At 64.8% G+C, this 114,195-nt stretch carries 100 protein-coding genes, 1 other RNA gene and 5 pseudogenes (2 of these 106 cut by a window edge); 56 read left to right on the top strand and 50 right to left on the bottom strand.

From position 1 onward, the window contains the following. The 8 genes and pseudogenes from BGI51_RS18375 to BGI51_RS18410 form a co-directional block, all read left to right on the top strand. Positions 1-389, top strand: a pseudogene (locus BGI51_RS18375) (ABC transporter ATP-binding protein) (it extends 606 nt beyond the left edge of the window). Continuing rightward, complete coding sequence (locus BGI51_RS18380; RefSeq protein ID WP_133861707.1) at positions 386-1,348, top strand: ABC transporter ATP-binding protein; 963 nt, start codon at positions 386-388, stop codon at positions 1,346-1,348. Before BGI51_RS18375 ends, BGI51_RS18380 begins: the two are co-directional and overlap by 4 nt. Before the next feature lie 14 nt (positions 1,349-1,362). Next, positions 1,363-2,757 (top strand): M20 family metallopeptidase, encoded by a 1,395-nt coding sequence (locus BGI51_RS18385; protein ID WP_187979271.1) that lies wholly within the window; start codon positions 1,363-1,365, stop codon positions 2,755-2,757. Then, a complete protein-coding gene (locus BGI51_RS18390) occupies positions 2,757-3,911 on the top strand; it encodes a M20 family metallopeptidase (protein ID WP_187979272.1) in 1,155 nt (384 codons plus the stop codon). Before BGI51_RS18385 ends, BGI51_RS18390 begins: the two co-directional genes overlap by 1 nt. A gap of 281 nt (positions 3,912-4,192) precedes the next feature. Next, the gene (locus BGI51_RS18395; RefSeq protein ID WP_187979273.1) at positions 4,193-4,924 is read left to right on the top strand and encodes a GntR family transcriptional regulator; all 732 of its coding nucleotides are present in this window, start codon (positions 4,193-4,195) and stop codon (positions 4,922-4,924) included. A gap of 132 nt (positions 4,925-5,056) precedes the next feature. Next, positions 5,057-6,346 (top strand): MFS transporter, encoded by a 1,290-nt coding sequence (locus BGI51_RS18400; protein WP_187979274.1) that lies wholly within the window; start codon positions 5,057-5,059, stop codon positions 6,344-6,346. A gap of 28 nt (positions 6,347-6,374) precedes the next feature. After that, entirely contained in the window at positions 6,375-7,205 is an 831-nt protein-coding gene (locus BGI51_RS18405; protein WP_187979275.1) for an amidohydrolase family protein, read from the top strand. Between the two features lie 89 nt (positions 7,206-7,294). Continuing rightward, entirely contained in the window at positions 7,295-8,671 is a 1,377-nt protein-coding gene (locus tag BGI51_RS18410; protein ID WP_187979276.1) for a GntP family permease, read from the top strand. A 102-nt stretch (positions 8,672-8,773) separates the two neighbouring features. On the opposite strand, the gene BGI51_RS18415 is transcribed toward BGI51_RS18410, so the two are convergent. Further along, on the bottom strand, positions 8,774-9,244 hold the full coding sequence (locus BGI51_RS18415) for an Lrp/AsnC family transcriptional regulator (protein WP_187979277.1): 471 nt from the start codon (positions 9,242-9,244) through the stop codon (positions 8,774-8,776). 159 nt (positions 9,245-9,403) lie between these two features. Between BGI51_RS18415 and BGI51_RS18420 the strand changes: the two genes are divergently transcribed. Beyond that, complete coding sequence (locus BGI51_RS18420; RefSeq protein ID WP_133861699.1) at positions 9,404-10,417, top strand: 1-aminocyclopropane-1-carboxylate deaminase; 1,014 nt, start codon at positions 9,404-9,406, stop codon at positions 10,415-10,417. Between the two features lie 34 nt (positions 10,418-10,451). Continuing rightward, complete coding sequence (locus tag BGI51_RS18425) at positions 10,452-10,850, top strand: hypothetical protein (protein ID WP_187979278.1); 399 nt, start codon at positions 10,452-10,454, stop codon at positions 10,848-10,850. A gap of 9 nt (positions 10,851-10,859) precedes the next feature. Here the strand turns inward: BGI51_RS18425 and BGI51_RS18430 are convergent, their stop codons facing one another. The 3 genes from BGI51_RS18430 to BGI51_RS18440 all read right to left on the bottom strand — a co-directional run bounded on the left by BGI51_RS18430 (position 10,860) and on the right by BGI51_RS18440 (position 13,449). Then, positions 10,860-12,146, bottom strand: coding sequence for a HipA domain-containing protein (locus BGI51_RS18430; protein ID WP_187979279.1), 1,287 nt, complete (start codon positions 12,144-12,146; stop codon positions 10,860-10,862). Beyond that, the gene (locus BGI51_RS18435) at positions 12,143-12,394 is read right to left on the bottom strand and encodes a helix-turn-helix domain-containing protein (RefSeq protein ID WP_187979280.1); all 252 of its coding nucleotides are present in this window, start codon (positions 12,392-12,394) and stop codon (positions 12,143-12,145) included. The genes BGI51_RS18430 and BGI51_RS18435 overlap by 4 nt, the downstream gene beginning before the upstream one ends. Positions 12,395-12,531: 137 nt before the next feature. Beyond that, positions 12,532-13,449 carry a LysR family transcriptional regulator gene (locus BGI51_RS18440; RefSeq protein ID WP_187979281.1) on the bottom strand — a complete coding sequence of 306 codons (918 nt, stop codon included), beginning with the start codon at positions 13,447-13,449 and terminating at the stop codon, positions 12,532-12,534. Positions 13,450-13,567: 118 nt separating this feature from the next. On the opposite strand from BGI51_RS18440, the gene BGI51_RS18445 reads away from it, so the two are divergent. From BGI51_RS18445 to mgrA, 6 genes are all read left to right on the top strand, one after another. Continuing rightward, positions 13,568-14,332 carry a 5-oxoprolinase subunit PxpA gene (locus BGI51_RS18445; protein WP_187979282.1) on the top strand — a complete coding sequence of 255 codons (765 nt, stop codon included), beginning with the start codon at positions 13,568-13,570 and terminating at the stop codon, positions 14,330-14,332. 92 nt (positions 14,333-14,424) lie between these two features. Next, complete coding sequence (locus BGI51_RS18450; protein WP_158896781.1) at positions 14,425-14,676, top strand: acetyl-CoA carboxylase; 252 nt, start codon at positions 14,425-14,427, stop codon at positions 14,674-14,676. A 17-nt stretch (positions 14,677-14,693) separates the two neighbouring features. Next, positions 14,694-16,046, top strand: a complete 1,353-nt coding sequence (locus BGI51_RS18455; RefSeq protein WP_187981349.1) for an acetyl-CoA carboxylase biotin carboxylase subunit — start codon at positions 14,694-14,696, stop codon at positions 16,044-16,046. After that, on the top strand, positions 16,043-16,915 hold the full coding sequence (locus tag BGI51_RS18460; RefSeq protein WP_187979283.1) for a 5-oxoprolinase subunit B family protein: 873 nt from the start codon (positions 16,043-16,045) through the stop codon (positions 16,913-16,915). Before BGI51_RS18455 ends, BGI51_RS18460 begins: the two co-directional genes overlap by 4 nt. Next, entirely contained in the window at positions 16,912-17,886 is a 975-nt protein-coding gene (locus BGI51_RS18465) for a biotin-dependent carboxyltransferase family protein (protein WP_187979284.1), read from the top strand. Before BGI51_RS18460 ends, BGI51_RS18465 begins: the two co-directional genes overlap by 4 nt. 557 nt (positions 17,887-18,443) lie before the next feature. After that, a complete protein-coding gene (gene mgrA / locus BGI51_RS18470) occupies positions 18,444-19,481 on the top strand; it encodes an L-glyceraldehyde 3-phosphate reductase (RefSeq protein ID WP_133861689.1) in 1,038 nt (345 codons plus the stop codon). A gap of 87 nt (positions 19,482-19,568) precedes the next feature. Here the strand turns inward: mgrA and BGI51_RS18475 are convergent, their stop codons facing one another. After that, positions 19,569-20,483 carry an AraC family transcriptional regulator gene (locus BGI51_RS18475; protein ID WP_187979285.1) on the bottom strand — a complete coding sequence of 305 codons (915 nt, stop codon included), beginning with the start codon at positions 20,481-20,483 and terminating at the stop codon, positions 19,569-19,571. A gap of 248 nt (positions 20,484-20,731) precedes the next feature. Here BGI51_RS18475 and BGI51_RS18480 point away from each other — a divergent pair, with 248 nt between their 5' ends. Beyond that, entirely contained in the window at positions 20,732-22,039 is a 1,308-nt protein-coding gene (locus tag BGI51_RS18480; protein ID WP_187979286.1) for an ABC transporter substrate-binding protein, read from the top strand. 68 nt (positions 22,040-22,107) lie between these two features. Then, on the top strand, positions 22,108-22,881 hold the full coding sequence (locus BGI51_RS18485; RefSeq protein ID WP_187979287.1) for an L-iditol 2-dehydrogenase: 774 nt from the start codon (positions 22,108-22,110) through the stop codon (positions 22,879-22,881). Between the two features lie 12 nt (positions 22,882-22,893). Here the strand turns inward: BGI51_RS18485 and BGI51_RS18490 are convergent, their stop codons facing one another. The 3 genes from BGI51_RS18490 to BGI51_RS18500 all read right to left on the bottom strand — a co-directional run bounded on the left by BGI51_RS18490 (position 22,894) and on the right by BGI51_RS18500 (position 26,625). Then, entirely contained in the window at positions 22,894-23,487 is a 594-nt protein-coding gene (locus tag BGI51_RS18490; RefSeq protein ID WP_187979288.1) for a DUF1349 domain-containing protein, read from the bottom strand. A gap of 521 nt (positions 23,488-24,008) precedes the next feature. Next, complete coding sequence (locus BGI51_RS18495) at positions 24,009-24,953, bottom strand: DNA replication terminus site-binding protein (protein ID WP_187979289.1); 945 nt, start codon at positions 24,951-24,953, stop codon at positions 24,009-24,011. 118 nt (positions 24,954-25,071) lie between these two features. Next, positions 25,072-26,625 carry an alkaline phosphatase D family protein gene (locus BGI51_RS18500; protein WP_187979290.1) on the bottom strand — a complete coding sequence of 518 codons (1,554 nt, stop codon included), beginning with the start codon at positions 26,623-26,625 and terminating at the stop codon, positions 25,072-25,074. Positions 26,626-26,828: 203 nt separating this feature from the next. On the opposite strand from BGI51_RS18500, the gene BGI51_RS18505 reads away from it, so the two are divergent. Together BGI51_RS18505 and BGI51_RS18510 are read left to right on the top strand one after the other, a co-directional pair. Beyond that, complete coding sequence (locus tag BGI51_RS18505) at positions 26,829-28,097, top strand: 3-phosphoshikimate 1-carboxyvinyltransferase (protein WP_187979291.1); 1,269 nt, start codon at positions 26,829-26,831, stop codon at positions 28,095-28,097. A gap of 42 nt (positions 28,098-28,139) precedes the next feature. Beyond that, a pseudogene (locus BGI51_RS18510) lies at positions 28,140-31,198 on the top strand (PAS domain S-box protein). Here the strand turns inward: BGI51_RS18510 and BGI51_RS18515 are convergent. Then, a complete protein-coding gene (locus BGI51_RS18515) occupies positions 31,158-32,075 on the bottom strand; it encodes a helix-turn-helix domain-containing protein (RefSeq protein ID WP_252977122.1) in 918 nt (305 codons plus the stop codon). The pseudogene BGI51_RS18510 and the gene BGI51_RS18515 overlap by 41 nt on opposite strands. Before the next feature lie 114 nt (positions 32,076-32,189). Between BGI51_RS18515 and pobA the strand changes: the two genes are divergently transcribed. Next, positions 32,190-33,374, top strand: a complete 1,185-nt coding sequence (pobA, locus tag BGI51_RS18520; RefSeq protein WP_187979292.1) for a 4-hydroxybenzoate 3-monooxygenase — start codon at positions 32,190-32,192, stop codon at positions 33,372-33,374. Between the two features lie 77 nt (positions 33,375-33,451). Continuing rightward, entirely contained in the window at positions 33,452-34,228 is a 777-nt protein-coding gene (locus tag BGI51_RS18525; protein ID WP_017640224.1) for a TSUP family transporter, read from the top strand. On the opposite strand, the gene nudC is transcribed toward BGI51_RS18525, so the two are convergent. The 5 genes from nudC to BGI51_RS18550 all read right to left on the bottom strand — a co-directional run bounded on the left by nudC (position 34,196) and on the right by BGI51_RS18550 (position 39,119). Beyond that, complete coding sequence (gene nudC, locus BGI51_RS18530; protein ID WP_187979293.1) at positions 34,196-35,023, bottom strand: NAD(+) diphosphatase; 828 nt, start codon at positions 35,021-35,023, stop codon at positions 34,196-34,198. The genes BGI51_RS18525 and nudC overlap by 33 nt on opposite strands. Next, positions 35,020-36,699: a ferrous iron transporter B gene (locus BGI51_RS18535; RefSeq protein WP_252977123.1), complete on the bottom strand. Its 1,680-nt coding sequence runs from the start codon at positions 36,697-36,699 to the stop codon at positions 35,020-35,022. The genes nudC and BGI51_RS18535 overlap by 4 nt, the downstream gene beginning before the upstream one ends. Positions 36,700-37,072: 373 nt before the next feature. Continuing rightward, on the bottom strand, positions 37,073-37,867 hold the full coding sequence (gene dnaQ / locus BGI51_RS18540) for a DNA polymerase III subunit epsilon (protein WP_187979294.1): 795 nt from the start codon (positions 37,865-37,867) through the stop codon (positions 37,073-37,075). 18 nt (positions 37,868-37,885) lie between these two features. Further along, positions 37,886-38,350 (bottom strand): ribonuclease HI, encoded by a 465-nt coding sequence (rnhA, locus tag BGI51_RS18545; RefSeq protein WP_133861675.1) that lies wholly within the window; start codon positions 38,348-38,350, stop codon positions 37,886-37,888. Beyond that, positions 38,343-39,119, bottom strand: a complete 777-nt coding sequence (locus BGI51_RS18550; protein ID WP_133861674.1) for a methyltransferase domain-containing protein — start codon at positions 39,117-39,119, stop codon at positions 38,343-38,345. Before BGI51_RS18550 ends, rnhA begins: the two co-directional genes overlap by 8 nt. 83 nt (positions 39,120-39,202) lie before the next feature. Between BGI51_RS18550 and gloB the strand changes: the two genes are divergently transcribed. The 3 genes from gloB (at position 39,203) to fabI (ending at position 42,757) form a co-directional block, all read left to right on the top strand. After that, entirely contained in the window at positions 39,203-39,982 is a 780-nt protein-coding gene (gene gloB, locus BGI51_RS18555) for a hydroxyacylglutathione hydrolase (RefSeq protein WP_187979295.1), read from the top strand. 145 nt (positions 39,983-40,127) lie between these two features. Then, positions 40,128-41,762, top strand: a complete 1,635-nt coding sequence (locus BGI51_RS18560) for a lytic transglycosylase domain-containing protein (RefSeq protein WP_187979296.1) — start codon at positions 40,128-40,130, stop codon at positions 41,760-41,762. 194 nt (positions 41,763-41,956) lie between these two features. After that, entirely contained in the window at positions 41,957-42,757 is an 801-nt protein-coding gene (fabI, locus tag BGI51_RS18565) for an enoyl-ACP reductase FabI (protein ID WP_042134086.1), read from the top strand. 56 nt (positions 42,758-42,813) lie between these two features. Here the strand turns inward: fabI and BGI51_RS18570 are convergent, their stop codons facing one another. The 14 genes and pseudogenes from BGI51_RS18570 to BGI51_RS18630 all read right to left on the bottom strand — a co-directional run bounded on the left by BGI51_RS18570 (position 42,814) and on the right by BGI51_RS18630 (position 56,632). Next, a complete protein-coding gene (locus tag BGI51_RS18570) occupies positions 42,814-43,677 on the bottom strand; it encodes a formate/nitrite transporter family protein (protein ID WP_133861671.1) in 864 nt (287 codons plus the stop codon). Next, complete coding sequence (locus tag BGI51_RS18575) at positions 43,677-43,922, bottom strand: hypothetical protein (protein WP_133861670.1); 246 nt, start codon at positions 43,920-43,922, stop codon at positions 43,677-43,679. The genes BGI51_RS18570 and BGI51_RS18575 overlap by 1 nt, the downstream gene beginning before the upstream one ends. Before the next feature lie 94 nt (positions 43,923-44,016). Further along, a complete protein-coding gene (locus BGI51_RS18580; RefSeq protein WP_085982650.1) occupies positions 44,017-44,400 on the bottom strand; it encodes a response regulator in 384 nt (127 codons plus the stop codon). A 109-nt stretch (positions 44,401-44,509) separates the two neighbouring features. Then, positions 44,510-44,722, bottom strand: a complete 213-nt coding sequence (locus BGI51_RS18585) for a hypothetical protein (protein WP_187979297.1) — start codon at positions 44,720-44,722, stop codon at positions 44,510-44,512. Between the two features lie 265 nt (positions 44,723-44,987). Beyond that, on the bottom strand, positions 44,988-45,851 hold the full coding sequence (locus tag BGI51_RS24140; RefSeq protein ID WP_423815002.1) for a methyl-accepting chemotaxis protein: 864 nt from the start codon (positions 45,849-45,851) through the stop codon (positions 44,988-44,990). Further along, positions 45,843-46,613 (bottom strand): annotated as a pseudogene (locus BGI51_RS24145) (MCP four helix bundle domain-containing protein); the annotation flags it as partial. The pseudogene BGI51_RS24145 and the gene BGI51_RS24140, both read right to left, overlap by 9 nt. A 127-nt stretch (positions 46,614-46,740) precedes the next feature. Beyond that, positions 46,741-47,949 carry an OprD family porin gene (locus tag BGI51_RS18595; RefSeq protein WP_252977125.1) on the bottom strand — a complete coding sequence of 403 codons (1,209 nt, stop codon included), beginning with the start codon at positions 47,947-47,949 and terminating at the stop codon, positions 46,741-46,743. 1,120 nt (positions 47,950-49,069) lie between these two features. After that, a complete protein-coding gene (locus tag BGI51_RS18600) occupies positions 49,070-50,545 on the bottom strand; it encodes an ABC transporter ATP-binding protein (RefSeq protein ID WP_252977126.1) in 1,476 nt (491 codons plus the stop codon). After that, positions 50,542-51,363 (bottom strand): ABC transporter permease, encoded by an 822-nt coding sequence (locus tag BGI51_RS18605; RefSeq protein WP_133861666.1) that lies wholly within the window; start codon positions 51,361-51,363, stop codon positions 50,542-50,544. Before BGI51_RS18605 ends, BGI51_RS18600 begins: the two co-directional genes overlap by 4 nt. Next, positions 51,360-52,295, bottom strand: coding sequence for an ABC transporter permease (locus tag BGI51_RS18610; protein WP_133861665.1), 936 nt, complete (start codon positions 52,293-52,295; stop codon positions 51,360-51,362). Before BGI51_RS18610 ends, BGI51_RS18605 begins: the two co-directional genes overlap by 4 nt. After that, positions 52,292-53,833, bottom strand: a complete 1,542-nt coding sequence (locus tag BGI51_RS18615) for an ABC transporter substrate-binding protein (protein ID WP_187979300.1) — start codon at positions 53,831-53,833, stop codon at positions 52,292-52,294. The genes BGI51_RS18610 and BGI51_RS18615 overlap by 4 nt, the downstream gene beginning before the upstream one ends. 308 nt (positions 53,834-54,141) lie before the next feature. After that, positions 54,142-54,729, bottom strand: a complete 588-nt coding sequence (locus BGI51_RS18620; RefSeq protein ID WP_187979301.1) for an EF-hand domain-containing protein — start codon at positions 54,727-54,729, stop codon at positions 54,142-54,144. Positions 54,730-54,830: 101 nt separating this feature from the next. Continuing rightward, positions 54,831-55,889 (bottom strand): ATP-binding protein, encoded by a 1,059-nt coding sequence (locus BGI51_RS18625; protein WP_187979302.1) that lies wholly within the window; start codon positions 55,887-55,889, stop codon positions 54,831-54,833. Positions 55,890-55,891: 2 nt separating this feature from the next. Continuing rightward, positions 55,892-56,632 carry a response regulator gene (locus BGI51_RS18630; RefSeq protein WP_187979303.1) on the bottom strand — a complete coding sequence of 247 codons (741 nt, stop codon included), beginning with the start codon at positions 56,630-56,632 and terminating at the stop codon, positions 55,892-55,894. 373 nt (positions 56,633-57,005) lie between these two features. On the opposite strand from BGI51_RS18630, the gene BGI51_RS18635 reads away from it, so the two are divergent. From BGI51_RS18635 to BGI51_RS18675, 9 genes and pseudogenes are all read left to right on the top strand, one after another. Continuing rightward, positions 57,006-57,560 (top strand): sigma-70 family RNA polymerase sigma factor, encoded by a 555-nt coding sequence (locus BGI51_RS18635; protein ID WP_187979304.1) that lies wholly within the window; start codon positions 57,006-57,008, stop codon positions 57,558-57,560. After that, a complete protein-coding gene (locus BGI51_RS18640) occupies positions 57,557-58,264 on the top strand; it encodes an anti-sigma factor (RefSeq protein ID WP_187979305.1) in 708 nt (235 codons plus the stop codon). The genes BGI51_RS18635 and BGI51_RS18640 overlap by 4 nt, the downstream gene beginning before the upstream one ends. Before the next feature lie 74 nt (positions 58,265-58,338). After that, complete coding sequence (locus tag BGI51_RS18645) at positions 58,339-58,902, top strand: fasciclin domain-containing protein (protein ID WP_187979306.1); 564 nt, start codon at positions 58,339-58,341, stop codon at positions 58,900-58,902. A gap of 236 nt (positions 58,903-59,138) precedes the next feature. Then, positions 59,139-59,639 (top strand): signal peptidase II, encoded by a 501-nt coding sequence (gene lspA, locus BGI51_RS18650; protein WP_252977127.1) that lies wholly within the window; start codon positions 59,139-59,141, stop codon positions 59,637-59,639. A gap of 385 nt (positions 59,640-60,024) precedes the next feature. Then, positions 60,025-60,399: a metalloregulator ArsR/SmtB family transcription factor gene (locus BGI51_RS18655; protein ID WP_437179411.1), complete on the top strand. Its 375-nt coding sequence runs from the start codon at positions 60,025-60,027 to the stop codon at positions 60,397-60,399. Next, positions 60,393-61,682, top strand: a complete 1,290-nt coding sequence (locus tag BGI51_RS18660) for an arsenic transporter (protein WP_187979308.1) — start codon at positions 60,393-60,395, stop codon at positions 61,680-61,682. Before BGI51_RS18655 ends, BGI51_RS18660 begins: the two co-directional genes overlap by 7 nt. Before the next feature lie 8 nt (positions 61,683-61,690). Next, complete coding sequence (locus BGI51_RS18665; protein ID WP_187979309.1) at positions 61,691-62,164, top strand: arsenate reductase ArsC; 474 nt, start codon at positions 61,691-61,693, stop codon at positions 62,162-62,164. Next, positions 62,161-62,883, top strand: coding sequence for an arsenical resistance protein ArsH (gene arsH, locus BGI51_RS18670; protein ID WP_187979310.1), 723 nt, complete (start codon positions 62,161-62,163; stop codon positions 62,881-62,883). Before BGI51_RS18665 ends, arsH begins: the two co-directional genes overlap by 4 nt. 129 nt (positions 62,884-63,012) lie before the next feature. Next, positions 63,013-63,468 (top strand): annotated as a pseudogene (locus BGI51_RS18675) (phage late control D family protein); the annotation flags it as partial. Here the strand turns inward: BGI51_RS18675 and BGI51_RS18680 are convergent. Both BGI51_RS18680 and BGI51_RS18685 read right to left on the bottom strand, forming a co-directional pair. Continuing rightward, a complete protein-coding gene (locus tag BGI51_RS18680) occupies positions 63,465-64,190 on the bottom strand; it encodes a hypothetical protein (RefSeq protein ID WP_187979311.1) in 726 nt (241 codons plus the stop codon). The pseudogene BGI51_RS18675 and the gene BGI51_RS18680 sit on opposite strands and share 4 nt — an antisense overlap. Before the next feature lie 48 nt (positions 64,191-64,238). Next, positions 64,239-64,904: a DUF4113 domain-containing protein gene (locus tag BGI51_RS18685; RefSeq protein WP_337960392.1), complete on the bottom strand. Its 666-nt coding sequence runs from the start codon at positions 64,902-64,904 to the stop codon at positions 64,239-64,241. Between the two features lie 243 nt (positions 64,905-65,147). On the opposite strand from BGI51_RS18685, the gene dusA reads away from it, so the two are divergent. Beyond that, positions 65,148-66,158 (top strand): tRNA dihydrouridine(20/20a) synthase DusA, encoded by a 1,011-nt coding sequence (gene dusA, locus BGI51_RS18690; RefSeq protein WP_187979313.1) that lies wholly within the window; start codon positions 65,148-65,150, stop codon positions 66,156-66,158. 47 nt (positions 66,159-66,205) lie between these two features. Beyond that, positions 66,206-67,132 (top strand): transaldolase, encoded by a 927-nt coding sequence (gene tal, locus BGI51_RS18695; RefSeq protein ID WP_187979314.1) that lies wholly within the window; start codon positions 66,206-66,208, stop codon positions 67,130-67,132. Between the two features lie 12 nt (positions 67,133-67,144). Here tal and rssC read toward each other — a convergent pair whose 3' ends face one another. Continuing rightward, on the bottom strand, positions 67,145-67,627 hold the full coding sequence (gene rssC, locus BGI51_RS18700) for an anti-sigma factor antagonist RssC (protein WP_007158388.1): 483 nt from the start codon (positions 67,625-67,627) through the stop codon (positions 67,145-67,147). After that, entirely contained in the window at positions 67,624-68,808 is a 1,185-nt protein-coding gene (gene rssB, locus BGI51_RS18705; RefSeq protein WP_133861614.1) for a two-component system response regulator RssB, read from the bottom strand. The genes rssC and rssB overlap by 4 nt, the downstream gene beginning before the upstream one ends. Before the next feature lie 204 nt (positions 68,809-69,012). Here rssB and BGI51_RS18710 point away from each other — a divergent pair, with 204 nt between their 5' ends. Beyond that, complete coding sequence (locus BGI51_RS18710) at positions 69,013-69,312, top strand: PilZ domain-containing protein (RefSeq protein WP_187979315.1); 300 nt, start codon at positions 69,013-69,015, stop codon at positions 69,310-69,312. A gap of 59 nt (positions 69,313-69,371) precedes the next feature. Here the strand turns inward: BGI51_RS18710 and BGI51_RS18715 are convergent, their stop codons facing one another. Next, on the bottom strand, positions 69,372-69,998 hold the full coding sequence (locus tag BGI51_RS18715) for an MlaA family lipoprotein (protein WP_273861521.1): 627 nt from the start codon (positions 69,996-69,998) through the stop codon (positions 69,372-69,374). 219 nt (positions 69,999-70,217) lie between these two features. Between BGI51_RS18715 and BGI51_RS18720 the strand changes: the two genes are divergently transcribed. Next, positions 70,218-70,487, top strand: a complete 270-nt coding sequence (locus BGI51_RS18720; protein WP_007158392.1) for a DUF4404 family protein — start codon at positions 70,218-70,220, stop codon at positions 70,485-70,487. Here BGI51_RS18720 and queF read toward each other — a convergent pair whose 3' ends face one another. From queF to BGI51_RS18735, 3 genes are read right to left on the bottom strand one after another with little or no spacing between them, the layout of a single operon-like run. Further along, positions 70,488-71,315: an NADPH-dependent 7-cyano-7-deazaguanine reductase QueF gene (queF, locus tag BGI51_RS18725; protein WP_187979316.1), complete on the bottom strand. Its 828-nt coding sequence runs from the start codon at positions 71,313-71,315 to the stop codon at positions 70,488-70,490. 13 nt (positions 71,316-71,328) lie between these two features. Then, on the bottom strand, positions 71,329-72,108 hold the full coding sequence (locus tag BGI51_RS18730) for an ABC transporter permease (protein WP_133863077.1): 780 nt from the start codon (positions 72,106-72,108) through the stop codon (positions 71,329-71,331). After that, on the bottom strand, positions 72,105-73,037 hold the full coding sequence (locus tag BGI51_RS18735; RefSeq protein ID WP_133863078.1) for an ABC transporter ATP-binding protein: 933 nt from the start codon (positions 73,035-73,037) through the stop codon (positions 72,105-72,107). The genes BGI51_RS18730 and BGI51_RS18735 overlap by 4 nt, the downstream gene beginning before the upstream one ends. A gap of 142 nt (positions 73,038-73,179) precedes the next feature. Between BGI51_RS18735 and BGI51_RS18740 the strand changes: the two genes are divergently transcribed. After that, entirely contained in the window at positions 73,180-73,590 is a 411-nt protein-coding gene (locus BGI51_RS18740) for a PA2817 family protein (RefSeq protein WP_187979317.1), read from the top strand. 59 nt (positions 73,591-73,649) lie between these two features. Here the strand turns inward: BGI51_RS18740 and nfuA are convergent, their stop codons facing one another. The 3 genes from nfuA to BGI51_RS18755 all read right to left on the bottom strand — a co-directional run bounded on the left by nfuA (position 73,650) and on the right by BGI51_RS18755 (position 76,285). After that, complete coding sequence (gene nfuA / locus BGI51_RS18745; RefSeq protein ID WP_133863080.1) at positions 73,650-74,234, bottom strand: Fe-S biogenesis protein NfuA; 585 nt, start codon at positions 74,232-74,234, stop codon at positions 73,650-73,652. An 81-nt stretch (positions 74,235-74,315) separates the two neighbouring features. Beyond that, positions 74,316-75,281 carry a sensor domain-containing diguanylate cyclase gene (locus BGI51_RS18750; protein ID WP_187979318.1) on the bottom strand — a complete coding sequence of 322 codons (966 nt, stop codon included), beginning with the start codon at positions 75,279-75,281 and terminating at the stop codon, positions 74,316-74,318. A 2-nt stretch (positions 75,282-75,283) separates the two neighbouring features. Next, complete coding sequence (locus BGI51_RS18755; RefSeq protein ID WP_133863081.1) at positions 75,284-76,285, bottom strand: response regulator; 1,002 nt, start codon at positions 76,283-76,285, stop codon at positions 75,284-75,286. A gap of 233 nt (positions 76,286-76,518) precedes the next feature. Here BGI51_RS18755 and metH point away from each other — a divergent pair, with 233 nt between their 5' ends. Both metH and BGI51_RS18765 read left to right on the top strand, forming a co-directional pair. Next, complete coding sequence (metH, locus tag BGI51_RS18760; protein WP_187979319.1) at positions 76,519-80,229, top strand: methionine synthase; 3,711 nt, start codon at positions 76,519-76,521, stop codon at positions 80,227-80,229. 93 nt (positions 80,230-80,322) lie between these two features. Then, positions 80,323-81,450, top strand: a complete 1,128-nt coding sequence (locus tag BGI51_RS18765) for a PQQ-dependent sugar dehydrogenase (protein ID WP_187979320.1) — start codon at positions 80,323-80,325, stop codon at positions 81,448-81,450. A 35-nt stretch (positions 81,451-81,485) separates the two neighbouring features. On the opposite strand, the gene BGI51_RS18770 is transcribed toward BGI51_RS18765, so the two are convergent. Continuing rightward, positions 81,486-81,788, bottom strand: a complete 303-nt coding sequence (locus BGI51_RS18770; RefSeq protein WP_133863084.1) for a DUF1883 domain-containing protein — start codon at positions 81,786-81,788, stop codon at positions 81,486-81,488. 85 nt (positions 81,789-81,873) lie between these two features. Between BGI51_RS18770 and BGI51_RS18775 the strand changes: the two genes are divergently transcribed. From BGI51_RS18775 to BGI51_RS18820, 10 genes are all read left to right on the top strand, one after another. Then, positions 81,874-82,902, top strand: a complete 1,029-nt coding sequence (locus BGI51_RS18775; RefSeq protein WP_187979321.1) for an RNA methyltransferase — start codon at positions 81,874-81,876, stop codon at positions 82,900-82,902. A gap of 100 nt (positions 82,903-83,002) precedes the next feature. Next, positions 83,003-83,407, top strand: a complete 405-nt coding sequence (locus BGI51_RS18780; protein WP_133863086.1) for a 3-phosphoshikimate 1-carboxyvinyltransferase — start codon at positions 83,003-83,005, stop codon at positions 83,405-83,407. 51 nt (positions 83,408-83,458) lie between these two features. Then, positions 83,459-84,481: a twin-arginine translocation pathway signal protein gene (locus tag BGI51_RS18785; protein WP_187979322.1), complete on the top strand. Its 1,023-nt coding sequence runs from the start codon at positions 83,459-83,461 to the stop codon at positions 84,479-84,481. Positions 84,482-84,630: 149 nt separating this feature from the next. After that, on the top strand, positions 84,631-85,485 hold the full coding sequence (gene efeU, locus BGI51_RS18790; protein WP_133863088.1) for an iron uptake transporter permease EfeU: 855 nt from the start codon (positions 84,631-84,633) through the stop codon (positions 85,483-85,485). 41 nt (positions 85,486-85,526) lie between these two features. Then, entirely contained in the window at positions 85,527-86,681 is a 1,155-nt protein-coding gene (gene efeO, locus BGI51_RS18795) for an iron uptake system protein EfeO (RefSeq protein WP_187981352.1), read from the top strand. Beyond that, entirely contained in the window at positions 86,678-87,970 is a 1,293-nt protein-coding gene (gene efeB / locus BGI51_RS18800; RefSeq protein WP_187979323.1) for an iron uptake transporter deferrochelatase/peroxidase subunit, read from the top strand. The genes efeO (BGI51_RS18795) and efeB overlap by 4 nt, the downstream gene beginning before the upstream one ends. Positions 87,971-87,991: 21 nt before the next feature. Beyond that, complete coding sequence (efeO, locus tag BGI51_RS18805; RefSeq protein WP_187979324.1) at positions 87,992-88,807, top strand: iron uptake system protein EfeO; 816 nt, start codon at positions 87,992-87,994, stop codon at positions 88,805-88,807. A 61-nt stretch (positions 88,808-88,868) separates the two neighbouring features. Then, positions 88,869-88,944: non-coding RNA, sX9 sRNA (locus tag BGI51_RS18810), on the top strand. Positions 88,945-89,147: 203 nt separating this feature from the next. After that, positions 89,148-90,806: a nitrite/sulfite reductase gene (locus BGI51_RS18815; RefSeq protein ID WP_187979325.1), complete on the top strand. Its 1,659-nt coding sequence runs from the start codon at positions 89,148-89,150 to the stop codon at positions 90,804-90,806. Continuing rightward, entirely contained in the window at positions 90,790-91,290 is a 501-nt protein-coding gene (locus tag BGI51_RS18820) for a DUF934 domain-containing protein (protein WP_133863093.1), read from the top strand. Before BGI51_RS18815 ends, BGI51_RS18820 begins: the two co-directional genes overlap by 17 nt. Positions 91,291-91,348: 58 nt before the next feature. Here the strand turns inward: BGI51_RS18820 and BGI51_RS18825 are convergent, their stop codons facing one another. Both BGI51_RS18825 and sohB read right to left on the bottom strand, forming a co-directional pair. Continuing rightward, positions 91,349-92,341 carry a YhdH/YhfP family quinone oxidoreductase gene (locus tag BGI51_RS18825; RefSeq protein WP_187979326.1) on the bottom strand — a complete coding sequence of 331 codons (993 nt, stop codon included), beginning with the start codon at positions 92,339-92,341 and terminating at the stop codon, positions 91,349-91,351. A 49-nt stretch (positions 92,342-92,390) separates the two neighbouring features. Further along, positions 92,391-93,416: a protease SohB gene (gene sohB / locus BGI51_RS18830; protein WP_133863095.1), complete on the bottom strand. Its 1,026-nt coding sequence runs from the start codon at positions 93,414-93,416 to the stop codon at positions 92,391-92,393. 258 nt (positions 93,417-93,674) lie between these two features. On the opposite strand from sohB, the gene BGI51_RS18835 reads away from it, so the two are divergent. Further along, on the top strand, positions 93,675-93,986 hold the full coding sequence (locus BGI51_RS18835) for an SCP2 sterol-binding domain-containing protein (protein WP_017640561.1): 312 nt from the start codon (positions 93,675-93,677) through the stop codon (positions 93,984-93,986). A 51-nt stretch (positions 93,987-94,037) separates the two neighbouring features. Here BGI51_RS18835 and BGI51_RS18840 read toward each other — a convergent pair whose 3' ends face one another. The 7 genes and pseudogenes from BGI51_RS18840 to BGI51_RS18870 form a co-directional block, all read right to left on the bottom strand. Then, entirely contained in the window at positions 94,038-95,519 is a 1,482-nt protein-coding gene (locus BGI51_RS18840; protein ID WP_187979327.1) for an efflux transporter outer membrane subunit, read from the bottom strand. Then, on the bottom strand, positions 95,516-98,626 hold the full coding sequence (locus BGI51_RS18845; RefSeq protein ID WP_187979328.1) for an efflux RND transporter permease subunit: 3,111 nt from the start codon (positions 98,624-98,626) through the stop codon (positions 95,516-95,518). Before BGI51_RS18845 ends, BGI51_RS18840 begins: the two co-directional genes overlap by 4 nt. Position 98,627: 1 nt before the next feature. Beyond that, entirely contained in the window at positions 98,628-101,759 is a 3,132-nt protein-coding gene (locus tag BGI51_RS18850; protein WP_187979329.1) for a multidrug efflux RND transporter permease subunit, read from the bottom strand. A 9-nt stretch (positions 101,760-101,768) separates the two neighbouring features. Next, positions 101,769-103,004: an MdtA/MuxA family multidrug efflux RND transporter periplasmic adaptor subunit gene (locus tag BGI51_RS18855; protein WP_187979330.1), complete on the bottom strand. Its 1,236-nt coding sequence runs from the start codon at positions 103,002-103,004 to the stop codon at positions 101,769-101,771. Between the two features lie 158 nt (positions 103,005-103,162). Next, a pseudogene (gene tpx / locus BGI51_RS18860) lies at positions 103,163-103,662 on the bottom strand (thiol peroxidase). Positions 103,663-103,741: 79 nt separating this feature from the next. Continuing rightward, on the bottom strand, positions 103,742-107,434 hold the full coding sequence (locus BGI51_RS18865) for a translocation/assembly module TamB domain-containing protein (RefSeq protein ID WP_187979331.1): 3,693 nt from the start codon (positions 107,432-107,434) through the stop codon (positions 103,742-103,744). After that, positions 107,431-109,164 carry an autotransporter assembly complex protein TamA gene (locus BGI51_RS18870; RefSeq protein WP_252977128.1) on the bottom strand — a complete coding sequence of 578 codons (1,734 nt, stop codon included), beginning with the start codon at positions 109,162-109,164 and terminating at the stop codon, positions 107,431-107,433. The genes BGI51_RS18865 and BGI51_RS18870 overlap by 4 nt, the downstream gene beginning before the upstream one ends. A 121-nt stretch (positions 109,165-109,285) precedes the next feature. On the opposite strand from BGI51_RS18870, the gene xthA reads away from it, so the two are divergent. Together xthA and BGI51_RS18880 are read left to right on the top strand one after the other, a co-directional pair. Then, entirely contained in the window at positions 109,286-110,098 is an 813-nt protein-coding gene (gene xthA / locus BGI51_RS18875; protein WP_187979332.1) for an exodeoxyribonuclease III, read from the top strand. Between the two features lie 69 nt (positions 110,099-110,167). Beyond that, positions 110,168-111,523 (top strand): substrate-binding domain-containing protein, encoded by a 1,356-nt coding sequence (locus BGI51_RS18880; protein WP_187979333.1) that lies wholly within the window; start codon positions 110,168-110,170, stop codon positions 111,521-111,523. A gap of 211 nt (positions 111,524-111,734) precedes the next feature. Here the strand turns inward: BGI51_RS18880 and BGI51_RS18885 are convergent, their stop codons facing one another. After that, a complete protein-coding gene (locus BGI51_RS18885; protein WP_187979334.1) occupies positions 111,735-112,208 on the bottom strand; it encodes a DUF192 domain-containing protein in 474 nt (157 codons plus the stop codon). A 64-nt stretch (positions 112,209-112,272) separates the two neighbouring features. On the opposite strand from BGI51_RS18885, the gene BGI51_RS18890 reads away from it, so the two are divergent. Continuing rightward, on the top strand, positions 112,273-113,481 hold the full coding sequence (locus BGI51_RS18890; RefSeq protein WP_187979335.1) for an MFS transporter: 1,209 nt from the start codon (positions 112,273-112,275) through the stop codon (positions 113,479-113,481). Continuing rightward, positions 113,478-114,195, top strand: the 5' portion of a protein-coding gene (locus tag BGI51_RS18895; protein WP_187979336.1) for an MFS transporter. It continues 491 nt past the right edge of the window; only the first 718 of its 1,209 coding nucleotides appear in the window; its start codon is at positions 113,478-113,480; the stop codon falls past the right edge of the window. The genes BGI51_RS18890 and BGI51_RS18895 overlap by 4 nt, the downstream gene beginning before the upstream one ends.

Raw genomic sequence — 114,195 nt, forward strand, 5'->3', positions numbered from 1 at the left:
TTCGGCACGGCCATCGTGTTCATCACCCATGACCTGGGGCTGGTGGCGCGCATCGCCGACCGGGTAGCGGTCATGTATGCCGGCCAGATCGTCGAGCAGGCACCGGCCGCCGAGCTGTTCGCCGCCCCCGACACCCCTATACCCGGGGGCTGCTGGCGAGCATCCCGGTACCGGGCCGGACCCGTCCCGGGCAGCCGCTGGGCGCCATTCCCGGCCTGGTCCCCAGCCTGGTCGGCGAGCAGCACGGCTGTGCCTTTCGCAACAGATGCCCGCAGGCGGTGGCGGTCTGCGCCGACAGCGTGCCCTTGTTGGAGGAGGACGCGCACCTGGCGCGTTGCCATTTCGCCCTGCCCAGCGAACCCCTGCGCCGGGTCGGAGGTGTGCGATGAGCCGCGAGATCGCCCTGGAACTGTGCGACATCCGCCGCGAATTCACCCTGGGTCGCGGCCTGTTCCGCCCGCCGGCCACCCTCAAGGCGGTGGATGGCATTTCGTTGCGGCTCCATCGCGGCGAGACCCTGGGTCTGGTGGGGGAATCGGGGTGCGGCAAGAGCACCCTGGCCAAGCTGCTGCTGGGGCTGCTGGCACCCACCAGCGGCGACATCCTGGTAGGCGGCGAGCACCTGCGCGGGGTGGATCGCAAGCGAATGGCCCGGCATATCCAGCCGATCTTCCAGGACCCTTATTCGTCGCTCAATCCGCGCAAGACGGTGCGCGAGATCGTGGCATTGCCGCTCAAGGTGCATGGCCTGGGCTCGACGGCCGAGCAGCAACAGCGGGTCGCCGAGATGCTCGACGTGGTGGGTTTGCCACGGCGCGCCGCCGACAGCCATCCCGGCCAGCTCAGTGGTGGTCAGCGCCAGCGGGTGGCCATTGCCCGCGCCCTGGTGATGCGCCCGGACGTGCTGATCTGCGACGAACCCACCTCGGCACTGGACGTCTCGGTGCAGGCGCAGATCCTCAACCTGCTGCTGGAACTCAAGCGTGAATTCGGTCTGACCTATCTGCTCATCAGCCACAACCTGGCGGTGGTGGAGCACCTGGCGGACCGGGTGGCGGTGATGTACCTCGGCAAGATCGTCGAGGAGCGCGAGCGAGCGGCGCTGTTCGCCCAGCCGGCGCATCCCTATACCCGGGCGCTGCTGGATGCGGTGCTCACCCCTGATCCCAGCCTGGGCCTGCCGGCGCTGGGCCTGGGCGGCAGCTTTCCCAATCCCATCTCGCCGCCCAGCGGCTGCGCCTTCCATCCCCGCTGCCCGCGCTGCTTCGGCCCCTGCGCCGAGCGCTATCCGGAACGCGAACCCATCCCCGGCGGCAGCAAGCGCTGCCATCTGCCCGAACCTGCCTGACCCCGGAGTCCGCCATGACCAGCCGTACCCATGCCCTTGAGCTTGCCGCCGCGCACTTCGACAGCGGCGCCTTTCGTACGCGGCTCGCCACCGCGGTGGCCCATCCTACCGAAAGCCAGGCGCCCGAGCGCCAGGCGGAGCTGCAGCGCTACCTGGATGAATTCATCGCCCCCTATGTGGCCAGTCTCGGCTTCACCAGCCGGCAGCTGGACAATCCGGTCGCCGGCAAGGGGCCCTTGCTGATCGCCGAGCGAATCGAGGACTTGGCGTTGCCGACCCTGCTCAGCTATGGCCACGGTGACGTGGTGCGCGGTGATGCCAGCCGCTGGCGCGAAGGCCTCGCGCCCTGGACCCTGGTGGAGCAGGGCGAGCGCTGGTACGGCCGCGGCACCGCCGACAACAAGGGCCAGCACCTGCTCAACCTGGCGGCGCTGGAACAGGTGATCGCCGCCCGCGGCGGACGCCTGGGCTACAACGTCAAGCTGCTGCTGGAGATGGGCGAGGAGATCGGCTCGGTCGGCCTGCGCGCCTTCTGCCAGGAGCAGCGCCAGGCCCTGGCCGCCGATCTGTTCATCGCCTCCGACGGTCCGCGAGTCTCAGCATCCCGGCCGACGCTGTTCCTGGGTGCCCGCGGCACCTTCAATTTCGATCTGCACCTGGAGCTGCGCGAAGGCGGCCATCACTCCGGCAACTGGGGCGGGCTGCTGGCCAATCCCGGGATCATCCTCGCCCATGCCCTGGCCAGCCTGGTGGATGCCCGGGGCCAGATCCAGGTCGCGGGGCTCAAGCCCACCGAGCTGCCCGCACCGGTGCGCAGGGCGCTGGCCGACATTGAGGTGGGCGGCGCGCCGGGCGATCCGGCCATCGATCCCCACTGGGGCGAGCCCGGGCTGACCCCGGCGGAACGTGTCTACGGCTGGAACACCTTCGAACTGCTGGCCTTCACCACCGGCAATCCCGAGGCACCGGTGAATGCCATTCCCGGCAGCGCCCGCGCCCACTGCCAGATCCGCTTCGTCGCCGGCTGCGATTGCACGACCTTCATCCCGCTGATCGAGGCGCACCTGGCCGAACGGGGTTTCGCCGCGGTGCGCGTTTCCCGTGCCAAGGACGAGATCCTCCACGCCTCGCGGCTGGACCCGGAGAATCCCTGGGTGGGTTGGGCGCTGACCTCCCTGACCCGCACCCTGGGCGAAAAGCCCGCCTTGCTGCCCAATTTCGGCGGTGGCTTGCCCAATGACATCTTTGCCGACATCCTCGAACTGCCCACCCTCTGGGTGCCCCATTCCTATCCCGCCTGCTCCCAGCACGCGCCCAACGAGCATCTCCTGGCCCCGGTCGCGCGGCAGGGGCTGCAACTCATGGCCGGGTTGTTCTGGGACCTGGGCGATCGCTGGAGCCGCAGCTGATGCCCCTTGCCAAGACCACTGCCCTGGAGTGGCTCGCCACCCAGCGCGAGCCGATGACCCTTCTCCTGCAACGCCTGGTCGATACCGATTCCAACAGCTACGACAAGGCCGGCGTCGATGCCGTCGGTACGGTGCTCGCCGCGGCCCTGGCCGAAGACGGCATCGAGGTTGCCCGGACGCCGGTCGCCGACTTCGGTGACGTCCTCGCCGCCCAGGTGGGGCCCGCCACCGGCGCTGCGGTGTTGCTGCTGGGCCACCGCGACACCGTCTTTCCGCCGGGCACCGTGGCCAGCCGCGGCTTCACCCGCGATGCCAGCCAGGCCTATGGCCCCGGCGTCGCGGACATGAAGGGTGGACTGGTGGCGAGCTGCTTCGCGCTGCGCGCGCTGAAGCGCGCCGGCGAGTTGCCGTTTCCGGTGCAGGTGCTCTACACCGGCGACGAAGAGATCGGTTCCGGCACGGCTCGCCCGCACCTGGAAGCGGCGGCCCGCGGCGCCCGGGCCGTGCTCAACTGCGAGCCCGGGCGGGTCAGTGGCAACGTGGTCAAGGCGCGCAAGGGCGGCGCCACCCTGGCTATCAGCGTGAGCGGTCGTGCCGCCCATGCCGGCGTCAGCCACGCCGAGGGCGCCAGTGCCATCCAGGCCCTGGCGCTCAAGGTGGCCAAGCTGCACGCCCTGACCGACTACGAGCGCGGCATCACCACCAACGTCGGCCTCATCGAGGGCGGCACCTCCAGCAATACCGTGGCGCCCAGCGCCACCGCGCGCCTGGATGTGCGCTTCGTCGCCTTGGCCGACTGGCCCGCGCTGCAGGCGCGCATCGAGGCCATCATCGCCGAGGTGGAGGTGCCGGGGACAGCCGCCCGTGTCGAACCCACCTGCCTGTTCCTGCCGATGGAGGCGCACCTGAGCCACGAGCTGCTGGCGCTCTACCAGCGCGAGGCCGAGGACCTCGGCTTCGGCGTCGAGGGCGAATTCACCGGCGGTTGCGCCGACTCCGGGTTCACCGCCAGCCTGGGCGTGCCCACCCTCTGTGGCCTGGGCCCCGTGGGCGGCAAGGTACACACCGACGCCGAATTCCTGGTGCTCGATACCCTGGTTCCACGCACCCAGGCGCTGGTGGCGACCATCCTGGCCCTGGCCGTAAAGGCCTGACCCTCACGCCGGTTTCCGAAACAGGTGCGACTCCTGGTCGGGGAGGGCCACAATTGGCGGCTTTAGATCCTCGAGCTATCGATTCATAGCTGCCCTTGGTTCGGGGCAGCAATCGGCCAGGATCTGATATTGCTGGCGAAGACCTGCCTGTCGATGACAAGGGCGGTAGGGCAGCCATTCGTCAGCGAGACAAAAGGCCCTTCCTTGACAGCGAAGTTGTCTGGGCAAATACTCGCTGCAAGATTCATATAGATGACTAGATAACAAGGTGAATAAAGTCGATGAATTCTTTATCCAGTGATGCCCGACTGCCGCTGTACCAACGCCTGCGTGACCAATTGGCTGAGCAGATCGCCAATAATCGCTGGCGTCCGGGGGAGGCGATCCCTACCGAAGCGGCGCTTTCTGCGGAATATCAGCTGTCCACCGGCACGGTGCGCAAGGCGATTGATGCCTTGGTCAGTGAGGGCATTCTGGAGCGTCAGCAAGGGCGCGGGACGTTCATTCGACGGCCGCAGTTTCAATCCTCCTTGTTCCGTTTCTTCCGATTCCAGACTGTTTCCGGAGAGCGCCAGGTCCCGGAGAGTCGCATCCTCTCGATCGAGCCCGTTGCCGCACCTTCGGCCGTAGCGCAAGCGCTAGGGTTGCCTGCCGATGCGTTGGTCATTCGTATTGTCCGCGTGCGTCTGCTTGAGGTTAAGCCGGTGCTCGCCGAAGAAATCTGGCTGCCCCGCCAGCAGTTCCAGGCGCTGCTGGAGATCGATCTCAGTCGCGAAGGGCCGCTGCTGTATCCGATCTACGAAGAGGTGTGCGGACAGGTTGTTGCATCGGCCGAAGAAACGCTGACCGCCGAATCGGTGAATGACGTGCATGCCCGCCTGCTCCAGGTACCGGTCAACAGTCCGGTGATCGTGATCGAGCGGTTGGCCCGTGATTACGCGGGTAGCCCGCTGGAGTGGCGTCGCTCGCGCGGCCACGCGGAGCATTTCCGCTACAGCGTGGATATTCGCTGACGCCTGTCTGCGTAGCGAAGCGTTCTGCGGCGGCCAGATCGCCGGCCGATTGCTGTTTGGTTGCCAACGTCGATCCTGTCGCGGCGGGTTGGCCGTCGGCTGTCTTGCGTAACACCTATAAGGATAAGACTCATGTTCAGCTGGTATCGCCACATCACTCCTCGTGAGCGCAAGACATTTTGGGCCTGCTTCGGCGGATGGTCGCTCGACGCCTTGGAAGTACAGATGTTCGGTCTGGCGATTCCGGCGCTGATCGCCGCTTTCGCGCTGACCAAGGGCGATGCCGGATTGATCAGCGGCGTTACCCTAGTCACCTCGGCACTCGGTGGCTGGGTGGGTGGGACGTTGTCTGACCGCTACGGCCGCGTGCGCACCTTGCAGTTGATGATTCTGTGGTTCTCGTTCTTCACCTTTCTCTCGGCTTTCGTCACGGGCTTCAATCAGCTGTTGGTGGTCAAGGCGCTGCAGGGTTTCGGGCTTGGCGGGGAGTGGGCGGCCGGCGCGGTGCTCATGGCCGAGACGATCAATCCGCGCTATCGCGGCAAGGTCATGGGCACTGTACAAAGTGCCTGGGCGGTGGGTTGGGGCCTGGCGGTCGGGGTGTTCACGCTGATCTATACCTCTGTGCCGCAGGACATGGCCTGGCGTGTGATGTTCCTTGTAGGGTTGCTGCCGTCGTTCCTGATCTTCTGGGTGCGTCGTAACGTCGAGGAGCCGGACAGCTTCCGGCGTCTGCAAGAAGGCAACGCCATTCCGCAGAGTTTCTTCACGTCGCTCGCGGGCATTTTTCGCCCGGAACTGCTTCGCGTGACGCTGTTTGGCGGGCTGCTGGGACTGGGCGCGCACGGTGGCTATCACGCGGTAATGACTTGGTTACCCACTTTCCTCAAGACCGAGCGCAATCTGTCCGTGCTGAACTCGGGCGGCTATCTGGCGGTGATCATCCTCGCCTTCTGGTGTGGTTGTGTGGCCAGCGGTTATTTGATCGATCGCATTGGCCGTCGTAAGAACATCGTGCTGTTTGCCTTGTGCTGCGTGGTCACGGTGCAGTGCTACGTGTTTTTGCCGCTGACCAATACGCAGATGCTGTTCCTGGGGTTCCCGCTAGGGTTCTTCGCCGCCGGTATTCCGGCCAGTCTGGGAGCGTTCTTCAACGAACTTTACCCGGCCGATGTACGCGGCGCCGGTGTTGGCTTTTGCTACAACTTTGGCCGGGTGCTGTCCGCTGTATTTCCATTCCTGGTCGGGCACATGAGTGATGCCATGTCCCTGGGTTCGGCGATCGGTATCGATGCCGGAATCGCCTACGGCGTGGGGGTGCTTGCCGCACTTTGCCTGCCTGAAACCCGGGGCAGGGACCTTGAAGCCAATGCCACCGCCGTTCCGGCCACTATCAACGGCAATCAGCGCGCTCGGGCGTGATGGTCCCAACCTTCAGTAGATAAAACCCATGTCAGCTCCCCGCTCCAAGTCGATCACCGGCATTGACGCCCATGCCCATGTGTTCAGCCGTGATCTGCAGCTGATCGGTGCACGCCGCTACAGTCCCGAGTACGACGCCACGCTCGACCAGTACCTTGAGCATTTGCAAACCCAAGGTCTGAGTCACGGTGTCCTGGTGCAACCAAGTTTCCTTGGCACTGACAACAGCTACCTGTTGGCGGCGTTGAAGCAAGCACCTCAGCAGTTGCGTGGTGTGGTCGTGCTGGAGCCAGGCATCAGTCGTTCTACCTTGAACGACATGGCGCAACTGGGCGTGGTCGGCGTGCGCCTGAACCTGATCGGCAAAGCGTTACCTGATTTTCGTGACAGTGCCTGGCAAGGGTTTTTCAGCGATATCGCCGATCTTGACTGGCATGTCGAGTTGCACCGGGAAGTCAGGGATCTGCCGGGCTTGATCCGGCAATTGACGCCGTTCGGGGTGAAATTGGTGATCGATCACCTGGGGCGGCCGGACGCGAATGCGGGTCTCGATCAGCCCGGGTTTGGCGAGTTGCTTGAGGCCGGATCGAAAGGCTCGATCTGGATCAAGGTATCGGGAATCTATCGTCTGGGAGGTACGCCACGACAGAACATTGATTTCGCTCGAAGGGCATTACCGTTGCTGGAAAAAAGCGTTGGCCTGCATCAGTTGGTATGGGGCAGCGACTGGCCGCACACGCAACATGAGCAAAGCGTTGACTTCGCCACCGTCGTCGACCAGTTGCAAGCCCTGGAGCTCTCCGCGCAAGCCAGCGCCGCGCTGCTGGTGCAGGCGCCTCGCAGGTTATTTGGTTTCTAGAAAGACGAACGCTGCAACCTAGCCGTTACAGAGGCCATTCATCTCACCCTCCTACAAGAGTTTGGCACCAGCCCAACCGAGAACCTTTCATGACTCCCTTAGATATAAATCTGTTACTGACTGCATTGATCAGCGTCGTGGTGCTGGTAGTGCTGATCGTCTCGCGCCTCAAAATGCACCCGCTGCTGGCGTTGCTGGTGGTTTCCGTCGGCGTAGGCTTTGCAACCGGTATGGAGCCAGATCGCATCGTCTCCCAGCTGGTCACCGGCGCCGGCAAGACACTGGGGGCTGTGGGGGTGGTCATCGCGCTGGGGGCGATGCTCGGCAAAATACTTGCGGACGCCGGCGTCACCGAGCAGATTGCCGCGGTCATCCTCAGGCGCACATCGGATCGGATGATTCCGTGGGCGATGATGATGGTCGCGTTCGTGATTGGCATTCCGATGTTTTTCGAGGTCGGCCTGGTGATCATGCTGCCGCTGATCTTTAGCGTGGCGCGCAAGCTGGAAAGTCAGGCGCGCTTCAAGGGGTCAGCCTATGTCTATGTGGGCGTTCCGGTGATTGCCGCACTGGCCGCCATGCACGGTATGGTCCCGCCGCACCCTGGCCCGTTGACGGCCATCGCCGCGCTGAAAACCTCGGTCGGACCGACCATGCTCTATGGTTTCCTGGCGGCTATCCCGGCGATGATCCTGGGCGGCCCACTGTATGGCGCTTTCATTTCCCCGCGCATGAGCACTCGGCCCGATCAGGTGTTGCTGGATCAGTTCACCCTGGCTGAAAAAGCCGACAATAAACCAGGCCCCAGCGTATACCTTGGCGTGCTGGCAGCCTTGCTGCCGGCGATCCTGATGCTGATCCATGCCGTCGCCGAGATGGTATTGGCCAAGGACAATGCGCTGCTGAAAATGGCCGGTTTCCTCGGCAATCCGCTGATAGCGATGCTGCTGGGCGTGCTGTTCGCCGGGGCAAGTCTGGTACTCGCGCGTGGCGGCGATGCGGAGCAATTGCGCGAATCGCTGGGCAAGAGCCTCAAGCCAATCGCCTCGATCATCATGATCATCGCCGGCGGCGGTGCCTTTCAGCAGCTGCTGACCAGCGCCAAGGTGGGCGATGCGATTGTCCACCTGACTCAGCAGTCGGCGTTCCCTCCGCTGGTCCTCGGCTGGTTGATCGCCATGTTGCTTTCGGTCTCTACCGGTTCCGCCACGGTAGGTATCGTAGGGGCTGCCGGCTTGCTGGCGCCGCTCGCCGGTGCCGATCCCAGCCTCAACCTGCCGCTGCTGGCCTTGTCCATTGGCTGCGGCTCGCTGTTCTTCAACTACGCCAACCATGCAGGTTTCTGGATGGTGAAGGAATCCTTCGGCATGACGATGGGCGAAGCCACCAAGACCATTTCGGTGGTGCAATCGATCGTCGCCGTGGTCGGTTTGATCGTGGTGTTGCTGTTGAACGTGGTCGTGTAATGACCTGAGGCGGCGTCGAATCAGGACGCCGTCCTCTGTGAAATCCCTTATCTGAACGGGCGCCGCTCGGCACCCGTCCTTCCCTGGGCGCCACCCGCCTGTTCAGATAGGCAACAGCCCCTCGGTCTTGACTTCGTTCAGCACGAAAAAGGTGCGCACCTGGCGCACGCCGGGCAGGGCGATCAGCCGTTCGCTGTGCAGGCGATTGAAGGCGGCGATGTCCTTGACCCTGAGCTTGATGAAGTAGTCGACGTCACCGGCCACCAGGTAACACTCCAGCACCGGGGGCAGGGCGCGGGCCGCCGCTTCGAAGGCCTCAAAAGAATCCGGGGTCGATCTGTCCAGCACCACGCCCACCAGTACCGCGGTTTCCCGTTGCACCGCCTTGGGGTCCACATGGGCCCTGACGCTGGTGATGACGCCGCTCTCGAACAGCCTGCGCGTGTGGTTCCAGCAGGCGCTCGGGCTCAGGGCAACCTGGCGGGCCAGCTCGGCATTGCTCAGCCGGCCGTCCTGCTGCAGGGCGCGCAGGATCTTGCGTTCTACCGAGGTCAGTTCCGCAGCTTCGCTCATCGAAAGATTCTCCTTATAAAGCGGTTGTTGGAGGAACATCCATGCGGATTCTGGGAATCGTTCAAAAGGAAAGCAGATTTCGTACCGCTCATTCGAAAGCACCTTTTTCAGGGTTTTCCCTAGCATTGAAGGCGTTCTCTCACCACTGGAGTCGCTGCTATGTCCCTGGATCTCGAAAAGCGTTTTCCCCGCGTCAAGCTCGGTTACTTCCCATCGCCCCTGCACAAGCTGGAGCGCATGTCGAAGGACCTCGGTATCGAACTCTGGGCCAAGCGTGACGACGTGTCCTCCGGTCTCGCCTATGGCGGCAACAAGGTGCGCAAGCTGGAATGGCTGGCCGCCGATGCCCTGGCGCAGGGCTGCGACACCCTGGTCTCCATCGGCAACATCCAGTCCAACCACACCCGCCAGGTCGCTGCCGTCGCCGCGGTGCTGGGCATGAAGTGCCGGCTGGTCCAGGAGGAGTGGACCAAGTGGGAAGACCCGGTCTACGACAAGGTCGGCAACATCCTGCTGTCCCGCCTGATGGGCGCCCAGACGCTGCTGGAAGGCGAGGGCTATTCCACCGCGGTGAAGGCCACTTGGGAGCGTGCCCTGGATGAGGTGCGGCGTGAGGGCGGCAAGCCCTACGCCATTCCCGCCGGCGCCTCGGACCATCCGCTGGGTGGCCTCGGCTATGCTCATTTCGCCGATGAACTGGCCGGCCAGGAGCGCGAGCAGGGCCTCTTCTTCGATACCGTGGTGACGGCCACCTGTACCGGTTCTACCCAGGGCGGCATGGTGGTGGGCTTTCGCGCCCAGGAGCGCGAGCGGCGCCTGATCGGCATCGACACGGCGGCGGACGCCGAGATGACCCGCGCCGCGGTGACCAAGATCGCGCGCAACACCGCCGAGATGATCGGCCTGAAGCAGGAGATCCGCGACGAGGATGTCATCATCGAGCCCCGCTTCTGCGGACCGGACTACGGCCTGCCGGATGGTCCCACCGTCGAGGCCATCCGCTACACCGCGCAGATGGAGGGGATGCTCACCGACCCGGTCTACGAGGGAAAATCCATGGCCGGGCTGATCGCCATGGCGCGCAGTGGCGAGATCGCCAAGGGCAGTCGGGTACTCTATGTTCACCTCGGGGGTGCCCCGGCGCTCAACGCCTACCACAACGCCTTCGCCTGAACCCAGGCCACGACCGATCACCAGGAGGTCCCGCATGACGAGCCAATGCTGGACAGCGGTAGACGACCTCCGACCGGCCGTGGCGCTGGTCATCCTGCATGGCGATCTCGACCCCGCGGTGACGGCGGAATTGCGCAGCGGCTTGCCCGGCTGCAGCGACCTCCCGGTGCTGCAGCTGGAGGACGTCGGCGGGCTGCACGAGGAGTGGCTCACCCAGGGTCCGCAGAGCCGGATCGTACGGCTGTTGTCCCGGCTGGGCGGTGACTGCCTGCTGCTGGCGGTCGAGCCGGCGGGCTCGAACGAGCTGGAATGGCTGGGATCGGTCGCCGGTCAACGGCTGCAACAGTTCACGAGTGGCACATCCACGCGGGAGCTGATTGCCCGCCTGCAGCAGCTCAGACGCGAACGCCTGCTGGCGGTGTTGCCGCTTTGAGCGTGGCCGTCAGGCCAGCCGCTCGACCTGTTCGGCGATCAGCGCCCTGATCGCGCGCAGACAGCGCAACTCGCCGGCGAAGACCGCCCGCAGCTCCGGTCGCGCGATGGCCAGAGTCTGATTTTCCCGCTCGGTCTGTTCCAGCAACTGCTGAGCCTGCAGGGACAGGCGCTGGCGCAGGCGTTGCAACTGGGCAGCAGCCGGCGAGCGCTTGATACCCAGCGCTTCGGCTGCATCCAGCAGTCGCTCGCGGTCGATGGCCACCAGCCGGCTTTCACCCAGGATCGGCCAGGCGAGGGTGGTCGCGTCCGGCCAGCGCTGCTGATCGAAGGCGCGGCTCTCGTACACGGCCGTGCAGAGCAGGTCATAGCAGGGCGCGAGGGCCAGCCCACGGGGTGAGACCAGAAAGCCCAGATTCTTCAGATGGGCATCGGTATTGCCCACCAGCACGTTGAAGGCCAGCCAGTTGAACAGCCGCGTCCGGGTCACGGCGGGCGCCTCGCACAGCCGGGCCAGTTCGGCCAGGCGCTCCACGCTACCCGCCTGGTACTTGAAATGACGGTCCAGACCCAGCACCTGGCAGGCGTCGATGCCATGGCGCCGTTGCCAGCCGCCCGGGGTACGGACGCGGTCGAAGCGCTCGATCAGATAGATCGGCTCGGGCACGTAGCGGCGCTCGACGGCGGGAACCATCAGCCCGGCCAGACCCGCCAGGCGCATGGTGAACCACTCGTTGATCACCGAATGGGCGAAGGCCTCGTGGGGATGGTCCGGCTTGAGGATATGGGTGGAGGGCAGGGCGCCCACGGGTTCCTGCAACCCCTGGTCATCGAGAATCACCGCCAGCTTGTGCTGGGCGCCGGCCAGCGACATGCGCTTGTGCGCCTCGTGGGTCAGCGGCAACTGCGGCATGGCCTGGATCCGCCGGGAGAGATCGGCATCGCTCAGGGGGCGGCGATCTCCCGGTGGCAGGTGCTGTCCTTCGGCGAGCAGGGTAAGGGATCCGGCGGATTCGGCGCCGTACCAGCTCAGCAGGGCGAAGGCATCGGCGGCATCCAGGCGCGCATCCTGGGCGAGCAGTTGCCGCTGGCCTTCCTCGGGCAGCAGGTTGTCGAAGTACCACTGCACCGGTCGCTGCGAACTGCCATCGATCAGTGGCGCTCGCTGCAAGGGCAATTGCGGACAGAGCCCGAAGGCCTGCCAATCGGACTCGTACCGGAACGACCAGATACCGTTCTCGTCAGCCAGCCGACCCACCAGCTGGTCGTCGATCCAGGCCAGGAGTTCACGCCTCATGGTGTCCGGGTATCCGGCTGGGCTGCCACTTCAGTGGGCAGATCCACGATCAGGCGCACCCCCAGGCCTTCCAATACCTGGAACAGCTTGCCCCACTGGACGGTTTCGCCACCGCGCTCGACCTTGCCGAGAAAGTTTTCACTGACGCCGAGACTGCCGGCGGCATCGTCCTGGCGCAGCGACTGGGCCTTGCGCGCCTGGCGGACGAGGGCGCCCAGGTCGGCGGCATTCTTGAGTATCACCTGCATGATTTATCCTCACGAGCGTGGGGATCAGGCTAACGCCAAAGGGAAAGGCAGCGCAATCCTCAAGATCGTGAGGATTTCAGTTGCTGATAACGCTGCTAATACAAAATCCTTTCGATCATGAGGATTTTAATCTTCTGCTAACGTCGCGCCCCCAGTTGCTGGGGTGCCAGAAAGGCGCTGTGGAAGTAGCTGCGAAAGGCCTGCATGGCCGGTGTCAGGGGGTGTTCGCGGTGCCAGGCCAGCCCCACGCTCATGGGCGTGATGGGCTCTATCAGGGTGCGCGTCTCCAGGCGCTTGCCCTCCAGCGACCAGGGGCGATAGACCAGGTCGGAGAGAATGGCCACGCCGCTGCCGTTGGCCACCATGCTGCGCACGGCTTCCACCGAGCTGGTCCGCAAGCGCACCTGGGGTTCAAGGCCTGACTGGCGCCAGTAGCGCCTGGCACTCTGTTCCGCCTCATCGACGGTCAGCAGCACATAGGGCTCGCGGGCGACATCGGCCAGGCTGACATTGGGTCGATCGCGCAGGGGATGGCCACTGGGCAGCCAGAGACGGCGTTCGGAATTGAAGAGCGTCTCGGAGACGATGTCCTCGTGGGTCAGGTTGGCGGTCAGGACCACCGCCATGTCGATGCGCCTGTCCAGCAGCGCCTCCTCGATGGCCTGGCGCTCCTGTTCGTGCACCGCCACCGTCACCTCGGGATAGAGCTGCGCCAGGCGTTGCAGATGGTGCGGCAGGAAGTAGCCGATCACCGTATAGCTGGCGGCGATGCGCAGTTCGCCGCTGGCGCGGTGGTCGGGCAGGGCGCTGCTCAGGGCATCGTCGACCCCGCGCAGGATGCCGTAGGCATGGTTGAGGAAATGCCGGCCGGCATCGGTCAGCGCCATTCCTTGCGCCGAGCGGACGAAAAGACTGGCGCCCAGCAGACTCTCCAGTTCCTGGATGGCACTGGTCACCGCCGACTGGGAAATGTTTAGGTGGATGGCCGCCTGGGAGATCTGCCCCAGTTCGGCGGTCGCGGTGAAGTAGCGCAGCTGACGCAGGGTAAGGGCCATGACAACTGTCCTGAGGTATCGATTTTTCCGAACGCTGGACCTTGGATAATAAATCTTCCCAAGGGGGCAGGGCAGTCCTAAGGTCGAGGACACCGCACCACTGCAAGGGAATACCGCAATGATCGAGGTGGACTTCAATTCCGACATGGGCGAGGGCTTTGGCGCCTGGACGCTGGGCGATGGCGTGGATGACCAACTGCTCGACCTGGTCAGTTCGGCCAATATCGCCACCGGCTTCCATGCCGGCGATCCCGCCCTCATGCAGCGCACCGTGCTGCAGGCCAAGGCGCGCAACGTGGCCATCGGCGCCCATCCGGGCTATCGCGATCTGGTGGGTTTCGGCCGCCGGCCCCTGCAGATGCCCGCCGAAGAACTGGTGGCCGATATCGTCTATCAGCTCGGCGCCCTGCGTGAATTCGCCCGATTGCATGGCCTGCGGCTGCAACACCTCAAACCCCATGGCGCGCTGTTCATGCACCTGGCGCGGGACGAGACGGCTGCCCGGCTGCTGGTGGAGACGCTGCAACGGATCGAACCCGGGCTGCTGCTCTATTGCCTGCCCGATTCGGCCACCTGGCGAATCGGTCGCGAGCTGGGCCAGCCCCTGGTGCGCGAGTTCTATGCCGACCGGGACTATGACGCCAGCGGGTCCATCGTGCTGGTCCGGCGCATGGGTGAGCTGGATCCCCAGGCCGTGGCCGAACGGGTGCTCAGAGCCTGCCAGCAGGGCAGGGTCGCCACGGTGGAGGGGGGCGAGGTCGAGGTGGCCTTCGAATCCATCTGCCTGCACAGCGATACCCCCGGTGCGCTGGGCCTGGCCCAGGCCATCCGCCAGCGCCTCGACGCCGCCGGCATCGCCATCCGCGCCCCTGGCGCCGGCTAGTTTTCATGCGGACACCGGCGCCAAGACGCCGGGTCCTCCAGTCCTTCGCTACGCCTGCCTTTCCGACAACATTGCCTAGAAGAGGAATCGTCATGGCCGAACATTCGGTGCTTTCGCCCTTGCCCGGAACGTTCTATCGCAAACCCACGCCCGATGCGGCGCCCTATGTGGAGGTCGGGGAAACCGTCACCGCCGGCACGGTGATCGGCCTGGTCGAGGTGATGAAGCAATTCTCGGAGGTCCACGCCGAAGTGGACGGGACCCTGACGGCCTTCGCGGTGGAGGACGGTGACCCGGTCGAGCCGGGTCAGTTGCTGGCCACCCTGAGCGGAGCCGCCTCGTGAGTACGTCAGGGAGCGGCATCCGCCGTCTGCTGGTGGCCAATCGTGGCGAGATCGCCGTTCGTATCCTGCGCGCCGCCAAGGCGCTGGACATCGAGACGGTACTGGCCTGCAGCGAGGCCGACCAGGATTCGCTGGCGGCGCGCCAGGCCGATGCCGTGGTGGTGATCGGCCCGGCGCGGGCGGATCGCAGCTACCTCAATATAGAGGCGCTGCTCAAGGCCTTGCGTGACAGCGGCGCCGATGCGGTGCATCCCGGCTATGGCTTTCTGGCCGAGAACGCTGCCTTTGCCGATGCAGTGGAGGCGGCGGGTGCCGTCTTCGTCGGCCCCTCGGGTGACATCATCCGCCGCATGGGCGACAAGGCCGAGGCACGACGCACCGCGCAGGCGGCTGGCGTCCCGGTGGTCCCGGGCTCTGCCAGCGAACCGGCTGATATAGAGGCCGCCATAGCGGCAGCCGAGACGGTGGGCTATCCGCTGCTGATCAAGGCAGCGGCCGGGGGAGGAGGTCGGGGCATCCGCCTGGCCCGCGACGCCGCCGAGCTGGCGCGGGAATTTCCCGTCGCCCAGCGCGAAGCCCAGACCGCCTTTGGCAACGGCGCCCTCTATCTGGAGCGCTTCATCGAGCGCGCTCGTCATATAGAGGTGCAGATCCTTGGCGATGGCCAGCGCGCCGTGCATCTGTTCGAGCGCGAATGCTCGTTGCAGCGGCGCCGCCAGAAGCTCCTGGAAGAAGCGCCATCGCCGGTGCTGAGCGCTGCCCAGCGCGAGACCCTCTGCGCCAGCGCGGTACGCCTGGCCGAACGCCTCGGCTATCGCGGCGCGGGGACCCTGGAGTACCTGTTCGATGAAGCCAGCGGCGAATTCTTCTTCATCGAGATGAACACCCGCATCCAGGTCGAGCACCCGGTCTCCGAGATGGTCACCGGTATCGATCTGGTCCAGGCCATGCTGCGCATCGCCGGGGGTGAACCCCTGGGGCTGCGCCAGGAAGACATCCATCTGCAGGGCGCCGCCATCGAGCTGAGACTCAACGCCGAAGATCCGGCGCGCAACTTCTTTCCCAGCCCCGGGACGGTCGAGCAGCTCGCCTGGCCGCAGGGCCCGGGCATCCGCGTCGACAGTCATCTCTACGCAGGCTATCGGGTGCCCCCTTATTACGACTCGCTGCTGGCCAAGCTCATCGCCCATGGCGCCGATCGCGGCGAGGCCCTGGCCCGTGCCCGCCAGGCGCTGGACGAATTGCGTCTGAGCGGCATGGCCACCACCGCCAGCCTGCATCGCCGTCTGCTGGACGAACCCTGGGTGATCGAAGCGCGCTTCGACACCGGTACCCTGGAACACTGGTTGGCCGAGGAGATCTCCGCATGACGACCGCGATCCGCTATAGCTTCGGTGGCGACGAGCACCTGTTCGTCGAATTGTCCGAAAGCATGTCCCTGGAAGCGTTTTTCCGTGGCCTGGCCATGACCCGTGCGGTGCAGGCGCTGCAATTGCCCGGCATCCACGACATCTGCCTGGCCAATGCCTCCTTCCAGATCCGTTTCGATCCCGATGTGCTGCCGCCCGACCGGCTCCTGGCAGCGGTCCAGGGCGTGGAAGACCAGGCGGTGGCCGAGCGCCAGCTGGCCACGCGGATGATCGAAATCCCGGTGCTCTACAACGATCCCTGGACCCACGAGACGCTGATGCGCTTTCGCGATCGCCACCAGGATCCGTCCGCCACCGATCTGGAATACGCTGCGCGCATCAACGGCCTGGCCGACGTCGAAGCCTTTATCGCCGCCCACAGCGGCGCGCCCTGGTTCGTGTCCATGGTGGGTTTCGTCGCCGGATTGCCGTTCATGTTCCAGATGGTGGAGTCCGAGCGGCAGTTGCAGGTCCCCAAGTACCTGCGACCCCGCACCGACACACCCAGGCAGACCCTTGGCCACGGCGGCTGCTTCGGCTGCATCTATTCGGTACGGGGCGCCGGCGGCTACCAGATGTTCGGTGTGACGCCGGCGCCCATCTACGATCCGGCGCAGCGCCTCGATTACCTGCAGGAGCACATGGTGTTCTTCCGGCCCGGCGACATCGTCCGTTTCCGCGCCATCGACCGTGCCGAGTACGACCGGATGCTGGCCGAGGTAGAGGAGGGTAGCTTCACCCTGAATATCCGGCCGGTTGACTTTTCCCTGGACGCCTTCCTCGACGATCCCCGTGGCTATCCGCGCACCCTGATGGAGGAGCCGGCATGATCAAGGTACTCAAACCCGGCCTGGCCACCTCGATCCAGGACCTCGGCCGTGAAGGCTACTACCACCTGGGCATTCCGCCGTCGGGTGCCATGGACAGCTATGCCTTGCGCGCGGCCAATCTGCTGGTGGGCAACGCAGCCGGCGCCGCGGCCCTGGAATGCACCTTGCTCGGTCCGGAGCTGCTCTTCGCCGAAGACGCGCTGGTCGCCCTGAGCGGCGCGCGCATGACGCCACGCCTGGACGGCGCCGAAATGCCGCTGGACGAAGCCTTCGGCGTACGCGCCGGCCAGGTGCTCAAGTTCGATTACCTCAAGGCCGGTGCCCGTGGCTATCTGGCCGTGGCGGGCGGCTTCGATGTGCCCGAGGTGCTGGGCAGTCGCTCGACGTACACCCTGGGCGGCCTGGGTGGCTTCCAGGGTCGAAGGCTCGCCGCGGGTGACGAACTGGCTGTCGGCACCCCGGCGACAGGCGTCAAGCCTGGCGTCCGGTTGCCAGGCGACCTGGTGCCGGCTTGCGGCGGCGAGGTGATCCTGCGGGTCGTGCCGGGTCTCTATCATCACCGCCTGACCGCGGACGCCGCCGAGGCGTTCTTCGCCGATACCTGGACGGTAGGCTCCGAAGCCGATCGCATCGGCTATAGATTCAAGGGCGGTCGGCCGCTGCAATTCACGCCGCGCGAACAACCCTTTGGCGCCGGCTCGGATCCGTCCAATATCGTCGACAGCTGTTATCCCATCGGCTCGATCCAGGTGCCGGCGGGCCTTGAACCCATCGTCCTGCACCGAGACGCGGTGTCTGGCGGCGGCTACGCCATGATCGGCACCGTCATCAGCAGTGACCTGGATCTGATCGGCCAGCTGCAGCCGAATCAGAAAGCCCGGTTCGTCGCCGTGACCCTGGAAGACGCGCTGGCCGCACGGCGTGTGTACCGGGAGCGCTTGCAGCGACTGGAGCAGGTCCTGGCGACCTGAGGATCGCTGGACGTTGCGGCGATCGGTCTGGAGATCCTGAAGGCGTCGTTCGTAACGGACGCGTCTTCAGGATCGTCACTCAAGGAGATCCTGCTCGAAGCTGCACGTCTTGCAAAACATGCTGATCGGCAGCGTCAGGGTAGGGAAGCGAGAGTGGAGTCTGCTGGCTGGATTGGCGAGAACGTTAAACGCCGAGTGGGATGGCAAAGGGCTGTTGTCAGCCCAGGCCTATATCCAATTTAACATAATATACATTATGCGAAGTCATGGTTATGGAGTGCTGCACCAGGTGTCTGCCTTTTCACGCTGGCGGCTTCCTCCAATTCGCCACGACCTCGCCACGTTGCCTGGCACTACGACTCCAAGGATTCAGATCGCCGCTTACCGTACACCTGCACCGCAAATTCCGCAGCGCCCGTTTGTACAAGACGCCGCTGGCGGCTTTAATCGGATGGCGTCCGTTCCCGGAGTTCTTTCCGGTTGTCGCGCCTCTGCCTGTGTCACCGCGCGCGAATGTCCTGGGTTTCCAACACGTATTCCATCCCAAGGAGTTTTGCATGGCTTATCAAGCCGCTTCCGATCGCTATGACCGTATTCCTTACCGCCGCGTAGGTCGCAGCGGTCTCGTGCTGCCGGCGCTTTCGCTGGGCCTATGGCACAACTTCGGCGACACCACGCCGCTGGATCGTCAACGCGCCTTGCTGCGCACCGCCTTCGATCTGGGCATCAATCACTTCGACCTGGCCAACAATTACGGGCCGCCCTATGGCAGCGCCGAGATCAATTTCGGTCGGCTGCTGCGCGAAGACTTCGCGGCCTACCGCGACGAACTCATCATTTCCAGCAAGGCCGGCTGGGACATGTGGCCCGGACCCTATGGCCAAGGTGGCGGCTCGCGCAAATACGTCCTGGCCAGCCTGGATCAGAGCCTCAAGCGTCTTGGCCTGGATTACGTCGACATCTTCTATTCGCACCGTTTCGACGAACACACCCCGCTGGAAGAAACCGCCAGTGCCCTGGCCACGGCGGTCCAGCAAGGCAAGGCGCTCTATATCGGCATCAGCTCCTATTCGGGGACCAAGACCCGGGAAATGGCCAAGCTGCTGGCCGACTGGAAGATCCCGCTGCTGATCCATCAGCCGGCCTACAACCTGCTCAATCGCTGGATCGAAAAGGATCTGCTGGAGGCGACCGAGGAAATCGGCAGTGGCGTGATCGCCTTTACACCCCTGGCCCAGGGATTGCTGACCGACAAGTATCTCAATGGCGTTCCAGCCGAAGCCCGGGTCAATCAGCCCGGTGGCCAGTCGCTGCAGCAAGGTCATCTGTCCGACGAGAACCTGGCCCGGGTACGCGCCCTGGATGCCATCGCCAAGCGCCGCGGCCAGAGCCTGGCGCAGCTGGCCCTGGCCTGGACCCTGCGCGATCCGCGCATCACCAGCGCCCTGATCGGCGCCAGTCGACCCGAGCAGATCGTGGAAAACGTGGCAGCCCTGGACAACCTGACCTTTACCGCCGAGGAACTGGCCGAGATCGATACCCATGCGGTCGAAGGCGACATCAATCTCTGGGCCAAGCCGTCCAGCGCGGAATAAGGCCCCGCTTGGCGTAGCGGGCGCTCCAGCGTCAGCTACGCCTACCTTGATAGGATCCTGGCAGGGCATAACCACCCTCGCCCGCCCTCACCTCTGCGGCTGCTGACGCCGCGTCCCGATCTGTTCCTGGCGATACTGGCTGGGCGTCTGTCCGGTCTCGTTGCGAAAATGTCGGTTGAAATTGGACAGGTTGGAATAGCCCACCTCGAAGCAGATGGCTGCAATGGACAGCTCCGCCTGCCGCAGCAGACGACAGGCCCGCTGGATGCGCAGCTTGCGCGCCAGTTCGATGAAGCCGTGGCCGGTAACCTTCTTGAAAAAGCGTGAAAACCCCGCCTCGCTCATGCCGACGCGCCTGGCGATCACCGGCAGCCGGATATCCTCGGTGAGTTCGCTCAGCAGATAGTCGAAGGCCTGATGCACCCTTGCGGAACTGCGGGCATCCAGCGCCGGCGCATAACAGGCACTGGCCAGGACGATCCTTTCGCGTCCCGGCGCCCGGGACAGCAAGCCCAGCAAGGCGAACAGCTTGAGCAGGCGCTCGGCACCCCGGGCCTGGCCCATCGCCTCGATCAATGCAGCCGCCTGCAGGGCCGTATCGCCGTTGAACTCCAGACCGCGTCGCGCCTGTTCCAGCAACGGCAGATAATCGCCCAGCTCCGGTGCCACAGCGCTCAGCGAGCGCAGCAAGTCACCATTGAACTGGATGACCACATCGCGACCGGCAAGCACCTCGCCGGGTGGCAGATCGCCGATCCAGTCATGTGGCAGATCCGGCCCGATCATGGCTACGTGACCTGCCGCAAAGGGCCCGACATAGTCGCCGGCCAGCAGTCGTCCACTGCCCTGGCGGATCAGGTGGATCTCGTATTCGGGGTGATGATTCCAGCGCGCCAAGGCGTAGGGATAGTCGTGCTCGTACCAGCGAAAACTCTGGTCGGGCGCGGCGAAGATCACTTCCAGCTCTGCTGGCCGCGCCTCGAGGAAGGCGGTCGCCTTCATGGTGTACCTCTGCGTGTTCAGGTAAGGCCGCACCCGTCGGCCTGGCTATCGATGCTTTTTTGACCTCAGTGCGCTGTGCGAGCCAGGTCAAAAATGTATCGGCAACTGGTCAATACCAGGTTAGCCAGCGGCTTGGCCCTGCTGTTGTAATTCTCTCCAGCGGGCCTGTCGAGATCAGATTTATATCGGCGGCCAGCCATTCATAACAACAACAAGCTGCCCGCCGCGGCAGTCACGGAGAGAAGAAGATGAGGCGCCCTATCGCGTTGCTGCTGCTGGCCGGTCTCGGACTGACCGGTGTTGCCCAGGCCGTCGAATCGGTCACCGTTGCCACCGTCAACAACAGCGACATGGTGCGCATGCAGCGCCTGTCCCAGGTCTTCGAAAAACAGCACCCCGATATCAAGCTCAACTGGGTGGTGCTCGAGGAAAACGTGCTGCGGCAGCGGCTGACCACCGACATCACCACCGGTGGTGGCCAATTCGACGTGCTGACCATCGGCACCTACGAAACACCGCTCTGGGGTGCCAAGAACTGGCTGGAGCCGCTCGACAACCTGCCTGCCAGCTATGACGTCGAGGACATCTTCCCGGCGGTCCGCCAGGGGCTGTCGGTCAACAACCGTCTCTATGCCCTGCCGTTCTACGGCGAAAGCACCGTCACCTACTACCGCAAGGATCTGTTCAAGGCCGCCGGCCTGCAGATGCCCGACAAACCGACCTGGACGCAACTCGTCGCCTTCGCCAGCCAGCTCAACCAGCCGGACAAGGAGCAATACGGTCTCTGCCTGAGAGGCAAGGCCGGCTGGGGGGAAAACGTCGCGTTGCTCAGCCTGATGGGCAACGCCTTCGGCGCGCGCTGGTTCGACGAACAATGGCGGCCCGAACTGACCAGTCCCGAGTGGACAGCAGCGGCCAATTTCTACGTCGACACCATGAAGAAGTACGGCCCGCCCGGGGCTTCCAGCAACGGCTTCAACGAGAACCTGGCCCTGTTCAACAGCGGCAAGTGCGCGCTCTGGGTGGATGCCAGCGTCGCCGGCTCCTTCACCACCGACAAGAGCCAGAGCAAGGTGGCCGATGCGGTCGGCTTCGCCGCCTCGCCCCATGAGGTCACCGACAAGGGCTCGTCCTGGCTGTATGCCTGGTCGCTGGCGATCCCGGCGAGCGCCAAGCACAAGGAGGCTGCCAAGACCTTCATCACCTGGGCGACCTCCAAGGAATATATCCAGCTGGTGGCCGACCAGGATGGCATCTCCAACGTCCCGCCGGGCACTCGCCAGTCGACCTACAGCCAGGCCTACCTGAGCGCTGCGCCCTTCGCCAGGATCACCCTGGAGATGATGCAGCACGCCGACCCGGCCCATCCCTCGGCCAAGCCGGTGCCCTATGTCGGCATCCAGTACGTGACCATCCCCGAGTTCCAGGCCATCGGCACCTCGGTCGGCAAGTTGTTCTCCGCTGCCCTCACCGGCCAGATGAGCGTCGAGCAGGCTCTCAACGCTGCCCAGACCTCGACGACCCGCGAAATGAAACGCGCGGGCTATCTCAAGTAGCTTCCCTTTATCCAAGACCTGACTGCGCGCTGCATCGCGCGGTCAGTCTCTCGATTGGAGCCAAGACCATGAACAGACTGGAAGGAAAAAGCGCCCTGATCACCGGCGCCGCGCGCGGTATCGGCAAGGCCTTCGCCGAGGCCTACCTGCGGGAAGGCGCAAGGGTGGCCATCGCCGACATCAATATCGAAAGAGCCCGTGAAACGGCCGAGGAACTGGGCGAGCGCGCCTACGCCCTGGCCATGGACGTTACCGACCAGGTGTCCATCGACACGGCTATCGCCCAGGTGGTCGCTACCGCCGGCAAGCTCGACATCCTGGTCAACAATGCCGCCCTGTTCGACCTGGCCCCCATCGTCGAGATCTCGCGGGAAAGCTATGACCGGCTGTTCGCCATCAACGTGGCCGGGCCCTTGTTCACCCTGCAGGCCGCTGCCCGGCAGATGATCGCCCAGGGTCATGGCGGCAAGATCATCAATATGGCCAGCCAGGCCGGGCGCCGCGGTGAAGCCCTGGTTGCCGTCTATTGCGCAACCAAGGCTGCGGTCATCAGCCTGACCCAGTCGGCCGGCCTCGACCTCATCAAGCACCGCATCAACGTCAATGCCATCGCTCCCGGCGTGGTCGACGGCGAGCATTGGGAGGGTGTGGACGCCCTCTTCGCCCATTACGAGCAACGGCCGCTGGGCGAGAAGAAGCGCCTGGTCGGCGAAGCCGTACCCTACGGTCGCATGGGAACCGCCGAGGACCTGGTCGGCATGGCGCTGTTCCTGGCGTCCAGTGACAGCGATTTCGTGGTCGCCCAGACCTACAACGTCGACGGCGGCAACTGGATGAGCTGATCCACCCTTCGGTCAGCTCAGGTCATGCAGTTCCTTGACGATCGCCGGACCGATCTGCAGGTCGGCGAAGCTGACCTCCAGGCCCTCGCGCTGCGGCGAGCAGCAATAGGGCCCGACCTGCAAGTCCGCGCCCTCTTCGCTCGCGAACCGGCACAGCCGCAACAGCGGCCAGCTCAGGCCATCCAGGGAATACTGGAGGCGCAGCACCTCGTCATGCAGTGTCATCCGCAGCCAGAAGCCGCGCAAGGCATCAGGCATGGGCCCGAGGGCCCAGTCGGAATGCCCCAGGGTGAGGACGCTGCCCAGATGGGCGATGCCATCGCTGATCTCGAGCCCGGTCTTGCACCACTGCTCGCGGCCCTGCCGCACCATCAGGCCGGCCTGGTCATACAGCTCGGTAAAGGTCCCGGTGATCCGCACTTGGGCGGTGAAGTCCGCTCCGGCCGCATAACCGCGGAAATGCCCGCTATCACGCTCGAAGCCGTATTGGGTCCTCTGCCAGAAGTCGGTCTCGCGATCGGTACAGATGTGCAGCAGGCCATCCGTGTCGGACCAGCGCTTCGGCTCGTTCAGCCAGTGGGCGGGCAAGGTCTTCGCAAGGGTCATGACGGTTATCCGCGGCGGATGGGCTGCGCACACGATAGATCAAGGACGCGGGATGCGCCAAAGCTGGAAGTTAATCGTGCTGTCAGGGCAGCCATCCCCTGCCCTCTAGCGACCTTCTTGCAGGCATGAAAAAAGGGAGCCCGGAGGCTCCCCTGTTCAAGTACGTCTGCTGTCCTCTTGTTTTTGTTGTCGGACATCAACGTCATCGATCTTTAGTACGCCCCACCAAGCAGGTGGGAAGTGAACAGATTACTTTGGTTGCTCTGCAGCGTCCCAAAATGATCGGTTCGCGAGCCTTGGCCGTCTTGTTCTTGTTGTGGGCGGTTAGCGGCGCATCTTGTTGTTCTTGTGTCAGTAATAAAGCACTCGCCGTGCCAACATTCATAAGTCGTTGAAATAGATAGATTTTATTGATTCTAACCTGACATTGGGACAACTGTTGCGGAGGATTTCGTTACCTTTTCACTCGGCGGTGAAGGATCTGGTTACGACATCCACCCGCTCGGTAACGTCAGCGGCGCTCAGCGGCTGTAGGTCGAACGCTTGAGTGTCGCCTCATTGTTGCGCTGGGCGGCAGGTCGTTCGGGATTGTCGGTAGGCAGGTACAGCAGCCGTGTGGCCAGCACCTCGCGACGCGGCTTGATGTCGGGTCGCAGCGCCCCGCGCTGGGTACGGTCGAAATCGCGCAGGTCGACGACCTGCATGCCGTCCTGGGCCGGCACCACGAAGACCGGCAGGTTGGCGTGGATCATGGCGTCATAGCGACTTTCCTCGCCGAACCAGAGCATCGCCCGTGGATGCGGGGCGATCTTCTTGTGCCGGACCAGGATGTCGTCGTCCGCCATGCGATTGAGTGCCTGATGCTCCTGCCATTCCGGCGTGCGATCCAGGGCGGTCCGCTCCCGATCGGCGCGGGCCATGGCGAGGGTCTTGAGCTGCTCGCGTACCTTGGACACCTTGACCCGCTCTCCTCCGGCGGTATGGCCGGCCCAGGTAAAGGTCAGCTGCCGGACCGGATCGGGAAAGCCATGGACTTTGCGGATCAGTTGCTTGGTATTGAAGGCGCCGCCCAGGGCCTTGCGCATGATGCGCGGCCGCGCCTCGGGCGCCAGCTCCAGCTCCAGGCGCGTCTGTTCGATGGCAGCACTGAAGGCCGCCTTGCAGGTGTTGATGGCCAGGATCTCCTCCATCAGGGGTTCGGTCAGGGCGATATAGCCTGGCAGGCGGCTGACGGTACCCGGCGCCTGGCCGGGCTGCAGGTGGAAGGCCAGCAAGGCATCACGGGTAAGCTCCACCGCAGCGCTACCCTCGAAGGACTCCGCGGCGATGTGGTCCGGCACCCGCTGTTGCGCCAGCAAAGGCAGCCGCCAGACCCGGGCGGCTATCACCTTGCTGGGCCAGCGCTCATTGAAGGTTGCGATGCTCCGCTTCAGCTCTTCGAACGTGTTCTTGATGTCTTCGTGCATAGCCAACTCCAGCCTGATATCTACCAGATTGTAGCATTTGCACGAACTTCACCCTTCTTATTGATTACCTTGCAGAGGGATATCCTAGCAGTAGCATCTATGCAGGGGTGGTATTGATCTAGACCGACTGCAACTTCTGGCTGAACTGCGGATGGCCGTCCTGATCTCTCAGGGTGACCTGCAGCTCGGCGGTCTTCCCGTCGATCTCGACCTCGCCGAAGAATTGGAAGTTACTCAGCGGCGAGGTGTTGGCCTGGGGTGGCGCCTTCTGGAACACCACCTCGGGACCAAAGGTGGCATCCAGTGGATTGGGCCCGAAGCTGCCTGCATTGAGCGGGCCTGCCACGAATTCCCAGAAGGGTTCGAAATCCTGGAACGCCGCCCTGTCCGGGTGATAGTGATGCGCGGCGCAGTAGTGCACATCAGCGGTAAGCCAGACGGTATTGCGAATCCCCTGCCTCGCGATGAAGCTCAGCAGATCGGCCGTTTCCAGCTCCCGTCCTTTGGGGGCGCCCGGATCGCCATTAGCGATAGCCTCCCAGCGGGCCTGCCCTTGTGCGTCCTTGCCATCCGGGACCTGCAGCCCGATGGGCATATCGGCCGCGATGACCTTCCAGGTCGCCCTGGACGCCTGCAGCTCCTTCTTCAGCCAGTCGAGTTGCTCCTGACCGAGGAAGGCACCCTGACCGCCCTCCTCGTCACCCAGGTTGCTGTCATTGCCGGCACGATAGCTGCGCATGTCCAGCACGAAGACATCCAGCAAGGGGCCGTAGGCGATGCGGCGGTAGATGCGCCCTGCCCCGTCTGCCGAGACGCCACGCATGGGCGCATACTCCAGGAAAGCCTGGCGCGCCCGACCACTCAGGACAGCGATGTCCTTGACCTGGTAGCGCTCGTCCAACGTCTTGCTCGGCGACCAGTTATTGGTGGTCTCGTGGTCGTCCCACTGCCATACCTGCGGGACTTCGGCGTTGAAGCGCTTCAGATGGTCGTCCATCAGGTTGTAGAGATAGTTGCCGCGGAATTCGTCCAGGGTTTCCGCCACCTTGCTCTTGGCCTCGGTGGTGATATTGCGCCAGATGCGCCCTTCTTCCACCGTCATTTGCGCCGGCACCGGCCCGTCCGCATAGATGGTGTCGCCACTGTGCAGGAAGAAGTCCGGTCGCCGCTCGCGCATGGCGTTGTAGATGCGCATGCCGCCGATATCGGGATTGATGCCAAAGCCCTGCCCCACGGTGTCGCCGCCCCAGACGAAACGGATACCGCCACGCTGACTCGGTGCCGAGCGCAGGTGACCGGCGACAGCTTCGCTGAGGGCACCACTGTCCACGTCCTCGAAGCGGACACGGTAGAAGATGTGCTGATCGGCCGGCAATCCGGCGAGGTCGATACGCGCCGTATAGTCCTGCGCGGCCGTGGTGACGGCACCGGCCACCTTGCGCGGCGAGCGAAAGCTCTCCTGGGTATCCCACTCCACCAGCAACCGGGCGGGCCGGTCCGTGCGACTCCAGATCAATGCGCGGCCGTCAGTGACATCCCCGGCCTGGATACCGTCGGGTATTGCTGGACGTCCGGCCGGCGCGGCCCAGGTCCTTTGCCCCAGGGCCGGTAACAGAAGCGAAGCACCCAGGCCTTGCAGGACACGACGACGATCAGGACGAAGAAGGGACATGGCATTGGCCTCTGCTGGAAAACCGCTAGCACTACCCCGCCTTGATTACTTGTTCATGACATCAGAGGTACCAGATAAACCCTTCCTGCCCTATAGGGGTGGTATTAACCAACAGGCGCTTTGGCCTGGCTCCCCGAAATGGCATCATGGCGCCCCTGTTACGAACCGCCGTCACGGCCGTCGCGAAGTTGCTTGGAGCCCCCATGTCCGCCAGACCCTTTATCACCGTCACCCCGCCCAACGTCGCGCTGCACGGACGGATCGCCCCGCCCGGTTCCAAGTCCATCACCAATCGGGCGCTGCTCCTGGCCGCGCTGGCCAAGGGCACCAGTCGCCTGACCGGCGCCCTCAAGAGCGATGACACCCGGCACATGTCCGAGGCCCTGCGGCAGATGGGTGTCACCGTCGATGAGCCCGATGCCACTACCTTCGTGGTGACCAGCTCCGGTCGCCTGCAGCAGCCGGCCCAGCCACTGTTCCTCGGCAACGCCGGCACGGCGGTACGCTTTCTCACCGCGGCGGTGGCAACCGTCGCGGGCGCCGTGACCCTGACCGGCGACGCCTATATGCAAAAGCGCCCCATCGGTCCCCTGCTGGAAACCCTGAAGGCCAATGGCATCCAGGTGGACGCCCCTAGCGGCTGCCCGCCAGTGACCGTCACCGGCCAGGGCCGCCTCACCGCTCGCCGCTTCGAGGTGGATGCCGGTCTCTCCAGCCAGTACGTCTCCGCCCTGCTGATGCTGGCCGCGCTGGGCAGCGAACCGGTGGACGTCGCCCTGCGCGGCAGCGACATCGGCGCCCGTGGTTATGTCGACCTGACCGTCGAGGCGATGCGCACCTTCGGGGCCCAGGTCGAGCAGCTGGACGCCGCCACCTGGCGCGTCGCCCCGACCGGCTATGTCGCCCGGGACTACTTCATCGAGCCGGACGCTTCCGCCGCCACCTATCTCTGGGCGGCCCAGGCCCTGACCGGCGGCGCCATCGATCTGGGTGTGGCCGACGACGCCTTCACCCAGCCCGATGCCAAGGCCCGCGACCATATCGCCGCCTTCCCGCGGCTGCCGGCGGTCATCGACGGCTCGCAGATGCAGGATGCCATCCCTACCCTCGCCGTTCTTGCCGCCTTCAACGAGACGCCGGTGCGATTCGTCGGCCTGGCCAACCTGCGGGTCAAGGAATGCGACCGGGTCGCGGCGCTGCACGACGGCCTCAACGCCATTCGCACCGGCCTTGCCCGCGTCGAGGGTGACGACCTGCTGGTAGCCGCGGACCCGGCCCTGGCCGGTACCCGGACCGATGCCGTGATCGAGACCCACGCCGACCACCGGATCGCCATGTGCTTCGCCCTGGCGGGCCTGAAAGTGGCGGGTATCCGCATTCTGGACCCCGAATGCGTCGGCAAGACCTATCCTGAGTACTGGAATGCCCTGCGCAGTTTGAACGTCCAGCTGAGCGAGGGTATCGAAGCCTAGGAATCGCTAGCCACACGCCCGCTCGCTGAATGGAATCTACGCATGTCGATCTCGCTGCTCGAACAGCAGGCGCTTCTGCAGTTGACGTCCCACGCCCTGGTCATCACCGACCACCACGGGTGCATCGAGCGCTGGAATCGGGGCGCCGAACTGCTGTGTGGCTGGCCAGCCAGCGAAGCCCGCGGTCAGCGCTTCGCTGACCTGCTGGCGCCCGATCGGGATATCTCGTTCCTGACCACGGCCCAGCATCGGGCGCTGGTCGATGAACATGGCCAGGGCGCCGGCTGGATCACGGTAGAGGGCGGTACGCCGCGCTGGGTGGAGATCGCCACCACGGCCCTGAAGGACGCCGATACCGTACTCGGCTTCGTGCATGTGCTGCAGGACCGCACCGAACAGCTGATGGCCGAGGAGCGGGTACGCCTGGCCCAGGACGTCGGTCGCGTCGGCACCTTCGAATTGCTGCCCGGAGAGGCCCGCTTGCTGGTGTCCTCGGGGTTCTGCGAGCTGTGGGGATTACCGGTCAGCCGCAGCTATTCCCTCGATGAGCTGGTCCGCCAGCTGCATCCCGACGATGTCGCCAGCCTGCGAACCCTGACTGCCGCGCCGGACGACGACGCCCTCGACTATCTCGAATACCGCATCCGCCGGGCCGACACCGGCGAGGAGCGCTGGCTCGGTCGCCGCGGCCAGCTGATGACCAGCCAGGGCAATGGCCGCTACCTGGGCGTGTGCTACGACATCACCGAGCGCAAGCTCAACGAAGCCGCCATCACCGAGCGCGATCTCTGGCTGCAGGAGCTGTATCACGGCATGCGCGAAGGCTTCTACATGGCCCAGGCGATCCGCGATGCCAGTGGCCGGATGGAGGACTTCCGTTTCCTTGAGGTCAATCCGGTCTTCGCCACCCTGACCGGCATCCCCCTGGATCAGGTCCTGGGGCGGACGCTGCGCGAATCCCTGCCGCAGCTGGAAGCCGATCTGCTGCCCGCCTATATCGACTTCATGAACGGCGATGCCGAATTCACCCAGTTCGACATCCTGCTGCACCTGCAGCACGAATACTGGTACGAGGTGCGCGCCCACAAGCTGCCGGGCGATCGCTTCGCGGTACTCTTCATCGACATCAGTGGTCACCGGCGCCAGGCCCAGGAGCTGGCCCGTAACGAGGCGCAGCTGCGCGCCATCATCAACTCCATCGACCAGATGGTCTGGGCCACCCGCCCCGATGGCCACCACTTCTATTTCAACGATCGCTGGTACGAATTCACCGGGGTGCCGGAAGGCTCCACGGAGGGCGAAGGCTGGGCCAACGTCTTCCATCCCGACGACCAGGAGCGCACCTGGAAGGTCTGGCACCACAGCCTCAGCACCGGTGAGCCCTACCATATCGAATACCGCCTGCGACATCGTTCGGGCCGTTATCGCTGGGTGCTCGGTCGAGCGCAGCCGGTGCGTGACGCCAAGGGGCGCATCGAGCAGTGGTTCGGCACCTGCACCGACATCCAGAGCATTGTCGACGCCCGGGAAGTGCTCACCCGCTCGCGCCAGGAACTGGAACAGCAGATCGAGCTGCGCACCCGCGAGCGGGATCGGATGTGGCGTATCAGCCATGATCTCATGGTGATCTGCCGCGCCGACGGCGAGGTGAAGACGGTGAACAGCGCCGCCACTCGCCTGCTGGGACGACGCGAAACCGACCTGGCGACCGTCCAGCTCACCGAATTGATCCATCCGGACGATCAGCGCCAGGTCTTCGATACGCTACGCTGCCTGGGCCGCCAGCAGGGCTCGGCGAATCTCAGGGCGCGGGTGCGTGCCCGCGATGGCAGCTATCGCATCCTCGACTGGACCGCCAGCGCCGAGGACGATCTCATCTACGCCGTGGGGCGTGACGTCACCGAGCAGCAGGAGCTGCAGGAACAGCTGCGCCAGGCGCAGAAGATGGAAGCTGTGGGTCAGCTGACCGGGGTATCGCCCATGACTTCAACAACCTGCTGACCGGCATCATGGGCAGCCTCGACATGCTGCAGCGGCAACAGAAGGCCGGCCGGCAGGACAAGTTCGACCAGTATCTGCATTCGGCGCTGACCTCGGCCCAGCGCGCGGCCGCCCTCACCCAGCGTCTGCTGGCCTTTTCCCGGCGCCAGGCGCTGGATCTGCAGCCCATCCATGTCAACGACAGTGTGCGCTCCATGGAGGAGCTGCTGCTGCGCAGTCTGCGCGGCGACATCGCGCTGGTCCTCGACCTCGACAAGGATGTCTGGCAGGCACTGACCGATGCCCACCAGCTGGAGAGCGCCCTGCTCAACCTGGTCATCAATGCCCGCGATGCCCTGCCCCATGGTGGCACCATCCGCATCGAGACCCGCAATGTCTATCTGACCGACAGCGGCAACGGCCTGGACGCCGTGAGTGCCGGCGACTATGTGGCGCTGCTGGTAGTGGACGATGGTACCGGGATGCCGCCCGAGGTCATGGCCCGCGCCTTCGACCCCTTCTTCACCACCAAGCCCATCGGGCAGGGGACCGGCCTGGGGCTGTCGATGATCTACGGCTACGCCAAACAGTCCAAGGGCCATGTCCGACTCGACTCCCTGCCCGGCAAAGGTACGACCGTCGGCCTCTATCTGCCCCGCTACCTGGGCGCCGATGTCGAGCCGCCGCGGCTGACGTCGCCCACCGTCACGCCCCAGGGCGCGGGCAAGACCGTGCTGGTGGTGGAGGACGAACCCGTGGTCCGGCAGATGGTGGTGGATCTGCTGCGGGAGCTGGGCTATGCCACCCTGCAGGCCGAAGACGCCCGTGGCGCCCTGCCATTGCTGGAAAGCGGACGTCCGATCGATCTGCTGCTGTCCGACGTCGGGCTACCCGGCATGAACGGTCGCCAGCTGGCCGAGATCGCGCGGCAGCGCCGGCCTGGTCTCAAGGTACTGTTCGCCACCGGCTATGCCGAGGGCGCGCATCTGGACGGCTATCTCGACCCCGGCATGACGCTGATCACCAAGCCCTTCAACCTCGACGCCCTGGCTGCGCGGGTCGGCGAAACCCTGGCAGCCGTCAGCCCTGCCGTTGCTGGCCCGCCAGACGCCGATAACTGAGCGGGCTCTGGCCGGTGCCGCGGCGAAAGAAGCGCGCGAAGTAGGCCGGATCAGCGAAGCCGAGGGCATCGGCGATCTCGCCCACCGACGCCTGGGTGTAGCTCAGGGTGCGGCGTGCCTCCAGCAGCAGCCGCTGGTGCACGATGGCTAGCGCCGAGGCACCGGCCAGCTGCCGACACAGACCGTTCAGGTGTACCCCTGAAATACCGAGCGCCGTCGCGTAGCGACCCAGACTCCAGTGCTCGCGATAATGCTGCTCGACCAGCGCCAGGAAACGTCCCAGGTGCTGTTCGGCACGCCGCGGCAAGGCCGTGCCCTGCTCATGGCGATGTTGCCGCAGCAGCCAGATCGCCAGGCTGTCGAGCAGGGCCTCGAGCACTATCTCGCGACCCGGCTTGTGCCCTTCGTATTCAGCGACCAGTTGGCCGATCAACTGATCGATCCAGAGGGCATCGGGCGCTGCCAGGTCCAGGCACTCGGCCCCCAGGAACAATCCCTGACCGGCTCGCTGGCAGCGCTGCTTCAGCCGCTCCACCTGGGGTACCGGCAGGGTAATGACGAAGCCTTCGACCGCCGGATCGAAGTCGAAGGCATGGACGCACAGCACCGGCAGCACCACCAGCAGCGGTCCGCGCCTTTCCCCCTGCCAGTCTTCCAGCTGCAGGCGCACCCCACCGGTGCGCACATAGAGCAGTTGCGCGAGATCCGCGTGGCGATGGGTGTCGATATGCCAGGCATGCAGCCGACTGCGACTCTCGATGGTCTCGCAATGCAGCAGATCCGGTGCCGGCCAGGCCTGAGCCTCGCCATACAGCTTGAAGATGGGTGGAAAGGCGTTGGTCATCGTCAGTCCCTGGGCGATAGCCGCACGAATCATTGAAAAGTACCAGAAAGTATCGGAAAGGTCCCTGCCGAAACCAGCCAAAATCGTCCAAAAATACCGGAGCCCTATAACAAGACGGCGATCACGCCAGACAAGAGGACAGACTCCATGCGTACCCAAGTCGTCATCATCGGCGCGGGCCCATCCGGGCTGCTGCTGGGTCAACTGCTCACCCGTTCGGGCATCGACAATGTCATCGTCGAGCGCCAGAGCGCCGATCATGTCCTCAGCCGCATCCGCGCCGGCGTGCTCGAACAGGGCACGGTCGATCTGCTGCACAAGGCCGGCGTCGCCGAGCGGCTGGAACAGGAAGGCCAGGTACACGAGGGGGTCGAGTTCGCCATCCATGGCCAGCGCGAGCGGCTGGACCTGAACGATCTGCTGGGCGGACGCTGCGTCACTGTCTATGGCCAGACCGAGGTGACCCGCGACCTGATGGCCGCCCGCGAGGCCAGCGGCGCCCCTACCCTCTACCAGGCCAGCGATGTCCAGCCCCATGAGCTCAAGGGCGAGTGCCCCCATGTCACCTGCCAGGTTGCCGGTGAGCCCCTGCGCATCGACTGCGATTACATCGCCGGCTGCGACGGCTTCCATGGCATCTCGCGCCGCAGCATCCCGGACGGTGTGCTCACCGAATACGAGCGGGTCTATCCCTTCGGCTGGCTGGGACTGCTGAGCGATACCCCGCCCGCCGCCGATGAACTCATCTACGTCAACCACCCCCGCGGCTTCGCCCTGTGCAGCATGAGATCGGCAACCCGCAGCCGCTATTACCTGCAGGTGGCAGCCGGGGACTCGGTGGAGAACTGGCCGGACGAGCGCTTCTGGGCGGAACTCAAGGCCCGCTTGCCAGCCGAGACGGCGGCCCAGCTGGTGACCGGTCCGTCCCTGGAAAAGAGCATCGCCCCACTGCGCAGCTATGTGGTCGAGCCCATGCAGTACGGCCGCCTGTTCCTGGTCGGCGATGCCGCCCATATCGTCCCGCCCACTGGCGCCAAGGGGCTCAACCTGGCCCTGGGCGACGTGCGCAATCTGCATCTGCTGCTGGAGCAGGCCTATCGCACCGGCGATGCCGCCTGCCTCGAACGCTATTCGACGCTTTGCCTGAAACGCATCTGGGCGGCGGTGCGCTTTTCCTGGTGGATGACCACCGCCCTGCACCGCTTTCCGGATACCGACGCCTTCACCCAGCGGGTGCAGGACGCCGAACTCCAGGCGCTGCTCGATTCCAGAGCGGGTCGCACGACCATCGCGGAAAACTACGTCGGACTGCCCTTCCCCGCACTGGACTGACCAGGGGCGGCGACAGGTGGTGACGGCTGCGCGTCTGATGCATGATGGCGCCCCCGTTCCATCTGGCGCCCTACCCCATGCTCGAATTCGCCCTGGACCCCATGACCCTGACGCTGCTGGCGGGGGTCGCCTTTCTGGCCGGCTACATCGACGCCATCGCCGGCGGTGGTGGCCTGCTCACGGTGCCGGCCCTGCTGATGGCCGGCGTGCCGCCCCACCTGGCGATCGGCACCAACAAGCTCAGCTCCACCTTTGGCAGCGCCACCGCCGCCTACACCTTCTATAGACGCAAGCTGTTCCATCCCCGTCAGTGGCGGCATGCCCTGGTGGCTACCGCCATCGGTGCGGGGATCGGCGCCCTGGTCGCCCACCATCTTTCCGCGGACTTCCTCAATCAGCTGCTGCCGGTCGTGGTGTTCAGCTGTGCCCTCTATCTGCTGTTCGGCGGTACGCCCAAGGCGCCGGTGCTCAGCGATGCGCCCGTGCCGCAGCGGCGCCAATGGCCCCAGGGCCTGACGTTGGGCGCCTATGACGGCCTCTTCGGACCGGGCACCGGCGCCTTCTGGACCGTCAGCAGCCTGCTGCTCTACCCGCTGGACCTGCTCAAGGCCAGTGGCGTGGCCCGCACCATGAATTTCGTCAGCAACGGCGTCGCCCTGGTGATGTTCATCGCCCTGGGGCAGGTGCTCTGGGTACTGGGGCTGACCATGGGCCTGTCACTGACCCTGGGTGCCTATCTGGGCGCGCGCAGCGCCATCGCCGGCGGCGCCAAGTTCATCCGCCCGGTGTTCATCTGCGTCGTGCTGGCCTTGACCGTCAAGCTAATCTGGCAGCACTGGTTCAGCGCCGCCTAGCCGCTCGACGCGATAGCGATCGATCAGAAAGCGCGAGATGGAAAAGGCCGGCGGCAGCGTCGGCAACTCGCGCAGATGGAACCAGCGGGCGTCTTCGATTTCCTCCGGCTGGCAACAGATGTCGCCACTCAGATAATCGACGTGGTAACCCAGCATCAGGGAATGCGGATACGGCCAGTTCTGGCTGCCCTGGTAGCGCAGGTTGGTGACCGCAACGCCCACCTCTTCCATGATCTCCCGGTGCACGCAAGCTTCCGCCGACTCGCCCGGCTCGACGAAGCCCGCCAGGGTGCTGAAGACGCCGGGCGCGAAACGGGGCGATCGCGCCAGCAACACCTCATCGCCACGGGTGACCAGGGCGATCATGCTGGGCGACAGCCGTGGGTACTGGGTGAGCTGGCAATTCGGGCACTTGAGGCCGCGCTGGCCATCGAGCGCGAAGGTCCGGGTACCGCACTGGCCGCAGAAGCGATGCTGCCGCGCCCAGGTTCCGATCTGGTTGGCATAGCCCAGCAACTTGAACAGCGCATGGGGCGATTGCAGCATCAACGGCCGCAAGGGCTGCCAGAGGCAGCCATCGATATCCTCAGGCGTATCCAGTTCGAGCAGCGTGACCGGCTGCGCCTGCCACTGCCCCATCCCATGGCGCTCCCCTTCGAAGCCCTGGACGCGCGGATCATCCAGGGCGAAGAGCACCTCGGTGCCCGAGGTCAGAAACGCCTGGCCGCTGTGGACGACCAGCCAGCCACCGGAGGGCTGGGCGGTCTGGAACCAGCCAGGCTGCCAGACACTCATGCCGCAGCCGAGGTCCAGCCCAGGGCGCGAATGCTCTGCGCCGCGATATCGAGAATCTCCGGGGTGCCGTCCTGGCTCTCGGTGCCACCGCTTTCGACAAAGAACTCGATGCTGCTGAGGGCATCCGCCAGCACTTCGAGGGTCGCCGACTCGCAGGCCTGACCACCTTCGATCAGGCAGCGCTGGATGTAACCGGTACAGGCCCGCACCAGCTCGGCCGCGCGGGGATTACCCAGGAAGAACAAGGCACCGCGGACGGTATCCAGCAGCGCCGGCACGGTGGCCAGGTGCAGGGTATCGCCACGGGAATCGAGAAAGGCGCCAATGGCGCGCTTGGCGTCGGTCAGGCCCTTGTAGGCCTCCCGGTGCAGCAACGCCTGGGCCTCGCCCAGCTGATAGTTGGCGACGCTGACCTGGACACCCTCGGCTTCCAGCGGCACGTCGATCAGCGAGCCCTGCCCTTCGGGCTGGCCCAGCAGGCTTTCCACCAGCAACAGAGCATCGGCCAGGGGCGCCAGGTCCTCCAGCACGACCGTCCGGTCGCGGAACTGGGAGATATTGGGCAGGCACTGCTGCAGCACCTGACCGGCGTTCTCCTGCCCGACCATCTCCAGGGTCTTGCCCAGCAGGCCGACCTGGACATACAGCCGGGAGAAATTATCGGAGCGAGGCAGGCGATTCTGCTCGGCGCCGGTGCGCAACTCGGCCTCGATGAGGTCGATCAGGTCCTTGACCGTCTCCACCTCTTCGCGGATCGCCGCGGACAGCGAATGCATCACCGCATGACCGGGACCGGCGAGCCGCTTCTTGCCGGCTTCGAGCTGGGCATCGGTAAAGCCGAGTCGCTCGAAGCCGTAGGCGTTCATGACCTCTTGCGGATGGGCGCCTTCGACACCGGCCAGCGCCAGCAGATAGAGCAGCTCCTTGAGGGTGCTGCGGGCCGGCTCGTGCAGCTCGTTGCCCAGCATCTGGCGCAGTTCGCGATCGACCCGGGCGAACAATTGTTTGCGTTCACGGGTGGCCGTCAGGCGGCCCTGAGCGAAGCCCTCGACCGTGGCCGCGGCGACCCAGGGCAGGTAGCCGCCGACATGATCGTGCAGCAGCGCCGCGGAGCGCTCCAGCGCCCTGGCCATGAGCCTGAGGCTGGCCACGCCATTGACGTCGCGCAGGAAACCCAGCAGGCCGACCTGGTACATCTGACGCATCCGGCGCGCCTGGGCCTGACGCTCACGCACGCCAAGACTGGTGGTCTCGCTGATCAGGGGACGCTGATCGAGGCGGACACTGAAGAAATAGCTTTCCGGGAGTTCGGGTTCGCCGCCAGCGAGTCGCAGGGCGTTGATCGCCGGCAGCAGCAGTTCAGGCATCTCGTCCTGACCGCTACGCAGTTGTTCGAGATAGCGGCGCAGCACATGCAGTCCACGGCAGATCGCCATGAGGTGCTCGTCATGTTCGGCACCGGCGCCGGCAGGAATGTCGTTGGCGATCTGCAGCGTCTGATGGGCGAGCAACTGGGCACCAGTCAGCTCTATCAGCGTGAGGGCGCCACGAATCTGGCCGATGCTCTCGACCGCGCGCTGCAACAGGCTGCTGCAGTGCCGCTCGACGATGAATCGCTCGAGATGGGATTCAGCTTCCTCGATGGTCGCGAACAGCTGTTCGCGGACCAAGCTCAAAGCTCTTGCTCCGGTCACCATGGTGCCTTACGCCTCCTGCGCCATTACAACCTCGCCAACGCCATTTTAAAACGGGAAAAAAGGCTTGCTATTCCAACTGGAGCCTAGGTACCTGCGTCTTCCTGACCGGGTCACACTAATCATTCCAGGCGGACGGGTATGGGACTACTCGCCACGCCAAAGAACCTTGCTCTGGAACGCTAGACCTGTAAATCCACAACAGCGAAGCGATAATTCCGAATCGTCATATGATTTTGAGGAACAAATAAAGTTCCGCGCAATTCGAAATTCGAGGCTTCATGCGGGCTCAAATGACCAGCCTGCAGCATCTTAGTTGAACAATAGCTGAAAATTGTGAGGTCTTTCAGCTTATTCAGACGAACGCGAACGCCCGTTCCCGGACCGAGCGGGCGTCTGGCGAGCGTTGAAAGGCGCTATTCGGCGTCGGCGCCGGCCAGCCAAAGGGGGGCCGGCCGCAGCTCTTTTCGATGGCCGCCATGCGCGCCGCATGGGCATCGAGATCGGTGCTGGTCGCGCTGATCACCCGGGTCCGCGGGCGATCGGCCGGCAACCGCCTGATCGGCATGACGTAATTGCCGTCACCATTGCCTTCCTGGCCGTGGGCGGCCAGCGACAGGCTGGTCTGGCCACCGGTCATGGCCAGGTAGACGTCCGCGAGGATCTCGGCGTCCAGCAGGGCGCCATGCAGCTCGCGGTTGGAGTTGTCTACGCCATAGCGCTTGCAGAGGGCATCCAGGCTGTTGCGCTGGCCGGGATGCCGGCCGCGGGCCATGACCAGGGTGTCGAGCACCGAGCAGTGCTGGGAGATGTCGGCGCGCTCGGGATGGACACCCAGCCGGGCGAACTCCATGTTGATGAAGCCCACGTCGAAGGGCGCGTTGTGGATGACCAGCTCGGCACCTTCGATGAACTCGAAGAAGCTGTCGGCGATCTCGGCGAAGCGCGGCTTGTCGGCGACGTAATCATCGGTGATGCCGTGGACCGCGATGGCGCCCTCGTCGATCTGCCGATCCGGGTTGAGGTAGACATGGAAATGCCGCCCGGTCAGGCGCCGGCCGACGACCTCGACCCCGCCGATCTCGATGACCCTATGGCCATCGGTCACCGGCATGCCGGTGGTTTCGGTATCCAGAACTACGTATCTCATCGCTAACCTCTTGCCTGGTTACGCCTTGGCGGCCTGCTTGGCCTGCCGGACGTCGTCGACACCGCGGTTGGCCAACTGGTCGGCTCGCTCGTTCTCGGGGTGGCCGGTGTGGCCGCGCACCCAGCGCCACTCGACCTGGTGGCGCTGAACCTGTTCGTCCAGGGCCTGCCACAACTCGGCGTTCTTCACCGGCTGGCGCGCGGCGGTCTGCCAGCCCCGCTTCTTCCAGTTCACCAGCCACTGGGTGATGCCCTTCATCACGTACTCGGAGTCGGTGGTCAGGCGGATCTGGCAGGGGCGCTTGAGCGCCGCCAGGGCCTGGATGGCCGCCATCAACTCCATGCGATTGTTGGTGGTGTTGGCTTCGCCGCCCCAGAGCTCTCGCTCCGCACCCTTGAACTTCAGCAAGGCGCCCCAGCCACCGGGGCCGGGATTGCCCTTGCAGGCGCCGTCGGTAAAGACCTCGACGATGTCGTCACTCATTGGATTCACTCGATTCGCGGCGGCTGATCTTGGCCACCGGCATGGGCACCAGCTTGCCGCGCGGTTCCTTGCGCGCCTGGGGCACGGGGCGCAGGCCGAACATCAGCTTGCGCGCCGACAGCAGATAGAAGCCCGCGCCCGCTGCCTGCTCGCAGTTGGGTTCGGCTTCACCCTGCTCCATCCAGGCCAGCCGCTGCTGCCACTTGGGGGATGAAAGCGGCGGACGATAACACCCGAAGCGCCGTTTCTCCAGCGCGAAGCCCAGCACCGACAGCCAGTCGCCGACCCGGCTGGGGCCGAAACAACGGGCCTTGCGCAGGGCATCCCGAGCCAGGTAATGGCGCACGCCCCAGAGACTCCAGGGATTGATGCCCACCACCACCAGGTGCCCGCCCGGGCGCACGCTCAGTGCCGCTTCACGCAACAGCCGATGCGGCGCCAGGGAGAAATCCAGACCGTGCTGCAACAGGACCACGTCGGCCGCGTGCTCGCCCAGGGGCCAGGCACCCTCTTCGCAGACAATGTCCACATCACCCAGCGGCGGCCCTATGCGCACCGCATGGCGGAGCTGACCGCAATTGGCCGGCGCCTCGGGGTGCGGACCGTAATGGATCAGGTAACTGCCGAAGTGACGCTTGAGCTCTTCGTCGATCAGCACGCGCTCCTGCTCCAGCAGCAGCTGGCCCAGTGGACCGGCCAGCCAGTCCCGTGCCGAGCTCATCAGCCTCAGCCAGCGCGGATCGACCTGGGCGGAGAATTCATCGTGCATCGTCTGGTCCTCTCATATTGAAGCCTTAGCCCTACCACCCACTGCTACCCTAGGGGCCTGCAGTCCGACCAGAGAGCTCGTCCATGTTCGACATTCTTCCGCTGCCCGCTTTCAACGATAACTACATCTGGCTGATCAAGGACGCCGCGACAAGACAGGCGGTCGTGGTCGATCCGGGCGATGCCGCCCCCGTCCTGGCCTGGCTCGATGCCAATCCGGACTGGCGCCTGACCGATATCCTGATCACCCACCACCATAACGACCACACCGGTGGCATCACTGCGCTCAAGCAGCGCAGCGGCGCCCGGGTCAGTGCGCCGGCTGACGAACGCATCGCCGCGGTCGACCTCCCCCTGGCGGACGGCCAGCGCCTGGAGGTGCTGGGCGTTCCCTTCGAGGTCCTGCGGGTGCCCGGCCATACCGCCGGCCACATCGCCTTCCATGTCGCGGGTGAGCGACCCCTGCTGTTCAGCGGCGATACCCTCTTCTCGGCCGGCTGCGGCCGGCTCTTCGAAGGTACGCCCAGCCAGATGCTGACCTCCCTGCAACGCCTGGCCAGCCTGCCGGACGCCACCGAAATCTACTGCGGCCACGAATACACCCTCAGCAACCTGCGCTTCGCCCAGGCGGTAGAACCGGAAAACCCCGCGGTGCAGCAGGCCCTGGCCGAGACGCAGCAGCTGCGGGAGACCCAGCGTCCCACCCTGCCCTCCACCCTGGGCCGCGAACGCCGCATCAATCCCTTCCTGCGTACCGCCGAAAGCAGCGTACGTCTGCGTCTGCAAGAGGAGCGCGGGGTGGCGGCAGATGCGCCGGAGGATACCTATTTCGCGGCCTTGAGAGGCTGGAAGGACACGTTCTGACACCTATTGCCCAGACCCCGTCAGCACGCTGTAAGCCAGGGTTTGCGGTCGTCGTACAGGTCACAGGCCAAGGGGTTGTTCCTTGACCCCCCGGGATGCGGTTCCTAGAATCGCCCATCCTCCAGCTCCCGGAAAGCCCAGACCGATGCCGCCAGCGACGCCGAAAACCCGCGAACCAGACGTGCTGGCCACCTCCTTCAAAGTCTCGGCGCTCTGCCTCGCCGTCTTCCTCGCCGGCTGCCAGAGCAACCAGCAGCCAGACAATCGTGCCTATCAGGCCGATCTGCACATGACGCAAAGCAAGATGCAGCGTCCGCCGGAATGGCTGCGCAAGGCACCGACCGCGGCGGCCACCAGCGGCGACATCTGGGACCGGGTGCGGGACGGCTATCAGCTCCAGGGGGCCGGTGACAACGGCACCAACCCGCGCATCGATCGTCAGCGCCTCTGGTACGCCAGCCACGAAGCTGCCCTCGCGCAGTCCTGCAGCCGCGGCGCGCCCTATCTGCATTACATCGTCGAGCGCCTGGAAGAACGCAACATGCCGCTGGAACTGGCCCTGCTGCCGGTGGTGGAAAGCTCTTTCAATCCCAACGCCCTCTCGCGCAGCGCCGCCTCCGGTCTGTGGCAGTTCATCCCCACCACCGGCAAGTATTTCAATCTGCGCCAGACCCGCTTCTATGACGGTCGCCGCGACATCACCGCCTCGACCAACGCCGCCCTGGACTACCTGAGCAAGCTGCACGACATGTTCGGTGGCGACTGGCTGCTGGCCCTGGCTGCCTACAATGCCGGCGAAGGCACGGTCAGCCGCGCCATTGAGCGCAACCAGTCGCTCGGCCTGCCCACCGATTACTGGAACCTGTCGTCGCTGCCGCCGGAAACCCAGGACTACGTCCCCAAGCTGCTCGCCGTCTCCCAGATCGTACGCAATCCGGACGCCTACGGCCTGGCCCTGGAATCCATCCCGGACGAACCCTATTTCGAAGTCGTGGACATCAAGCAGCACCTGGATCTGGCCCGGGTGGCGGAACTTGCGGATCTGGATGCCAACGAACTCTATCGCCTAAATCCCGCCTATACCCAGCGTGTGACCATGGACGGCCCCAAGCATCTGCTGGTGCCGGCGGAAAAGGCCAAGCGCCTGGTCGCGACCCTGCCCAACATCGCCTCTGATGCCGTGGTGCAGTGGCAGGAATACCAGGTGCGCCGCGGCGATACCATGCGCAGCGTGGCCAAGCGTAATCGTGTGAGCGTCGAGCAACTTGCCGCGCTCAACAAGCTCAGCAGCAGCAGCCGCCTGTCCGCTGGCCGGGAATTGATGATCCCGCGGCGCGAGACCGGCAAGACCACGACGCCCCTGGAAACCATCGCCGTGGCCGAAGAACCCGTGGTGCGCACCTACCGGGTGCGCACCGGCGACAGCCTCTGGTCCATCGCCCGGGCCAACGAGGTGGAACTGGGTGACCTCAAGCGCTGGAACGATCTCGGCAAGCGTGGCCTCAAGGTCGGCGAGACGCTGAAGCTGCATGGCACGGGCAGCAGCACCGCCACGGCCGTGGCGATGCCGGCCTCCTATACCGTCAAGACCACCAAGCCGGCGGTAAAGACGGCCAAAACGACCAAGGCCGCCCCCACCTACTATCGGGTCAAGGCCGGTGATTCCCTCTATCAGATCGCCAAGCGTTACAACATCGGCGTGCAGGCGCTGCAGGACTGGAATCCGCGCAGCGCTTCCGCCCTGACCCCTGGTCAGACCCTGACGCTGTTCCTCAACTGAGGCGCGACCGCGCACCGCAGCGGTCAACCAGCGCTTTTGTCCCGGGTATCGACCTGCTACCTTACCGCCCCACCCGTGCCTGACCCCTAGCGGAGCCAGGCCAAGATCTCGCTCTGACCTGCGCAGAGCCCTGCCCAACCCGGACCTCAGCCCCTGGCTGCTGCCTGGGATTCAACACAGAAGAGGAAAAAACCATGGGATTTCTCGCCGGTAAGCGCGTTCTCATCGTCGGCGTCGCCAGCAAGCTGTCCATCGCCTCCGGCATCGCCGCGGCCATGCACCGCGAAGGCGCCGAGCTGGCCTTCACCTACCAGAACGAGAAGCTCAAGGGTCGCGTCGAAGAATTCGCCGCCGGCTGGGGTTCCAATCCCGAGCTGTGCTTCCCCTGCGACGTTGCCGACGACGCCCAGATCGAAGCCGTGTTCGCCGCGCTGGCGAAGAAGTGGGATGGCCTGGATTGCATCGTCCACTCGGTCGGCTTCGCCCCCGGCGACCAGCTGGACGGCGACTTCACCGCCGTGACCACCCGTGACGGCTTCAAGATCGCCCACGACATCAGCGCCTACAGCTTCGTCGCCCTGGCCAAGGCCGGTCGCGAGATGATGCGCGGCCGCAACGGCAGCCTGCTGACCCTGTCCTACCTGGGCGCCGAGCGCACCATGCCGAACTACAACGTCATGGGCATGGCCAAGGCCAGCCTCGAAGCCGGCGTCCGTTACCTGGCCGGCAGCCTCGGCCCGGAAGGCACCCGCGTCAACGCCGTGTCCGCCGGTCCCATCCGCACCCTGGCCGCATCGGGCATCAAGAGCTTCCGCAAGATGCTGGCCGCCAACGAGCGTCAGACGCCCCTGCGTCGCAACGTGACCATCGACGAAGTCGGCAACGCCGGTGCCTTCCTCTGCTCCGACCTGGCATCGGGCATCAGCGGCGAGATCCTCTATGTCGACGGCGGCTTCAACACTACCGCCATGGGTCAGCTCAACGACGACGAGTGATCGAAGCAGCTACCTGATCACCGCGAAGGGCCGGCAATTTGCCGGCCCTTCCGCTTTCAGGTGTCGCTGCGCACCTGGGCATGGCTGATCAGCGCGAAGATCAGACTGCCCCCGACGATGTTGCCGGCCAGGGTCGGCCCGGCGAAGGTCAGCCAGAAATCGCCCCAGCTCGCCTCTCCGGCGAACACCAGGTAAGCCACCTCCAGACTGCCGACCACGATGTGAGTGAAGTCCCCCAGGGCCATCAGGTAGGTGATGAGCACGATGATCCAGATCCTGGCGTGCTCTGCAGCGGGCAGCATCCAGACCATGGTGGCGATCATCCAGCCGGATACGATGCCCTTGGCGAACATCGCCGAGGCATCGTTCTCCATCACCTTGGTACCGATTTTCAGAAAAGCGGCGTCGGCCTTGGCATCGAACAGCGGCAGATTGAGGATCACGTAGGCGACCAGGATGGTCCCGATGAGATTGCCCACCAGTACCACACCCCACAGCCGCCCCAGGCGACCGAAATTGTGCAGCGTGGGTTCGCTCATCACCGGCAGTACCGCCGTCAGGGTGTTTTCGGTAAACAGCTGCTGACGCGCCAGGATCACCGCCAGAAAGCCAGCCGAATAACCGAAGCTGGCGATGGCCTTGCTGTAGCCACCCTCGGGCAGATTGGCATTGAGTAGCCCCATCGCCATCAACGACAGACCCATGGTCAGGCCGGCGGCCAGCGCCGACCAGAACAGCGCCGCGATCGTTCGTTCGAGTTCGTGATCACCCTGGGTACGGATGATCTCGTGCAGCACCACGGCGCGTGGCAGCTGGTTCTCGTCGACGTCCTCCTCTTCCTCGCGACTCAGTTCAGGGTCGTCCGGACCGGATTCATGCCGCTGTCGGGGTTCTTCGCCCTGTTCCTGGTCTCTCTTCATCAGACGGCCCGCTCGTCCCAGAGGAGTTCATCGTCGTCGCCGATCTCGGTCACGCGATTGAGCGCGGCATCGGCGGCCTCCTCCGCCTCGGAGGCCAGATCGAAATGACGCTCGGTGGCGACCTTGTGAAAGGTCGGATGGGCATCCTCGCGCCGCGCCTTGACGGCGATGACCGCTTCGAAACCCTGTTCAGCCGGAACGGCGGAGGAAATCGCTTCGTGATGATTGAAATGCTTGATAGCCATGGGCGCCGGTATCTCCAACCTGAGGCGACCGGAGTGGTCGCACCTGACAGATAGACTGTGCCGGCGGAAAAACGATCTGTGGCGAGGGAGCGGATCAGGCGCCGAGCAGCTTCTGCACCTGCAGGTGGAGACGCTCGAGGGAGAATGGCTTGGTCAGCAAGGGGACCTTGCCCAGCAACGGCGAGCCGGTATCGATGATTTCGGCTGGATAGCCACTGATGAAGAGCACCTTGAGATCGGGGCGCAACTTGAGCGCGGGCTCGGCAATCATCACGCCAGAGACGTCGTCGGGAAGGCGGAAGTCGGTGATCAGCAGATCCAGGCGTGGCCGACCGGCCAGGATGCGAAAGGCTTCGAGTGACGAGGGCGCCTGCAGGACGGTGTAACCCAGTTCGGAAAGATAATCCGCCAGAATCATCAAAATCTGCGGCTCATCCTCGACGACCAGGACAACCTTGCTCTGTTCCGCACTCACCATCTGACCCCTGTACCCACACGCTCGGCCCCCTTGGACACAAGAGGCCTGCAAAGTTCCATTCTAGACGCAGATTTAGGGGGCGCCAGACGTGCCGGCGACCCCCTGGACATTACTGCTGTTGCTTCTGGCCTTGCTCGTTGAGCGTGGTCTTGCCGGCGCCGGTCGCGGCGCCTGCACCTTCACCGGTCTTCTGACCAGCCGGGGTGCCCATACCAGCGCTGTTGGCCTTTGGCGGATTGCCTGCACTTTCGGTGGCGAAAGCAGCGCCACTGGCAGCGATCAGACCAGCAAACATCAAGGCAGAGATTTTCTTCGCGTTCATGGTAGGACTCCGGGTTGATTGGACACTGTTTAGGCAGGCCAAGCGCCGATTCGTTCTCTACCCGATGCCAGAGGCGATGTAACGGAATACTAAAGACTGTCGGGCGGGCATTCCAGCGGCGAGCAGGCGTGCCCGCCCAGCGCAGTCGCACGGGCGAATGCCCCAGAGCCCTTGTTAGTCTTTCTATTGCCGCGACGAACCTGGAGCCAGTCGCAAAGGACGCCTTCCCGCCGCCGCGTGGCGAGAAGGCCTCAAGGCCCTCCTCCTAGACGGCGAATTCGCGAACCACGCGATTCAATCCGCTGGCCAGCCTGGAGACCTCGGCGCTGGCGCTGGCGGTCTGGGTGGCGCCGGTCGCGCTCTGGGTGGCCAGGTCACGGATACTGGTGATGTTGCGATCGATCTCCCGCGCCACCTGCGCCTGCTCTTCAGCGGCGGTGGCGATGACCGCATTGCGATCGTTGATCTGGGAGATGGATTCGGCGATCTGCTCCAGGGACACATTGGCCAGCTGGGCGACCGAGGTGGATTCACCGGCCAGCTGCTGACTCTCGGCCATGGCCCTGACGGCCTGGGATGAATCATTCTGGATGGCGCCGATCATCTGCTCGATCTCGCGAGTCGACTGCTGGGTACGATGGGCCAGTGCCCGTACCTCGTCGGCGACCACGGCGAAGCCCCGGCCCTGCTCACCCGCCCGGGCCGCCTCGATGGCAGCGTTCAGCGCCAGCAGGTTGGTCTGTTCGGCGATGGCGCGAATGACCTCGACCACGGCGTTGATGTCCTGGGCGCGGGACGACAGGGCCTGGATCTGCTCGCTGGTGCTGGCCACGTTCTGCGCCAGCGCCTCGATCGACTGCACTGTGCGGGTGACCTTGTCCAGGCCGTCGCTGGTCAGGTTCTGGGTATGCAGCGAGGTGCTGGCCGCATCGGCGGCGTTGCGCGCGACCTCCTCCACCGCCGAACTCATCTCGGTGACGGCACTGGCAGCCTGGTTGACCTCGTCGTTCTGCCGCACATAGCCGCGGCTGGCTTCGTCGATCACCGCGGTCATCTCTTCCGCGGCGGAGGCCAGCTGGGTCGAGCTGTCGCCGAGATGGGAAACGGTGTCGCGCAGATTGCCCTGCATCTGGGCCAGGGCCTGCAGCATGCCGGCCGCTTCGTCGCGACCGACCACGGTGATCCGTTCGGTAAGGTCCTTGCGGGCGATCCGCTGGGCAATGCGCAAGGCCTCACCCACCGGCAGGGTGATGCTGCGGATCAGCAGAGCCGCAAGCACGACGGTGGCCGCTATGGTCAGGCCGATCAGCCCATAGACCCAGAACAGGCCGTTGGCATAGGTGGCGCCCGCCGCCTGCCCCGCAGCCTGGGCACCGCGCTCGTTGAAGGCGCTCAGTTCGGCAATGGTCTTTTCCAGCGCGTTGGTGAGCGGACGGATCGAGGTGTTGATCAGGACGATGGCGCCTTCGTTGTCACCCGCGCGCAGCTTGGGCTCGAAGGCATCCAGCAGGGTCCGGTAGCTCTCGGCGCCCTTGACCACGGCGCCGTACAACTGGCGGTCTTCAGCGTTGGCCAGGGTCTTTTCGTAGTCCTTGACCGCCGTGAAGAAGGCATCGCGATAACCGGGAAAGGCCGCGACCGTCTGGGCGCGCAGCTGCGGATCCGGTGTGGTGGTGGCCCTGAGACTTTCCAGGCGCAGCCGCAGCAATCCGCCACTCATCTTCGCCGCCAGCTGGTTGCCCGGCAGCCAGTTGGTCTCCACTTCCTGCTCCGCCTCGAAGAGCTTGCCCATCTGCACCACGGCGACGCCACCGAGGGCGAAGACGATCAGGACGATGACGGAAAAGAACAGCACGGCGCGGGGCGCGACGTTGAGGCTGCGAAGACTCATGAGGGTTATCCCTAATAAAATGACTATTAGGGCTATCGGCGCAGCGGGGCCCGCTTAAGCCAGCGACGACGGACGGCCGCGAACCGCTTGCCAGCGGTCGCGGCGTCCATTGGGGATTACGCGAGCGTCAGAGCAATTGCAGCGGATAGTCGAGGATGACCCGCAGCTGATTGACCGAACCGCCGGTGGACGGCGAGCCGTGGTGCCAGGCCTGGCGGACCCGGATCGACAGTCCTTTGGCCGCTCCCGCTTGCAGGACGTAGCGACCCTCCAGGTCGACTTCCCGCTCGTGATCGTCTGCGCCGTAGAGCCCACGATAGGCGCTGTTGACCGGCAGCTCGCGACCATCGATACCGGAGCCATCGAGGTAGCGGGTCATCAGGCTGAGGCCGGGCACGCCGAGCGTCTTGAAGCTGAGATCGTAGCGCGCTTGCCAGGAGCGTTCGCCAGGGGCATTGAAGTCGGAGAGCATCACGGCGTTGCCCAGGAGGATACCGCCGCCGAGGCGATCGTTGTCGCCCAAGGCCACGTAGTCGAACGGCGTATCACCATCGATCTGCTGCCAGCCCAGCGTGAAGGTGTGAGGTCCCTGGCTGAAGGCAGCGGCGAGGCTATAGGACGTATTGTCGATCGGGCCAGCCTTGGCCGCTCCGGTATCCCGTGTGTGATAGAGATTGGCATCGAAGGTGAGTGCCTGGGTGCTGGACAGCGCCCTTACCAGATTCAGGTTGCCGTAGTACTGGTTCCAGATGTCATCCAGCTGCGCCGCATAGAGCGACAGGCTGACCCCCTTGACCGGGCTGTACTTGCCACCGGCGAAATCGATGTGATCGGCGCGCTGCCGCGCGTATCCGGCCCAGAGATCGCCATCGCGGTTAGTGCTGACCTGATCGGTGGAAGAGGTGAAATGCCCTGCTTCCAGCAACAGATCCGCCATGTCGCTACTGAGCACGCTCCACCCCGTGGCGGTCTGCGGCAGCAGGCGACTGGTGCTGATGGCGAAGACCGGCGCCGTGGGCGCCTGTTGACCATAGCGCACCACGGTATTGCCCAGCCGCAGCTTCAGCGCAGCACCGGCACGGGAATATTCATCAGCCGGCTCATTCCCGGCATGAACGGGCAAGTTACCGGTGCCACGGCGTCCGGGGCCGCCATCGAGCTTGAGGCCCAGATAGCCGAAGGCATCGACCCCAATACCCACGGGACCCGGTGTGAACCCTGACTGATAGTCCAGCAGGAAACCCTGGGTCCAGTCTTCCTGATTCGCCCGTCCGTTGGCGCGGTCACTGTTGAAGTAGAAGTTGCGTACCGTCAGCACCAGTTTGCTGTCGTCCACCAAGCCCTCCGCGAAGGCTGCATTGCAGCCAAGCAGCAGCGTACAGCCGCCCACCACCCCAAACGTCCAGCGGCCGAGGAGTCGGCTGAAACTGGTCAAATGGGTATTGGATATCGCTCCTTTCTGATTACGCGTGCTTTGCATAACTTCCCCTATTCATTGTCGGCGACTACTAGTGGTTGAAGACGCGCAGCCAGACGCGCACCGGACAGCAGAGCCGCACCGGCGTGGCTTGAAATGCGCGTTGAAGAGAGCCCGCACTCCCCAGTACGGGCTCTGAAATCAGGTCATAGTGCTGGCGAATCGACTACCAGAAAGAAAACAAAGCGGACATAGGAGTTACTCGATCTCTTAATTTTCGAAAACAACGGACTTGCAAGCCTGCCTGTTCAATCTTTCGATATAACTCACTGCCACGCCGAAACTAGCCGGATAAAACCGCTGGAACTCTCACACACAGACAAAGAGGTAGAAATCAGTCGTCACATGAACTTCGCGGGCAGCCTCTACTTACGTGCAGACACTGCCGCGCAATCGACTAGTGCAGTCGATTGGCAGCAAGGGCACGTCGACACGGGATGCGTAATGCTGCTTTTTCCTATCGCCAGGCGTCAAGGTTTACGGCGTCTTTTCACCTAAAATTCAAATTTGGATATTTAAGTTATTAAGGTTTTTTACCGCAGCTCACCTCCTATATCTCCAATAGAAATCGAGCGCCTACTATAAAAAGACGGACATATTATAAGAATGTTCTAGCGCGATTCACGAAGCCCACGCCTTGTCCCTCATCTAACAGATACAGACGGAAAAACATCGATCCCATCGCTCAGTGCGCCAAGCTTAGGAAGTTTCGACTCAGGAGCTGTGCAAGTTTGCTTGGCCAACCCAGGATCTCTTTCTAACCAGTCCAAAAATCACTACCAAGAATTCTTGGTAAAGTAATACCAAGTTGAAACCTGCCGCTTTCGGAGCAGGGCCTGGATACCCGACGCTTTTTTCAGCGCGCAGCGAACCTCACTGGACGTTTGTTGCGCCCAGCACGTGACCGCTGCCATCGCATGTCAGACGAGTCGCTTAGCTGGAAGGGTGCTGCCGGTACTGAGGGATACCGGCGAAAATCCTAGTCGTGGGCGGCGAAAACCACCTCCGGCGCCTCAGGCCGGGAGTTCAACTCCGCCTGACTGCGCATCGGCGCCGCCGGATCTGTCAGGTGGATGCGCCGATCGGCGACGGCGCCCACCAGGTCCTCGTCGTGGCTGACCAGGAGGATGGCGGTTCCGGATTCCTCGGCGGTCTCGACCAGCAGCTCGATCATCTCCTTCTGGGTAATGAGGTCCAGCCGCGAGCTGGGCTCGTCAGCGAAGATCAGCGCCGGGTCGAGCAGCAGCACGCGCAGCAGGGAAAAGCGCTGCAACTCACCTCCGGAGATGTTGCCGGGCAGTCGATCCAGCAGGCGCTCGTCGAGGCGCAGGCGCTGCATCAGCCGCCCAATCCGCGCTGTATCCAGCCGATGCAGCCGCACCAGATCCGCCAGCAGTTGGCGAATGGTCACCGAGGGCGCGAAGGCAGCCACCGGATCCTGGTGCAGCTTCTGGAAGGCGAAGCGACCGAGACCCGGCTGGCGGCGGATCGCACCCGCGCTGTGCGCGGCCAGGCCAAGCAGGATGTCGCCGAGGGTCGACTTGCCGCAGCCAGACGGTCCCGTCACGCCGAGAATCTCCCCAGGCCGGACGCCAAAGGACAATCCCTCGAACAGCTGCTTGCCACCGCGCTGGGCGGCAAGGTCCTCCACCGTCACCACGGCTTCGTCGGTAATGGCTCGCGAGGTACGCTTCGGCCACTGGGCGGGATCGGCGGCCAGCAGTTCACGGGTATAGGCATGCTGCGGCTGGCGCAGCACCTGCTCGGCCGTACCGGATTCGATGACCCGTCCCTTGAGCATGATCATCACCTCGCCGCCCAGGCGGCGCGCGACTTCCAGGTCGTGGGTGATGATGAGCAGGCTGCCTCCCTCGGCCAGCATGGCCTTGAGCAGGTCGATGACCTCGTCGATGCGGTCGCGATCCAGCCCTTTGGTGGGCTCGTCGGCGATCAGCACTGGCGAGCCACCGGCATGGGTGGCGGCAAAGGCCAGGCGCTGGGCCATGCCCCCGGACAGCTGGAAGGGATACTTGCGCTCGGCGCCGGCCAGGCCCAGCCGCGCCAGATCCGCGCTGGCCCGGTCGCGGGCTTCGGCACGGGCGAGGCCGACGACCTGGGTGTAGGTCTCGGCGACCTGGGAGCGTGCCTGCATGGTCGGGTCCAGGCTCAGCCAGGGTTCCTGGGGCAGCACCGCCAGCCCCCTGCCCCAGTGCTTACGGCGACCGGCCTCGCGGCCTTCTTCGCTGAAGCCGTCCGCCAGGCCTATCTGCCCGTGGGCCTGCAGCCCCGCCGGCAGGTTGCCGACGACGCCCTGGGCGAACAGGCTCTTGCCCGAGCCGGTCTCGCCGATGATCGACAACACCTGCCCCGGCGCCAGGCGGATTGACAGCGGTTCCACCAATCGGGCCTCGGCGGTGCGGATCTCCAGCGCCGTGGTCGTGAGCAAGGCGGTCATGGCTTGCGCCCTCCGGTGATGAGCAGCAGCGACAGCACGGTTAGAAAGATCGCCAGGATAGGCAGGCCCATGACCAGGGGTGCCTCGGCGTAATAGGGCAGCAACTCGGTGATCATCAGGCCCAGCTCGGCCGTGGGCGGGCGCACGCCGATGCTGACGAAACCCAGGGCGGCGATGGCCATGATGGTCGAGGCGGCGCCAAAGGCGGCGATGGTCAGGAGCAGCGGCGCCATCTGCGGCCAGAGATGGCGGCGGATGATGTAGACGGGGCCGAAGCCCAGCAGCCCGCTGGCGGCCACCGCCGGCGAGGCCAGCACGGTGCGCGCCAGCGCCCGGGTCATGCGGAAATACTCCACCCAGAGCACCAGGGCCACGGCGCTGTAGAGGGCGACGAAGGAGCCGGGAAACACCGCGACGATCAGCAGCACCAGCAGCAACCCCGGCAAGGCCAGGAACAGCTCGGCCAGGCCGCCCAGCAGCTTGTCGACCAGTCCGCCTTTCCAGGCGGCCAGGATGCCCAGCAGCACGCCGGGAATGGCGGCGGTGCAGACGCTGATGAAGGCCAGCCCCAGCGAGAAGCGGATGGCCACCGACAGCCGCGCCAGCATGTCGCGGCCCAGGTGATCGGTACCCAGCGGATAGGCGCTGCTGGGCCCCGCGAGAATCGCCTCATAGTCCTGATGGGCGATATCGCCCGGCCAGAGCAGCGGGGTGAGTACGGCGAAGGCGATCAGTGTCGCCAGCAGGCCCAGGCCGAGCCCGCGCGCGGAAGATTTGCCCGGAGGCGCCGCCGCAGCGAGGGTAGCGTCGAGATTCATGCGTTTCTCCCGCGCGGATCGATCAGGTGGTTGGCGAGATCGACCAGGGTATTGAGGATGACGAACAGCAGCCCCATCGCTAGGGCGGTGCCCTGCACCATGGGCACGTCGCGCTGGACGATGGCGTGGACCAGACCGTGACCGATGCCCGGCCAGGCGAACAGCGTCTCCACCACCACCACGCCCTCGATGAGATACACCAGCTGCACGCCCAGGTAGGTCACCACCGGCACGCCGATGTTGCGCAGGCCATGGCGCAGGAAGACGCTGGCGCCTTTCAGGCCCTTGAGGCGGCCGAAGCGGTAGTAGGCGGACGCGGCGACCTCCACCGTGGCGTCCCGGGCGACCCGCGACGACACCGCGGCGAGCCCCAGGGCCAGGGTCAGCGTGGGCAAGACGCTGTGCCAGAAGGTACCGTGACCGGCCGCCGGGAACAGCTGCCAGGAGATGGCGAACAGCAGCACGAAGATCACGCCCAGGACGAATTGCGGCAGCGCGCGGATCGCGGTGGTCAGCACCAGCAGGCCGCGGTCCAGCAGACTCCCCGGACGCAGACCGGCCACCACGCCCAGCGGCGGGCCCAGGAGCAGCGACAGGCAGACGGCACCGATGGCCAGGCGGATGGAGCTGCCCAATTCGTGGGCGACGACGTCCATCACCGGCTTGCCGGAGACCAGCGAATGGCCGAGATCCAGGGTCAGCAGATCGCCGATCCAGGCGAGGAAGCGCCACAGCAGGGGCTGATCCAGATTCAGCTCGGCCCGCACCGCCGCAGCTGCGGCGGTATCCACCAGATCATAGCCGTAACGCCCGGCCGCGATGCGGTAGGCGGCGTCTCCCGGCAGCAGATTCATGAACAGGAAGGTGAGACCGCCGACCAGCAGGGCGACCAGCCCCGCCTGCAGCAGGCGAAAGGCAAGCAAGCGGGTCATGGGGTCCACCGCAGCTTGCTCAGGCCGAAGGTGCGCTCGAAGGGATCGATGGCGGCGCCTTCGACGGCATTGGACACGGCCATCGTCTGGCGATACCAGGCCACCGGAATCACCGGCAGGTCCTTTTGCACCTGGGCCATGGCGGCATGGCGCTGGCGCTGTTGCTCGGCCGGATCGTCGCTGGCCAGCAGCGCGGCCAGCGCATGGTCGAAGACCGGGTTCTTCCAGCCCAACGGACCCCATTCCGCACCGCCGTGGCCGAAATCATTGAGCAGAGTAACCAGGGGATCCGGGACCAGGGCGAAGTTGCGGCCATAGAGCGCCAGTTGCAGCGAGCCATCGTTGTGCGCGGCCGGGATGGCGCTGGAGTTCTGCACCGCGACCTCCACGTCCACGCCCACTTCGCGCAACTGCGCCTGCAGCGCGGTGGCGATCAGCGGCAGCTCGGGTCTGTCGGAATAGGTCAGCAGCTTGAGCCTGAGCGGCGTGCCGTCCTTTTGCAGGATGCCATCGGATCCCGGTGTCCAGCCCTGCCCGGCCAGCAGCTTGCGCGATGCCGCCGGATCGTAGGCGAGCGGCGCCAGCTCGGGGTCGTGCCAGGCGGGCACATTCCTGGCAAACAGCTGAGTCGCCCCGGTACCCGGCGCGCGTAACACGGCGGCGGCGACGCCTTCGCGCTGGATGGCCAGGCTGAGTGCCTGCCGTACTTCCACCGGCGCGGTGGCGCCGGCACCGGAGTTGGGGGTCAGCAGCACCACTCGCGGGACTGGCTCGATCAGCACCTTGAGACTGCTGGAGCGCTTGAGGCGGGCAATGCTGGGCGGGTCGAGCTGGAACACCAGCTCAGCATCGCCGCTCTCGGCCATCAGGGTGCGGGTCTCACCGCGGCCCGCGGCCAAGTAGGAGGTCCTGGCGATCTCCGGCTGGGCGCCCCAGTAGCCCGCGAAGCGCTTGGCAGCCAGGCGTTGCGGGGGTTCTAGCAGGGTCAGCTGGTACGGCCCCGTGCCGATGATCTGCTGTACCTTGCCTTCGCCGTCGTAGGCGGCCGGCGCCAGGATATTGGTGGAGGAATGCGCCAGCAGCGCCAGCAAGGGCTTGAAGGGTTTCGTCAGGCGGATCACCACCTCGTTGCCCTCGGCAGTGACCGATTCCAGGCCCGCCTGCTTGAGCACCCCGGGCTTGCCCCGTGCCGCATTGAGGGCAGCGGCCGCGGCTTCTGCCGTGAGGACGCTGCCGTCATGGAATTTCACCCCCTGGCGAATGGTGAGCCGCCAGGTAAGGCCATCCGCCGATTCGGTCCAGCGCACTGCCAGGCCAGGGACTGGCTGGCCCTGGGCATCGGCTTCGAGCAGCGTCTCGGTGATCTGCATGCGCTGGAAGACGAAGCCGGAAATCGACGGATCCAGCCCACCGATCTCGAAGGGGCCGACCACGTCGAAGACGCGTTCCTCGGCGCTGGAAAGCGGCGGCACGAAGGCGACCAGGGTCGCCAACGCCGAAGCGGTCAGCGCTGAACGAAGGGTGCGGGATACCGGCATGACAGTCCTTAGCAAAGCGAAAACGCCGATACCCGCTACCGAAAGCAACGCATCGACCAAGCCAATGAAGGCGCACGTTATATCATAACGTTTTCGTGATAAGCCAAGACCTATCTGTGATGGCAACATCCTGAAACAGCTGAAGAATTTGTCGCGGAGCGGCGGCAGGCGATCGGGTCCAGACCGATTGGTCGTAGGCCGAGGTACTCGCCCCCACGGAAAGTGCTGGCGAGAAGGGAATCGAATGCCAGGTGATAGCGCAGACTGGACGGCCGTTGGCCGCCCTGCCCTGCGTCGCCGATCTCTACTCAGGCGGCCACGTTCAAGGTGCTGCCCGTGGCAATGCTGCTGCCGTTGCTGCCAATACTCTGGTACTGGCGCAATACCGCCTGGACCAGTTGCGTATAGGGGCTCGACGACGCCTGAGCGCTGGAATCGGCCTCGCTGTCACTTTGCCCGCTCGCCCCCTGCGGCGGTGGCGGCATGCGCGGACGCGCTGAACCGCCCGGTCCGGCGACGCTGGAATCGCCGGATTCCTCTGCGCCCCTTTGTCCCTGGGGTCCACCGGGCGGCGGTGCGAAGGCCGAAGCGAATTCGCTTTCGCCGACGCTGCCATCGCCATCCTGGTCGAGCATGCCGAGCAGCTTGTCGACGTCAATCGCCCCGCTCTCGTCGGTATTCGTCTGGGTATCGCTCGCCGCGCTGGCGGCGGTGGTGAGTTCGCTCTTGCTGATGGCGCCGTCGCCATCGCTGTCGAGCTTGCCGAACAGCTTCTTCAACGGATTACCGTCTTCACCTCCGCTGACGCTATTGCCGGACGCTGTCGTAGCTGTGCCTTTGATCGCGCTGGCACTGCTGTAGTAGCTGGAGTAGCCACTGCCTATTCCGCTGATCATGGATGTCTCTCCCGGGAAATGCGGACATCAGTGTTCCGCACCGCCCAGTATCCGCCGGGTAGATGTCAGCCATTTGGTCACTTTGTATGCCCGGCGATACATCAGGGGCGCGGCAGCACCACCTGGCAGGTCAGGCCGCCGCCGGGCGTTTCCCCGAGGGTCAACTCGCCGCCCATGTGCGCCGCCGCTTCCCGGGCGATGGCCAGCCCCAGTCCGGTCCCACCAGAGGATCGATTGCGCGAGCCCTCCAGGCGATAGAAGGGTTCGAACACGGCTTCCCGATACTGGGCCGGTATCCCCGGCCCGCGGTCGAGGATGGAGATCATCAGCCGCTCCGGCTGCTCGCTCAGGCGGATCTCGGCCTGGCCGGCGTAGCGCAGGGCATTCTGCAGCAGATTGCCCAGGCAGGAGCGCAACGCCATGGGCGCCACCTTCAACGGCTGGCAGCTGCCCTCGACAGCGACCTGGGCGCCCTCCTCCGCCGCGTCTTCGGCCATGGCCTCGACCAGCGCCTGCACGTCGCAGAGGATGGGACGCTCCTGGCGGTGCTGTTCGCGGAGATACCTCAGGGTGCCGTCGAGCAACTCGATCATGTCATCCACGTCCTGGCTGACCCGGGCATGCAGGCGCGGATCGTCGATGTCCTCGATGCGCAGCTTCACCCGCGCCAGGGGCGTGCGCAGGTCATGGGAGATGGCCGTGAGCATGCGCCCGCGCTGCTGGAGCTGTTCGAGCAGATGCTGGTGCATGCGGTTGAGCGCCCGCGCGGCTTCCCGGGTCTCCCAGGGGCCGGTGACCGGAATGGGCGAACCGTCGAGGTTATGGCTGAGGTGTTCGGCGGTCTCGGTCAGCTGGCGTAGCGGCCGCGTCAGCAATCGCGCACCGAGCCAGGCGGCGATCACCAGCGAGCCCAGCTGGAAGATCAGCGGGCCGCCCAGAAACCACTCGATGCGCCGCCAGACGCCGGGCTCCCGGTGCGGGAAAGGCCCGGGCGGCGGTGGCCGATCGAAGGCGGCTTCACCCTCCATGGGTGGCGGCGGTGGCGCCGGTCGCTCGCCGAGTCCATGCCGAAACCAGAAAAAGGCCAGCAGATGGCCCAGCAGGATGGCCAGTAGAAAGACCGCGAACAGGCGGGCGAACAGCGTATCCAGGCGGCGCACGGCTAGTGCCCTATCTGCCTGGCATCGAACAGATAGCCCTCGCCGCGCACCGTCTTGATCAACTGCGGCGCGCGGGGATCGTCGCCCAGCTTGCTGCGCAAGCGCGACACCTGCAGATCGATGCTGCGATCGAAGGCCTCGATCGCCCGGCCGCGGGTGGCGTCGAGCAACTGCTCGCGGCTCAGGACCTGGCGCGGCTGCTCGATGAAGACCCACAGCAGCCGCACCTCGGCATTGGACAGGGGTACCATCACCCCGGCCGGCGAGTGCAGCTGATGCAGGACGCCATCGAGCTTCCAGCCATCGAAGCTGATACTGGTCCGCGGCGCCTTGCGCTGGGGCACGCGGCCATCCTGGGTCCGGCGCAGCACCGACTGGATCCGCGCGACCAGTTCCCGAGGCTCGAAGGGCTTGGCCATATAGTCGTCGGCGCCCAGCTCCAGGCCAATGATGCGATCCGCCGGCTCGCACTGGGCGGTCAGCATCAGGATGGGAATGCCACTGTCGCGCCGCAGCGAACGACAGAGGGAAAGCCCGTCCTCCCCTGGCAGCATCAGATCCAGCACCACCAGATCGAAGGCCTCCTCCGCCAGCGCCCGGCGCATCTCCAGGCCGTCACCCACCCCCCGGGCATTGATGCTGAAACGCGCCAGATAGCCGCAGATCAACTCGCGGATCGACGGATCGTCATCCACCAGCAGGATGCGCGAGGTCCAGCGCGGGGATTCGGATGACAGCGACATCGGGGCTACCTGAACAGTCGGACGATCTGGAAGTGCATGCTAGCCGCTCCGCCCGTGAGGCAGCTACGGGCTGGCATGTAGCCTTGTGTAAAGGTGGTCAAGGGGTGGATACGGAAGACGAGGCCGGCCAGGCCCTTGAACCCCGCGCCAGTCGAGAGGGCGTTCGCCTACCAGAGTAATCGCGATTGCGAAGCCGCCCGTTCGATGGTAAATCGGACAGATCGCCCTCGCTGCCGTGGTTGTCCCAGGCAATGGCGCCGTCAAGTACAGCACTTCCGGGCCTATTGCGGCTCAGCACTGGTTGGGCTAACGCCCGGCCACCTTTGTTGCGCCTCCTTTCGGAACGCCTTCCTTGACGAGCAGATCAGCTGTATTGGCCAGCCCTGAAACCAATCCCGAGCCCGTCGCGCTCAATGTCCTGCTGCAAGCCTGCGGCCAGGGCAATCGTCTGGCCTTCGAAACGCTCTACCGCGTGACCTCGAGCAGGCTGTTCGGCGTCTGCCTGCACTACGTGGGAGACCGTGCGGAGACGGAAGAGGTCTTGCAGGAGGCCTATACCGCCATCTGGCTCAAGGCCGGTACCTTTGACGCCACACGTTCCAGCGCCCTGACCTGGATGGCGACCCTGGCGCGACACAAGGCCATCGATCGACGTCGCGCCCAGCATCGTCACGAGCCGCTCGACAGCCTGGCCGAGTGGCCGGCAACCCAGTCCGTCGCCGAAGATTTCGAAGCCCATCGCCAGCGTCGCGAGATCGAGCTCTGCCTGAAAACCCTGGGCAAGGACCAGCAGACCTATATCCGGGTCGCCTTTTTCGAGGGCTATTCCTATGCCGAACTGGCCGCCCGCCACAGTATCGCGCTCGGCACGATGAAAAGCTGGATTCGGCGTGGCCTCCTGCAACTGCGAGCGTGCCTGGGCCTATGAACGACAAGGAGATCCCACCTTCCGAGCGACAGGCGCTGCTCGTCGCGGAATACGCCCTGGGCGTACTGTCCGCCGAAGAACGCCTGGAGGTGGAAGAACTCGTGCGGCGGGAGCCTGCTTACCAGGCGCAACTGGCGGCCTGGCAGCGGCATTTCGCCGAGTGGCTCGATGAGTTTCCGGTCGTCGAACCGCCGGCTCACGTCTGGCACGGTATCCAGCAACGGCTGTTCCCGACGGAGGAACCGGCACCCGAGCCGATTCGCCGCTGGAACAACCCGCGCCTGTGGCGCTGGGCGACCGGGCTGGCGTTGGCCGCTGCCCTCCTGCTGGCGCTGCTCGTGTTGCTGCGCCCGGTCCAGGTCGCGACACCCGCCCTGCTCGCCCGCCTGGAACAGAGCAACGGCAGCCTGGCGTTCAGCGTCACCCTGCAGGGCGACGGCAGACAACTGCTGTTCGTGCCCACCGGCAAGCCGGATTGGCCAGACAGGAGCGCCGAGGCCTGGATCATCACGACGGATGGCAAGCCCCACTCGCTGGGCCTGCTCGACGACGCCAAGGGCGTGACCCTGCCCGTGCCCGCCGGACTCGCATCGGCACTGACGCCAGGGACGGTACTGGCGGTCTCCCTTGAGCCGCCAGCCGGTTCGCCGACAGGCTTGCCGACGGGACCGGTCATCGCCCAGGGAAAAATAATCGCGCTTTGATGCATCCGTTTGCCGGGCTGCTCCGTACATTCATCACCCTCATCCGGAGGGCCGAAGAACTCAGGAGACGCAACATGCACACCTTGCTCAAGCGTATCGCCGTGGTAGCCAGTCTCGCGATCCTAGGTGCCACCGCCCCGCTCAGCTTCGCTGCCGATACCGTCATGGTCGGTGGCGCGCCCATGTACCCCTCCAAGACCATCGTCGAGAACGCGGTCAACTCCAAGGACCACACCACGCTGGTGGCGGCCGTCAAGGCGGCGGGCCTGGTCGACACCCTCAACGGCAGCGGTCCCTTCACCGTCTTCGCCCCGACCAACGAAGCCTTTGCCAAGCTGCCCGCCGGCACCGTCGATACCCTGGTAAAGCCCGAGCACAAGGCCGACCTGACCAAGATCCTGACCTACCACGTGGTGCCCGGCACCCACACCGCCAAACAATTGATGGCCGAGGCCAAGATGCATGGCGGCATGACCAAGCTGAAAACCGTCCAGGGCGAAGACCTGACCGTGAAGCTGCATGACGGCAAGCTCTGGCTGGTCGACGCCAAGGGCGGCAAGGCCGCCGTCACCATCGCCGACGTGATGCAGTCCAACGGCGTGATCCACGTGGTCGATACCGTGCTGATGCCGAAGTAAGCGGCAGGCGGCGGGCGGACACCGGTCAGGGGTGTCCGCTTTTACTTGGTAGCGATCCGTGGGGCGGTTACCTCTTCCGTGGCGAGCCATACCAGACCGCATTCTGACTGGTCAGCTGCGCGAGACGCGCCCGGATCCTGCGCCCTTGGAGTCTCGGCGAATTTCCCATCTGCGAAGCTAAAAGGCAGCTTTGATGCGATCATGCCGCCAGCTAACGTAGATAGATGGAGATTTGGATGAAGCGGAGCACTTGGACCCTTTGGGCCATCGCAGGGGCGGGACTGGCTTTTGTAGCGATAGACCAACTGATTAAGCTCGCTGCGTTGGCTCAGCTTGCCGCAATTTCCTATCGGCTTGGCACCTCCAGCCTATGGATGGATGTGGTCCTGAGTCGGAATCCTGGCGCCTTCCTCAGCATCGGTCAGGATCTGCCATCGACAGTGAAATCAGTGATTTTCCTTTGCGCGCTGGCAGCTGTCGCAGGCGTCAGCTACTGGGCGCTCTCGCGTTGGCAGCAGTCCCCAGGTCGCTCGGCGGCTCTGTACCTGATCGCTCTTGGAGGCGGTTCGAATCTCATCGATCGATTCTTTCGCGATGGCCACGTTGTCGACTACCTGGTCCTGAACCTGGGCTCACTCCACACAGGCGTCTTCAACCTCGCGGACGTAGCGATCATGGCAGGTGTGGCCTACCTGGCCCTGTCAGGATTTTCGAAAGAACAGAAGGCGCTAGCCTGATCTACGAAGACGACGACCAGCACGGTAACTGCAGGGCTGCTCGCGAGAGCTACGACGCCTTGCGGGCCTTCTTCCACGACATCTACAGCGCTAAAAAGCAGGAGGCCATTGCCGGCGGTGGCGACAACGTGAAGGACCTGGGCCACACCTACGCCTACCAACTCGCCCTGGGCCGCCCTGAGCTCATGCCCGAACTCACCTACACCCTGCAAGGGCGTGAAGGCCGAGAATCTAGTACGGAGGAAGCGTGCAGCACCGCTTCACCGCGGACGGCGGCTACCCAATTCCGCCTCGAGCTGGAAGCCAAGCTGCCGGAAGCTAGACCGCCAGTTGATACATATGTATTTTCGCATATGCGGATTTTCATATATTCAAGGCTCTGGCTATGTCCCCCACCAGCTTCTTCAAATGTCTCGCTGACGATACGCGCGGGCGCATCATGCTCATGCTCTGCGCCGAAGCGGAATTGTGCGTGTGCGAACTCATCCACGCGCTCGACGACAGCCAGCCGAAAGTCTCACGCCACCTTGCGCAGCTACGCGCCTGCGGATTGCTTGAGGATCGGCGCGAAGGACAGTGGATCTACTACCGGCTGCACCCCCAATTGCCTGCCTGGGCCCGGGAGGTTCTGGAGCTGACGCTCGGGGCAAACCTGCCGTGGGTACAGCCTCAGATGGATCGCCTCGCCGCAATGGACAGCCGGCCTACCAGGCAGGCTGCTTGCTGCCCGCCAGGCGCGGTGGAGACCGCGTCATGCTGATTGCTGCATCGATCTTCCTTCTGACCCTGGTACTGGTGATCTGGCAACCAAGAGGGCTTGGCGTGGGCTGGAGCGCAGCGGGCGGTGCGGTACTGGCGCTACTGACGGGCACCGTCAGCCTGGCCGACGTCCCTGTTGTCTGGAACATCGTCTGGAATGCGACGGCTACCTTCATCGCCGTGATCATCATCAGCCTGGTACTGGATGAAGCGGGCTTTTTCGAGTGGACAGCGCTCCATGTCGCCCGCTGGGGACGCGGCAAATCAGGCAGGCTGTTCGCCTACATGATCCTGCTGGGCGCCGTCGTGTCCGCCCTGTTCGCCAACGACGGCGCAGCCCTCATCCTGACACCCATCGTGATCGCCATGCTGGTAGCGCTGCGCTTCAGTCCGGCCTCGACGCTTGCCTTCGTCATGGCTGCGGGCTTCATCGCCGATACGGCCAGCCTCCCACTGGTGGTGTCCAACCTGGTCAACATCGTTTCCGCTGACTTCTTTCAGATCGACTTCGGCGAATACGCCTCGATCATGTGGCCGGTCAATATCGTCAGCGTCGCCGCGACGCTATTGATGCTGTGGCTGTTCTACCGCAAGGACATCCCGGCGTCTTACGACCCGCACGCGCTCGAACAGCCGCAGAACGCCATTCGCGATCGCGCTACCTTCCAGGCGGGATGGTGGATCCTGGGTTTCCTCCTGGTCGGGCTATTCGCCCTGGAGCCGCTCGGGATTCCGATCAGTGCAGTGGCAGCGGTCTGTGCAGCTGTGCTGCTCATCATCGCCGGCAAGGGATCGGTCATCTCCACACGCCAGGTACTCGCCAAGGCCCCCTGGCAGGTCGTGCTCTTCTCGCTGGGCATGTACCTGGTGATCTACGGCCTGCGCAATGCGGGGCTCACCGAGGCCCTTTCCTCCCTGCTCAACACCTTCGCCAGTCATGGCCTGTGGTCGGCAACCCTGGGCACCGGCCTCACCGCTGCGCTGCTCTCCTCGATCATGAACAACATGCCCAGCGTCTTGATCGGCGCCCTGTCCATCCAGGGCGGTGAGGCCAGCGGGGTCGTCCAGCAGGCCATGATCTACGCCAACGTCATCGGGTGCGATCTGGGTCCGAAGATCACGCCGATCGGCAGCCTGGCCACCCTGCTCTGGCTCCACGTCCTGGCCCAGAAAGGCATCCGCATCACCTGGGGCTACTACTTCCGAGTGGGCTGCGTGCTCACCTTTCCCATCCTGATCGCCACCCTCGCCGCCCTGGCCGTGCGCCTCAGCATTCATCCGTAGGAGAAGCCATGAAAGTCCTCTTTATGTGCACGGCCAATAGCTGCCGCAGCGTTCTGTCTGAAGGTCTCTTCAACCACCTTGCACCTGCTGGCTGCTCTGCCGTGAGCTCAGGCAGCTTTCCCAGCGGACGGTTGAACCCTATCGCGGTCCAGACGCTGGAGGGCCTGGGCATCGATACTTCCGGCCTCTACAGCAAAGGGTCCGAGACCTTTGAAGGCAACCCGCCAGACATCATCATCACGGTCTGTGACAAGGCGGGAGGCGAGCCCTGTCCGGTCTTCTTTGGTCCCTCGATAAAAAGCCACTGGGGCTTGGCGGATCCTTCTGACGTTGTCGGCAATAATGACCAGGTCCAGGCCGCGTTCGATGCAACGGTGGCTCAGATCCGCAGAAGACTGGACGCCTTTTTCCGTCTAGACCCGAACGCATTGAGCCCAGCGCAACTGAAGCAGGCGCTCGATGAGATCGGAGAGATCCAATGAGCGCCACTCTCGAAACCAGCCCCAACCTGGACGAATCGCTATTCGACGTCCCTACCGTCGATAAGCTCTCCGAGCCGGAACAGCTTCAGCACAAGCCGCGCATCCTGCTGCTGTACGGATCGAATCGGGAGCGCTCCTTCAGCCGGCTGCTGGTTGAGGAAGCAGCCCGAATCCTGCAGCTCATGGGCGCCGAGACGGCAGTCTTCAATCCAACCGGCCTGCCGCTGCCTGACGACGCGCCGGTAGAGCATCCCAAGGTTCAGGAGCTTCGCGATCTGGTGCTCTGGTCCGAAGGGCAGGTGTGGTGCTCCCCCGAGCGCCATGGCTCGATGTCAGCGGTATTCAAGGCGCAGATCGACTGGATTCCGCTCACGCTGGGCGCGGTACGTCCTACCCAAGGCAAGACGCTCGCTGTCATGCAGGTCAGTGGCGGATCCCAGTCGTTCAACACGGTGAACCAGCTGCGGATCCTCGGCCGCTGGATGCGCATGGTGACCATCCCCAACCAGTCATCGGTCCCCAAGGCGTTCCTGGAATTCGACGAAGCGGGTCGCATGAAACCCTCGGCCTACTACGACCGGGTGGTGGACGTCATGGAGGAGCTGATGAAATTCACGCTTCTCACCAGAGGCCGGGACGCCTACCTGGTTGATCGCTACTCCGAGCGCAAGGAGAGCGCAGAAGCACTTTCAGCGCGGGTCAATCAGCGCTCGATCTGATCGACGGCCTTCCAACCTGTCCGCGGCAACTCCCCGACCGCGTCGTATACCCCCCGACAGCAGCTCCCGCCGCATCTACCACCGGATCGGCGGGCACAAGGCCGTAGCGTTTCCAGTCCTCAACTTGCTGCGTCTCGCCAGAGTCCCCTTTCAGCCTACGCCACACGACATTTTCCGCGCACTACCGCCACCCTTGCCTACCCGCTCGCCCTGGCCCGACCGAAGCTCATGCCCGAACCCGCCTACACCCTGCAGGGTGTGAAGGCCGAGATCGACGCCATCATCTGGTACGGCGGGAACGTGCAGCACAGTCTCACGGCGGACGGCGGCTACACCACGCGCCTCGAGCTGGAAGCCAAGCTGCCGGAAGACCTGGTCGCCGACCTGGTCGACGAGATCCAGGGCGACTACACCGGCATCATCGCCTACTACCGAGATCCCGAGACCGGCAAGGAGCACACCCTCACCGAGGGCGACCAGAGCAAGCCGCGGCGGCTCAGGCACCTGTACGCCACCAAGGCGACGGCGAAGCGGGCCGTGGAAAGGGAGTGGAAAAAGCTGAAAGAAACTGACCTGGCTACCTAACGCGGTAGAGCAGGCTGACAGTCCGAGGCACTAGCCAATGGAGAAACAACCCACTCACTACCTGGATCAATAATGGAAAACCTTTGGCGAGGTTCGCAAGGCAGTACCAAATACTTACCATTCACAGAGCCCACCAATATTGATTTATCAGCTCCAGAGAGCCTAGACACCATATAAGTAGAACCCAGCCCTTTAGCAACTTCCTTATATTTCGAATCTGTAGCTATATAAATTAATACAAAAAGTAGAACAGGAACCCCCATGAAGTAAATTGAAAGATTCTTCGCCTCACGCTTCTCATATATGGAAAAAAATAAATCATAAAATATTGGCCCCATATAAACGTAAGGGAACACCTCCATTACGGGGTCAAAAAACACTGACGATTTGGAGAATAATTTCGAAAGCCCGCCAGCGATCAAGAGGGAGACCAACCCTATCAACCCTAGGATAACCTGAGCATTCTGAAGCGAATTCTCTCGCCATTTTGTAAAGCTAAATATTACTGCCGAGACAAACGCCGCTGCCACCCCAACAGCGCCATTCGCTATAAAGTCTTGTGGCCCATGAAACCTAAGAACCCACGTGCAATCCAGAACCGCATATAGGACTGCTAGCTTTAGATAGCCCAGAGCATACGTGACAAGTGTAAGAGTCGTTATAATTGCCCCAAATTCGATGATTCGGCGGGGTGGTTTTTCAATGTCAGCAGAACCTTCCATGCTCGCACTTTCCTAACAGGCAAATTGTTATTAACCAATCATAGCGGATTAGATTGCATAATCTAGCCAGCCTGCGGTAACTCCCCCCCACCTTGTCATATACCCCCGCGACAACAGCTCCCGCCGCATCTGCCACCCCGGATCGGCGGGCACCCGCCCCACGTGTAGCGCCGCCCGCCCGTATCGCGCATTGATCCGGTCCACCACCCGCATCCGCTCGCTGGGCCGCCCCTGCCAGGCCGGGGCGAAGAGATCCGGCGTGAACTCGTCCGTCTGCACGATGCTGCCCAGCACCCCGGCGCACTTCGAGTAGGCGTAGCCCTCGCGATAAATGGGGTCCAAGCCGGCCAGAACGACCTGCACCAGGAGGCGGGTGTAATCGATAGGGTGCGCGAGCGGGATACACAGGCTGCGGTAGTAGCGGCGCTCCTCCAGCTCATGCTGCCCGGTCTGGATGCTCACCAGCGCCAGCGTTCGGGTGCTGGATATCCCGACGCCGATGGGCATATGCACTCGCGTCAGGCTCTTACGGTCCAGCCCCAGGACGCCAAGCAGGCCGATGAGGTCCGCCCAGCACTTGTTGATCGAATACGCCTCCACGTCCAGCACCATCCCCTGGATGGTCCGCACCACCCGGTTCGAGACGTCGGCGTAGAGCTTGTAGTTGGAATTGAGGAAGCCCACGTTGTGCTCTGGACACGCGCCATATCTCACTTTCTCATCGATACTTAAAGGGTCCGCTTCCAATCGGATGCCTGGCTTTCCTGATAGACTCAACCCTGAACTCCAGCATGCTGCAGACCCGGATTTCTACGCTTGTTCTGCCGTTTTTTGGCAGTGAGACGTTAGCGTTCCCCTTCCGATTCAACTCATGCTCCTTACGCTTGCGACCTTGCAGCTACAGCTCTACTGAAGCGGCTGAAAGGTAGCAAACCAGCTCCACACAGACGTACCGAGATGCTTGCCGAAACCGCCTCAAACCCAGCAACCACGCGCCCTGAGCCGTCCCGCCGCTTCTCCGTGGCGCCCATGATGGATTGGACGGACCGCCATTGCCGCTATTTCCATCGTTTGCTGTCCCAGCATGCCCTGCTCTATACGGAGATGGTCACCACCGGTGCCCTGTTGCATGGCGATGCCCAGCGCTTTCTGCGCCATGACGAGACCGAGCATCCCCTGGCGCTGCAGCTAGGCGGCAGCGTGCCGGCCGAGCTGGCCGCCGCGGCGCGGTTGGGTGAGCAGGCGGGGTATGACGAGATCAACCTGAATGTCGGCTGCCCCAGCGACCGGGTGCAGAACAACATGATCGGCGCCTGCCTGATGGCCTATCCCGAGCGGGTGGCCGACAGCGTCAAGGCAATGCGCGATGCCGTGGCTATCCCGGTGACGGTCAAGCACCGCATCGGCATCTCCGGGCGCGACAGCTACGAGGCCCTGCGGGACTTCGTCGGCCAGGTCGCCGAGGCCGGTTGCCGCAGCTTTACCGTGCACGCGCGCATCGCCATCCTCGAAGGGCTGTCGCCCAAGCAGAATCGCGAGATCCCGCCGCTGCGCTACGACGTGGCCGCGCGGCTGGTGCAGGATTTTCCGGATCTCGAATTCATCTTGAATGGCGGGATCAAGACCCTGGACACCTGCCGCGAGCAGCTGGAAGTCTTCGACGGGGTGATGCTGGGTCGCGAGGCCTATCAGAATCCCTACCTACTGGCGGAAGTGGACGCGACACTCTACGGCTGCGACCGCCCGCAACTGACCCGCCATGAGGTCATGCTGCAGCTGCGGCCCTATGTCGAGGCGCATCTGCAACAGGGTGGGCTCATCCATCACGTCACCCGCCATATCCTGGGCCTGGCGCAGGGCTTTCCCGGCGCGCGGCGCTTCCGTCAACTGCTGTCCACCGATCTGCATCGCAGCCCTGAACCGCTGCGCCTGTATGACGAGGCCACTGAACTTCTCAGGGGCCACTGAGTCACGTCTCCACGATGTCCATTCGTTAACCGAAGGAAAGACCTGCCATGAGCAAGCTGGAACAACTCAAGCAATACACCACGGTCGTCGCCGATACCGGCGATCTGGACGCCATCGCCCGCCTCAAGCCCTACGACGCCACCACCAACCCCTCGCTGCTGCTCAAGGCCGCTGCCCTGCCCCGCTACGAAGAACACCTGCAGGCTGCCTTCAGCGGCGCCAAGGGTGACATCGGTCTGGCCTGCGATCGCTTCGCCGTGGCCGTCGGTGGCGAGATTCTCAAGCTGATCCCCGGTCGCATCTCCACCGAGGTGGACGCGCGCCTGTCGTTCAACACCGCCGCCACCCTGGATCGCGCCCATCGCCTGATCGAGCTGTACGAGAAGGCCGGCATCGGCAAGGACCGCGTGCTGATCAAGATCGCTTCCACCTGGGAAGGCATCCGCGCCGCCGAGCAACTGGAGAAGGAAGGCATCCAGACCAACCTGACCCTGCTGTTCTCCTTCGCCCAGGCCGCCGCCTGCGCCGAAGCGGGCGTATTCCTGATCTCGCCCTTCGTCGGTCGCATCTACGACTGGTACAAGAAGGCCGAAGGCCGTGACTACGAAGGCGCGGAAGATCCGGGCGTGAAGTCCGTGACCCGCATCTACCAGTACTACAAGGCCAATGGCTACGACACCGTGGTGATGGGTGCCAGCTTCCGCAACCTGAACCAGATCGAGCAGCTGGCCGGCTGTGATCGCCTGACCATCAGCCCCGAATTGCTGCAGCAGCTGTCGGAAGCCCAGGGCGACCTGCCGCGCGTGCTGAACGCCGACAGCACCGGTGGCGAGCCCAAGCAGCAGCTGAACGAGGCCGCCTTCCGCTGGGCGCACAACGAAGACGCCATGGCCACCGAAAAGCTGGCTGAAGGCATTCGCCAGTTCGCGCGGGATCAGGAAAAGCTGGAAGTGCTGCTGCCCGGCAAGCGCTAAGGGATCATTCGGTCAGTGCCTTTCGAGGGCACTGACCAGATCGCGAAAGGCATTGCGGTTGGATTCATTGAGGCCCATCAACACCCGATGGGCTTCAAGCACGCGACTGCGCACCTCGGCTTCGGACTGGTCCTGCGGTGGAAGGTCGGTCAGGCAATCCGGGCAAGGCAGTACGGTCTCGACGATGTTGAACACCTGATCGAAACCCATGGAATCCAGCAGGCGCAGGATGTCCGGGTTGTTGGTGGTCAGCATGGGCAGCAGCCCGATGCGCTGCCGCGACAGGATCGACAGCTTGGCCAGGAGGCCCAGGGTGGTGCTGTCGATACTCTGCGTCTCGGTCAGGTCGATGACGATGGACGAGAAATTCAACGACGAGAAGATGTGTTCGATGGTCGCGTCCAGCGCCGAGCACAGGGTGAGACGCACCTCGCCGGTAAACTTCAGGACGAAGGTGCCATCCTGCTCGGCAAATTGGATTTTTCCGGTGCTCATGCCAGGTTCCTGCTCAACACCAGCAAAGCGATATCGTCGGGCATCTCGGTGACGGATGCCAGATCCAGGGCTTCGCTCAGGCCTGCCAGTGTACCGCCGGCGCGGCGGACGTAGTCGGGCAAGCTGTGTTCTTTCTCTTTCAAATTGTCTCCCGGCAGCAGGTCGAAGATGCCATCCGAAAAGAGGGTCAGGCTGAAACGCTCGGGCAGATCCATCTGGTGGTCATTGTAGGTCGCCTCCTGGAACAGGCCGACCGGCAGCCCCTTGCCGACCAGGAATCGCGTTTCTTCCGGGGTATGCAGGACCGGCAGCGGCAGATGGCCACCGATGCTGTACGCCAGGGTACCCGTGGTTTCGTCGATGACGCCACCCAGCATGGTCACGTGCTTGCCCAATTTGCAATCCAGTAGACCCCTGTTGATGTGGCCGAGCACATCCGAGGGCTTGAATTCGGGCAGGGTGCCGTTGCGCTTGGACTCGTAGAGCAGGCGCGTGGTCATGAACTTGAGCAGCACGGTCACGAAGGCCGAGGACGCGCCATGGCCGGAGACGTCGGCCAGGTAGAAGGCAACACGGTGTTCGTCGATGCGAAAGTAGTCGACAAAGTCGCCGGACAGATACAGCGACGGAATGATCTCGTGGGCGAAGTTCAGCCCTTCGGTTTCCCAGGGCGTCACTGGCAGCATGTTCATCTGCACGTGGCGTCCGGCGTTCTGATCTTCCTGCAGCAGGCTCAGGCTGGCCTGCAGCTCGCGATTGGTGTTTTCCAGCTTGACCCGGTAGCGATCGTTTTCCAGACGCAGACGAGCGCGATCCAAGGCACGGTTGACCGAGTGCTCGAGCACCATCAGGTCTTCCAGCGGCTTGATCAGGTAATCGGCGGCGCCCAGGCGCAGGGCTTCCACGACGTCGCTCATGACGCCGGCGCCGGACAGCACCAGCACGGGCGTATCGATGGACAACTCGCTGATGCGGCGCAGCAGCGTCAGCCCGTCGACCTGCGGCATGCGCAGGTCGCAGATGATGAGGTCGGGCTGTTCGCGCTCGAATATTTCCAGGCCCTGCTGACCATTGCTGGCCTGCAGGACGTTGAAGCCACTGTCTTCGAGATAGTCGGCGAGACTGAGGCGAACCACCTCGTCATCGTCAATGATCAAGAGCGTGGCAGGCGAATTAGACATAGAGGATCCAGGCATGCACCCGAACGGCAAACCGGCGGACACTATCCGACACGGGCCACGGTGATTACGACACGGCGGAGACACTACTCCCATCCACCGGGGCGTTCAAGCTTGCCAACCGGATGGAATTTCTTTACAGGGTGCCGTTATGGAGTTTATACCTCCAGCAACCCGTCATCCATCCTCCCAAGCAGTAGGATTGCCATGAGTACCATCGACCGTTCTTACAGTGAAAAGCGCGACTTCATTCGCATGCATGTCGACTCCAAGGCCTTATTGAAGGTCGGCGACGCCTCCTTCGAGGCGCGTTGCGTCGATCTGTCCAGCACCGGCTTCCAGATCGAGGCCGCCACCAGCCTGCAGATCGGCGACAAGGTGACCGTGCTTATCCCCTCCAGCCATGCCGAACTCCCCGGCCTGGAAGCCGATACCGAGGTCCTGCGCGTCCAGGCGACGGACTCTGGCAAGCAGCTGCTCGGCCTGTCCGTACTGGAAATGCGCTAGAGGCTCCGATCCCCAATAAAAAAGGCAGCCCGTAGGCTGCCTTTTTTATTGGACGGCGACTAGAAGTCGTCGACCACCTGGCCATCCTTGACCTTGAATTCGCGGGTCTGCAGGTAGGCATTGCGGATGAAAACATACTTGTCGCCGGTGATCAGGCGCTCGGCCTGCAGCAGACCGGCCCGGGTGTCGACGGTGCTGAGGGCGAAGGCGCTGTTGCGCACGGCGACATCGTCGACATAGGGATAGGCGCTGGTGTAGCTGTCCGGAATGCGGCCAAGGCCGTCACGCACGCTGCTGGGACCGAAGAATGGCAACACCAGGTAGGGACCGCTGTTGGCGCCCCACTTGCCCAGGGTCTGGCCGAAATCCTCGTCGTTGCGCTGCAGACCGGCCTTGGTCGCCACGTCGACCAGGCCGAGGCCACCCAGGGTGGTGTTCATCAGCAGGCGCGCGGTATCGACCCCGGCGTGCTCGACCTTGCCCTGCAGCAGATCGTTGGCCAGGTTGCGCACGTCACCCAGGTTGTTGAAGAAGTTGCTCACGCCGGTCTGCACGAAGCCGGGCGTGAAGCGCTGATAGCCCTGGGCGACCGGCTTGAGGGCATAGGTATCCAGGGTATCGTTGAACACGAAGATCTTGCGGTTGAAGCCTTCCCAGGGATCGGGATTCTCGGCTTCGGCCGCCATCGCCTGACCGGCAAACGTCAGGGCCGTTGCAAGGAGCGCTCCCCAAACCCTGGAACCACGTCGCTCGACCGTCATCGCTTCTCTCCTCGTTGCACTCAGACGCCTGAAAGGCGCCGATTATAGTCATAGCTTTGCCAGTTTGGCTTAGGGCCCGGCGCTGTGACTCGATCTTTGACCCAAGGTTGCGGTCAAAGAATCCGAACACAGGAGAAACGCCTTATGACCACCTCTCATCTGCAGGAACAACTCGACCACCTCCGCCACCAGCTGGACCAGGATCCGCCCGCCTCGCCCGAGGACCGGGAAGAACTGGAACTGCTGATCCGGGACATCGAATTCCAGCTGGCCAACGAAGACGCCACCCATACCCGGGATGGCAGCCTGGTGGAAGGCGTCAATCTGGCGGTGGAGCGGTTCGAGGTCAGTCACCCGACCATGGCCGGCACGCTCCGCTCGATCATGAACAGCCTGAGCAGCATGGGCATCTGATCACTGCCGGACGTAACGTTCCACGGCGGGCTGGATGGCGTCACTGCTCCGGTAGGGATTGATGTCCAGTCCGCCACGCCGCACATAGCGGGCGAACACGGTCAGCTTCGCCGGCTTGAGCAGCCGCCACAGATCCAGATAGATGCGCTCGACGCACTGCTCGTGGAAATCCGCATGCTGGCGGAAGGCGACCAGGTAGCGCAGCAGACTGGCCGGGTCCAGCGCCAACCCCTCTTCATAGTCGATCACCACCGTGCCCCAGTCCGGCTGGCCGGTGACCGGGCAGTTCGACTTGAGCAGGTGGCTGTAAAACCTCTGACTATCCCGCGCCTCACTCACGCTCAACAGTTCAACCTGCGGGTGGGCGTAGCGATCCAGGCTGATATCCAGATCGTCGACGCACTGGCCAGCGGGGCGTCGCACACCCCGTGCCGTCCAGTCATCCAGGGATACCAGACTGACACCGACGGTACCGCCGGCTGCGGCGCTCAGATCTTTGACCAGTACGGCTTCGAGCTCGGCCAGGCTGGCGAACATCGACTGGTTCAGGGAGTTGAGGTACAGCTTGAAGGACTTGGACTCGATGATGTTCGGCGAATCGGCCGGGATGGCGAATTCGCCAATGGCCACCACCGGCTTGCCGGACGGCAGCAGCCAGGACAGCTCGTAACAGGTCCAGACGTCCACCCCGTGAAACGGCAGGTCCTGCCCGTCCAGGCCCAGCTCCGCCCACTTGGGCGCGCGCGGGATCGGATACAGCAGCGTCGGCGCGTACTGGCTGACGTACTCGGTGCTTTTGCCCAAGGGCGATTGTTCTACGCTATGCATGAAGCTCTGACACTCAATGACGCATGCCGCGCCCGCTCACGAGCAGGCGGATGCTGACCAGATAAAGCACGACCACGGCGAACAGCATGAAGGCGATCGCCACCCCGATGCGGATGTCGGACACCCCGAGGATGCCATAGCGGAAGGCGTTGACCATGTGCAGGATCGGATTGATCAAAGACACCTTCTGCCAGAAGGCCGGCAGCAGGTCGATGGAGTAGAAGACCCCGCCCAGGTAGGTCAGCGGCGTCAGCACGAAGGTCGGCACGATGGAGATGTCGTCGAAGTTGCGCGCGTAGACGGCGTTGATGAAGCCGCCCAGGGCGAAGATCGCTGCAGTGAGGATGATCACCAGCAGCATGATGCCCAGGTGGTGCACCTGCATGTGGGTGAAGAACAGCGACAGCACGCTGACGATGGCGGCCACGGCCAGGCCGCGCAGGATGCCGCCCATGGCATAGCCGATGAGGATGACGTGCGGCGACACAGGCGAGACCAGCAGTTCTTCCACCGAGCGCTGGAACTTGCTGCTGAAGAAGCTGGAGACCACGTTGCTGTAGGCGTTGGTGATCACCGACATCATGATCAGGCCCGGCACAATGTACTGCATGTAGGTGAAGCCCCCCATGCCACCGATGCGATTGCCGATCAGATTACCGAAGATCACGAAGTACAGGACCATGGTGATCGCCGGGGGCAGCAGCGTCTGCGCCCAGATGCGGGTGAAGCGGCGCACTTCGCGATGGACGATGGTCCGCAGCGCCACCATGTTGGCTTGGAATTCGGTACTCATCGGGCGACCTTGGCTAGATTCTTTTCCACCAGGGAGACGAACAGCTCCTCCAGGCGATTGGCTTTGTTTCTCAGGCTCTGCACCTGGATGCCGGCGGCGTCCAGCTGGCGGAACAGGGCGTTGACCCCACTGGCCTTGTCGATCTGCACCTCGAAGGAGTGATCGCCCAACAGCTTGGCCGGATAGCCGTCCAGCTGCGGCGCTGCCGTCAACGGCTGGACCACGTCGACGATGAAGGTCTCGACGTTGAGCTTCTGCAGCAGCTTGCGCATGCTGGTGTGCTCGACCAGCTCGCCATGGTCGATGATGGCGATGTTGCGGCAGAGGTGCTCGGCCTCTTCCAGGTAGTGGGTGGTGAGGATGATGCTGGTCCCCTGCTTGTTCAGCTCGGTGAGGAAGCTCCACATGGAGCGGCGCAACTCGATGTCGACCCCGGCGGTGGGTTCGTCGAGGATCAGCAGGCGCGGCTTGTGGATCAGGGCGCGGGCGATCATCAGACGGCGCTTCATGCCGCCGGAGAGCATGCGCGACGGCGTATCGCGCTTGTCCCACAGCCCGAGCTGCGTCAGGTACTCCTCGGCGCGTTCACCGGCGATGCGTGCCGGGATGCCGTAGTAGCCCGCCTGGGTCACCACGATGTCGAAGGCTTTCTCGAACTGGTTGAAATTGAATTCCTGGGGCACCACGCCGAGGCAGCGCTTGAGGCCCGCCGGATCCTTGTCCAGGTCGTTGCCGAACACCGACACCTCACCGCCCGACTTGTTGACCAGGGTCGAGAGGATGCCGATGGTGGTCGACTTGCCCGCTCCGTTCGGACCGAGCAGTGCGAAGAAATCACCTTCGACCACATCGAGGTCGATGCCCTTGAGGGCGGTGAAGCCGTTGTTGTAGGTCTTGGTCAGACCGCGAATGGAGAGAGCTAGACTCATGTGCCTCCCGGCAAGAACTGATTCGCAAAGAAAAGTGCTACTTCCTATAACCCCGGCAGAGGGCAAAGGTTCGATCCTAGTCGAACCAGACAACGTCGGACAGTGCCCCTATACTGCGCAGCCGCTTTTTCAGGAGACACCCATGGCCACTTCCTATCTCGACCACCACGTTGCCCTCCTCGCCCAGTTGCGTGCGCTCCTGGCCGACGTCGGCACGGCCGAGCAGGTGCCGTCGGAAAATCACGCGCTGTTCCTCGACCGCTTCGACGAACTGGTCGCCGGCCTGCCGCAGGCGCCCGAAGAATACGCCTATCTCGGCCAGGACCTGCTCAGCCAGGTCTTCAGCCGCTATCCGCAGATCGCCCACCGGGTACCACGCGACCTGCTGTGGTTCTTTGGCGGCGATTGCCTGCACTTCATGCCGGACGAAGAGCTGGCGCTCTATCAGCGACTGGACGAGCGTCGTCACGAGGCGGAATCCCGCGGCGAGGTCTTCGACTGGGCGCAGGAACAGCGCCTGATGGCCCTGCCGGCTGACGCCGCGCGCCACTGAAACGCCGAAGGGCTATCGAACCGGTCGATAGCCCTTCGTACCCGCAAAACGCGCTATCTCTAGTAGTAGGCGTTTTCGCGGTTGGTATGGTCGGTCACGTCGCGCACGGCGGTGAGCTCGGGGATCCGTTCCAGCAGGGTGCGCTCGACGCCATCCTTGAGGGTCAGATCGACCTGGCCACAGCCCTGGCAACCACCGCCGAAACGCAGCACGGCCACGTTGTCATCGACGATGTCCACCAGGCTGACCATGCCACCGTGGCTGGCGAGCCCCGGATTGATCTCGGTCTGCAGGTAGTAGTCGACACGCTCGTTGAGCGGGCTGTCCTCGTTGACCATGGGCACCTTGGCATTGGGCGCCTTGATGGTCAGCTGGCCACCCATACGGTCGGTGGCGTAGTCCACCAGGGCATCTTCGAGGAAGGGCTGGCTGATGGCATCGAGGTAGGCGGTAAAGCTCTTCAACCCTACGGGCTGATCATCGGGCTTCTCTTCGCCAGGCTTGCAATAGGCGATGCAGGTCTCGGCGTACTGGGTGCCGGGCTGGGTAATGAAGATGCGGATACCGATCCCGGGGGTGTTCTGCTTTTCCAACAGGTCGGCCAGGTAATCCTGAGCCGCGTCGGTAATCGTGATGGCGCTCATGGTCACTCCTCAACAGGTGTCCCAAGTTTACGCCACCCCACCCCGCGACGAAAGCCCTAGTGAAACAGTCGGATAATCGACTCAATCGAGCCGCTGCACGAAACTGGTCACCCGGTTGCGCCCGGCGTGCTTGGACTCGTAGAGCGCCTTGTCCGCCTGCTGGATCATCTGCTCGTGATTGCCCAGGGGCACCGACAGATCGGTAAGGCCGATACTGATGGTGAAGGCGATGGGTGTTCCCAGCATATCGAGACGCATGGCCTCCACTGCCTCGCGCAGGCGCTCGGCGAGCAGCCGCGCGCCTTCCACGCCGGTGTCGAGCAGCACCACGCCGAATTCCTCGCCACCGTAGCGCCCGGCGATGTCGGCATTGCGCACATGGGTCTTGATCACCCCGGCCAGCGCCTTGATCGCCTGGTCACCCACGGCGTGGCCGTGGGTATCGTTGATGCGCTTGAAGTGGTCGATGTCGAGCATCATCAGCGCCAGGCGGCCGCCATAGCGCTGGTGGCGGGCGAATTCCTCGGTGAGCCGCTCTTCCCAGTAACCGCGATTGGCCAGCCCGGTGAGGCGATCGGTGCGCGACAGCTCCTGCAGCTTGTCGTTGGAAAGCTCCAGTTGCCGCTTGTTGATGGCGACATCGGTGACGTCGTAGATCACCACGCAGATATGGGCGATGGCCCCGGTGGAATCCCGTAGCGGCAGCAGGGTCACGTTCTGGTACATGAAGGCTTCCACGCCGGTGATCGGCTGGTAGCTCTTGAAGTGGACCAGGTAGGGTCGCTGTTCCCAGATGGAAAAGGCCCGGGTGCCCAGCAGCACCACGCTCTCGGCCTTGGCGCGAAACCAGGCTTCGTCGATCTCGGCGAAGACGGCGAACAGCGACTGCTGGCTGACCTCGCTGAGGATCCGCCCGGAATGGTTTTCCATGAAGCTGTTCCAGACCTCGATACGGTAGTCGAGATCCAGCACCACCACGCCGACATCGATGTTCTGCACGATGTCCAGCAACCAGTGGAGTTCGTTGATATCGATCTGTGCGGCCATGCTCAACTCATCAGGTAGCCGATCTTGCGGGTGATGCGCTTCACCGAATCCTCGGTGAACAGCAGCAGCAGATCGAAGTGGACGTTATGGCCTTCCAGGCTGTAGCTGAGTTCGACCGCCAGGGTCTTCTTCCAGCGCGTCTTGTTGACGACGATGAGTTCGTCGATGGACGCATGGTGACCGAGGATGGTCGGGTGGCCCTGGGAAAAGCGGATGTCGAACTGTTCGGCGATGCCGGCCAGGCAGGCGCCGATGATGATGCTCGACAGGTCCAGCAGCATCTCGATGTCGCCGGACTCCCCCGCCTCGCGCCAGCGCACCAGCTGGGCCATGTCGTCGAGTTCGGAATCATGGAAGATCAGCAGCGCCTCGCCGGCGATGCCCTCGCCGATGTAGCCCTGGCAGACCGCACTGAGGCGATCCTCACGCTGGGCGTCCACCAGCGTCATGTGCAGCTCGCTGACTTCCAGGATATTGACGTTGGGAATCGGCAGCTGGACGAAGACGTTCAGCGCCTTGGCCAGCAGCGCCCCCGCACGGCCCATGGAAACGTTGACCACCTCGCGGAAGGCATCGCGGAAACTGACCTCCAGCTCGGGGCGCGGGACGGGCTCCGCCGGCACCGCCGGATTGGGGCTGTAGAGGCCGTGGCGTGCGAGCACCGCGGCCAGTTCGGCGGGATCGGCGGGCTTGCGCAGGAAGTCCAGGGCGCCCAGTTCACGTACCCGGGCCACCGCCTGCTCCTGGACGTCGCCGGAGACGACGATCACCTTGACCGCCAGGCCTTCGTTGCGGATGGCCGCCAGGGTGCCATAGCCATCCAGGATCGGCATGGTCAGGTCAAGCAGCATCACCTGGCCCAGACCCTGGCGCAGCGCCGTGAGGGCTTCCTCGCCATGGGTGGCCTGGGTGATGGATACCGCCCAGCCTTCGGGCAGGGAGCGAACCAGCTGCTTGCGCGCCATGTTCGAGTCGTCGCATATCACCAGAGGAATCACGGCCACCTTCCATGACGCAGTTTTGACGCACAGTAAACGTCGGTCATCTGTCAGTAAAGCAGCACTTCGAGGGCTTGCCCACCGGCCGCTCTAGATCGCCAAATATCCCTGGCATGAAAGACTCGCCGACCCTTCATGAGCGCTGCTCATCATGGACCACTGCCGATACCGAGGCGGGCGCCGGCTTTTGCTATGCTGCCACCCTTTGTCCAGCGTCTCTTCATCTCTGTGGAATGCCCATGACCGATCGCAGCTCTCGCCTCGCCGCCCTCCGCCACGCCCTTGCGCAGCGCATCCTCATCCTCGACGGCGGCATGGGCACCATGATCCAGAGCTATCGGCTGGAAGAAGCGGACTACCGCGGCGAGCGCTTTGCCGACTGGCCAAGTGACGTCAAGGGCAACAACGACCTCTTGCTGCTGACCCAGCCGCGGATCATCGCCGAGATCGAAAAGGCCTATTTGGACGCCGGCGCCGATATCCTCGAGACCAACACCTTCAACGCCACCCGCGTCTCCCAGGCCGACTACGGCATGGAGGAGATCACCTACGAACTGAACCTGGCCGGCGCCCGGGTCGCCCGCGAGGTGGCCGATGCCAAGACCCTGGAGACCCCGGATCGGCCACGCTTCGTCGCCGGGGTCCTCGGCCCGACCAGTCGGACCTGCTCCATCTCCCCAGACGTCAACAACCCCGGCTACCGCAACGTCACCTTCGATGTGCTGGTGGAGAACTACACCGAGGCCACCCGTGGCCTGATCGAAGGTGGCGCCGACCTCATCCTGATCGAGACCATCTTCGACACCCTCAACGCCAAGGCCGCGATCTTCGCCGTCCAGGGCGTGTTCGAGGAGGTCGGCATCGAGCTGCCGATCATGATCTCCGGCACCATCACCGACGCCTCCGGCCGCACCCTCTCCGGCCAGACCACCGAAGCCTTCTGGAACTCGGTGCGGCATGCCCAGCCGATTTCCGTGGGCCTCAACTGCGCGCTGGGGGCAAAGGAACTGCGGCCCTACGTCGAGGAGCTGGCAACCAAGGCCGACACCTTCGTCTCCGCCCACCCCAATGCCGGCCTGCCCAATGCCTTCGGCGAATACGACGAAAGCCCCGAGCAGATGGCGGCGGTGGTCGAGGAATTCGCCGCCAGCGGCCTGCTCAACATCGTCGGTGGCTGCTGCGGCACGACGCCGGCGCATATCCAGGCCATCGCCGAAGCCGTCGCCCGCCATGCGCCGCGGCGGCTGCCGAATATCTCCAAGGCCTGCCGCCTCTCCGGCCTGGAGCCCTTCACCATCAGCCGCGAGTCGCTGTTCGTCAACGTCGGCGAGCGCACCAACATCACCGGCTCGGCCAAGTTCGCCCGCCTGATCCGCGAAGAGAACTACGCCGAGGCCCTGGAAGTGGCGCAGCAGCAGGTGGAAGCCGGGGCCCAGGTCATCGACATCAATATGGACGAGGGCATGCTGGATTCGAAGGCGGCCATGGTCACCTTCCTCAATCTGATCGCCTCCGAGCCGGACATCTCCCGGGTGCCGATCATGATCGACTCCTCCAAGTGGGAGGTGATCGAGGCCGGTCTCAAGTGCATCCAGGGCAAGGGCATCGTCAATTCCATCTCCATGAAGGAAGGCGTCGAGTGCTTCATCCATCACGCCCGGCTGTGCAAGAGATACGGCGCGGCGGTGGTGGTCATGGCCTTCGACGAAGATGGCCAGGCCGACACCGAGGCGCGCAAGAACGAGATCTGCGCGCGCTCCTACGACATCCTCGTCAACCAGGTCGGCTTCCCGCCGGAAGACATCATCTTCGATCCCAACATCTTCGCCGTGGCGACCGGGATCGAGGAGCACAACAACTATGCGGTCGACTTCATCAACGCCTGCGCCTATATCCGCGACAACCTGCCCTACGCCCTGACCTCGGGCGGCGTGTCCAACGTCTCCTTCTCCTTCCGCGGCAACAACCCGGTGCGCGAGGCCATCCACTCGGTCTTCCTCTACCACGCCATCCAGAACGGCCTGACCATGGGCATCGTCAACGCCGGCCAGCTGGAGATCTATGACGAGATCCCGGCCGCCCTGCGCGAGCGGGTCGAGGACGTGGTGCTCAACCGTACCCCGGCCGGCACCGACGCCCTGCTGGCCATCGCCGACGACTACCGGGGCGGCGGCGCGGTCAAGGAAGCCGAGACCGAGGAATGGCGCGGCCTGCCGGTAGGCAAGCGACTGGAGCATGCGCTGGTCAAGGGCATCACCACCTATATCGTCGAGGACACCGAGGAGTGCCGCCAGCAGTGCGCGCGCCCGATCGAGGTCATCGAAGGCCCGCTGATGAGTGGCATGAACGTGGTCGGCGACCTGTTCGGCTCGGGCAAGATGTTCCTGCCCCAGGTGGTCAAGTCCGCTCGGGTGATGAAGCAGGCGGTGGCGCACCTGATCCCCTTCATCGAGGCGGAAAAAGGCGACAAGCCCGAGGCCAAGGGCAAGATCCTCATGGCCACGGTCAAGGGCGACGTCCACGACATCGGCAAGAACATCGTCGGTGTGGTGCTGGGTTGCAACGGCTACGACATCGTCGACCTGGGCGTCATGGTCCCGGCGGAAAGGATCCTGCAGACCGCCATCGCCGAGAAGTGCGACATCATTGGTCTGTCCGGCCTGATCACCCCCTCGCTGGACGAGATGGTCCACGTCGCCAAGGAAATGCAGCGCCAGGGCTTCACCCTGCCGCTGATGATCGGCGGTGCCACCACCTCCAAGGCCCATACCGCGGTCAAGATCGAGCCGCAGTACAAGAACGATGCCGTGGTCTATGTCACCGACGCCTCCCGTGCGGTGGGCGTGGCTACCCAGCTGCTGTCGAAAGAACTCAAGGCCGGCTTCGTCGAGCGCACTCGCGCCGACTACGTCGAGGTCCGTGAGCGCACCGCCAACCGCAGCGCCCGCACCGAACGCCTGTCCTACGAAAAGGCCGTGGCCAACAAGCCGGCCTTCAACTGGCTTGGCTACAAGGCACCCAAACCGACCTTTACCGGTGCCCGGGTGCTGGAAGACATCGACCTGGCGGTGCTGGCCGAGTACATCGACTGGACCCCCTTCTTCATCTCCTGGGACCTGGCCGGCAAGTACCCGCGCATCCTCAGCGACGAGGTGGTGGGTGAAGCCGCCACCGCGCTGTTCGACGATGCCCAGGCCATGCTCCGCAAGCTGATCGACGAGAAGCTGATCAAGGCCCGCGCCGTGTTCGGCTTCTGGCCGGCCAATCAGGTCCGTGACGACGACCTGGAAGTCTACGGCGAGGACGGCCAGCCCCTGGCCACCCTGCACCACCTGCGCCAGCAGACCATCAAGCCCGAGGGCAAGCCCAACCTGTCCCTGGCCGACTTCGTCGCGCCAAAGGAGACGGGCGTGACCGACTACATGGGTGGCTTCATCGTCACCGCCGGCATCGGCGCCGAGGAACTGGCCAAGAACTACGAGCGCAAGGGCGACGACTACAACTCGATCATGGTCAAGGCCCTCGCCGACCGCCTCGCCGAGGCCTGCGCCGAATGGTTGCACGAGCAGGTGCGCAAGGAGCACTGGGGCTATGCCGCGGACGAGACCCTGGACAACGAGGCGCTGATCCGCGAGCAGTACAAGGGCATCCGCCCTGCCCCCGGCTATCCGGCCTGCCCCGATCACACCGAGAAGGCCACCCTGTTCAAGCTGCTGGACCCCGAGGCCAGCTTCAACGAGGCCGGTCGCAGTGGCGTCTTCCTCACCGAGCACTACGCCATGTTCCCGGCCGCCGCCGTCAGCGGCTGGTACTTCGCCCATCCCGAAGCCCAGTACTTCGCCGTGGGCAAGATCGACCGGGATCAGGTAGGCAGCTACACCGAGCGCAAGGGCCAGGAGCTAGCGGTGACGGAGCGGTGGCTGGCGCCGAATCTGGGGTATGACAACTAGCCCGGCAGACGCCTCAGGTAACAAAAACGCAGCCCTTTTCGCGGGCGTCCCTACTAGGGTGTAGGGACTTCCATCGACGAGGACCGCGTGCCCATGAAAGGCCTTACCTTAGCCGCCGGCAGTCTCCTGTTCGGTCTCGCCACCCTGAACGCCAATGCCGCACCCCAGGCGCTGAGTGAAGCTCAGTGGCCCTTCACCGCGACGTCACGAGCCACCCTGGATGCGCCCTGGGCCATCGCCTTTCTCCCGGACGGCACGGCGCTGGTCACCGAGAAAGGCGGCGTCCTCAAGCACCTGAACGTGCAGACTGGCAAGGCGCAGGACATCGGCGGTGTGCCCAAGGTGGTCGCCGCCGGCCAGGGCGGGCTGGGCGATGTCATCCTGCATCCGCAATACGCCAGCAATCAGCTGATCTACCTGAGCTACGCCGAAGCCGGCGAAGACGGTACCCAGGGTGCTGCCGTGGCCCGTGCCAAGCTGACCTTGAAAGAAGATGGCAGCGGGTCGCTCAGTGACCTCAAGGTGATCTGGCGGCAGACCCCCAAGGTCAGTGGCAATGGTCACTATGGCCATCGTATGAGATTCGGCCCGGACGGCAAGCTGTGGATCACCTCGGGTGAGCGGCAGAAATTCACCCCGGCCCAGGATATGACCGGCAACCTGGGCAAGCTCATCCGCCTCAACGATGACGGTAGTACGCCTGCGGACAACCCCTTCGCCCAGCAGGGCGGCGTAGCGGCGCAGGTCTGGTCGCTGGGTCACCGCAACCCGCTGGGCATCGCCTTCGATGCCCAAGGCCGCTTGTGGGAACAAGAGATGGGTCCCCAGGGCGGTGACGAGCTGAACCTGATCCAGCGCGGCGGCAATTACGGCTATCCCGAGGTCTCCAATGGCGATCACTATGGCGGCAAGCCGATCCCGGATCACGCGACCCGCCCGGAATTCATCCCGCCGAAGATCACCTGGACGCCGGTGATTTCCCCGGCCGGATTGATGATCTACGAGGGCAGCCGCTTCCCGGCCTGGAAAGGTAATGCCTTCATCGGCGGCCTGTCTTCCAAGGCGCTGGTGCGGATCGAACTCAAGGGCGAAGAGGCACGCGAAGTCGAGCGCTATGCCATGGGCACGCGCATCCGCGACGTCGAGGAAGGTCCCAACGGCAGCCTCTGGGTACTGGAAGACGGCGCCAACGCACGGCTGCTGGAGTTGCAGCCGAAATAGCCAGCAGGATCACCCAGGGACGGGTGACCGCTGTCTCAACGCAACTCGGAAGGCGAGCGACGGACGATCTTGATCGAGTGCTTGATCTCGGGCTTGCGGGTAACGCTGATCGGCCGCTTGGTGACGGTGTCCAGGGTGATGTTCCAGAAGCCGGTGCTCGGGACGGTGATGCGCGCCGGAAAGGTGTCGAAGGCGCCGCCGTGATAGGAGTGGCGGCCGCCGTTCTTGAAGCTGCGGAAATTGGCATCGTTCATCAGGCGGATGTTGCACACCCCCGAACTCTGGATGACGACCAGATCGCCCTCGTTGAGATGCTCGCGCTGGTGGATGAACTTCATGACGGGTCCTCGTCTTGCAAAGGACTAGGATAGCATCCCTGCCCTGTCCTATTATCGCCGGCCGCCCTCGACCTGCCCTTTTCCCATGCGTATTTCCGATGTCGTCCAGTTGCTCGCCGATGCCGGCGCCAAGCCCAAGCACAGTGCCCGTATCCTGCGCGCCTGGTGCCAGGGACTGGCCCTGGATACCGGCACCCGGCGCCAGCAGGCGGAAAACTTCCTGCCGCTGGAGGTACGCCAGGCCATCCCGGCACTGACCGCGCGGCTGGAAGGCCTGGCCCGGGTGACCTCGGAGCATCCGGGAGCCGACGGTTCGGCGCGGATGCTGGTGACCCTGGGCGATGGCCAGGCGGTGGAAAGCGTGCTGCTGCCGCGCGACGGGCTCTGCGTGTCGTCCCAGGTCGGCTGCGCGGTGGGCTGCGTCTTCTGCATGACTGGCAAGAGCGGCCTGCTGCGCCAGGTGGGCAGCGCCGAGATCGTCGCCCAGGTCGCCCTGGCGCGACGCCTCAGGGCGGTCAAGAAGGTGGTCTTCATGGGCATGGGCGAGCCGGCGCACAACCTGGACAACGTGCTGGAAGCCATCGACCTGCTGGGCACCGCCGGCGGTATCGGCCATCGCAACCTGGTGTTTTCCACCGTCGGCGATCCGCGGGTGTTCGAGCGACTGCCCCAGCAGACGGTCAGGCCGGCATTGGCGCTATCGTTGCACAGCACCAATGCCGAGCGTCGGGCCCGCCTGCTGCCCAAGGCGCCCCGCTACGAACCGGGTGAGCTGATCGAACAGGGTGAAGCCTATGCCCGGCTGATCGGCTATCCGATCCAGTACCAGTGGACGCTGCTCGCCGGCATCAACGACGGCCAGGAAGAGATGGACGAATTGCTGCGGCTGATGAAGGGCAAGTACGGCGTACTCAACCTGATTCCCTACAACAGCCTGGAAGTGGACGACTACCAGCGCCCCGACGGCGAGCGCATCGTGCAGATCGTGCGTTACCTGCACAGCCGCGGCCTGCTCACCAAGGTGCGCAATTCCGCGGGCCAGGATGTCGACGGCGGTTGTGGCCAGTTGCGCGCCCGGGCCGAGGTGCTGCGCCCCGTACGCGTCAGCGCCTGACCGATCGTCCTGCGCGGGGCCCCGCCTATCAGGTGCGGCGGAACGCCCGGTCGGGCGCCCCCTCAGAGTGCATTCGCACCATTCAGAGGGAAGCTTTTCCATGCAGGATCGCATCAAACGCCACGACCCCTTCATCGCCGGTCTGAAGGAACGCCTGCCCGAAGCGCTGCGTGAATCCTTTACCGAGGAGCAGCTGGAAGCCCTCAAGCTGGCTTTCGGCACCCGCAGCTGGGGCAAGCACAGTGTCGATCTGCGCGGCACCGTCAAGTTCTGGCACCGCCGCTACTACTTCGTCTTCCTCGCCGGTCGCAACTACCGTCAACTCTCGCGCCTGGAGCAGGAATTGTCCCTGCTCGGCAAGGCCACGGTGCTGGCGGTGATCCTGCTGGCCTGCGGCCTGGTGGGCCTCTTGCTGCTCTATCTGCTCAAGTCCGCGCTGGGCATCGACATCTTTCCCGACTACTCCTTCGGAGTTTGGACCTGGTTCAAGGGTCTATTCGAGTAGCACGGATTCGCTTGACCCTGGCAGGGAGGCTTGCCCCTTGGGAGACCTCCTATGCCCCACCTGAATCGCCGTCAGACCCTCGGCCTGCTGGCTGCCAGTGCCGCCCTGCCCCTGCTGGGCGGCTATCCGCTCCGCGCCTTCGCAGCGGGCGATGAATACCTCGCCCTGGTCGAGAAGGAAGCCCCAGGCATCGGCTTCTATCGCCTGGCCGATGGCAAGCGCGTCGGCAGTCTGGAATTGCCGGAGCAACCCCATGAGATCGTCGCCGACCGCCAGGGTCGCTATGCCTATGTCGGCCAGTATGGCGTCAAGAGCTGGCAGGCGCCTGGCGAGGGCGGCCACCAGGTCAGTGTGATAGATCTCGCCGAGCGCCGCCTGGTGAGATCCATCGACCTGTCGCCCTATCACCGCCTGCACGGCATGCGCCTGGACGACCAGGGTCGCCTCTATGTGCTCAGCGAAACCGACTCGCTGCTCATCCGCTTCGATCGCCCCGCCACCGCCGAATCGCCCAGCCAGATCGTCCCGGTCGGCGGGACCCGCAGCCACTACTTCGTACTGACCCGTGACGGACGCCGTGCCTACGTCGCGGATACCCTGAGCGGCCTGGTGATCCTGGTGGACGCGCACAATCCCGCCGTGCTGCCGGTCAAGAAATATCTCGGCCAGGCGCCGGAGGGCTGCTGCCTGAGTCCGGACGAGCGTACCTTCTATGTACTCGACCGTTTCGCCGGCATCCTCCATGCGCTGGATGCCCGCGACCTGGCGCCGATCCGCCAGATCAAGCTGCGGGGCGAAGCGGTACGGGTAGCCGCCCTGCCCGATGGCCGCCTGCTGGTGTCCAATCTGGCGGACAAGAGTCTTTCGCTGCTGCGGCCCGATACCCTCGCCGAAGTGGCCTATCTGCCCATGGGCAGCGCAGTGCCCGGCCTCAGCCTCGATCCCCGCGGCGAGCGGCTGTTCGCGGCGCTGGAAGATAATCAGCTGGCAGTGGTCGACCTGCGCAACTGGCGGGAGATCCGTCGCTTCGCCACCGGCAAGGCTCCGGATACCGCCGTGGTCTTCCAGGCCTGACGCGCGCCTCCACGCTGATCCGCTGCCAACCAGTCGGCGGATCCGTAAGGCACGAGAATCATACGCATTTAACAATCCGAATCATTGTGATACAAATCACCGACCTCCGGGCGCCTCTGCGCCCTTAGCTTCCGTCGGTGATAGCTTTCATGCTCGTTCCCTTTCTGATCATGCTCCGCGAAGGTATCGAAGCGGCGCTCATCGTTGGCATCATCGCCAGCTATCTGCAACGCACCGGTCGTGGCCACTGGATGCCCGCGGTCTGGATCGGGGTGATGCTGGCCGCCGCCCTGTCCCTGTTCGTGGGCGCCGGACTGCAACTGGCCAGTGCCGAATTCCCGCAGCGTCAGCAGGAACTGTTCGAAGCGGTAGTCGGCCTGGCGGCCACCGCCATCCTCACCTCCATGGTGTTCTGGATGCGCAAGGCGGCGCGCTCGATCAAGACCGAACTGCACGACTCCCTGGAAAACGCCCTGTCCGCCTCGCGCAACCAGGTCTATGCCCTGATCGGCATGGTCTTTCTGGCGGTTGCGCGGGAGGGCCTGGAAACCGTGTTCTTCCTTCTCGCCATCTTTCAGCAGAGCGCCGGCCCCGGTGCGCCCCTGGGTGCCCTGCTTGGCCTGATCATCGCCATCGCGGTGGGCTACGGCCTCTATACCGGCGGCGTGCGACTGAACCTGGGCAAGTTCTTTCGCTTCACCGGCCTGTTCATCCTCTTCGTTGCGGCCGGCCTGTTCACCAACTCGGTCAAGGCCCTGCATGAAGCCGGCCTGTGGAATTCGCTGCAGCAGGTGCTGTTCGACTGGAGCCACGTGCTGCCCGCCGACGGCCCGGTGGGTACGGTGCTGGCCGGCATGTTCGGCTACCAGGACACCCCGACCGTGAGCACCCTCGGCGCCTATCTGCTGTTCCTGGCGGTCACCCTGCCGCTGTTCTTCCGCACCCCGGCACCGCCCCAGCGTCCTGTGGTAACCACCCCCGCCTCGCTGGAGCGCCCGTCTTGAACAACGCCAACCCCCATTCGCCGAAGCAGGGCTCCACGGCCATGCGCCTGGCCCTGATCGGCTCGGCAACCCTGCTGATCGCCGCGGGCGCCGCCTTCTATTACGCCTCGCGCTCCGCAGGCGAGCGTCACGCGACCGTCGCCGACGGCGAGATCAAGGTCGATATCCTGGCCAATCGCTGCGAGCCCAACGCCCTGGAAGTGCCTGCCGGACCGGCGCGCTTTCGTATCGTCAACCGCTCGGATCGGGCGGTGGAGTGGGAAATCCTCGACGGCGTCCTGGTGGTCGAGGAGCGCGAGAACATCGCCCCCGGTCTCAGCCAGGTCATCAATGCCACCCTGGCGCCTGGCAACTACGCCATCACCTGCGGGCTGCTGAGCAATCCGCGGGGTACGCTGAAGGTACTCCCGACCGCCGCCTCGGAAGCCGCCAGCAAGGCCGGCCCGACCCTGACCCAGTTCGTCGGTCCGCTGTCGGAATACCGCGTCTACCTGAATCAGCAGAGCCGCCTCTTGCTGCAGGGTCTCACTACCCTCCAGCAGGCCCTGGCCGCGGGCGATCTGGCGCAGGCGCGCGCCGCCTATGCCGCCGCTCGCCTGCCCTACCAGCGCCTAGCGGCAACCGCGCAGCGCTTTGCCGAACTGGACAATCGCCTCAACGCCCGCGCCGACTACTACGAAAAGCGCGAACAGGATCCGGCCTTCGGCGGCTTCCATCGCCTCGAACAAGGCCTTTTCTCCGGCAACAGCACCCGGGACCTGGAACCGGTCGCCACCCGCCTGCAACAGGACGCCGCCGCCCTGCGCGATGCCCTGCTCGGCCAGTCGCTGCCGCCCGAGCAACTCAGCGGCAACGCCGCACGCCTGCTGCACAACCTGGCCAACACCCGGATCTCGGGCGAGGAAGAACGCTACAGCCAGCTCGTGCTGCCCGGCTTTGCCGCCAATCTGGACGGCACGCGCAAGGTGATCAAGTTGCTGCGCCCGCTGCTCGGCAAGGGGCATCCCGAGCTGCAGCAAAGCCTGGATACCCAGGCCGACGCCCTGGCCGCGGCCCTGGGCGATGTCCAGCGTCCCTACTCTTCCCTTTCCCCTGACGACCGCCAGCGCATCGCCGCCGCGGCCCAGGCCCTGGCCGACTCCCTCGACCAAGTCGCCCCGGCCCTGGGCCTGGCCGCGACCAAGACCACGCCATGAAGAAGTCCGCTCCCGATCAGCCCAATATCGACCGTCGCCGCCTGCTGGGTGGGCTCGGCGCCGCCAGCGTGGCCCTGGCCGGTGCCGGGCTCTGCCCGATGCACGCCCGGGCGGCCAGCACCGCCGAGGTGACCCGTGCCCCCGGTAGCGCCAATACCCACCAGCGCCAGGCGTTCCTCGGCCAGCACCAGAGCGGCATCGTCACCCCACGGCCGGCGGCCGGGATGATCGTGGCCTTCGATGTGCTGGCCAGCGACCGTGACGACCTGGAACGCCTGCTGCGGACCCTCGACGAGCGCATCCGCTTTCTCATGCAGGGCGGCCCGGTACCGGAGGTCGATCCCAGGTTGCCGCCGCTGGATTCCGGCATCCTCGGTCCGGTGGTGACGCCGGACAACCTCACCATCACCGTCTCGGTGGGCGAGTCGCTGTTCGATGACCGTTTCGGCCTGAGCGCGGTAAAGCCGCGCCAGCTGCAGCGCATGACCGGCTTTCCCAACGACGCCCTGGAAGCGGACTGCTGCCACGGCGATCTCTGCCTGCAGTTCTGCGCCAATACCCCGGACACGAACATCCACGCCCTGCGCGACCTCCTGAAGAATCTGCCCGACCTGCTGGCGATCCGCTGGAAGCAGGAAGGCAGCGTGCCGGTGCAGGATCCGCCACCCGGGCAACCGGCGGAAAGCGCGCGCAACTTCCTCGGCTTTCGCGACGGCTCGGCCAACCCCGATTCCACCGACGCCCAGGCGATGGACCGGATCGTCTGGGTCCAGCCCGGCAGCGGCGAGCCCGCCTGGGCCGCCCAGGGCAGCTACCAGGCGGTGCGCATCATCCGCAATTTCGTCGAGCGCTGGGATCGCACCCCGCTGCAGGAGCAGGAAGCCATCTTCGGGCGGCGCAAGGCCAGTGGCGCGCCCATGGCCGGCGGTCACGAGACCGATGTGCCGGATTACGCCAGTGATCCCAAGGGCAAGGTCACGCCGCTGGACGCCCATATCCGCCTGGCCAATCCCCGTACCCCGGAGAGCCAGCGCAACCTGATCCTGCGCCGCCCCTTCAACTACTCCAATGGCGTGCGCAAGAACGGCCAGCTCGACATGGGCCTGCTGTTCATCGCCTACCAGGCCGATCTGGAGCAGGGCTTCATCGCCGTACAGAAACGCCTGGATGGCGAGCCCCTGGAGGAATACATCAAGCCCATCGGCGGCGGTTACTTCTTCGTCCTGCCGGGGATCACCGATGCCAAGGACTATCTCGGCCGCAGCCTGCTGGCCGCCGCATCGCTTTAAAACCTCGACAGGAGAAGTCGAATGAAACGCTCGTTCCTCGCCGCTGCCCTCGGTCTGGCCCTCGCCACGCCGGCCTTCGCTGCCAACTCGCCGCTGGATCTGGTCGGCCCCATCTCCGACTACAAGATCTATGTCACCGACAACCTGGCCAAGCTCACCGAGCAGACCCAGGCCTTCACCGCGGCGGTCAAGCGCGGCGACCTGGCCACCGCGCGCAAGCTCTATGCCCCGACGCGGGTCTCCTACGAGCAGGTCGAGCCCATCGCCGAACTCTTCAGCGACCTCGACGCCGCCATCGACTCCCGCGAAGACGATCACGAACAGGGGGTCAAATCCGAGGACTTCACCGGCTTCCATCGCCTGGAGCACGCCCTCTTTACCCAGAACACCACCGAAGGCCAGGGTCCCCTCGCCGACAAGCTGCTGGCCGACGTCAAGGATCTGCAGGCCCGCGTCGATGGCCTGACCTTCCCGCCGGAAAAGGTGGTGGGTGGCGCCGCGGCGCTGATGGAGGAAGTGGCGGCGACCAAGGTGTCGGGCGAGGAAGAGCGCTATAGCCACACCGACCTCTATGACTTCCAGGCCAACGTCGATGGCGCCAAGAAGATCGTCGACCTGTTCCGCCCGCAGATCGAGAAGCAGGACCAGGCCTTCGTCGCCAAGGTCGACAAGAACTTCGCCACGGTCGACAGGATCCTGGCCAAGTACAAGACCAAGGACGGCGGCTTCGAGACCTACGACAAGGTCAGCGAGCGTGATCGCAAGGCCCTGGTCGGTCCGGTCAACACCCTGGCGGAAGATCTCTCCACCCTGCGCGGCAAGCTGGGCCTGAACTAACCGCGGCTGCTAAAACTACTGCGCGTCCGCCAAACGGGCGCGTGCAGTGCTCGGAATCCTCATGTACCGCTCGTACACTCCGGTTCCTGCGCGCCGCGCGCACCCGCCTGACAGCCGCTCGCTACGTTTTATCAACCACGGTATTCATAAGTGGTATCCGGCGCCGCCCACCCTGCTCTCGCTTATCGCCGGAATAGATTTATATATAAAGAAACATCGCTTTTAAGCATATAGACCTGCTGCTATCGTGCACGGCCTAGAAAAGTCTCCAGAGCACCCCAGGGGTGCCCAGGACTTCGATCACGCGCAGCCGTGCGCGCCGCCTGACAGCAGGATGACCATGTACGTTTACGATCAGTACGATCAGCGGATCGTCGAAGAGCGTGTCGCCCAGTTTCGCGACCAGACCCGCCGCTTCCTGGCCGGAGAGCTGGGTGGCGAAGAATACCGCCCGCTGCGCCTGCAGAACGGTCTCTACATCCAGCGCTACGCGCCCATGCTGCGGGTCGCGGTGCCCTACGGCCTGCTGAACACTACCCAGGTGCGCAAGCTGGCGCAGATCGCCCGTGACTACGACAAGGGCTACGCCCACATCAGTACCCGGCAGAACTTCCAGTTTAACTGGCCGGAGCTGGAAGACGTCCCCGAGATCCTCGCCGAGCTGGCCACCGTGCAGATGCACGCCATCCAGACCAGCGGCAACTGCATCCGCAACACCACCACCGACCAGTTCGCCGGCGTCGCCCATGACGAACTGATCGATCCGCGCCCCTGGTGCGAGATCATCCGCCAGTGGTCGACCTTCCACCCCGAATTCGCCTTCCTGCCGCGCAAGTTCAAGATCGCCGTCAACGGCGCCGCCCTGGATCGCGCCGCCATCGAGGTGCACGACATCGGCCTGGAAGCGGTGCGTAACGAGGCCGGCGAGCTGGGCTTCCGCGTGCTGGTCGGCGGCGGCCAGGGCCGTACTCCCCACACCGGTGAATTCATCCGTGAATTCCTGCCCTGGCAGCACCTGCTCAGCTACCTGGAAGCCACCCTGCGGGTCTACAACCGCTACGGCCGCCGCGACAACAAGTTCAAGGCGCGCATCAAGATCCTGGTCAAGGCGCTGGGTGCCGACGCCTTCGCCGAAAAGGTCGAGGCCGAGTGGGCCCACCTCAAGGACGGCCCCGTCACTCTGACCGACGCCGAGGTCGCGCGGGTCTCCGCCTTCTTCGTCGATCCGCCCTATGCCGAGCTGCAGGACCAGGACGCCGCCCTCGCCCGCCTGGACGCCGAGCACCCCGGTTTCTCCCGCTGGCGCCAGCGCAACACCTTCCGCCACAAGCGTCCGGGCTATGTCGCCGTGACGCTGTCGCTCAAGCCCACCGGCGTCGCGCCGGGGGACGTGACCGATCTCCAGCTGGACGCCATGGCCGAGCTGGCCGATCGCTACAGCTTCGGCGAGCTGCGCACCTCCCACCAGCAGAACGTCATCTTCGCCGACGTCCGCCAGGACCAGTTGCTGGAGCTGTGGCAGGAGTTGCGCGAGCACGGCTTCGCCACCCCCAACATCGGCCTGCTGACCGACATGATCTGCTGCCCGGGCGGTGATTTCTGCTCCCTGGCCAACGCCAAGTCGATCCCCATCGCCGAAGCCATCCAGCGCCGTTTCGACGACCTGGACTACCTGTTCGACATCGGCGAGCTGGACCTCAACATCTCCGGTTGCATGAACGCCTGCGGTCATCACCACGTCGGCCACATCGGCATCCTCGGCGTGGACAAGAAGGGCGAGGAGTTCTACCAGGTGTCCCTGGGCGGCGACGCCGGCCGTGACGCCACCCTGGCCAAGATCCTCGGCCCCTCCTTCGCCCAGGACCAGATGCCCGAGGTGATCGGCAAGCTGATCAACGTCTACGTCGAGCGACGCACCGAAGACGAGCGCTTCATCGACACCTACCGCCGTATCGGTATCGACCCCTTCAAGGAGCGCGTCTATGCAAAGAATCATTAAGGGCGACCAGCTGGTCACCGACAACTGGCATCTGCTGCCCAAGGACGTCGCCTTGGCAGACGTCCCCAACAGCGACGACGTGATCATCCCGGCCGCCCTGTGGCTGGAGCACGGCCATGCCCTCACCTGCCGCGATGGCAAGCTGGGCATCTGGCTGGACAGCGATGAAGAGCCGGAGAGCATTGCCGGCGACCTCGCGCACTTCGCCCTGATCGCCATCAACTTCCCGGCCTTCGTCGACGGGCGTGGCTATTCCTATGCCCGCCTGCTGCGCGAACGCTTCGGCTGGACCGGCGAGCTGCGCGCCATCGGCGATGTCCTGCAGGACCAGCTGTTCTTCCTCAAGCGTTGCGGCTTCGATGCCTACGTGGTCCGTGCCGACCGCGATCCGGAAGCGGCCCTGGCCGGTCTGCGCGACTTCAGCGTGACCTATCAGGGCGCGGTCGACCAGGCCGAGCCGCTGTTCCGCCGCCGCCAGGCCTGATCGCCGCGGACGCAAAAGAAAACCCGCCGCGGCGGGTTTCTTTTTGTCTGGCCTTCGCTCAACCGAGATCGACCACCACACGCCCCACCATCTTGCCCGCCAGGATCTGACTGATGGTGTCGGGCAGTTCGGCAAGGCCGACCTCGCGGGTCAGGCTGTCCAGGTCGTCCAGCTTCCACTGCACCGAAAGCTTGTCCCAGAGCGCGGCCTTGGCCATCAGTGGCAACTCGACAGAATCCACGCCCAGCAGATTCACCCCGCGCAGGATGAAGGGAAAGACCCCGGCGGCAAAGGTGGTGCCGGCGGTCATGCCGCAACAGGCCACGCTGCCGCCGTATTCCAGCGACTTGATGACGTTGAAGAGGATGTCGCCGCCGACGGTATCCACCGCCCCGGCCCACTGCTGGTCCAGTAGCGGCTTGCCGACGCCATCGGCCAGGGTGGCACGGTCGAGGATCTGCCGGGCACCCAGCCGATGCAGCCACTCCGCGCGCTCCAGCTTGGCCGTGGACGCCGCCACGTGATAGCCCAGGCGTGCCAGCAACTTGACCGCCAGACTGCCCACGCCACCACTGGCACCGGTGACCAGCACGGTACCGGCTTCAGGGGTCAGGCCCATCTGTTCGAGCTTCTCGACGCACAGCGCCGCGGTGAGCCCCGCGGTGCCCAGCACCATGGCTTCACGCAGGCCGAGATTGTCCGGGCGGCGGATCACCCAGGCGGCCGGCACCCGGATGTACTGGCCGAAGCCGCCGGGAGTGCTCATGCCCAGGTCGTAGCCCGTGACCAGGACCTCATCGCCCACGGCGAATTCGCCAGCGTTGGAGTGCTCCACCACCCCGGCAGCGTCGATACCCGGGGTATGGGGATAGCGCCGGGTCACGCCGCGGTTGCCGATGGCCGACAGGGCGTCCTTGTAGTTGAGCGAGGAGTAGCGCACCCGGATCAGCACCTCGCCCGCGGGCAGGTCGTCCAGGCTGCGCGTCACCACCTCTTGCCGGAAAGCACCATGGGCCCCTTCGGTCACCCAGAGCGCCTGAAAATTGCTCATCGCATAACCTCCATTGGAGTCTTGTTATGGGCCGTCAGTCCCTTGGACCTCAGCGCCAGCGGGTCGACTCGGCCAGGCGCTCCCACCAGGTGCTCACCAGACGATCGACCCCGAGGCTCGCGGCCATGCCCAGGCGCTCGGGCAACGACTTCTTCTCGACGAAGCGCAGCGAAAAGACTTCGACCACCTGGGCCCGTTCGGCCAGGTATTCGTCACTGGTGCGCAGCTCGTCCACCAGTTGCTTGCCCAGCGCGGCCTGGCCGAGCCAGACCTCGCCGGTGGCGACCTCGTCGATATTGAGCTGCGGCCGGTAGTGGGCGACGAAATTCTTGAACAGCACATGGGTAGTATCCAGATCGTGCTGGAATTTTTCCTTGCCCTTCTCGTCGTTCTCGCCGAACACCGTAACGGTGCGCTTGTACTGGCCGGCGGTGAAGACCTCGAAGTCCACGTCATGCTTCTTCAGCAGGCGGTGGACATTGGGCAACTGGGCGACCACACCGATGGAGCCGAGGATGGCGAAGGGCGCACAGAGGATACGGTCGCCGATGCAGGCCATCATGTAACCGCCACTGGCCGCTACCTTGTCGACGCAGATGGTCAGGGGAATTCCCGCCTGGCGGATGCGCGCCAGCTGCGAGGCGGCCAGGCCATAGCTGTGCACCAGGCCACCGCCGCTTTCCAGCCGCACCACTACCTCGTCCTTGGGCGTCGCCAGGGTCAGGACGGCGGTGATCTCGTTGCGCAGGTGTTCGTTGGCCGTGGCCTTGATGTCGCCATGGAAATCGAGCACATAGACCCGCGACTTGCCGGTCTCGCTCTTGCGCTTGGTCTTCTCGGCCTTGGTCTCGCGCTTGCGCAGGGCCTTGAAGGCTTCCTTGCCCAGCACGCTCTGCTGCAACCTCAGCCGCAGATCGCGATAGAAGTCATTGAGCTTCTGTACCTGCAACTGGCCAGCGGAGCTGCGCCGGTTGCGGCCGCGGACGGCGACGGTGAACAGCAGCACGGCGATGATGGCGACCACCACGGTGACGGTTTTGGCCAGGAAACTGGCATAGTCGGCAAGAAACTCCACGGACTCTCCTAGGATGGCGGCAGCAGTGCCCTGCCCAGCATACCGAGTCGCCCGACCGATAGAAACTCGGCGATTCCCGGCGGTCTTCCGGCACCGGCTAGCCATTGGCAGCGATCAATCCGTGCACGCGCACCAGCCTTTCAAACAAGCGTATGAATATCCGTTGACAGGCCTCCTGCCGCCCCCTACCCTCGGTCGAGTGCCCTGCCCCTCCCGCCGGAGTGGGCCTCATCGAAAAAGACCACAAGGACCCTCGCCATGAGCGCAGCCGAAGCCATCGCCACCCTGAAGAGCAAGTTCGACCCCTCCGCCGCGGCCGGCCTGGATCTCACCTATCAATTCGACGTCGAGGGCGGTGACAACTACTACGTGGTCGTCAAGGACGGCACCTGTGACGTCCAGCAAGGCGACGCCGCCGACCCGGATTGCACCCTGATCATGGACCAGGACACCCTGGCTGGCATCGTCAGCGGCGAAACCGACGGCATGCAGGCCTTCATGTCCGGCAAACTGCGCGTCGAAGGCAACATGATGCTGAGCATGAAGCTGGGCGAACTCTTCCCCAACTAAGCGCCAGTCATGAAAAAGCCGGGCAATCGCCCGGCTTTTTTGTGCCCGAAGTCAGGGTCGCTGCGGCGGCGCCGGTGGGGTGACGTTGCCATCCCAACCACCGCCAAGCGCGGCGATCAGCTGGACGCTGGCACTGAGGCGGCTGCCCAGCAGGGTCAGGTTGGTGCGTTCGTTGCTCAGGGCGGTGGTCTGCAGGGTGACCACGTCGAGATAGCCGATCAGCCCGGCCTGGTACTGGTTCTCGGCCAGTTGCAGGGCGCGGCGCGCGGCATCCAGGGCCTCCTGGCGCACGCCGGCTTCGTCGCCGTAGGTGCGCAGCTGCACCAGATAGTCCTCCACCTCGCGGAAGCCATCGAGCACGGTCTGGCGATAACCGGCGACGCTGGCGTCGTAGCTGGCTTCGGCCGACTCCACCTGCGCGCGGCGCAGGCCACCATCGAACAGCGACAGGGCAAAGGATGGCCCGATCGACCAGAAGCGATTCGGCGTGCTGATCAGATTGCCCCACTGGCTGGCACTGTAGCCACCGCTGGCACTCAGGGTCAGGTCCGGGTAGTAGGCCGCTTCGGCGACGCCGATGGCGGCATTGGCGGCCATGACCTGGCGCTCGGCCTGGGCGATGTCCGGACGCCGCTCCAGCAGGGTCGAGGGCACGGCGCTCGGCAGCGGCGGCAATTCGGGAACTGTCTTGACCGCGCCCAGCTGGAAATTGGCCGGGACTTCGCCGACCAGCACCGCGATGGCGTTTTCCAGCTGGGCACGCTGGTACCTGAGGTCGATGGCGTCGGCCTGGGTGCTCTTCAGCTGGGTGGTCGCCTGGGCCACATCCGCCGGCGTGACGATGCCGGCGCGGTACTGGTTCTGGGTCAGGCGCAGGGATCGCTCGTAGGCGGACACGGTGGCGTCGAGCAACCGCTGCTGGGCGTCCAGCACCCGTAACTGCAAATAGTTGGTCGCCAGTTGCGTCTGCAGACTCAGGCGGGTGGCCGCCAGCTCCGCAGCGCTGGCCTGGGCGGAAGCCCGATCCGCCTCCACCTGGCGCCTTACGCGCCCCCAGAGATCCAGCTCCCAGCTCACCCCCAGGCTGGCGTCGTAGGCGTTGCTGATGGTGCTGGTGCCACCGCTGCTGAAGGTGCTGCTGGTGCCATTGGAGTTGCGGATGACGGTGTTGCTGCCCGAACCGCCCCCGCGCCCGGAGCGGGTGGCGCCCAGGCTGCTGGACAGGGTCGGGAACAACGCGGCCCGCGCCTGACTGACCAGGGCCAGGGATTGCCGATAGGTCGCCTCGGCCTGGGCCAGGCTCTGGTTGCGCTGGTTCAGCTGGACCATCAGGCGATCCAGGGTCGGATCATCGTAGCGGCGCCACCAGTCGCCACGGACCTCCAGATCCCTGGGCGCGGCGGCCTGCCAGCCCTCGGCATGACGGTAGGCGACCGGCACCGCAGTGGTTGGCCGCTGGTAATCCGGGCCCAGGGTACAGCCGGCCAGTAGTAGAGCCAGGGTCAGCGTCGGCAGGCGCAGGGTTGGAGTCATAGCGGCGTATCCAGGGCAGCGTCGGTACGGATGCCGCGCCAGCGATTGACGCGGCGGCGCAGGCGTTCGAAATAGAGATAGACCACCGGGGTGGTGTAGAGGGTGAGGATCTGGCTCAAGACCAGGCCACCGACGATCACCAGGCCCAGTGGCTGGCGCATCTCTGCGCCTTCGGTATTGCCGATCAATAGCGGTACGGCACCGAGGATGGCGGCCATGGTGGTCATCAGGATGGGCCTCAGGCGCAACAGACAGGCCTGGCGAATGCCCTCCTCGGGCGTCAGTCCCTGCTGGCGCTCCAGCTGCAGGGCCAGATCCACCATCATGATGGCATTCTTCTTCACCACCCCGATCAGCAGGAACAGGCCGAGCATGGAAATCAGGCTGAACTGGCCACCGGTGAGCTGGATGGCGAGCAAGGCCCCTACCCCGGCCGACGGTAGCGTCGAGAGGATGGTCAGGGGATGCACGTAGCTCTCGTAGAGCACGCCTAGGACGATATAGACCAGCACCAGGGCGCCGAGAATCATCAGCGGTTGCCCCGACACCGTGCTGGCGAAAATGTTGGCGGATCCGCCCAGGCGACCCTGGACATCGGTCGGCAAGCCGATGGCCGCCACCGCGCGCTGTACCGCCCGGGTCGCCTGTTCCAGGCTGACGTCCGGCGCCAGGTCGAAGTTGATGCTCTCCGAGGCGAACTGGCCATCGTGGGTAACCCGGTCCTCGGCGAGGCTGTTGGTGTAGTAGGCGAAGGCCGACAGCGGGACCTGGGCGCCGCTGGCGGTGATGACCCGCACCTGCTCGAGGACGGTCGGATCCTGGGCATAGCGCGGATTGATCTCCATCACCACCTTGTACTGGTTGAGCGGCTCGTAGATGGTCGAGATCTGCCGCTGGGCGAAGGAGTTGTTGAGCACCGCAGCGACGGTTTCCATGTCCACGCCGAGGCGCTTGGCCTTCTCGCGGTCGATCTGCAGGGTGATCTGCTGGGTGCTGCCTTCGCGGCCGTCCACCGCGGTCAGCTCCGGCAGCGCCTTGAGTGCGGCCAATACCTTGGGTTGCCAGGTTTCCAGCAGCCCGACGTCGCCCGAGAGCAGGTTGTACTCATAGGACGAGGTGCTCTGCTGACGACCGCCGAATCTCAGGTCCTGGTCGGCCATGAGGAACAGCTGGGCGCCCGGCACCTTGGGCGCGTTGGCGCGGATGCGCTCGATGACCTTTTGCGCATCCAGCTGGCGCTCGGCGATGGGCTTGAGGCGAATCAGCATCACCGCGTTGTTCACCCCACTGCCGGAGCCGGAACTGCCGACGAAGCCGGAGGCGCTGGCCACCGCCGGATCGGCCAGCAGCGACTTGCGCAGGATCTCGATCTTCGGCTGCATGACCTGGAACGACAGCGCATTGTCGCCGCGGATGAAACCGATCAGCTGGCCGGTGTCCTGCTGCGGCATGAAGGTCTTGGGCACCACCACATAGAGCAGCACGTTGAGCGCTATGGTCGCGATCAGACTCAGCAGGGTCAGCCGCCGATGACGCAGGGCCCAGCCGAGGGTCCGGTCGTAGCCGGCCACCAGCCGGCGATGGGCCCGCTCGCTGAAGCGCTGCAGGCGGCTTTCGGTGGCGGGATCGTGGGGCCTGAGCCAGCGCGCGCAGAGCATGGGCGTCAGCGTCAGGGACACCACCAGCGACACCAGGATGGCGGCGGCCAGGGTCAGGGAGAATTCGCGGAACAGCTTTTCGACGATGCCGCCGATGAAGAGGATGGCGACGAAGACCGCCACCAGGGAAACGTTCATCGACAGCAGGGTGAAGCCCACCTCGCGGGTGCCCTGGTAGGCCGCCTTCAGCGGCGCCATGCCGTTATCGATGTGCCGGGCGATGTTCTCCAGCACCACGATGGCATCGTCCACCACCAGCCCCGCCGCCAGGATCAGGGCCATCAGCGACAGGGTATTGAGCGAGAAGCCGAGCAGGTACATGACGGCGAAGGTACCCACCAGGGAGATGGGCACCGCCAGGGCCGGAATCACCGCGCTGCGCAGCCGGCCGAGGAACAGCCAGACCACGCCGATCACCAGGAAGACGGCGATGATCAGCGTCAGTTCGGCTTCATGCAGGGTGGCCTTGATCACCCCGGATCTGTCCATGGCCACTTCCAGGCGGGCACTGGCCGGGACGATGGCCTCCAGTGCCGGCAGGCGCGCCTTGAGCGCGGCGATGGTCTCGATGATGTTGGCATTGGCCTGCCGATTGACCACCAGCAGCACGGCGCTCTGGTCGTTGTAGAAACCGGCGTTGTAGCGGTCTTCCACGGCATCGCTGACCTTGGCGACATCGCGCAGGCGCAACGTCGCGCCATCCTGGTAGCGGATGATCAGGGGGGCGTAGTCGGCGGCCTTGAACAGCTGGTCGTTGGCCTGGATCTGCCAATTGTGTTCGTCATTGGCCACCGCACCCTTGGGGCGACGCTGGTTGGCGCTGTTGATGGCGGTGCGGACGTCGTCCAGCGCCAGCCCGTAATGCTCCAGCTGGCGCGGCTCCAGTTCGATGCGCACCGCCGGCAGGGAGCTGCCACCGATCTGCACTTCGCCCACGCCGCTGACCTGGGACAGGCTCTGGGCCAGCACCGTGGACGCCAGGTCGTAGAGCTCGCCCTTGCTCAGGGTCTTGGAGGTCAGCGAGAACACCATGATGGGTGCCTGGGACGGATTGACCTTGCGATAGCGTGGCATCTGGCGCATGCCGCTCGGCAGCAGGTTGCGCGAGGCATTGATGGCCGCCTGCACCTCGCGGGCGGCGGTGTTGACGTTCTTGTCCAGATCGAACTGGATGATGATCTGCGTCGAGCCCTGGCTGCTGCGGCTGGTCATGGAGCTGATGCCGGCGATGGTGCCCAGGGAACGCTCCAGCGGCGTGGCGACGCTGGAGGCCATCACCTGGGGACTGGCCCCGGACAGGGTCGCCGAGACCGTGATGGTGGGAAAGTCCATCTGCGGCAGGGGCGCCACCGGCAACAGCCGGAAGGCGATGGCGCCCAGCAGCAGCAACGCCAGGCTCAGCAGCAGGGTCGCGACCGGCCGGGCGATGAAGGGCGCCGAGAGATTCACCTCAGACCGCCCTGCGTCGACCCAGGCGCTCGCCCAGGCTGTCGAAGGCCAGGTAGATCACCGGGGTGGTGAACAGCGTCAGCACCTGGCTGACCAGCAGGCCGCCGACCATCACCAGGCCCAGCGGCTGGCGCAACTCGGCGCCGGCGCCGGTGGCCAGCATCAGCGGCACCGCGCCGAACAGCGCCGCCAGGGTGGTCATGAGGATCGGCCGGAATCTCAGCAGCGCCGCCTGGTAGATGGCCTCCTCCGGCTGCAGTCCCTGGTGGCGTTCGGCATCCAGGGCGAAGTCGATCATCATGATGGCGTTCTTCTTGACGATGCCGATCAGCAGGATGATGCCGATCACCGCGATCAGGCCGAGGTCATTGCCGGTGAGCAGCAGCGCCAGCAGCGCGCCGATGGCCGCCGAGGGCAGCGTCGAGAGGATGGTCAGCGGATGGATGAAGCTCTCATAGAGCACCCCCAGGACGATATACATCACCACCACCGCCGCCAGGATCAAGAGCAGGGTACTGGACAGCGAAGCCTGGAAAGCCGCTGCCGCGCCCTGGTAGTGGGTATTGATGCCCACCGGCAGGCCGATCTCCTGCTTGGCCGCGTCGATGGCCGCCACCGCGGCGCCCAGGGAAACGCCGCTGGCCAGGTTGAACGACAGGGTCACCGCCGGGAACTGGCTCAGGTGGTTGATCACCAGACGGGTCGGCCGCTGCTCCATCTTCACCAGGCTGGACAGCCGCACCGGGGCGCGACTGGTGTCCGTGGTGGTCTCGGAGTTGGTGGCCGTACCGGTGCCGCTGCTGCCGCTGGACGAGGAGCCACTGCCCGCCTTCACCCAGACCTGGCTGAGGGCATCCGGTCCCAGGCTGTCGGCGGCGGCGCTGGCCAGCACCACCCGGTACTGGTTGGCCTGGGTATAGATGGTCGAGATCTGCCGCTGACCGAGGGCGTCATAGAGGGCATCGGTAATGGCCGAGACCTGTACGCCGAGCCGCGCCGCGGCGTCGCGATCGATGGTCAGGTACAGCTGCAGCCCCTTGTTCTGCAGGTCGCTGGTGACATCGGTGAGTTCCGGGCGCTCTTGCAACGCCTCGATCAGGCGCGGCACCCAGGTGTCGAGCAGGCTGGCGTCGGGCGAGTCCAGACTCAGCTGGTACTGGGTCCGGCTGACCCGGTCCTCGACGCTGAGGTCTTGCACCGGCTGCATGTAGAGGGTGATGCCCACCACCTTGGCGACCGCGGGACGCAGGCGGTCGATCACTTCCTGGGCGGTGACGTCGCGCTCGCCCTGCGGCTTGAGGTTGATCTGCAGGCGACCGCTGTTGAGGGTGACGTTGTCACCGTCGACGCCGATATAGGAGGACAGACTCGCCACCGCCGGGTCCTGCAGCACCACCTCGGCCAGTGCCTGCTGGCGCTCGCTCATGCCGCGGAAGGAGATCGACTGGGGCGCCTCGGTGATGCCCTGGATGGAACCGGTGTCCTGAGCCGGAAAGAAGCCCTTGGGCACCAGCAGGTAGAGCACCGCGGTGAGCACGAAGGTCGCCACCGCCAGCAGCAGCATCAGTGCCCGGTGCGCCAGCGACCAGCGCAGCGCGCGGCCATAGCCGGCGATCAGCCGCTCCAGCCAGACCAGTTGGTGCTCGCCCGCCTCCTCGCGCTTGAGCAGCCGCGCGCACATCATCGGTGTCAGGGTAAGGGAGATCACCAGGGAGATGAGGATGGCCACCGCCAGGGTGATGGCGAATTCACGGAACAGCCGGCCGACCACGTCCTGCATGAACAGCAGCGGGATGAGCACCGCGATCAGCGAAACGGTCAGGGACACCAGGGTGAAACCGATCTGGCGGGCGCCCTTGAGCGCCGCTTCCATGGGTGTGGCGCCCTCTTCCAGATGCCGGGAGATGTTTTCCAGCATGACGATGGCATCGTCGACGACGAAGCCGGTGGCGATGGTCAGGGCCATCAGCGACAGGTTGTTCAGCGAGAAGCCGGCCAGGTACATGGCGCCGAAGGTGCCGATCAGCGACAGCGGCACCGTGACCGAGGGAATCAGGGTGGCGCTGAACCGGCGCAGGAAGACGAAGGTGACCATCACCACCAGTCCTACCGCCAGCAGCATCTCGTGCTGGACGTCGGTGACCGCGGCGCGGATGGTCTCGGTACGGTCGCTGAGCACGGCGATGTCGAGACCGGCCGGCAGGCTTTCCCTGAGGCTGGGCAAGAGCGCCTGGATGCGATCCACGGTCTGGATGACGTTGGCACCCGGCTGGCGCTGAACGTTGACCAGGATGGCACCGCTGCGATTGGCCCAGGCAGCCAGGCGGTCGTTTTCCGCACCCTGGGCGATGGTGGCCACGTCACCCAGGCGCAGGGCGCCGTTGTCGGCGTAGTTGAGGATCAGGTCGCCATACGCCTTGGGATCGCGCAACTGGTCGTTGGCGTCCAGGGTGGCGACCCGGGTGGGGCCGTCGAAGCTGCCCTTGGGCTGGTTGGTGTTCTCGCTGGTGACCAGGCTGCGCACATCGGCCAGGGTCAGGTTGTGGGCCGCGAGCTTGTCCGGATCGACCTGGATGCGCACCGCCGGGCGCTGGCCGCCGGCGAGGCTGACCATACCGACCCCGGTCACCTGGGCGAGCTTCTGCGCCATGCGGGTGTCGACCAGGTCGTAGAGCGTGGGCAGCGGCAGCGTCCTGGAGCTGATCGCCAGGGTGACGATAGGCGTATCGGCCGGATTGACCTTGTTGTACACCGGTGGTGCCGGCAGATCGTTGGGCAGCAGGTTGTTGGCCGCATTGATCGCGGCCTGGACTTCCTGTTCGGCGACCGACAGGTCCAGTTCCAGGTTGAATCTGAGGGTGATGACCGAGGCACCACCAGAGCTGGTCGAGGCCATCTGCGACAGGCCCGGCATCTGGCCGAACTGACGCTCCAGCGGCGCGGTGACAGCGCTGGTCATGACATCGGGGCTGGCACCGGGATAGAGGGTGAGCACGCGGATGGTGGGATAGTCCACCTGCGGCAAGGCCGCCACCGGCAGCAGACGATAGGCCAGCAGACCGGCGATGAGCAGCGCCACCATCAACAGGGTGGTGGCGACCGGGCGCAGGATGAAGGGGCGCGAGATATCCATCGCGGCCGATCAGCCCTGGGTCTTGCCGGGCTTGCGTACCGCCGGCTTGGCCGGTTCGCTGGGCGCCGCCGAAGCCCCGGTGACCACCTCCACCTCGTTGCCCTCGCGCAGCCGATCGGTGCCTTCGGTCACCACCCGGTCGCCAGCGGCCAGGCCTTCGGTAACCACGGTCAGGCTGCCGTCATCCGGGCCCAGCTTGAGGCTGCGCACCTGGATCTTGTTGTCGGGCCCCACCACGTAGGCGAAGGTGCCATTGGAGCCGAACTGGATGGCTGCCGAAGGCACCACCAGCGCCTGGTCCAGCACCTGTTCGCGCACCCGTACGGTCACGAACTGATTGGGGAACAGCGCCTCGTCGCCGTTGGCGAAGCGGGCGCGGAACTTGAGGGTGCCGGTGGCGGTGTCGATCTGGTTATCGAAGCTCTGCAGGGTGCCATCGGCGACCTTGCGCGAGCCACCGCGATCCCAGGCTTCGACCGCCAGGGTCTGGCCGGCGCGGGCGCGCTTGAGCAGCTCGCCGAGCTGGCTTTCCGGCAGGGTGAAGACCACCGAGATCGGCTGGGTCTGGGTGATCACGGCCACCACGGTGCTGTCGTTGGCGGACAGCAGGTTGCCGCCGTCGAGCTGGCGCAGGCCGACGCGCCCGGCGATGGGCGCCTTGATCTGGGTGAAGGCCAGATTCAGCTTGGCATCGGCCACCGCCGCCTGGCTGTTCTTGAGGGTGCCGCGGTACTGGTTGACCAGGGCTTCCTGGGTATCCAGCGTCTGTTTGGCGATGCTGTCTTCACGGAACAGACCCTGGTAGCGCTTGAGGTCCAGCTCGGCATTGCGCAGCTGCGCCTGATTCTGCTGCAGGGTGCCTTCGGCCTGCTGCAGCGCCACCTGATAGGGTCGTGGATCTATGGTAGCCAACAGGTCGCCGGCCTTGACCTTCTGGCCTTCGTCGAAGGCGACGCGTACCAGCTCGCCGGCGACCCGGGTGCGCACATTGACGGTATTGAGGGCCGTCACCGTACCGATGGACTTGCGCACGATGGGAAAGCTGCGCTGCTCCACCGCCACCACCCGTACCGGAGTCGGACCGGTCATGCCGAAGGGCGAGCGCGCGCCCCTGCCGGCGGCGGCCTCGCCCTTCTGTCCGTGCTGGTGATACCAATACCAGCCACCCGCGGCCGCCAGCGCCACGAGGACGAGCAGCCAGACCAGTCGGCGACGGGAGGAAGAGCGAGGCGAAGAGTCGGACATCGAGAATACGTACACGCTGGGAAAGACGGAAGATAAGCAGTAGCGAGACGGCTAACCAGCCCCTTTACTGCGTTTTTACCTAAAGCAAAACGGGCAGGCACGAGAGGCGCCTGCCCGTTTCGAAGCACCCACCGCACTGGGCGTTGGGTCGTCGGCGATCAGCCGAGAACGGCGAGTGCCGCCGCGTAATCCGGCTCCTGGCCGATCTCGGGCACCAGCTCGCTGTGCAGCACCCTGTCCTGCTCGTCCAGCACGACCACGGCGCGGGCGGCCAGGCCTTGCAGCGGACCACTGGCCAGGGCGACGCCATAGTCCTGGAGGAATTCGGCACCACGCAGGGTGGAGAGGTTCACGACCTTCTCCAGGCCTTCAGCGCCGCAGAAACGCTTCTGGGCGAACGGCAGGTCGGCGGAGATGCACAGCACCACGGTGTTATCCAGCTTGTCGACTTCGGAGTTGAACTTGCGTACCGAGGTCGCGCAGGTCGGGGTATCGACGCTGGGGAAGATGTTGAGCACCTTGCGCTTGCCGGCGAGGCTGGCCAGGGTGACGTCCTGCAGATCACCATTGACCAGGCTGAAGGCCGGGCCTGTTGCCCAGGCTGCGGCAGGCTGCCTTGCACGTCGACCGGGTTGCCACGCAAATTGACGGTTGCCATGAACTGCTCCTTTCTCATGAGACGGGACAGGGAGTAAACACGTTTTCCGCAGGCGATCAAAGCGTTACGCGCCCCGGCTTCAAAAATCGCGGCGATAGAAGAAATCCAGGGAATTGGCGAGACCGCTGGCGATCTCCAGATAGAGCCGCCGGGTGAGCTGGTAGCGCAGGGCGACGGTGTTCGCCGAAGCGAACACCCCGACCCCATAACGCACCGACAGCCTGTCGGTCAGGTTGCCCGAGGCCACCACGCTGGTCTTGTCCCCCGAACCCGCCGTATCCAGCTGGAAGTTCTGGATGCCCAACCGCTGCGCCAGGGCACCCGCGGTGCCGGAACTGCCGGCCAGGCCCAGGGCCAGCGCCGCCTGGCCGAGCACGTTGTTGTCCCCTTCGCTACCGCTGGACAGCGGGCGGCCCAGGACCAGGTAGGCCAGCGCCTGCTCCTGGCTCATGCTCGGCTCGGAAAACACCTCGATACGGGGCTGCTGGGCAAAGCCCGAGAGCCGCAGGCCCGCGGTGACATTTTGCTCCTGCACCACCCGCACGGCTTCCACGTCGATATAGGGCTGGGCGATGGGGCCCTGGAAGAACAGCCGGGCGCGTCTCATGGTCAGGCGCTGACCGTAGGCGTTGTAGCGTCCGTTGCGCAGATTCAGCTCGCCGCGGGTGTCGAGGTTGTCGCCGATGTGTACCTTGCCGACGATCTCGGCGGACAACCCGAAGGCATCGAAGGTGAGCTTGTCGGAACCGACCAGCACATCGACGTCCATGGCGATCTGCATGGCCTGCTGCCTGGCAGGCGCTTCCTGGCCGACGATGACGGCATCGTCCGACACCTTGACCGTGGACGGCGGCAGCTGCTGGACCCGGATGCGCCCGCGCGGCATCCGCACCTCACCGGCCAGGGCCAGACGACCATCCTTCATCAGGATCTTGAGATTGGGCGCCACTTCCAGCTGGGCATAGGGCTCGACGTTGACCGGCAGCCTGTCGCCGGTGACCGCCACGTTGACGTCCAGGCCATTGGCCCAACCGACGCTACCCCGGATCTGGCCACGCCCCTGGGGTCCGCTGCGCCAGCCGCCATCGAGCACGGCGCTATCGCCCTGGATGCGGGCGGTCAGACCGAGATCCTGCAGGCGCGTTGGCACGCTGCCACCGCCGATGTCGCCACCGCTGAGCTGGAGCTGACCATTGACGCGGGGTTGCAGCAGCGTCCCTCCCAGTTCGCCGGCGCCATTGATCTTGCCTTCGAGGTGTTCGATGCCTTCGACGAAGGCCTTGCCCAGGGCCAGATTCAGGCCCTGCAACTGGAAACGACCGGTCAGTGCCTGGCTCGGATCGCGGGGATCCAGGCGGGCCTGGACGTCGAGCCGGCCCAGATCGGCACTGGCCAGGCGCACCTGGGTGTCGACCTGCTGCGGCTTCAGGGCGCTGGTGACGTCCAGGCTGTCGTAGCTGAAGGTCTGCCACTGACCGGCAGCGTCGCGCAGCCTGAGGCTGCCGCGCCCGGCCTGGAGGCGGATTTCGCCATCGGGTCCGGCCTTGGACAGGCGCAGGTCGACGTCGCCGTCGAGGGTGCCTTGCCAGGCCAGCTCCGGCGGTAGCAGCGGTTGCAGACTGGCGAGCGGGAAGGCGCGCAGGTGCCAGGCGAGGCGGGTATCGGGCAGCAGTTGCTGATCGTCGCCACAGAGGCTGGCCGCACCGTAACGCCAGCAGTGGCGGCCCAGCTCCAGGCGCCCGTCGACCAGGCGCTCGATGCGTGCCGGACTCTGCAGCGACCAGTTCTGGCCACTGGCGGCGACCGAGCCACGCGCCAGCTGACCCTTCCAGTCCCCGTTGTCGGCCAGCGTGCCACCTGCTGCGAGCATCAGGTTCAGTTGCGACCCCTTGAGCGAGAGATCTGCCTGCTGCTGACGACGATCACCCTGCCCCTGCAGGCGCAGGACACCGAAATCACGACCAGCGGCCTGCAGCCCCTGGGCGGTAAGGTCCAGGGTGCCGCGTTGGCGATCATCCAGGTTGGCGGCCAGCGCGAGGCTGCTGATGCGGTTGTCGGCATAGGCCAGCTGGCGACCGTCGAGGCGCAACTGACCGGCAGGGGCCTTGAGGGTCCCGGCCACGTCCAGGCGGCCCTGGGCGCTTCCGGAAAGGTCGGGCCAGAGCTGGGCCAGGCGGCGCAGGTCCAGCTGGAGCTGACCTTGCAGACGCTGGTCGAGAGCGCCCTGCCCCTGAATCCGATTGTCACCCAGGCGAATGTCGAGCTCGGATACCTGCCACTGCTCGCCGGCGCCCTTGGCCTTGGCCGCCAGCACGGCCGGCTGGTTGCGCAGTCGACCCTTGAGGTCCAGATCGGCATCCAGCTGCAGGCGCCCATCCTTGAAGGCGCCCGAACTGCGCAGCGGACCGCCCAGGCTGCCGGGCAGCTGGGCTACCCAGAAGGCCGGATCGAGGCGGCTCAGGTCCAGGGCCACCTGCCAGCTGACGCCGTCGGTGAAGCCCAAATTGACCTTGCCCTGCGCCCGCCCCTGGCCAGCCTGGAGATCCAGCGATGGCAGATTGAGCTGAGTGGTGTCGCCACTGAAGGGGGTGGCCAGGGTGAAGGCGCCGGCCGGGCCGGTGGCGGCGGCCTTGAGATTGCCCAGGTAGGCGCCGTCCCGGTAGGCCACCTCGCCTTGCAGGCGCTGCAGACTCACCGGTGGCTCCGCCATGGGATACAGCCGCCGCCAGGGGAAATCACGCCAATCCAGCGTGGCATCGGCGGCCAGTCCCTGGTGCCAGTCGACCTGTCCGGCCAGTGCCACGCGCTGTTCGGGCGCGGCCTGCAAGCGCAGCGCCGCGATGCGCGCGCCCTGGGCATCGACGCGGCCATCCAGATTCAGCTCCACCGGACCGCCCTCGCCCGGCAACCGGGCCTGGCCGACCAGGGCGTAGCCCGCGGCCAGGTCGCCCCGTGCGGTCAGCTTGAGATCGTTGAGCCGCAGGGTATCGGGCAGGCTGGCGGCCGCCTTGAAGCCATCGGCCACCAGCTGCAGGTCGGCCGGGACGTTTTCCACCAGCGGCTGCACCGTGCCGGTCAGGCGTCCGGGCAGATAGCCGCTGCTGTCAGCCTCCAGGTGCAAGGTCTTCTGCAATTCACCGTCCAGCTTGAGCGCCAGCGACCAGGGCGCGGCCTCCGGCGCGGGCAGACCCAGGGTGCCCTGCAACTGCAGCGGCCAGGCGCCACTCGGTTGCAGCTGGCCATGGATATCCATGGTGATGCCGTGGGCCAGGCCGGCCAGCCGCTCGATGACGATGCCCTCAGCCTGCCAGCGCGCCTGGAGTGCCAGGTCGCGAGCCTGTTCGGCGCCGTTGTAGCGGATTTCGCCGATTCGCACCTCGCCCAGCTGCACCCCCAGCGGCAAGCCGAGGCTGGGCAACTGGATGGGCCCGTTTTGCTCGGGCGTAGGCTCGGGACTGGGCGCCTGGTCGATGGCGATGCGCGAAGCGACCAAGGTATCGATGCACAGCTGCAATCTGAGCAGGCAGCCGGGTCGCCAGGCGAATTCGGGCGCCTCGACCGTCACCCGGGTAGCACCACCGTCCCACACCAGCTGCCGGGCTTGCCAGTGGCCACCGAGGCGACCCTGGAAATCGCTCAGGGTCAGACCAGGAACGTGATCCAGCACCAGGCGGCCGATACTGCCGTTACCCAGCATCAGGGCCAGCAACAGAACTAGGGCGCCCAGCAGGGCCGCCAGTACACCGAGGATGACACCGCCTACCGACTTCACAGCTCAGGCCCTATGGAAAAGTGCAGGCGGATGCCGCCGGGTTCGTCGAGACCGTGGGCCAGGTCCACACGGATCGGTCCTACCGGCGAGACCCAGCGCACGCCCACGCCGACGCTGGTCTTGAGCTCGTAATTGTTGAGGTCGTTGAAGGCGCTGCCCTGGTCGATGAAGGTGGCCAGCCGCCATTTGTCGCGCAGGGGATACTGGTATTCGACCCCACCGGCGACCAGGTAGCGACCGCCCACGTAGTCGCCCTCATCGTTTTCCGGCGACAGGGTCTGGTAGTCGTAGCCGCGAACGCTCTGATCGCCGCCGGCGAAGAAGCGCAGCGACGGCGGGACCTTGTTGTAGCCGTTGGTGAAGTTGCCACCCAGTTGCAGGCGCCCGAGAAAGCGGTGCCCGTCGCCCACGGTGATCAGCCCACGGGCCAGCGCCGTGGCATGGATCATGTTGGCATCCGAGAGCAGTCCTTCCTTCGCCGCCGACACGCCGAATTGCAGACGGTAGCCGCGATTGGGGTCGATGCGGTTGTCGCTGCGCAGCAGGGAGAAATCCACCCCGGGCATCACCAGATTGGAGGTGCCCTCGTCATTACCCAGCCGATAGCTTTCGTTGCGCCACTTGAGCGAGAGCACCCGCTCCCAGCCGTTGGGAAACTTGCGATGCCACTCGGGGCCCACGGTCAGCAACTGGCTGAGGGAGTCGTCGTTGGCGATCTGCTCGTACTGGTAGCCGCCAGCGAAGCGGAACTTGTCATTGATCGGGTCCTGCCCGGGAATGTCGTACCAGGTGGCAATGCTCTGGCGTGGCGCCGACAACTCCGCTTCCGCACCCAGGCTGTGCCCCTGGGGATTGAGCCAGTGGTTTTCCCAGGTGAATCTCAGCCGTGGGCCGACATCGGTGGAATAGCCGGGGCCGAAGCCGAAGGTCCGTGGCTTGCGGGTCCGCAGCGTGACCGTCACCGGCACCTCGGCGGCGCCTTCCTGCTTGGGATAGGTGTCAAGCCGTGCGCCATCGAAGAAGCCGCTGGCCAGCAGGTTGCTCTGGAAGTCGGCGATCAGCTCGGAATCGTAGGGCGTGCCCTGGGCAAAAGGCACCATGCGCTGGAGCAGATCGGGATCGAAGGGCGCATCCCCTTCGAAGGACACCTTGCCAAGGACAAAGCGTGGCCCGCTGGCGAACACCAGGGCGATATCGGCAAAGCCGGTGGCGGGATCGATACGCAGCTGATGCTGGGTGAAGGTGCCACGAAAGAAGCCATACCGCTGCGCCTGGTTCTGGATCAGGCTCTTGGCGTCTTCGTAGAGACCCTGGTTCAGCGGCTGGCCCGCCTTGAGCCCGGCCGGAACCGGCTGGCGAAAGGCGCGCAACTCGCGCGCCGGACCTTCGATGCGGATATCGACGTTGCGCAGCCTGACCGGCTCGCCCGGCCGTACCTCGACCACCAGCCGTGGCGTCTCCCCCGGCTCGACCCGGGTCTCGATCTGCGCGTGGTAGTAGCCGAGTGCCTGGGCGGCCTGTTCGGCCTGCCGTTCCGTCGCCGGACGCAGGCGCTGCAGCCCGGCGACATCCCGTCCCTCGACCGAGCCGATATAGGCCTGGATGTTGTCTCGCAACGCGTTGTTGGCGGGTTGGACGCGAACGCTGACTTCGGCCGGTGCCGCCCAGGCCACGCCGTGCAGACAACAAATTCCAATCAGGGCGCGGCGTAGAGCGTTCGGCTTATTCATACAGGGATGCTAACGGGCGTTGCGCTGTGAGACAAACGGGAGTGGCCAGGGTTCGCCAGGTGGCCGTTTCGGCAAGAAGCTTTCTGCTAGGCTAGGGCCATCCACGTTTCGGGAGGGTGTCATGAAGGTAGTTTGCTTCAATATCAATGGCTTGCGCGCAAGACCTCATCAACTTTCCGCCATCATCGAACGCTATGATCCAGATGTGATCGGTCTTCAGGAAACCAAGGTCGCGGATGACCAGTTTCCCCTGGCTGAGGTCGAGGCCCTGGGTTATCACGTGCACTACCACGGGCAGAAGGGCCACTACGGGGTGGCCCTGCTGTCACGCCTGGCGCCGCTGGAGTTGCACAAGGGCTTTCCGGGCGATGGTGAAGAATCCCAGAAGAGATTCATCTATGGCGTCTTCGCGGATCGCCAGGGTCAGCCGCTGGTGGTCATGAACGGCTATTTTCCTCAAGGCGAGAACATTGCCCACCCGACAAAATTCCCAGGCAAGAGGAAGTTCTACGCGGATCTTCAGAATCTACTTGAAGAGCGCTTCTCACCGGACACACCCTTGCTGCTCATGGGCGACTTCAACATCTCCGCCCAGGATCACGACATCGGCATCGGCGCAGCCAACGCCAAGCGCTGGCTGCGTACCGGCGCCTGCAGCTTCCAGCCGGAAGAACGCGAATGGATGCAGCGGCTGCTCGGCTGGGGCCTGATCGACAGCTACCGCCAGCTGCACCCTGAGGTCGACGACCGCTTCAGCTGGTTCCCCTATCGCAGTCGCGGCTTCGAAGACGAACCCAAGCGCGGCCTGCGCATCGATACCATCCTGGCCTCGCGGATCCTGCAGGAGCGTATCGTCTCCGCCGGCGTGGACTACGACATCCGCGGCATGGAGAAACCCTCCGACCACGCGCCGATCTGGCTGGAATTGACGTGAGGTCCTGTCACATCGACGTCATGCGACATCCCTAAGGTGTCGGCCTCGCCTTAGGCTCGAGGCCGACCCATGAACTGCTCTGCTCCGGTATTCCGTCGCGCCTTGCTGCGGCGAGCGGCGCTCGCGACCTTGCTTCCGCTGCTGCCTCTCCCCCTGCTGGCCAACGACGCCCCAACCACCCGCCTGCGCCTGCAGGGCTCCAATACCATCAACGCCCGCCTGGGTCCGCGCCTGGTCGCGGCCCTGCTCGCCGAGCGCGGCTTCCGCGATCCCCAGGTGGTACCCACCGCGGTGATGGACGAATGGCAGCTGGTGGCGCGCGCCCCGAACGGCGCTAGCGTGGCCGTGCAGATCGCGGCCCATGGCTCCAGTACCGGCTTTACCGCCCTGGCGGCGGGCACTGCCGATCTCGCTGCCGCCTCGCGCCCGGTCACCGATGCCGAGGTGAACACCCTGGCCGGCCTGGGTGACCTGCGCAGCAAGGAGGCGGAGTACGTCATCGGCCTGGACGGCCTGGCGATCATCGTGCATCCCGGCAATCCGCTGCGAGAACTCGATCTGCAGCAGCTGGCGCAGATTTTCTCCGGCGACATCGGCGACTGGCAGCAACTGGGCGGCAAGGCCAGCCCGATCCGACTCTATGCGCGGGATGATCGCTCGGGCACCTACGACACCTTTCGCGAGCTGGTGTTGAGTCCTGCCGGCAAACGCCTGAGTGCTGCCGCCAGGCGCTTCGAATCCAACGAAGAACTGGCGCAGCGGGTGGCCGAGGATCCCGCCGGCATAGGCTTCACCAGCCTGGCGGCGGCTGCCGGGTCGCCAAAGCTCGCCCTGCGCGACGGTGAAGGCCGCGCCATAGCGCCGAGCGAAGCCAGCATCGCCACCGAAGACTATCCGCTCGCCCGCCGCCTCTTCCTCTATGCGCCGCCTGCCCAGCGTTCGGACTGGGCGCAGAGTCTGCTGGAATTCAGCCAGACCCCGACGGGTCAGGCGGTGGTGCAACAAAGCGGCTTTGTCGCCCAGCGCATCGAGCCTCTGACCATAGACGGCACCCGCGGCATGCCACCGGCCTACGGCAAACTGGCGCGCCGGGCGCAGCGCCTCACCGTAAACTTCCGTTTCACCGCCGGCAGCGCGCGCCTGGACAACAAGGCGCTGCGTGATGTCGAGCGGCTGGCCACCTTCATGCGCCAGCCGGAAAATGCCGGTCGGCAGCTGATTCTGGTGGGCTTCAACGATGCCACTGAAGATCCGGCACGCGCCTCCCTGCTGGCACGCCTGCGAGCCACCGCGGTCGCCACGGCGTTGCGTCACCAGCAGGCCTTTGCCGGCGAATTGCTTTCTCTTGGCGACCAGCTGCCCGTTGCAGGACTGTCGCCCAATGGCCGAGTAAAGAACCGGCGTGTCGAGGCCTGGATTCAATAGTAATCAAGGTGTTATGCCAAGAACGTGAAGAGGTATAGCACACCCCTACAGCGCCAGCCGGCAGTGCACGCACAGCGGTCGCCAAGCAATTCAGATTCGTAAAAAACTTAAGGTAACGTCTTAAAAGTAGATTCTAATTAAGATTATAAAATAACCGTATCTAATTGATTTAGAACAAAATATAAAATTATCTCGATACCAAATCGAAGGACTATCGGGAGGCAGGCGCGACCGTCTCCAGCCCCTGTACAGCTTCGCCCGGCTTGATCCCACGCCCTGAAAACCAGCCGGCTTGGGTTTCCAGCGCGTAGCGCGCCGGGGCCTTAGAGCAATGATGGGTATCGGTCAGTGGCTGCATCTCGACGGTATTGAGGATCCTGCCACTCTTGTCGATGAAGGCGGCGGCCAATGCGCTGGGGGTATCGCGCATCCACAGGCAGCGTTCGTCATCCCCGGCAAAGACGAACAGCATCCCTTCACGGGCGCCCAGTGGCGGTCGCCCCATGAGTCCCCGAGCCCGCTGCGCAGGTGTCGCTACCACCTCGACGGCCAGGCGCTGCCCACCGATCCGCAATTCGATCCGCTCCGCTGCCCAACCGGGCATGGCGACCAACAGCAGGAAACCGACCCAAGTAGGACCTGGCGCTCGTTTCGCTTCCTCGCGCGCATGGACAAAAAATGTCATCGCATGTGACCTTTACCGGACGAAAGCAATCTATCCCACATTGTCAGACAACCTCTCGAGTCCGATGTCGACCGCCAGCCTACCGCCCGCACCCTCACCCGCTCTGGCCACCCGCATTACCCTGGGCACGGTGCTCTTTACCTTTATCGCCTACCTTACCATCGGCATCCCCCTGGCCGTGCTGCCGGGCTACGTGCATGACCAGCTGGGCTTCAACTCCATCATCGCCGGCCTGGTGATCAGCAGTCAGTACCTGGCGACCCTGTTTTCGCGCTCCCACGCCGGACGCATCATCGATACCGTGGGCGCCAAGCAGTCGGTGCTCTACGGCATGCTCGGCTGCGGCCTCAGTGGCGTGCTAATGCTGGCCTCGGTGCTTCTCCAGGCCTGGCCCTGGGTCAGCCTCACCGCCCTGCTGCTCGGCCGACTGGTGCTGGGTTGCGCCGAAAGCCTGTCGGGCACCGGTGCCATTTCCTGGGCGATCGGCCGGGTCGGCCCGACCAATACCGCCAAGGTGATTTCCTGGAATGGCGTCGCCAGCTACGGTGCCCTGGCCATAGGCGCGCCGCTGGGGGTGGTCTTGGTGGATACCCTGGGGCTGTGGATCATGGGCGTCAGCATCATCGGGCTGGCCGCCGTGGGTTATCGCATCGCCAAACCCCGTCCGCCAATCGTCCCGGTGCGCGGCGAACGCCTGCCCTTCACCACCGTGCTGGGTCGGGTCCTGCCCTTCGGCCTCGGCCTGGCGCTGGGCGGCATCGGCTTCGGTACCCTGGCGACCTTCATTACCCTCTATTACGCCAGCCAGGGCTGGAGCGGCGCGGCCCTGTGCCTGACCGTATTCGGTTCCTTCTTCATCGGTGTACGCCTGGTCTGTGCCAACGCCATCAACCGCCACGGCGGCTTTCGCGTCGCCATCGTCAGCCTGGCGGTGGAAGCGGTCGGTCTGGCGGTCCTCTGGCTGGCTCCTAGCGTGACCACCGCCCTTATGGGTGCCGCCCTTACCGGGATCGGCTTCTCGCTGGTATTCCCGGCACTCGCCGTGGAAGCGGTGCAGCGGGTCCCGTCCTCCAACCGGGGCGCCGCCCTGGCCGGCTATTCGGTATTCATCGACCTTTCGCTGGCGGTGACCGGGCCCCTGATCGGCGCCGTGGCCACCCACTTCGGCTATGCCGCCAGCTTTCTCTGCGCCGCCCTGGCCGCGCTCGCCGGGCTCGCCCTCAGCGTCCGCCTCCTCTGCCGTTTCGACGAGTCCTCTCGAGAACAGCCATGACCACGACAGTCCCTCCCGCTACCTCGCTCGCCATCACGCTGCGCATCGTCTCAATCGTCGTCTTCAGCTTCCTGCTGTTCCTGGCGATTGGCCTGCCGCTGGCGATCCTGCCGGGCTACGTGCACGACGATCTCGGCTACGGCTCGGTGATCGCGGGACTGGCGATCAGCATCCAGTACCTCGCCACCCTGTTCACCCGGCCCCTGGCCGGCAAGCTGGCCGACAGCATTGGCGCCAAGCGCGGCGTGATCTACGGTCTGTTCGGCTGCGTCGCCTGCGGCGTGCTGACCCTACTGGCCACCTCGCTGCAGAGCCTGCCTGGTCTCAGCCTGGGCCTGCTGATCGTCGGCCGGGTCATCCTCGGCATGTCCCAGGCCCTGATCGGCACCGGCTGCCTGAGCTGGGGCATGGGCAGCGTCGGCATGCAGCACGTGAGCAAGGTGATCTCCTGGAATGGCATAGCCGCCTACGGCGCCCTCGCGATCGGCGCGCCGCTGGGCGTGGCCATGGTCGCCGGCCTCGGCTTGTGGAGCCTGGGCGTAGCGATCGCGCTGCTGGGTGCCCTGGGCCTGGCCCTGGCTTGGAACAAAGAACCGGCGCCGGTGATTCCCGGTGAGCGACTGCCCTTTCACAAGGTGTTCTGGCGCATCAGTCCCTTCGGTCTCTGCCTGCTGCTGAGCTCCATCGGCTTCGGCGCCATTGCCACCTTCGTCA

Source organism: Pseudomonas oryzihabitans (assembly GCF_014522265.1).
In the GTDB taxonomy this organism is placed as follows: Bacteria; Pseudomonadota; Gammaproteobacteria; order Pseudomonadales; family Pseudomonadaceae; genus Chryseomonas; species Chryseomonas aestiva.

Bases quoted from the DNA above. Each gene is read 5' to 3' on its own strand.
- BGI51_RS18380 (WP_133861707.1), top strand. From the start codon at position 386: ATGAGCCGCGAGATCGCCCTGGAACTGTGCGACATCCGCCGCGAATTC.
- BGI51_RS18385 (WP_187979271.1), top strand. From the start codon at position 1,363: ATGACCAGCCGTACCCATGCCCTTGAGCTTGCCGCCGCGCACTTCGAC.
- BGI51_RS18390 (WP_187979272.1), top strand. From the start codon at position 2,757: ATGCCCCTTGCCAAGACCACTGCCCTGGAGTGGCTCGCCACCCAGCGC.
- BGI51_RS18395 (WP_187979273.1), top strand. From the start codon at position 4,193: ATGAATTCTTTATCCAGTGATGCCCGACTGCCGCTGTACCAACGCCTG.
- BGI51_RS18400 (WP_187979274.1), top strand. From the start codon at position 5,057: ATGTTCAGCTGGTATCGCCACATCACTCCTCGTGAGCGCAAGACATTT.
- BGI51_RS18405 (WP_187979275.1), top strand. From the start codon at position 6,375: ATGTCAGCTCCCCGCTCCAAGTCGATCACCGGCATTGACGCCCATGCC.
- BGI51_RS18410 (WP_187979276.1), top strand. From the start codon at position 7,295: ATGACTCCCTTAGATATAAATCTGTTACTGACTGCATTGATCAGCGTC.
- BGI51_RS18415 (WP_187979277.1), bottom strand. From the start codon at position 9,244: ATGAGCGAAGCTGCGGAACTGACCTCGGTAGAACGCAAGATCCTGCGC.
- BGI51_RS18420 (WP_133861699.1), top strand. From the start codon at position 9,404: ATGTCCCTGGATCTCGAAAAGCGTTTTCCCCGCGTCAAGCTCGGTTAC.
- BGI51_RS18425 (WP_187979278.1), top strand. From the start codon at position 10,452: ATGACGAGCCAATGCTGGACAGCGGTAGACGACCTCCGACCGGCCGTG.
- BGI51_RS18430 (WP_187979279.1), bottom strand. From the start codon at position 12,146: ATGAGGCGTGAACTCCTGGCCTGGATCGACGACCAGCTGGTGGGTCGG.
- BGI51_RS18435 (WP_187979280.1), bottom strand. From the start codon at position 12,394: ATGCAGGTGATACTCAAGAATGCCGCCGACCTGGGCGCCCTCGTCCGC.
- BGI51_RS18440 (WP_187979281.1), bottom strand. From the start codon at position 13,449: ATGGCCCTTACCCTGCGTCAGCTGCGCTACTTCACCGCGACCGCCGAA.
- BGI51_RS18445 (WP_187979282.1), top strand. From the start codon at position 13,568: ATGATCGAGGTGGACTTCAATTCCGACATGGGCGAGGGCTTTGGCGCC.
- BGI51_RS18450 (WP_158896781.1), top strand. From the start codon at position 14,425: ATGGCCGAACATTCGGTGCTTTCGCCCTTGCCCGGAACGTTCTATCGC.
- BGI51_RS18460 (WP_187979283.1), top strand. From the start codon at position 16,043: ATGACGACCGCGATCCGCTATAGCTTCGGTGGCGACGAGCACCTGTTC.
- BGI51_RS18465 (WP_187979284.1), top strand. From the start codon at position 16,912: ATGATCAAGGTACTCAAACCCGGCCTGGCCACCTCGATCCAGGACCTC.
- mgrA (WP_133861689.1), top strand. From the start codon at position 18,444: ATGGCTTATCAAGCCGCTTCCGATCGCTATGACCGTATTCCTTACCGC.
- BGI51_RS18475 (WP_187979285.1), bottom strand. From the start codon at position 20,483: ATGAAGGCGACCGCCTTCCTCGAGGCGCGGCCAGCAGAGCTGGAAGTG.
- BGI51_RS18480 (WP_187979286.1), top strand. From the start codon at position 20,732: ATGAGGCGCCCTATCGCGTTGCTGCTGCTGGCCGGTCTCGGACTGACC.
- BGI51_RS18485 (WP_187979287.1), top strand. From the start codon at position 22,108: ATGAACAGACTGGAAGGAAAAAGCGCCCTGATCACCGGCGCCGCGCGC.
- BGI51_RS18490 (WP_187979288.1), bottom strand. From the start codon at position 23,487: ATGACCCTTGCGAAGACCTTGCCCGCCCACTGGCTGAACGAGCCGAAG.
- BGI51_RS18495 (WP_187979289.1), bottom strand. From the start codon at position 24,953: ATGCACGAAGACATCAAGAACACGTTCGAAGAGCTGAAGCGGAGCATC.
- BGI51_RS18500 (WP_187979290.1), bottom strand. From the start codon at position 26,625: ATGTCCCTTCTTCGTCCTGATCGTCGTCGTGTCCTGCAAGGCCTGGGT.
- BGI51_RS18505 (WP_187979291.1), top strand. From the start codon at position 26,829: ATGTCCGCCAGACCCTTTATCACCGTCACCCCGCCCAACGTCGCGCTG.
- BGI51_RS18515 (WP_252977122.1), bottom strand. From the start codon at position 32,075: ATGATTCGTGCGGCTATCGCCCAGGGACTGACGATGACCAACGCCTTT.
- pobA (WP_187979292.1), top strand. From the start codon at position 32,190: ATGCGTACCCAAGTCGTCATCATCGGCGCGGGCCCATCCGGGCTGCTG.
- BGI51_RS18525 (WP_017640224.1), top strand. From the start codon at position 33,452: ATGCTCGAATTCGCCCTGGACCCCATGACCCTGACGCTGCTGGCGGGG.
- nudC (WP_187979293.1), bottom strand. From the start codon at position 35,023: ATGAGTGTCTGGCAGCCTGGCTGGTTCCAGACCGCCCAGCCCTCCGGT.
- dnaQ (WP_187979294.1), bottom strand. From the start codon at position 37,867: ATGAGATACGTAGTTCTGGATACCGAAACCACCGGCATGCCGGTGACC.
- rnhA (WP_133861675.1), bottom strand. From the start codon at position 38,350: ATGAGTGACGACATCGTCGAGGTCTTTACCGACGGCGCCTGCAAGGGC.
- BGI51_RS18550 (WP_133861674.1), bottom strand. From the start codon at position 39,119: ATGCACGATGAATTCTCCGCCCAGGTCGATCCGCGCTGGCTGAGGCTG.
- gloB (WP_187979295.1), top strand. From the start codon at position 39,203: ATGTTCGACATTCTTCCGCTGCCCGCTTTCAACGATAACTACATCTGG.
- BGI51_RS18560 (WP_187979296.1), top strand. From the start codon at position 40,128: ATGCCGCCAGCGACGCCGAAAACCCGCGAACCAGACGTGCTGGCCACC.
- fabI (WP_042134086.1), top strand. From the start codon at position 41,957: ATGGGATTTCTCGCCGGTAAGCGCGTTCTCATCGTCGGCGTCGCCAGC.
- BGI51_RS18570 (WP_133861671.1), bottom strand. From the start codon at position 43,677: ATGAAGAGAGACCAGGAACAGGGCGAAGAACCCCGACAGCGGCATGAA.
- BGI51_RS18575 (WP_133861670.1), bottom strand. From the start codon at position 43,922: ATGGCTATCAAGCATTTCAATCATCACGAAGCGATTTCCTCCGCCGTT.
- BGI51_RS18580 (WP_085982650.1), bottom strand. From the start codon at position 44,400: ATGGTGAGTGCGGAACAGAGCAAGGTTGTCCTGGTCGTCGAGGATGAG.
- BGI51_RS18585 (WP_187979297.1), bottom strand. From the start codon at position 44,722: ATGAACGCGAAGAAAATCTCTGCCTTGATGTTTGCTGGTCTGATCGCT.
- BGI51_RS24140 (WP_423815002.1), bottom strand. From the start codon at position 45,851: ATGCAGGGCAATCTGCGCGACACCGTTTCCCATCTCGGCGACAGCTCG.
- BGI51_RS18600 (WP_252977126.1), bottom strand. From the start codon at position 50,545: ATGACCGCCTTGCTCACGACCACGGCGCTGGAGATCCGCACCGCCGAG.
- BGI51_RS18605 (WP_133861666.1), bottom strand. From the start codon at position 51,363: ATGAATCTCGACGCTACCCTCGCTGCGGCGGCGCCTCCGGGCAAATCT.
- BGI51_RS18610 (WP_133861665.1), bottom strand. From the start codon at position 52,295: ATGACCCGCTTGCTTGCCTTTCGCCTGCTGCAGGCGGGGCTGGTCGCC.
- BGI51_RS18615 (WP_187979300.1), bottom strand. From the start codon at position 53,833: ATGCCGGTATCCCGCACCCTTCGTTCAGCGCTGACCGCTTCGGCGTTG.
- BGI51_RS18620 (WP_187979301.1), bottom strand. From the start codon at position 54,729: ATGATCAGCGGAATAGGCAGTGGCTACTCCAGCTACTACAGCAGTGCC.
- BGI51_RS18630 (WP_187979303.1), bottom strand. From the start codon at position 56,632: ATGTCGCTGTCATCCGAATCCCCGCGCTGGACCTCGCGCATCCTGCTG.
- BGI51_RS18640 (WP_187979305.1), top strand. From the start codon at position 57,557: ATGAACGACAAGGAGATCCCACCTTCCGAGCGACAGGCGCTGCTCGTC.
- BGI51_RS18645 (WP_187979306.1), top strand. From the start codon at position 58,339: ATGCACACCTTGCTCAAGCGTATCGCCGTGGTAGCCAGTCTCGCGATC.
- lspA (WP_252977127.1), top strand. From the start codon at position 59,139: ATGAAGCGGAGCACTTGGACCCTTTGGGCCATCGCAGGGGCGGGACTG.
- BGI51_RS18655 (WP_437179411.1), top strand. From the start codon at position 60,025: ATGTCCCCCACCAGCTTCTTCAAATGTCTCGCTGACGATACGCGCGGG.
- BGI51_RS18660 (WP_187979308.1), top strand. From the start codon at position 60,393: ATGCTGATTGCTGCATCGATCTTCCTTCTGACCCTGGTACTGGTGATC.
- BGI51_RS18665 (WP_187979309.1), top strand. From the start codon at position 61,691: ATGAAAGTCCTCTTTATGTGCACGGCCAATAGCTGCCGCAGCGTTCTG.
- arsH (WP_187979310.1), top strand. From the start codon at position 62,161: ATGAGCGCCACTCTCGAAACCAGCCCCAACCTGGACGAATCGCTATTC.
- BGI51_RS18680 (WP_187979311.1), bottom strand. From the start codon at position 64,190: ATGGAAGGTTCTGCTGACATTGAAAAACCACCCCGCCGAATCATCGAA.
- dusA (WP_187979313.1), top strand. From the start codon at position 65,148: ATGCTTGCCGAAACCGCCTCAAACCCAGCAACCACGCGCCCTGAGCCG.
- tal (WP_187979314.1), top strand. From the start codon at position 66,206: ATGAGCAAGCTGGAACAACTCAAGCAATACACCACGGTCGTCGCCGAT.
- rssC (WP_007158388.1), bottom strand. From the start codon at position 67,627: ATGAGCACCGGAAAAATCCAATTTGCCGAGCAGGATGGCACCTTCGTC.
- rssB (WP_133861614.1), bottom strand. From the start codon at position 68,808: ATGTCTAATTCGCCTGCCACGCTCTTGATCATTGACGATGACGAGGTG.
- BGI51_RS18710 (WP_187979315.1), top strand. From the start codon at position 69,013: ATGAGTACCATCGACCGTTCTTACAGTGAAAAGCGCGACTTCATTCGC.
- BGI51_RS18715 (WP_273861521.1), bottom strand. From the start codon at position 69,998: ATGGCGGCCGAAGCCGAGAATCCCGATCCCTGGGAAGGCTTCAACCGC.
- BGI51_RS18720 (WP_007158392.1), top strand. From the start codon at position 70,218: ATGACCACCTCTCATCTGCAGGAACAACTCGACCACCTCCGCCACCAG.
- queF (WP_187979316.1), bottom strand. From the start codon at position 71,315: ATGCATAGCGTAGAACAATCGCCCTTGGGCAAAAGCACCGAGTACGTC.
- BGI51_RS18730 (WP_133863077.1), bottom strand. From the start codon at position 72,108: ATGAGTACCGAATTCCAAGCCAACATGGTGGCGCTGCGGACCATCGTC.
- BGI51_RS18735 (WP_133863078.1), bottom strand. From the start codon at position 73,037: ATGAGTCTAGCTCTCTCCATTCGCGGTCTGACCAAGACCTACAACAAC.
- BGI51_RS18740 (WP_187979317.1), top strand. From the start codon at position 73,180: ATGGCCACTTCCTATCTCGACCACCACGTTGCCCTCCTCGCCCAGTTG.
- nfuA (WP_133863080.1), bottom strand. From the start codon at position 74,234: ATGAGCGCCATCACGATTACCGACGCGGCTCAGGATTACCTGGCCGAC.
- BGI51_RS18750 (WP_187979318.1), bottom strand. From the start codon at position 75,281: ATGGCCGCACAGATCGATATCAACGAACTCCACTGGTTGCTGGACATC.
- metH (WP_187979319.1), top strand. From the start codon at position 76,519: ATGACCGATCGCAGCTCTCGCCTCGCCGCCCTCCGCCACGCCCTTGCG.
- BGI51_RS18765 (WP_187979320.1), top strand. From the start codon at position 80,323: ATGAAAGGCCTTACCTTAGCCGCCGGCAGTCTCCTGTTCGGTCTCGCC.
- BGI51_RS18770 (WP_133863084.1), bottom strand. From the start codon at position 81,788: ATGAAGTTCATCCACCAGCGCGAGCATCTCAACGAGGGCGATCTGGTC.
- BGI51_RS18775 (WP_187979321.1), top strand. From the start codon at position 81,874: ATGCGTATTTCCGATGTCGTCCAGTTGCTCGCCGATGCCGGCGCCAAG.
- BGI51_RS18780 (WP_133863086.1), top strand. From the start codon at position 83,003: ATGCAGGATCGCATCAAACGCCACGACCCCTTCATCGCCGGTCTGAAG.
- BGI51_RS18785 (WP_187979322.1), top strand. From the start codon at position 83,459: ATGCCCCACCTGAATCGCCGTCAGACCCTCGGCCTGCTGGCTGCCAGT.
- efeU (WP_133863088.1), top strand. From the start codon at position 84,631: ATGCTCGTTCCCTTTCTGATCATGCTCCGCGAAGGTATCGAAGCGGCG.
- efeO (WP_187981352.1), top strand. From the start codon at position 85,527: ATGCGCCTGGCCCTGATCGGCTCGGCAACCCTGCTGATCGCCGCGGGC.
- efeB (WP_187979323.1), top strand. From the start codon at position 86,678: ATGAAGAAGTCCGCTCCCGATCAGCCCAATATCGACCGTCGCCGCCTG.
- efeO (WP_187979324.1), top strand. From the start codon at position 87,992: ATGAAACGCTCGTTCCTCGCCGCTGCCCTCGGTCTGGCCCTCGCCACG.
- BGI51_RS18815 (WP_187979325.1), top strand. From the start codon at position 89,148: ATGTACGTTTACGATCAGTACGATCAGCGGATCGTCGAAGAGCGTGTC.
- BGI51_RS18820 (WP_133863093.1), top strand. From the start codon at position 90,790: ATGCAAAGAATCATTAAGGGCGACCAGCTGGTCACCGACAACTGGCAT.
- BGI51_RS18825 (WP_187979326.1), bottom strand. From the start codon at position 92,341: ATGAGCAATTTTCAGGCGCTCTGGGTGACCGAAGGGGCCCATGGTGCT.
- BGI51_RS18835 (WP_017640561.1), top strand. From the start codon at position 93,675: ATGAGCGCAGCCGAAGCCATCGCCACCCTGAAGAGCAAGTTCGACCCC.
- BGI51_RS18840 (WP_187979327.1), bottom strand. From the start codon at position 95,519: ATGACTCCAACCCTGCGCCTGCCGACGCTGACCCTGGCTCTACTACTG.
- BGI51_RS18850 (WP_187979329.1), bottom strand. From the start codon at position 101,759: ATGGATATCTCGCGCCCCTTCATCCTGCGCCCGGTCGCCACCACCCTG.
- BGI51_RS18855 (WP_187979330.1), bottom strand. From the start codon at position 103,004: ATGTCCGACTCTTCGCCTCGCTCTTCCTCCCGTCGCCGACTGGTCTGG.
- BGI51_RS18870 (WP_252977128.1), bottom strand. From the start codon at position 109,164: ATGAATAAGCCGAACGCTCTACGCCGCGCCCTGATTGGAATTTGTTGT.
- xthA (WP_187979332.1), top strand. From the start codon at position 109,286: ATGAAGGTAGTTTGCTTCAATATCAATGGCTTGCGCGCAAGACCTCAT.
- BGI51_RS18880 (WP_187979333.1), top strand. From the start codon at position 110,168: ATGAACTGCTCTGCTCCGGTATTCCGTCGCGCCTTGCTGCGGCGAGCG.
- BGI51_RS18885 (WP_187979334.1), bottom strand. From the start codon at position 112,208: ATGACATTTTTTGTCCATGCGCGCGAGGAAGCGAAACGAGCGCCAGGT.
- BGI51_RS18890 (WP_187979335.1), top strand. From the start codon at position 112,273: ATGTCGACCGCCAGCCTACCGCCCGCACCCTCACCCGCTCTGGCCACC.